Here is a 105,401-nt window from a genome sequence, read left to right as displayed (position 1 = left end):
TGACGGAAAAGATGCAAGCATATGACGTGCAAAGCCCACAGGCGCTCTTTGTGCGGTGTTGCCATAGGATTTTTCTCACACATGATCGCCTGTAATAGCATAAATGACCCACTCGGAAACATTCACTGCATGGTCGCCGATACGCTCCAGATATTTTGCGATCATGAGCAAATCCAGGGCATCCTCCGCCTTATCCTGATTTGTGCGGATCAGATCTGCCAGTTCACTGCGAACCTTGCTGAACAATGCGTCCACCTTATCGTCTTCCTCTGCCACTTTCTTTGCAAGGGTAACGTCATGGTTTACATAGGAATCCACGCTGTCTGTTACCATGGTAATGACTGCCTTTGCCATTTCCTTGATGTGCACCTTGCTGGAAAAATCCCGGAATGTCACGTGCTTTGTTATATCCGCAATATCGAATGCCTGGTCGCCGATACGCTCCAGATCGGAGATCATTTTCAGTGCCGAGGAAACCACACGCAGATCTGTTGCTACAGGCTGCTGCATCAGCAAAAGGCGCATACAAAGACGTTCAATGTCACGTTCGTACTGATCGATTTCCAGTTCGATACTGGTCACCTTTTCCGCAAGCTTTTTGTCGTCCTCCAGCATTCCCTGTACGGCAACTGAAATGGCATCCTCGCAAAGCGCGCTCATCTGGATCATATCGGTATTCAATGTTGCCAGCTGCGCATCGTAGTAAACTCTCATTAACCGAACCTCCCTGAAATGTAGTCCTCAGTACGTTTATCCTGGGGCTTGGAGAACAGCTGTTCTGTTTCCGCATATTCGATCACTTCGCCCAGGAGGAAGAATGCGGTACGGTCAGAAACACGTGTCGCCTGCTGCATATTATGCGTTACAATGATAATGGTATACTCATTTTTCAGTGAAATGACCAGATCCTCCACCTTTGATGTGGAAATGGGATCCAATGCACTAGTCGGCTCATCCATGAGGAGTACCTCGGGATGCACTGCCAGTGCACGTGCAATACACAGACGCTGCTGCTGTCCGCCGGACATCCCCAGAGCACTCTTGTTCAGACGATCCTTGACCTCATCCCAGATGGCGGCATCCCGGAGAGATTTTTCCACGATCTCATCCAGCTTTGCCTTGGAATGAATCCCGTGGGTGCGGGGACCGTATGCAATGTTATCATAAATGCTCATGGGAAAGGGATTCGCCTTCTGGAATACCATGCCCACACGCTTGCGCAGCATGTTCACATCCATATCGCCGTAAATATCTTCCCCATCCAGACGGATATCGCCGGTGATCTTGCATCCCTCTACCAGGTCATTCATGCGGTTCAGGGACTTCAACAGCGTAGATTTGCCGCAGCCGGACGGCCCGATAAATGCACTTACCTCATGCTCCGGCAGTTCCAGATTGATATTTTTCAGCGCATGAAATGTCCCATAGTACAAGTCCATATCGTGAATTTCAAATTTTGCCATACTTTTCTCTCCTACTTTTTGGTCAGTTTCTTTGCCACAAAGCTGGACAATGCGTTGATTAAAATTACCATTACCAGCAGTACCACCGCTGTGGCATATGCCGGATCCATATATTTTCCCTCACAGAGGAGCTGATACATGTGCACTGCCAGAGTACGGCAAGGTTTCAGCAGACCAGTACATACATCGGTAGAAGTACCGGCTGTGTACATGAGCGCTGCGGTTTCGCCTACGATTCGTCCGATGGCAAGAATAACGCCTGCCAGAATACCCGGCACTGCACTAGGCAGGATGATGCGAAAAATCGTCCGCAAACGTCCTGCGCCCAGACCAAAGCTACCTTCCCGGAAGGAATCCGGTACGCTGAGCAGCGCCTCTTCCGTGGTGCGCATGATCAAGGGCAGTACCATGAGTGCCATGGTGATCGCACCGCCCAGCAGCGAATATCCGAATTTGCAGGCAATGACAAAGGCAAGAAATCCGAACAGACCAAATACGATGGACGGGATACCCTGAAGCGTTTCCGTCGTCATACGGATGATTTTCACCAGGGTCATTTGAAATTTACTGCCCCGATTAGAATATTCCACCAGATAGATGGCAGAACATACGCCGATGGGAACGGCAATGACCAATGTAAGCAGTGTCATCAGCAGCGTGTTAATAATTGCCGGCATCATGGAGCAATTCTCTGTGGTGTATTTCCATTCAAACAGAGACAGCCGAATGTTCGGCACGCCCTTCACCACAATATAAACGATCAGACTGAGCAGCACGCCTACGGTGATAGCCGCAGCGAGAATGGTCACGATCAGAACCACCAGAGAACCCGGATGATGCTTATAGGTCGCCATTTTTTGCTTGAACGTCTGCTGATTGATCCCCACAATGGATTCCACATTTGTTTCGCTCATTTGTTCTCCTTCTTCTTCACCAGAGAGAAGCACACATTGATGATCAGGATAAAGACGAACAGTACCACGCCTGTACCGATCAGTGCTCCTCTATGTAAGTCGGTGGCATAGCCCATTTCCATAACAATATTTGCTGTCATGGTACGAGCACCCTGTAACAAACTCTTTGGCATAACCGGCTGGTTTCCGGCGATCATAACCACTGCCATAGTCTCACCGATGGCACGGCCTACGCCCAGAATAATGCCTGCCATAATACCGGATTTTGCTGCCGGCAACGTGGCACAGTATACACTGCGCTCATGGGTTGCACCCAGTGCCAGAGAGCCTTCATAATAGCTGCCCGGCACTGCACGGAGAGACGACTCCGAAATCTCAATGATGGTCGGTAGAATCATGATACCCAGCAGAATCCCGGCAGTCAGAATGGATTTTCCCGTACCGAAAATGCTCTGCATGATTGGCACAAGCACAACCAGACCGAAGAAACCATAGACAATAGACGGAATACCTGCCAACAGAGAGATTGCCGGTTTCAGAATCTTATACAATCCCTTGGGACAGAAGTGTGCCATAAAGATGGAACACAGCAGACCAATGGGAACGCCCACAAGAATTGCAATGCCTGTGGCATAAATACTGCCAACAATCATGGGCAATATGCCGAATTCACCCTCCTGGGGTTTCCAGACCATGCCGCCCAGGAATTTCAGCGGACCAATCTCCGCAATTGCCGGCAGACCGTTCACAAACAGGAAGATGCAGATCATGGCAACGGCGACAATGGAAATACATGCCGCCACCAGAAAGACGATCTTCATGATGGACTCACGATACTTTTTCATGAATTTCTCCCTTTCGAGAATACTCTATTGCAATTTTCTGCAATTATTCTGCGGTCAGGCTGGACCAATCGGTGATCTCGCCTGTATAGATCTGCTTCACCTGATCCAGGGACAGTTCTTCTACGGAATTGTCCTTATTGACAATAACTGCGATGCCGTCCATTGCCATTACAGTGCTGACAACGCCGGTCTCACTTTCCTTCAATTCACGAGAAGCCATACCGATATCGCAGATGCCTTCCTGGGTAGAAGTAACACCGGTAGTAGAATCGCTCTGCTGTACATCAACGGAAACATCCGGGTTTACACTTGCATAAGCCTCTTTCAGCTTGGTCATAACCGGTGTGACAGAAGAGGAACCTGCTACAACAACGCTTCCGCTTGCACCATTGCTTGTATAACTCTCAGTGCCTACAGGAATATAACCCTCTTCGGTGATCACAGTTGCAGCATCTGTGCTCATGATGTAGTTAAAGAAGTCCTGTGCCGCATCGCTCAGGTCGCTTTCTTTTGTGATGATGTTAAACGGACGGGAAATCGCATAGCTGCCATTTTCTACATTGTCTGTCGTTGCTTCTACACCCTCAATGTTCAGTGCCTTCACAGAATCGTCCAGGGAGCCCATGGACACATAACCGATGGCAGACGCATTGCCGGCAACGGTAGTCAGCATAACAGCTGTGCTGTTAGTCACCTCTGCGCTGGAAACGGTATTGTCCTTGTCATCCTCTGCAATGCCGCAGAGTTCTGTAAATGCACCTCTGGTACCGGAGCCATCCTCACGGGTGATAACAGAGATTGCGCCGCTTGCGCCGCCGCATCCGGTGAGACTACCTGCCAGTACACTGATTGCTGCAGCCGCTGCTGCCATTTTCATCAAAGTTTTCATAAGTAATACTCCATTCTCTTCCTGAATTTGTTCCCTTGGGGAACCTTTTTATTTCCCTGTTCCAATGAACAATTCTATTATATCAGCCCAATGTAAACTCTATCATCCCGGCAATGTTAAATCTATGCTAAATGTTAAATCCGGCGGATGTGCTTTTGTTAATTCGGGAAAAAGTACGTATTTTCGAGGAATTTTGCATTGTAAAAATTAACATACAATGTAAACCTCAGAGAAACCGGCTTGCACAATCTCCAGTCGGAACATGTAGGGGCGACCATTGGTCGCCCGCGTTTCTCATATGCAAAAGATTTACCTGTGGGCGAACACTGTTCGCCCATACATTTGCACCGAATTTGTACAATTATGGAGAATACGGCGGGCATTCGTCATGTTCGGGAACGGTGGGAGCAAGCCCCCGCCCTGCGTATAATTCCGATCTTCACAGGATTTCTTTTATCTAATGTTAATTTCACCGCAACTGTTGCATTTTCCCACAAAACATGCTATACTATAGAAAAAACCGAAAGGATGATTTCCATGGATTTTCTGACATTGGCAAAAGAACGCTGCTCCATCCGTTCCTACGAGGACAAGCCCATTGAACCGGAGAAGTTACAGGCAGTTCTGGAGGCAGGACGGCTGGCACCCACCGGTGTGAACCTCCAGGAGCAGCGGCTTCTGGTGGTGCAGTCTCCGGAGGGCATTGCAAAAATCGCAGAGGCTGTGGTGAAGCCCGATGCCTATACCGCAAAGGCTTTCATTATTGTCTGCGCAGAAAAGGACGCTGCATGGACACGGAAATTTGACGGACACAACATCTATGAAATTGACGCTTCTATTGTTACCACATATATGATGCTTGCTGCTACAGAACAGGGACTGGGTTCTCTCTGGGTATGCCGATTCCAGCCGGATGTGTTGCGTGAGGCATTCCATATCCCAGAAAAGTACATCCCTGTGAACATCCTCTGCCTTGGCTATGCAAAACCGGATGCAGTAAAGCCTATCGACCGCTATGACACCGACCGCAAGCCGCTGGAGGAAACTGTGTGGTATGAGTCCTTTGATGCATAAGTTCTCCTGAAGATATTTCCATAAAAATAAAAAGCACCTGGTGCAATACGCATTCAGGTGCTTTTTTGATTCCTGCTGTTTTTTTCGAAATGGTGAAACCTTTTGCCTGTTTCGTGTATCTAATAGGCAAAGGGAAGGAGGTGAGCGCCCATGATGGAACAGATCCTTGCGGCAAGGGACGGAGACAGCGAAGCTTTTATTTCACTGATGGAGGCTTACAAGCCGGAACTGTACCGGACAGCACGTGCCATTCTGCACAACGATGCCGATGCAGCCGATGCCATACAGGAGACCATACTCACCTGCTGGCAGAAAATCCATACCTTGCGCAAACCGGAATATTGTAAAACGTGGGTCACACGCATCTGCATCAACTGCTGTAAAAAAATCCTGCGGCAAAATCGGAACATCGTCTACGTGGACAGCTACGATGGCATTGAACCGGTAACCGAAGAATACACCTATGCAACGGATACCCTTTTGCAGAAGATCGACAGCCGCTATGCCGTGATACTCTCACTCTACTATAAGGGCGGCTATTCTGTCAGGGAAATTGCAGAAATGATGCACATGAACGAAAACACCATCAAAACAAGACTGTCCCGGGGCAGAAGTGCCTGCCGCAAAGTCAGTCTTTCGGAAGAATCCACAGGAGGTATCTGATATGAACAAGCACTACAACTATACCCAATCCAACGATGACCTGCCAGAGATCGTGGAAGAAAAATGCCAGGAGGCATATGCACAGATTCGTCTCAAAGCAGCATCCGGTAAAAAGCACAGCCATTGGAGTATCCGCAAAAAAGCAGCCGCCATTGTCTCCGTGGCAGCGGCAGCAGCACTGGGAATCACCTTTGCTGCTCCGGCAGTGGCATCTTCGGAGATCATGCAGAATATTTATGCATTTTTTTCAAGTGAAGCAGTCTATTCCAAGGATCCAGCCACAAAGAACAACCTCTCTTCCTATGCACAACTAGTGCAAACAGAAAAAGATGGTTCAAACGGAACACTTCACGTGGAAAGCGTTTACTTTGACGGTGATAATATCAGCATGACCCTACGGCTTACAGATTTACCGGAGAATATGCTAGAGAGCACTTGTCTCAGCGCACCAATCGAAGCAACACTCGGTGGGCAAGAGTTAAAATTCCGTGATATTACTGGTGAATTTGCTGTAGATTCGGAAACTGGAGTGATTGCCTCTATGTCAGAAGAAGCCGAGGGAAAAACCACCTATACAACCATGAGTCTGGCAGGATTTGTAAAATCTGACAATGGATATTGTACCGTTTTAACAGCAACATATGATGGTGAAATAAAAGACACACTCCCTTTGCAACTGTCGATTCCTTATTACAGGGGCAGTAATTCAAGTATTCAAATTCTGGCTTCTGAGACAGAAGATGGCAACCGTTGCTATGAGCCAAAGGACATCGGCATTTGTCAATCTAACCTTTCTCTGGAAACAACTGTCCAATACCAGTCTGGACTGAAAACCACTTATGATGTCCAAGAGACAAAAAACGGCATTACACTGGAACGCATCATTGTTTCACCATTTTCCACTGAAATCGCCATATCTGGTGATTTCGGAGAATATGACACCGTATATATCACTGACCAGAATCAAAATTCGTATCAGCCCATTTTTGACACGGACAATCCCCTGAGTTTCAACGGCATCTCCACATGGGAAGCCCCCTTAACGGATGCAACCTCCATTTCCATTACAATTGTTCCGGATAAAGGGGAAATTGAAGATGGCGGAACTTGTTTCACTGTTCCCATTGAAAAAGGCTATCGTTCTCCGGCAGTTAATAGTTTTGAGACAGCCGATGGAAATGATATCACCTACATTCCTCCTTTGGATGAATAACGCATTTACAATTTTTTCTTTCCCTAGATTTTTTCTCCTTATGACAATAGGCAGATACCACCAATCATCGGCGGCATCTGCCTTTTTGCATATTCCGATTTACTCGTAATCAAACACATTTACCCAACGCAGCAGGAAATCCCGTTCCTGGGGATTGTCTTTCACCAGCTGTGACGCTGCCACAATGGGCAGCCACTGGGACACATACTGTTTTGCCACATCGTTCATACCGCAGAACATATCCAGGTATAGTTCCGCCCAGTCGTCCCTGCCGCTGAGCCGGAACATGAGATATGTCCGTGCTGCATCTGCACTGCCGTTTCCCTGGGTGGCATGTGACCAGTCAATGACATACAGTCTGCCGTCCTTATCCACAATGACGTTGCTGGGATTGAAATCCCCATGGCAAACCTTGATGTGATCCGGCATGGCGTTCAGACGAGTGTGCAGGTCATAGCGTGTGGTGGCATCCAGCCCGGACTGGCTGATCTTCCGGTTCATTTTGTCCTTGAGTTTTGTCAGCAGCGGCGAACGCTTGCTCTGTATCTCCTTTTGCAGCAGCACGAACTGTTCCATATAGCTGCGCACCTGGTCGGGATTGGCTTCCATCAGGGACTGAAGTGTCTCGCCTTCCACGAATTCCGTGACGATCGCCCATTTTCCCTCAACCTTGCGTACCTCCAGCAGCTTCGGGATACGCAGTCCGGTCTCCTCCACACGAGCCTGATTCAGGGCTTCGTTGAGAATGTCCGACTTCTTAAAGCCGTGACCGAATACCTTGACACGGGTATTTCCTTCCCGATAGCTGGTCTTTTCCCGGCTTTCCAACAATGGTTCCATACATTGATTCCTCCTCAGGCTCATTCGCCGTAATATGCTTTCAGATACATCTCACGAATTTCCGAAATCAACGGATAACGTGGATTTGCACCAGTGCACTGGTCATCAAACGCCTGTTCGCTCATTTCATCCAGGGTCTCCAGGAATGCATCTTCCTCAATGCCATACTCCCGGATGCTCTTTTTGATGCCTACCAACGCTTTCAGGTCCTCGATCTTTGCAATGAAATTCTCAAATACCTCTTTCTCCGTTTCGCCTGTCACGCCCACAAATCTTGCGCATTCGCAGTAGCGGGACAGTGCCTTGGGATAGGGATACTGAGAGAACGTGCCCATTTTCCGGGGTGCTTCTGCAATATTATACCGCATGACCTCCGTAATGAGAATGGCATTGGCAACGCCGTGGGGCAGATGGTGGAATGCACCCAGCTTATGCGCCATGGAGTGGCACACGCCCAGAAATGCATTGGCAAACGCCATACCAGCCATGGTAGACGCATTCGCCATTTTCTCCCGTGCCACAGGTGCATTTGCACCGTTTTCGTAACACTCCGGCAGGTAGGTGAAGATATTTTTCAGTGCCTGCAACGCCAGCCCATCGGTATAATCCGTTGCCATAACAGATGCGTATGCCTCCAGTGCATGGGTCATGGCGTCAATACCCGATGCCGCCGTCAGCCCCTTGGGCTGGGACATCATAAGATCTGTGTCAATAATCGCCATATTGGGCAGCAGCTGATAATCTGCCAGCGGATACTTCGTCCCGGTGGCTTCGTCGGTAATGACCGCAAAGGGTGTTACCTCCGAACCAGTACCCGATGAGGTGGGAACAGCAATAAAATACGCCTTTTCGCCCATTTCCGGGAATTCATAAGTGCGCTTGCGGATATCCAGAAAACGCATTGCCATATCTGCAAAGTCTGCCTCTGGATGTTCATACAGCACCCACATGATCTTTGCTGCATCCATTGCCGAGCCGCCGCCCAGAGCAATGATCACATCCGGCTCAAAGGTACGCATCAGCGCTGCACCTTCCTTGGCGCAGGCAAGAGTGGGGTCAGGCTGGACATCGGAAAAGATCTGGTATGCCACACCCATTTTTTGCAGGGATTCTGTCACGCAGGATGTCATACCGCTTTTGAACAGGAACTGATCCGTGACGAGAAAAGCACGCTTCCGGTGCAGCACCTCTTCGATCTCACGCAGTGCCACCGGCAGGCAGCCTTTTTTAAAGTACACCTTCTGGGGCGTGCGGAACCACAGCATATTTTCTCTCCTCTCAGCCACTGTTTTGATATTCAGCAGATGCTTGACGCCAACATTTTCCGAAACGGAATTTCCACCCCAGGAACCGCATCCCAGTGTCAGGGACGGCGCCAGATTGAAATTATACAAATCACCGATACCGCCATGAGAGGACGGTGTATTCACCACAATACGGCAGGCTTTCATCCGATCTGCGAAAATGGCGATTTTTTCTCGCTGCTGCACCTCATCCACATACAGAGATGCCGTATGCCCATAGCCGCCGTCCTTGATAAGCCGGTCGGCATACTGCACTGCCTGTTCGAAATTATCCGCACGGTACATTGCCAGCACCGGAGACAGCTTTTCATGGGCAAACTCCTCGCTGATCTCCACAGATGTGACCTCACCGATAAGCACCCGTGTTTCCTCCGGCACATCCACTTCCGCAAGGGCTGCAATTTTTGCCGCAGGCTGCCCTACGATCTTGCTATTCAAAGAACCGTTAATGAGAATGGTCTTGCGTACCTTTTCCGTTTCCTCCGGTGAGAGGAAATAGCAGCCACGCTTCTGAAATTCCGCACGAACAGCATCATAAATGCTCGTATCCACGATCACCGACTGCTCCGAAGCACAGATCATACCATTGTCAAAGGTCTTGGAATGCACAATGGAATTCACAGCTTTTCGGATATCTGCCGATGCATCAATCACTGCCGGAGTATTACCGGCACCTACACCCAGGGCAGGCTTGCCGCTGGAATAGGCTGCACGCACCATACCGGGGCCGCCTGTTGCCAGAATAATATCCGCCTCACGCATGAGGGTATTGGTCATTTCCAGAGACGGCACATCGATCCAACCGATGATATCCTTCGGCGCACCAGCTTTCACCGCTGCATCCAGAACAATTTTCGCCGCTGCAATGGTACTGTTCTTGGCACGAGGATGGGGCGAAATCAGGATAGCATTGCGTGTTTTCAGGCAAATCAGTGCCTTGAAGATTGCAGTAGAGGTGGGGTTTGTGGTGGGAATTACCGCCGCCACAACACCGATGGGTTCTGCGATCCGCATGGTGCCATAGGCAAGATCTTCTTCGATGACGCCGCAGGTTTTGGTGTTTTTATAGGCGTTGTAAATATACTCAGAGGCATAGTTATTCTTGATGACCTTATCCTCTACCACGCCCATACCGGTCTCCTCCACTGCCATTTTTGCCAGCGGAAGCCGTGCGTGATTTGCCGCAAGTGCAGCAGCCCGGAAGATCCGATCCACCTGTTCCTGTGTGTATTCCGCATACTGCTCCTGTGCGTGGCGCACCTGAGCCAGCTTGCGTTCCAATGCAGGAACACCATCCACCAACGGTCTGTTGTTTTCATTATGATCCATCATATCATTACTCCTATTCTGAATCAGGACGGAACACTTCTGCGACAAGATGCGCAGCGATCCCCACCTGCGACACCGTTGTCACTTACATTATACCACATGAAAAGACGTTCCGTCAATAGATTACTGACGAGGCTGAGGCAACACCGCACAAAGAGTGCCTAGCGGCTTTGCACGTCATATGCTTGCATATTTTCCGTCATATTTCACAAAAATGCTCGTGAATACACAAAGTATTCACTGCGCTTTTTGTTTCATCTGACGAAAAATCTGACGGCGCACCTGACGCGCAATCTTTGTGCGGTATTGCCCTGAATTTTGTTTTTGATACGTGTTTGTTGTGGGAGATATCATCCGTCCGCATTTTTCAGTCGAAAATCCTTTGCCTGTGGGTGGCTAATAGCCGCCCCTACAATCCACCCCACCCCGTTTTGACAGGAACTGCACGGCTGCTTTGCTATAATGGACACAGAGGTGATGGCAGTGAAAACGATTTATCTGGACGTTCTGCTGGTGCAGAGCCTCTATGTCAATTATTTCTTGCTGCGTGCTGCGGCAAAGATTACCCATTCCCGGCTGCAGCTGATGCGCTGTTTCCTGACGGCTGCCGCCAGCAGTCTATTTTCCCTGCTGATCCTGCTGCCGCCCCTGCCAGTACTGCTCCAGTTGTTCTGCAAGCTTCTGGCAGCGGCGGCAACGGTCACCATGGCATTCGGGATCCACCGGGAAAGCTGGCTGAGGCAGTTCGGCTGCTTCTTTGTCTGCAATTTTCTCCTGGCAGGTCTGCTCCTGGCGGTCAGCAGCCTTTCCAGCCATGGATTTGCCACCTGGGGAAACAGTTATTGCTATCTGGATTTTTCCCTGTTACAGCTGATTCTATTCACTGCACTGGCATATTCTTTGCTGCATTTGTGCAGTCTGCTGCGAAACCGCCGCCGTCATACCGATGAGCGCTTTCAGGTATTCCTGCGGCTTGGCGGAAAAACAGCGGCATTGCCGGGACTTGCCGACACGGGAAACAACCTGACGGACACCTTTTCCGGCGTAGCGGTGATCATCTGCAGCGCGGAAATGCTTTTCGATGTGCTGGATGGCAGAACCGTGGAAACACTCCGGGGATATCGCTTAGTCCCCTGTACCACCGTAACAGCCCAGGGACTAATCCCCCTGTTCCGCCCGGATGAAGTCTGCATCCGGAATCTATCCACTGGAAAGAGCCGTGCCGTAGACGCCATGATTGGCATCAGCGGCAGTCAGAAAAGCGCAATTTTTCACCCCAATCTGATGGAATAACAGAAAGGAACCTGAACATGCAAACACTATTCTGGAAGCTTCAACTATTTTTCTCCCAGCTCCGGGACAAACTCGCTGCGCCATGCCGGGTGGATTATATCAATGGCACAGACACACTGCCGCCGCCTCTTTCCAAAGAAGAGGAACAGGCAGTTTTCGTTGCCCTGGAACAAGGCGATCCCCAGGCACGAGAAACACTCATTGTCCACAATCTGCGGTTGGTGGTATACATTGCACGAAAATTCGAGTCCTCTGGTCTGGGGCTGGAGGATCTCATTTCCATCGGCACCATCGGACTCATCAAAGCAGTAGAGACCTTTTGTCCTGCCAAAAAAATCAAACTTGCCACCTATGCATCACGCTGCATTGAAAACGAAATCCTCATGGTACTGCGCAAGAATACCCAGATCCGGGGTGAAATCTCCATTGACGAACCTCTGAGCGCCGACTGGGACGGCAACGAGCTGCTGCTCTCGGACATTCTCGGCACAGACGAGGATATTGTCTGCAAGGACATTGAAACGGAAGCTGAACGCGAAATGCTTCGGGCAGCTGTATCCGAACTGGGCGAACGAGAACAGGAGATCATGGAGATGCGCTTCGGACTGACCGGCGGACGGGAACGCACACAAAAAGAAGTTGCAGAAGCCATTGGCATTTCTCAATCCTACATTTCACGGCTGGAAAAGAAAATCATCCGAAAGCTGCGTAGAAAACTGGAAGAAGCAGACCAGCCTCTCACCGGAAAATAAAAATAGGGCACCTCTAAATACCTCGAATCCATCATATGTGGTGCAGCTTTGTGACAGATTCACTTGCGGAAAAATGCAGGAATGCTTGGTCTATTTCAAGTTTTTCCACAAGTGAAGATGGCACAAAAATGCGCCGCAGATGGCGGGTGAGCGGGTTTTTAGAGGTGACCAATAGTACACATAACAAAACAGCCGCAAGGGTTAGTGCATATCCCCTTGCGGCTGTTCTTATTGTCAGGGTATCGTCAGCCCTGTTTCATTACAATTTTGAGAATCAAGCAGATCCCATTATTCTGCGGACGGCAGTGCCTTAATCAGCGATACCAGGAACTTCAGCAAGATAATTGCATCGTTGTTACCCAGTTCATCGTCTGCATTACAGTCTGCGTTCAGAGTTGCCTGTGCGGAAAGCTTTACAGCACCTGCTGCAGCCTTGTTCAGGAGAACAGCATCTGTGATATCGACACGACCATCTACATTTACATCACCGTACAATGCCTTCAGTTCAGCAGTTGTCTGAGAACCAGTTGTTGTTGTCTTGGATGTTGCAGTAGTTGTTTTTGCCGTTGTGGTTGTGGTCGTCGTTGTTGTTGTCGTACTGGTTGTTGTCTCTGTTGTTTCAGTTGTAACCTCTGCCAGAACATTGACAGTAACTTCAGCAGTCTGACCACCCGGTGTGGTGATTGTCAGAGTTGTTGTACCAACATTCTTACCGCTGACAGTAGCATTCTGACCGTCAGACAGCTTTGCGCTGGCAATGGTCTTATCCTTGGACAGAATGGTGCAGCCCGGTACATTGATTTCCAGAGTTGCGGTTTCGCCGATCTGAACATCAATGGAATCTACAACAGACAGAGTATCCTCGAACTTATGTCCCTTTGCAGAGTTGTTCACGTCATCTGCTGCATAGTAAACTGTTACGTTGTCAATAGAGAAAGAATCCGATACGGTTTCGCCCAAGTTTGCATACCATACACCCATATCCACATGGCTGCCTTCTTCTTCTGCGTTAACGTTGTTCCATGCGCTCTTAGTTGCACCGGTTTCACTGTTGATGGACTGACCAGCAGCAACTGCCGGCGGAATGATCCACATGTAAGTATAAGTCTTTGTGCCCTTTGCCGGCTCATAAGGTGCAACAGCTACAGTATCATCGCTTGCCTTTGGACGGCTTCCTGCTGTGGTCTTTTCCCAATACAGGAGAATCGGATGGCTTGCGTTGCCGCTTTCGCCCACAAAGATGTCATCTGCCTGGCACCAGTTATCCTTCATACCCAGCTTTTCCAGTACACTTGTGCCTGCGCCGACCTGAACCTGATTTGCTTCATCAGAAGTGGTCACGTCGAACTGTACTGCATATACGTCAGCAGTCTTTTCATACTGCATGCCGAAATCAGCATACGGAATAGAAACGGTCTTACCAACAGAAGCAGAACCTGCATTCTTCACAGAAGCAGTGCCTGTGCACGGGAATGTCATAGATTCCTCGTATGTCAGTGTTGCATCAACGATGGTTGCATCTGTAAAGTCGCCCTCTACCAGTTCTGCATACCACAGCTGGAAAGAGATCTGATCTGTTGTTTTTGTGGTAACACAATTTACAACCTGTTCCGGTACATCCCAGGTTACAGTGAAGTAGCTGCCCAATTCCTGCTTTGCCAGGTCAGAACCGCCGCCGACTTCAAACTCGCCCTTGCCGTTACCCCAATCTACACCAGCATCTGTGCACGCCTTCAGAGCAGCACCGCCGATATCGTTGTACCAATAACCAGCAAGAGAATTATCCTTTAAGCCAGCCTGCATCTTTGCATATTCTGTATCCGCTAGACTCATGTACTCTACATTCAGACCGCCGCCATACATAACACGGCTGACATTGGTGTTGTCTGCGGTTTTCAGTGTTAAGCTCAGAGACTTTACCTTTGCACCTGCAGAAACGGTAGTACCCGGCAGGAAATTAAAGTCTGCATAAGTGAACTTGTGGCTATTCAGCGGCAGACCTGCTTCACGGATCGCTTCCTCAGATTCCAGAATCTTGCCGCCATTTTGCGCAGCAAATTCCTCAGAAGCATAGTACTCCTCACTGCAGTTGTCACCGGTGGTCAGTTTAATATCAAGACCATCGATCTTCAGAGAATTCAGTGTTTTTACGGTGCAGCTGTCTCCGCTCTGCTCTACACTGTAGGAAGCGGCACCGCCGTTTGCACTGGAGTAGTACAGACCGCCGGTATTTTCTGCACCGCCCGGAAGATCATCATCACTGTTGATCCATTCCGGCGGCGTGCCTTCACCAGTATCTGTGGTACCGTTTACGGTAATAGACACCAGCGTAATTTCTGCATCCTGTGTACGGGTTTTCTGATCGGTTTCATCGATCAAACCAGTGTAGCAGTTCTGGAACTGGAATTTTCCATCAGCGCCCAGATTTGCATAACTCGGTATTTCCACTACAACTGAAAACTCTGTGGCATAGGGATGACACTGAATTGCTTCTCCGTCCTCAGTCAGTGTATTCGTATCCCAGTAGTAATCGTGCGCTTCATCTGCAGCGCAACCGAAATAATATGAAAAATCGGTTACCATCTGATCTGCCTTCAGATTAAACTGCAGTGTTTTAGGAGTGTCTGTTCCCAACAGGTCTTCCGGTGACTTTCCCTTCGTGTCTGTGAATTTCGTCCAGGTATCTGTTGCTGCCTTGCACATAAAAGTACATTCTGTCGCATTCAGCGGATCCCCCTTCGGGTTTTCCGGATCAGGGTCAGCTGTTACCAATGTTTTTCCTATTGCCACTTCGCTGCCGGCTGCTTCAACAAAAAAAGCACCGCCAGAAGTAACAGCTACAGAACTAGCTGCCATGACCGCACTGACAAGCAGTGCTTTTACTCGCTTATGAAAGGTTTTGCTCATTCATATCGCTCCTTTTTTCAATTGATTTCATCTGTCAGGTTTTCTCTTTTTTCGAAAAGACGGCAGATTGTCTTTTCTGTTTAAGCCTACAAAACGAAACATTCATTTTTCAGCTATATTTATTATAACAGCCGTACTGAAAAAAGTAAATGTATATTTTGTTAAGATTATGTTCGTGAGTGAAAATTCTTTAAGTCGTTTTTGTGCATTTTACACAAAAACATTGCACTTGCTATAAAAAACAGCCTTTGGCAAAAAAATAAATCGATATTCCGTCAAGAAATATCGATTTATCTTCAAACTTTTTTCTATAAATCTAAATGTGTAATTTACTCGTTCTCAGCCGCAGCTGTAGTAGTTTTATTCTGAGGATTCATGGTTGCAGCAGTGCCCGCATTACGCACGCCTTTTACTGCCACCCGATAATCTCCCACAGCCCACACAGTATCATAACGGGCACAGGAAATGGTGGGCGTGTAGTTAAAGGTAACAGTATCTCCGTCCACTGCGCCAGCCTGAGTAGAATAGCTTAGCAGATCCACATTCGCTGTAATATCACTTGCATCCAGGTCAGCCATGACATCTTCCGGACCGATCACGCTGACTGTGAGCTGCTGGGTGAGCACTTCAAAATCATAGGATGCCGGCGCATTGATAATGCCAATGTCAGAGAGAACAAATTCTTTCTTGGTCAGACCAGTGGAATCCAGAGTCAACGTCACCGTAGAAAATCCGGACTGGTTCACATATTCATCAGGAACTGTAACCACAAAATCATTGGAATAATTCAGGTCAATATCCCGGAGAGAGATTGAACCAATGTTGAATTCGTTCATTTCATCCATAGAAGTATTCGGTGCCGCCAGGGTGATCTGATCCTCTGAGAGAGACAGATGCAAAGAACTGAGGTCAAAGTTTGCCGGCGCATTGGTGATTTGATAGGTAATGTCCATGGTTTTTTGATACAGCACCGGTACTTCAATGGAGAATGTCGCCACATCATAGGAGAAGTTGGAGGAATCCACCTGCGTACCTGCTTCATTATAAAAGAGAAGCGTATCCGTTGTCAGAATTTTAGAGGCACTCAATTGTTCCTTCTGCTGGGTTTCTGCCACGCAGTAGGCGACCTGACTCAGCTGCTGCTGAGGTCCTGTCACATCAATGGTAGCCGGCGTACTCATAAAATTCTCTTCGTCCAAAACGCAGCCTTCTGCAAAGGTGATGTTCGGAACAGAGGGACGAATTTCAAAAGTATATGTATCGATCCGGTCGAAGGTCACATTCACCTTTGCGGGAGAAACGGACTTCACATTGAATTGTTCGTTATTGTTGCCGGTAACGGTAATCGAAAGATTTTTCGTTCCTGCGGCAGTCACATTTTCTATCACAGCCGTCGCCGTCAGATCATTTGCGTCAATATTACCCACCTTCGAACGATTTCCCTCAATCTGCACCGTAACTTCTTCCACATCATAATCAATAACGCTGAGCCCGTTTTCTTCGGCGGTGGTCCCTGCGATCTCTATCTGCAATGGAATATGGTTAATGGTGCGAGGCGTTGTGGGATAAATGGCAATGGAAATGACAAACCAAAGGACAATGGCAATGGCAACAGATGCGATCATCATTGCCGGACGACTTTCATAAAACCGCTGAAAAAATGTACCGTTATGGCTGGTCTTTTGTCTCTTCCGATGTTGTTTCTGCGGATGGTTCGGATTCTTTGGCATTGTCCTTCTCCTTTCTTGTCCTGCCCAGCTTGATAAACGGAAGCTTTTTCGCCACCTTGACGATAGGAGTTTCTGTATTTACTGTGATCAGACGATCTGTCAGCAGATGGTGCAGATTTTCTCGTGTAAAGCCGCTTTTGAGCACACCGTTTTCCGCCACAGAAATGGCACCAGTCTCCTCGGATACCACAATGACAATGGCATCGGAATTTTCACTCATACCAATGGCGGCACGATGGCGGGAACCGAGGCGCTTGTTAATGAGCTCTTCTTTCTGGGGCTTCGGCAGGAAACATGCTGCCGCCAGGATCTTGCCGTCCCGGACGATCACAGCACCGTCATGGAGCGGTGTCTTATTATAAAAGATGTTCCCGAACAATTCCTTGCTGGGGATGGCATCCAGAATGGTACCGTTGTCGATCTGTTCTCCCAGCCTTGTCTGCCGCTCGATAACGATTAGCGCACCGGTGGATGTAGCAGACAATTCCACGCAGGAATCACATATGACATCAATGGCATTGCTCCAGACACCCTCATCCGTTCCATAGCCGCTCGTAAACCGCAGTCCCAGCTTCGTATACCCCGCCTTTTCCAGGGTACGCCGCAGTTCCGGCTGGAACAAAATAATCACGGCGATCATGCCAATATTCAGCGTCTCCGAAAGCAAGTAAGAGATTGCTTTCATGTTGATCCACACAGAGATAATATAGACGATCAGAAGCAGAAGGATGCCTTTCAGCAGCTGACCAGCACGTGTTTCACGTACCAGCTTCATCACCACATAAACCAGGTAAGAAAGCACAAGGATATCTAAAATATCCACCGGTTCAGCCGTTTTAATGACGCTGAAAATCATATCTAACAAGTCTCTCCATTTCCAATCCATGCGCATTCCGTCCTTTCCTACTTCTTGTTCTGATATATGCCGGGTTCGTTGCAGTCAAACACCGTTATGTAACGAGGGCAGCGCCCTCGCACCGGTTCCTATTACTATTGTAACATATCACCGGATTTTTTCAATAGGTTTTCTTGATTTTTCAGAATATTGACATAATTTTTCAAGGAGGACGCCAACCGAAGGGTATCTGCTTCCCGACTGAAAGCAGAGGGTGCAAACCGGACCGTACCGTCCTCTGTGCCCAGCTTCTCATGTGCCAGCGGTGCGCAGTGCAGTCCGGCACGGAGACAGAACCCCTGCTGGCTGAGCCATGCCGCCACTGTTTCCGGCGAAGCGCCGTTTACGGTAAAGGATACAATGGGCACATAAGAAATGCCCGGTTCCCGATAGACAGTGATCTCCGGTATATCCTCCAGCGCCTGACAGAGCAGCTCACACAACCGGGATTCATGCCGGTACAATCCCTGCACCGTCCGCCGTTTGACAAAAGAGATACCAGCGCAGAGAGATGCTGCACCAATCACATTGAGTGTACCGCATTCCAGCCGATCCGGCAGGAACTCCGGCTGTTCCGGACTGCGTGATGCACTGCCCGTACCGCCCTGCATGAGGGGCTGGATGGGAAACGCACAGTCCGTCATGAGCACACCCGTTCCGGTAATGCCATACAGACCTTTATGCCCGGCAGTACACAGTATATTCATACCGTCCCGTTCCAATGACAGAGGCAGGATTCCGCACGCCTGGGCACCATCTGCAATGAAACAAAGTCCGTGCATCCGGCACAGCTGGGCAATTTCCCGGTAGGGCAGGATCTGACCAGTGACATTGCTGGCAATGGTACAGACCACCGCACGTGTATTCGGTCGTATCTCCGCCAGAAAGCGCTGTAAAGTCACAGCATCATCCGGCGAGACCTTTGCTATACTATAGGAGATCTTCCCTGCTTTGGCAAGTGCCACAACGGGACGATAAACGGAATTGTGTTCCAGATCGCTGATAATGACGTGATCTCCCGGTTTTAAAATGCCCTGAATCGCCACATTCAGGGCATGGGTGCAATTGAGTGTAAAAATGGTATTTTCTACTTTGGCATCAAAAAAATCAGCCACAGTTTCTCGTGCGTGGTAGACCATTTCCGAAGTACGCTCTGCAATCGCATGACCGCCTCTGCCGGCGTTGCCGAATTTCGCTACAGCTTCTGCCACAGCCTGGCGCACCTCCGGCGGCTTCGGATATGTGGTCGCCGCATTGTCAAAATTGACTATCACCACATCTCACGTCCCTCCTGCATCTCCCGGAACGGAACGCCTTCACTTGTCAAAATATCCGAAATCTTTCCGCAGTCTCCCTGTACCAAAAGCACAAATCCGCAGCCTTCCGGTCCAAGGTGTTCCAATCGGCGGATCTCGCTGGAATATCCATACCGCTGCAAAGTCCGGCGTGCCTGATTGGCATTCGTATACGAAACCATAGCCGCCTTGCATCCAGACATCTTTCTCACCCCTTTACATATTATAATGAGGAAACTGGTTCCTCATTTCAGTATATGCCGGGGGAAAGCACCGGGTGAGACTGGTGCGCAGTCAGATTTTGTGCAACAGCACCCCTCCACCGCCTGTCGGCGGTTCCCCTCCCCTTTCAGGGAGAGGCTTTTGGTAGTCGTCCACTGCATTCTCAAAATAAAAATCCATCGCCGAAGGCGATACCCACATTCCTAACTCCTCACTCCTCATTCTTCAAAAGCAAGCACACGCAATGGGCAGAAATGCCTGAGCCATCTCCGGTAAAGCCCAGTTTTTCCTCAGTGGTTGCCTTAACGCTGACCTGTTCCGCAGAGACACCGCATGCACGAGCAATATTCTCCCGCATCTGTACAATATAGGGTGCCAGCTTCGGACGCTGACAGAGAATGGTAGCATCCAGATTTCCCACAACATAGCCGCAGGCATGTACTTTTTCTACTACGCATTCTAATAGCTTCAGGCTATCTGCCCCGGCGTAGGCAGGATCTGTATCCGGAAAGTGCTTGCCGATATCCCCCAGCGCCAATGCACCCAGCAGTGCATCCGAAACAGCATGGAGCAACACATCTGCATCAGAATGCCCCATCAGTCCTTTTTCAAAGGGAATTTCCACGCCGCCAAGAATCAGTTTCCGTTCCTCCACCAGGCGGTGCACATCATATCCATGTCCAATTCGAAAAGGTATCATTCCCATTACACTTCCTCCTCACGCCGCTGCAATAACAGCTGTGCAATTGCAATATCCTCCGGCGTTGTGATTTTGATATTGGTATAGTCGCCCGTGGTCATGTACACCTTACAATTGATCGCCTCCACAAGCTGGCAGTCATCGGTAAAATCCAGGGCATGTTCCTGGGCAAAGGTCACCGCTTCAAAGTACAGCGACCGCTTGAATACCTGCGGTGTCTGGGTGATGAACAAATGGGGGCGATAGGGCGTGTCCACGATCAGGTGATCATTTACTATTTTAATAGTATCCTTTACCGGAACACCCAGCGTTGCACCGCCGAACACGGAAGCGTCCTGAATAACCTGCGCAATATGCTTTGTCTGTACCAGAGGACGTGCGCCGTCATGTATCGCAATCATGGTCGTTCCCTTGGACAGGGCACGCAGACCGCACATGACGCTCTGCTGCCGGGTGGAACCGCCTTCCACAACAGCGTGCAGTTTGGATATGCCGCACTGGGCTGCCGATTCCCGGATGGCGTCGTGATCTGCCGGGCGTGCCACAACGATGATCTCCGCCACACGATTACAGGCTTCAAATGCACGCATAGTCTGTCCGATAACCGTGGTATCTCCCAAGGGCAATAAAATCTTGTTTTTCCCCTGCATCCGTGTGGCATTTCCGGCGCACACCAGAATGACAGAGGTATCTGTTCTCTGTTCCTGTTCCATTGTTGTTCTCCTTTCCACGTGTTCATGATCTTGAAAAAAACAGATCTATCCGCTTGACAAATCCTATCAAATCTGATATTATAAGTATAGAAGAGCATACCGGTCGACGGTCCGCTCCCATTTGGATAATATAAGAATTAGCCGTCCTGGGTTGCAAGCGAAGGGCGGTTATTTCTTTTTATTATGATAGAAGATAAAACAAATCAATGTTGCAAACGCCATGAGAAGATCACAGAACTGCATCAATTCCTGCCATGTAACATAATTGTCCATACTATCACCTCCCATCCTATGTAAAATAGCATGGGAGCGAGAAAAGACCGCCGTACCGTTTATGGTATGCTCCACATTTATTATAGCATGTTCCGGCAGAGTTTGTCAACAAGCAAAGGGTACTGATTCCAAAACCAGTACCCTTTTTTTGTTTATAGATTGTGCAGTTTATAAGAGAGCGTCATGAGACTGTCGTCCAGATGCACCGTAACCACTTGGGCATGCTCCACAGCAATGTCACAGTGGCTGAAATTCCACAGACCACGGATTCCCAGAGACACCAAACGCTCTGCCACTGCCTGGGCAGATTCCTTTGGCAGACAGAGTACCGCTGCCGCCGGATGATGTGCTGCGCAAAACGTCTCCAGCTGTTCCATGGAAAAAATCGCAATCCCTGCCAGCTCTTTTCCGATCAATTCCGGCTTAATGTCGAAAATGCCCATGAGCCGAAACCCACGTTCTTCAAAGCGTACATTTTCAGAAACCACCTTGCCCAGACTCCCGGCACCCACCAGAATCGCCGGCAGAAGCTGGGGCAATCCCATGATGCGCTCCAGGTTTTCCCGCAGTTCTTTTACGGAATATCCGCTGCCCTGCTGTCCGAAGCAGCCGAAACAACTGAGATCCTGTCGGATCTGGGATGCTGTCATGCCCAGCTGCCTGCCCAGTTCCCGGGACGAAGTCCGCTGCTGTCCGGTGCGTTCCAGTTCCTGCAACAGCCGGTAATACCGGGGCAGACGGCGCACTACAGATGCAGAAGCCTCATATTTTTGTTCCAAAACCGATCGCTCTCCTGTCATGCACTTGCATCATTTTTTCGAACACACTCTAAGGAAACAAGCCTCGCCTTAAAAATCACACTATTGCCAGCATGTTTCAATCGGCTGCGTTTCAGTCATTGTGCGGTGTTCTCCTGGAAAGGCATACCGCAGTTCCACCGGAAAGCACGAACAGCGAAAGCACGCCAACAGGTATCTCATTTCCTGTGGCAGGCGAACTGGAAGTTTTCTTGGTTGGTGTAGTAGGTGTTGCTGTTAAAACTTCTTTCTCTACTGTCGTGGTCGTTTCTGTTTCTGTGACAGTTCCTTCCTCGAGTGTAGTTGTAGTAGTTTTCTCAGAATCCATCGTTATGTTGGTTACATTTGAAAGTGTAAATACAATTCGAATGTTCTCATATACCTCTGTGGTGATATCGTTATAGCCTTCGCCTCGAAATGTGCAAAACATGCCCGTAACACCTTTTTCACCAAATGCATAATCCGATGCAATAGCATAATTTAGCTGACCACTTATGCCTTCTGCCTTAACACCATCCAGCCAAAGTTCGTCGATGGAGTAGTTCACATCGCCATATTGTCCGAATGCGCCATAATCCGTATGTTCAATCTTCAGTCTGATTGTTTGCGCTTCCTGGACATTCACATCATCTGGAATTTCCCAGGTCATATCATATTGACCGTTTCCATAAATATCGTCACCCGCCAAATTTTCCTGACCAATTTGAAGGGATGCTGTACCGATTGCTGTGGTCTGTTCCGTATCTTCCGCAGAGACAATTCCTACTCCCATGATGGAAACCGCAAGAGCAGATGACAATGCAATGGATAAAATTTTCTTCTGAATCATTTTAATTCCCCCTGTTAAATATGATTGATAATGATAAAAAATATAGAACAACGCCGCACAAAGAGCGTTCGTCAGCCTTGCACGTCATATCCTTTCTTCTGACGCATCACCCTTGTGCGGTATTGCTTTACGCCATCAGCGCAGCCAGACGCTCGTTGATTGCCTCCAGGAATTCCTTGGAGTTCACCTTCTTCTTGTTCTCCAGCTTGGAAATCAGATAAAGATCACCAGTCATAACGCCATCCTCAATGGTTTGGATGGTTGCCTTTTCCAGCTTATCTGCAAACTCTACCAGTTCCGGCAGCTTGTCCAATTCACCACGCTTGCGCAGTGCACCGCTCCATGCGAAGATGGTTGCAACGGAGTTGGTGGAAGTCTCCTCGCCCTTGAGATACTTATAATAGTGGCGCTGTACAGTACCGTGTGCAGCTTCATACTCATAGATGCCATCCGGAGAAACCAGAACAGAGGTCATCATTGCCAGGCTGCCATAAGCGGTGGAAACCATGTCGGACATCACATCGCCGTCATAGTTCTTGCAAGCCCAGATATAGCCGCCATTAGAACGAATGACACGTGCCACTGCATCGTCGATCAGGGTGTAGAAGTATTCAATACCAGCAGCCTCGAACTTCTCCTTGTACTCTGCATCGTAGATCTCCTGGAAGATATCCTTGAAGGTGTGGTCATACTTCTTGGAAATGGTATCCTTTGTTGCAAACCACACATCCTGCTTCAGATCCAGACCGTAGTTAAAGCAAGCACGAGCAAATCCGGCAATGGAATTTGCCTTGTTGTGCAGACCCTGGATGATGCCGTCTGTATCCTTGAAATCAAAGATCAGTTCCCGGGACTCGTTGCCCTCTGCATCGGTAACAACCAGTTCCGCCTTGCTGCCCTGCTTTACTTTCATTTCGGTATTCTTGTACACATCGCCGTAAGCATGACGGGCAATGGTAATGGGCTTTGTCCAGGTGGGGATATACGGCTCCACGCCCTTTACCAGAATCGGGGTACGGAATACAGTGCCGTCCAGAATGGCACGGATGGTGCCGTTGGGGCTTTTCCACATCTGGGACAGGTTGTATTCCGGCATTCTTGCCGCATTGGGGGTAATGGTAGCGCACTTCACTGCAACGCCGTACTTCTTGGTGGCATTGGCGCTGTCGATGGTCACCTGATCCTTGGTCTTTTCACGATATTCCAGACCCAGATCATAGTATTCGGTCTTGAGGTCTACATAGGGCGTCAGCAGGATATCCTTGATCCACTGCCACAGGATACGGGTCATCTCGTCGCCGTCCATCTCAACCAGCGGCGTTGTCATTTGAATCTTTGCCATTTGAAATTCCTCCTCAAATTCATTCTCATTGCCATAAATACAACAATTTTATTCAAAGCGTTTCTGCCGGAACAATTTTATGCCCGGCACGCTTCGCCAACTCAGAAATTTTGTCATATACCGCAGTTGTCACAAATATCACTGTCACTTTTTTTCTTTGCAATGGTACAGCAGCCAGACAAATCCGCCGCCCAACACCAGACAGGCAATTGCCAGAACAGGCTTTTCCAGAAAGAATTGCAGCAATTCCGGAAGCTGCCGGAACATGCGGCATTTGTCATACAAATACCAAAGGAAAATCGGTACAGTCACAGACACAATCACAAGCACCAATGCAATTTCCAGACCATGCTGTCGTTTCATTTTCCGCTCATGTTTCTTCAGTGCCCTTTGCATGGATTCATCCTGCATGGCTTCTTCCATGGAAACATAGTGCGATGTTTGATTCAAGTGCTGTTCAAACAGCTTTTTCAGGTCATCGAACTCCATATCCTGTTTCATTTACGCAAGCACCATCCATTTCAGCAATCCCAGCACCAGCAGGTGCGCCGGATAGAACACGTAGAAAAACCACTTGTGCACTGGCTTTTTGCTGCCGCTTTCGCCGTTATAGCAGAACTGAATGAGCAGCGGTACCATGAAAATGCCCAAACGAAACAGCGCTGCCCACCACGGATTTGCAAACAGGATATCCATGCAGCGAACCGCCGTAATAATGCAGAATGCCGTCCATTTCTCTCTGGGATTTTTCCGGTAAATATACAGAAACAGACAGTACAGCACATCAGAGACCGGCCAGTCTCCCACAATTGAAAGTGCGCACAATCCGATGATGCCTAAAATCTTCACCAATTTTGGACATTTGCCCTTATCCCAGAGCCAGATGGCAAGCAGTCCCAGCAGCAGCGTGTACAGCACGCCGAAATAGGGACGCACCTGCACAGAGCCGTCCTGTATGACAATTGGCAATGTGCCATATTCAAAATACACAAAGGGAATCCAGGACAGCAGAGCAAAAACTCCCAGCCGCAGGGCATATTTTTTCACATTCCGGGTGTAATGATACCCTTCCGCCACAAAATACGCCATAGTGGGTCCTGTCAGCCGCCCGATGAAGTGCATCACCTGTCCCAAAAGGGAATCCAGAGGCACAAATGCCCATGCAATATGGTCAATAAGCATTGCCGCAATGACCAGATATTTCAGCTGATTGCGGTTCAAAAAGCCACTTTGCTTTGTTGGCTTCATGTAGTTTTGTTCCTTACTTTTTTCTGTTCCGGAAATAATTCCGAATCACAGTAATTCCAATTGCCAGTGCAATTGCAATAACCAAGATTAAAATAGCTTTTACAGGACTTTCTTGAAAAACGCCAAGAAGATTCCGTACCGTCCGCTGTCGGCGCCATGCATAGAGCAGAAAGACGACGACAAATGCGAAAATCCAGCCCAGGATCTCCCCCAATTTTCCGCCTTTTCCACTATCATTCCCAGACATAATCCAATTTTCCCTTTCGCTTACTTTGCCAGCGCATCACGAGTATAATCCAGCAGACCGCCAGCCAGGATAATATCCTTGGTACGTCCGGTCAGTTCACACAGCACCGGGATCTCTGCGCCTGTTGTCTTGTTGACAACGGTCAGTTCCGTCTCGCCTGCTTCTACCTTGGCACGAATATCTGCCAGTTCCAGCACATCGCCCTGGGAGATCTTATCATAATCTGCTTCATTCACAAAAGTCAGGGGCAGAATACCTGCGTTGATGAGGTTTGCCCGGTGGATTCTGGCGAAGCTCTTCACCAGAACAGCCTTGACGCCCAGATACAGGGGAGCCAGCGCTGCATGTTCACGGGATGAGCCCTGACCATAGTTGGAGCCGCCCACGATAATGCTCTTGCCCATTTCCTTGGCACGAGCCGGGAATGCTTCATCACAAACCGTAAAGCAGTGCTGAGAAATTGCCGGGATATTGGAACGCAGCGGCAGGATCTTTGCACCAGCCGGCATAATGTGGTCGGTGGTGATATTGTCGCCTACCTTCAGGGAAACCCCTGCGGAAATGGTTGCTTCCAGCGGTGCAGTTTCCGGGAAGGGCTTGATGTTCGGACCACGGAGAATTTCTACGCTGTCCATTTCCTCTTCCGGTGCCGGCAGCACGATCATGTTATCATTTACCGTAAACTTCTCCGGCAGAACGAATTCCGGCATTTCGCCCAGTTCTCTCGGGTCGCTGAGATAACCGGTCAGTGCGGAATAAGCAGCCAGTTCCGGAGAAACCAGATAGATCTGACCATCCTTTGTTCCGGAGCGTCCCAGGAAGTTTCGGTTAAAGGTACGCAGAGAAATACCGCCGGAATTAGGCGCCTGTCCCATACCGATACACGGACCGCATGCACTCTCCAGGATTCTAGCACCAGCATCAATCATAATGCCCAGCAGACCCATATCTGCCATCATATTCAGTACCTGCTTGGAACCCGGTGCAATTGCCAGAGAAACATCAGGATGAACCGTCTTGCCCTTGAGGATGTGGGCAACCTTCATCATATCCAGCAGCGAGGAGTTGGTGCAGGAACCGATGCAGACCTGATCGACTTTCAGTTTGCCGATCTCTGCCACGCTCTTGACATTGTCCGGAGAATGAGGACATGCTGCCAGGGGCACCAGTTCGCTCAGGTTGATCTCTACGACTTCGTCATAAACAGCTTCCGGGTCAGCCTTCTGCTCTGTCCAGACTTCACCTCTGCCCTGGGCTTCCAGGAACTGCTTTGTCACTTCATCCGACGGGAAGATGGAAGTGGTTGCGCCAAGCTCTGCGCCCATGTTTGTAATGGTCGCACGCTCCGGCACAGACAGGCTCTTGACACCCTCGCCGCAGTATTCGATGACCTTGCCTACGCCGCCCTTGACAGACAGGCGCTTCAGGACTTCCAGGATAACATCCTTTGCAGCCACCCAGGGAGACAGCTTTCCGGTCAGTTCTACTTTTACTACCTTCGGGCAGGTGATATAATAAGTACCGCCGCCCATAGCAACTGCCACGTCCAGACCGCCTGCACCCATGGCGATCATACCGATACCGCCGCCGGTGGGCGTGTGGCTGTCAGAGCCGATGAGGGTCTTTCCAGGTACGCCGAAGCGTTCCAGATGAACCTGATGGCAGATACCGTTGCCCGGACGGGAGAAGTAAATGCCGTGCTTCTTTGCCACGCTGCCGATAAAGCGGTGGTCGTCTGCATTTTCGAAGCCGCTTTGCAGGGTATTGTGGTCAATGTATGCCACGCTGCGTTCTGTCCGCACACGCGGTACGCCCATTGCCTCAAATTCCAGATATGCCATTGTGCCAGTCGCATCCTGTGTCAGAGTCTGGTCAATACGGATTCCGATTTCAGAACCTTTTACCATTTCGCCCTCTACCAGATGCGCTTTCAGGATCTTTTCCGTCAGGGTCAGTCCCATGTCCATCATTCCTTTCGTGTTTGGCTCTGCAAACGCACGGCAAGCCATCCATTTACGAGCATTTATCAATACCCTATTATTATAGCAAAAATCGGACATACTTGTCAAGGGCTGGGTCTGGGTTCGAAAAGATACAAAGCGGAGATGGAAAAATACGTTTTAAAACATAATTGGCGCAGAATATCTGTCATGCGCACAGCGCAAAAAACCGCCGGCAGAGGTCTGTCGACGGTTTTTCCGTGAATCAATATTCGTATGTGTTGCAAAACGTTTATTCGCCGAATTGTACACGGCTGCCAATGCTGTCCCGGTCTACGTAATACTTTCCATCGCCGAAGTATAGTTCAGATATGTCACGCCCCACAGCATCTTCAACATACATGCCCATCAGAAGCACAACATCATCCATGGAAATCTCGTTATTCCCATCAATATCCAACAGATTGTATTCCATTTGAGTAAGTGCACAATCATAATCCTCCAACCAAGTAAGACGTAACAATTCATTGTATATCGCTTCATCTTCTGTTGGATCAAGCGTGCGCCATTCTTGTGTTTCTCCCTCGCAAATCTCAACAATTGCAGATCCAGGTTCCCGTCCAGAAATGCCATATCCATATAAATGTGGCATATCAGGAATGGGAGTCTCAATAACATTTACAGGCTTACAAACAGATTCCCAAGCATACACTTTCATCGCAATGCCGAAGCTCGTACCTAAAGAAATAGTATAGTCCGATGTCCCATCTTTCAACATATCGCCCAACATATACATACGGTTCTCAAAAATCCAGTCGGCATCCGCCTGATTTACTGCGCCGTCTGCATTGACATCAGCCAGTGCAAGCTGTTCCTCAGTCAACGTGTAGCTTTCGTCCAGCACATAGCGAGACACCATAGCCGCATCATGTCCGGTGATATATCCGTCCATGTCTACATCGCCCAGTGCATAGGTGCTTTCCTCAGCACTGACGGACAGAATGGGGAGCGCTGAGACAGCCATGACAGCTGCGGTGAGAAATGAGATTGCCTTTCTTGTTTTCATAAATAATCACCTTTCCTTTATAATATGTAGAATTATTTTATGCCCCTTGCACAAAACAATTTCTTTATCTTTAGTATATACCGATCAAATTTAAAAGTCAAGTGTAAATTCGGCAAATTTTCAAATCATTTTGTAAATAAATTTTGAATGCAGCTTGTGAAGTTGCAGGTGCAGCGCTGTGTTCGCCCAACATCAGTATAATCCCATAAGGTAAAGCAGAAAAGACTGATATTCTTGAGGCAACACCGTTCAAAATCCACCCATTTGACAAATCACCCCAAATGCGCTACACTATAAAGGCAATACCGCACAAAGATTGTGCGTCAGATGTACTCTACGAGCATAAACTTTGTCAGATTTTTCGTCAGATGAAACAAAAAGCGCAGTGAATACTTTGTGTATTCACGAGCATTTTTGTGAAATATGACGCAAAATATGCAAGCATATGACGTGCAAAGCCGTCAGGCGCTCTTTGTGCGGTGTTGCTTAAAGGATACAAAACGAAGAATGGAAGCGAATGTCATGCAAACCTTTACCCAAAATCTCATATTCAGTCTCAACGCCACGATTCCAGTGTTTCTCATGATGGTATTCGGTTGGTGTATGCAAAAAGTCCACTTGCTGGACGACCACTCCACCGCCAAGATCAACCAGTTCGTGTTCAAGGCATTGTTACCGGCACTGCTGTTCATGGACTTGTCCACAGCGGATTTCCAGACAGTCTGGGACACAAAATTTGTGCTGTTCTGCTTTCTCGCTACGGTATGCAGCATTATGATTGCCCTGCTCTTTTCCATGCTCCATAAGGACAAGGTGGAACGGGGTGAGATCATCCAGGCATCCTATCGGAGCAGTGCGGCGATCCTGGGCATAGCCTTTGTCAATAATATTTACGGCGAAGCTACCATGGCGGCGCTCATGATCGTGGGAACCGTTCCCTTGTACAACGTCATTGCCGTCATTACCCTTTCCCTGACTGCGCCGAAGGACGGCGAAAAGACCAGTCCCAGGGCATTGTTCCTGCGCACCCTGAAGGATGTCCTCACAAATCCCATTATCCTGGGCATTGTCGTGGGAATGCTCTGGTCTGTGCTGCATATTCCCCAGCCGGTGATCCTGTCGAAATCCGTCTCCTATCTGGGCAATATGGCAACGCCCCTGTCCCTGATTGCCCTGGGTGCATCCTTCCAGGTGGGCAACGCCAAGGGAAGGCTCCCGGTGACCCTGGGTATTTCCTTTATCAAGCTGGTGCTGTTCTGCGGCATCTTCCTGCCGGCTGCCATCTGGCTGGGATTCCGGGACGAGAAGCTCATCGCCATTCTTGTCATGCTTGGCAGTGCCACAACGGGAAGCTGCTTTGTCATGGCACGCAATATGAAGCATGAGGGAACCATCACGGCATGTGCGGTGATGATGACAACCCTGCTCAGTGCATTTACGCTGACAGCGTGGCTGTTTGTTTTGAAAACCTTGGAGTATATCTGATAAAGAAAACAAAAGGGCTGTTGCAGACAGTCAAAATCCAACAGGAAAACGGTGCGATGCCCACATCGACCCGTGAACCAGGATTTTACTGTCCTTGCAACAGTCCCTTTCGATTTACGTAAACAACATAATTTCATTTTTGTCAAGTGTTTTTTATCTCAAAAATCCGCCAAAAAGCTCACTTAAACTGATACACCGCAATATTCTCAAAGCCATCCAGCAGCGTATCCATCTTCCGGAATGCAATTGCCGTGCCCTTTGCCACACAATGGATGGAATCCTTCGCCACAACGCACTTCACCTGTAACGTTCGCTCCACCAGTTTCCGCAAACCGCCCAGCATAGCACCGCCGCCTGCCATCAGTACACCGTTTTCGTAGATATCGCCCACCAACTCCGGCGGTGTCTCCTCCAGAACCGTTTTGATCGCCTCAATAATATCAGCAACTACGTCCTCCACCGCCTCGAAGATCTCCAGCTCGCTGACCTCCTGCATTTCCGGCAGTCCGCTGACCAGATTACGTCCCTTGACCCATGCCGTCACATCGGCTCTGGGGTCGTAGAGGTTGGTCATCTCAATCTTGATCCGTTCCGCCGTGCGTTCCCCAATGAGAAGCTTGTACTTGGTCTGCATATAGCGGATGATCGCCTGATCCAGCGTATTCCCTGCCGCACGGACAGAATGAGAAGTAACAATACCATTCATGGAGACGATCGCCACATCGGTAGTGCCGCCGCCGATATCCACCACCATATTGCCCCGTGCCTTGCCGATATTCACCCCGGCACCGATCAGTGCCGCAATGGGTTCGTCGATCAGATAAGCTTTCCGGGAGCCGGCACTCATGGCGGCTTCCACTACAGCACGCTTTTCCACATCCGTAATAAATGACGGCACGCAGATTATGATACGTGGCTTTGTGAGACGATGCCCGGTGACCTGCAGGATAAACTCCCGGATCATGTACTGGGTCATGCGGTCATCGGAAATGACACCCCCGGAAAGGGGACGCACTACCTCAATATAATCCGGTGTTTTGCCGATCATCTGATAGGCACGCTTGCCCACAGCAAGTACTTCCTTTGTGCGTGTATGATAGGCGATGGCAGAGGGTTCGCTGAGCACAACGCCCTTTTTCCCCAGTGTAATGACTGTATTTGCAGTCCCCAAATCAATCCCGATGTCTGTTTTGCTCATGACGATTCCTCCTGTTCTTCTGCTTCTGCACCGTCTGTTTCTTCCGGCAAACGGGCAGTCTTTGTCCCGGGTCTCTGCTGTTCCAGCAGCATTTCCCGCAGACAGGTATATCGATACATCCGGCGATTGTTATCCACCATCTGATAAATCACATTTTTTGAGCCGATCAATATCAGCAGCCGGCGAGCACGTGTCACCGCCGTATACAGCAGATTCCGATAATACAGCTTCGGAAAGCCCCCCAGCAGCGGCATCACCACCGCCTGGAATTCACTGCCCTGACTTTTGTGCACCGTGACAGCATAGGCAAGCTCCAGCTGATCCAACTGGTCAAAAGAATAAGTCACATGACGGCCGTCAAACTCCGCCACGACTTCCTGACTCTGCCGGTTTATGGCACGGAGATAGCCGATATCACCGTTGAAAATACCTGTGCCATTCTCCCCGTCCTTATGCCAGATGATGTCATAATTATTCTTGATCTGCATGACCTTGTCGCCTTCCCGGAAAGTGTACAGCACAGACTTCACTTCCGGCAAAGATTTGGACGGTGGATTGAGTACCTCCTGCAAACGCTGGTTCAGTTCCACCACGCCCATAATACCTTTCCGGGACGGCGTAATCACCTGAATATCCTCCGTAGGCGAATAGCCGTAAGCCTTGGGCAGACGTTCCTGCACCAGTTCCAGCATCAGGGAGATCGCCGGTTCCGGCTTCAGCCGCTGGAAGAAAAAGCAGTCGCTTTTTTTCTGGGTCAGGTCAGGGTATTCTCCTCGGATGATCTTGTGGGCATTGGTAATAATGCTGCTCTTCTGCGCCTGGCGAAAAATTTCTTTCAACGCAACCACAGGGACTCGTCCGCTGTCAATGAGGTCACGCAGGAGATTGCCTGCGCCTACAGACGGCAATTGATCGCAGTCTCCCACCAGTACCAGCTTACAGCCCAGCCGCAGCGCCCGAAGCAGATGTTCAAACAACAGCACATCCACCATAGACATCTCATCTACGACCATGACATCGCAGTCCAGTGGATTCTGCTCATTGTGCTGAAAGCGCATATTGCCGGACATGTCATATTCCACTGCCAGCATCCGGTGAATGGTGCTCGCCTCATAGCCTGTCAGGTCAGATACACGGCTGGCAGCACGTCCCGTCGGGGCAGCGATCATAACACGATAGCCCTGCTTCTCATACAGTGCAATAATGGCATTCAGCGTAGTTGTCTTACCTGTGCCGGGACCGCCGGTGAGAATTACCATGCCACGGGATAATGCCGTGGTAATCGCCTGCCGCTGCAATGCCGCATAGTGCATTCCCTGTTCCTTTTCCTGTGCGTCGATAAGTTCTGTGAAATCCGTCCGATCTTCCGGCGCACTGAAATCCATAATGACGCCCACACGGTCTGCAATATACCGTTCTGCGATGTAATAATCCTCCAGAAAGACAAAGGGTCTCTCTGCCTTTTCATAGATATAGATCACATGCTCGTCCAGTGCCTGAGCATATGCCGCATCAAAATCCTCCGGCTGGACTTTCAGATAACTGCACACCTTTGGACGGAGCCTGTCCAGAGGCAGACAGGTATAACCGGAATTGGCGTTATATTGCAGCAAATAGACGATTCCCGCCTGTACACGCTGGGGTGCAGAAGCGGAAAAGTGCATACCATATGCCACAGCATCTGCTTTCTGGAACTCCAGATCGATTCCCGGCGAACAAAGCAGATAGGGATTTGCCGCCAGCAGATCCATGGCACCTGCACCCCATCTTTGGTAGGCACGCATGGCATATTTGGAGCGAATGCCGTACTGCGCCAGAAATTGCATCAGGGAACGCAAGGCGAAGATCTGCTGTACCTCTGCGGCAATAGCTTCACACTTTTTCGGCGAAATACCACGTATTTCCAGCAACCGGGTCGGTTCTTTCTCCATGATCACAAGGGTCTGGTCACCGAATGCCTCCACGATTTTCCGTGCCAGAGAGGGACCGATACCCTTGATGGCACGAGAGGAGAGATATTTCTGGATATTCAGGGCATCTGCCGGGAGTTTCCGTTCCCAGTACTGCGCCCGGAACTGTGCGCCGAAGCGGGGATGGTTCACATATTCCCCATCCACCAAAAGCCGCTCGCCCTCTTCTGCCTCGCCGATCTCGCCCACCACAGTGACCGGGGAGCCATTTACATCCAGTTCCAGCACTGTATAGCCGTTCTGGTCATTGCGGTACAGCACATGTTCCACAATGCCCTCCAAATGCAGAGGTGCTTTTTCTGCCAAACGGATTCCCTCCCCTTTTTCTGCCATCGGCATCTGTATTTTCTGCTTCTTTTTATTATACATGTTTTTTCGACGAAATGCAATCGTTTTTTTCAGCTTCTCGCATTTTCCCAAAAATTTTCACAAGTTCCGACACACGGCAGTACCTGAAACTGCTGTGCGTCCGGCAAAAATCCGTGCAGATCGGTTCCAGGCACCCATCCTCGGTACAGTCCACCAGCCATACTGTCTGTACCAGATCACTGTCCGTCCACAAGACCTGTGCCGCCAGTGCATCCAGACGATGTTCCAGACCATCTTTCTCATGTAACAACGCCAGCGCCGCCAGTTCCTCCGGCAGTTCCTGGGACAAAAGCCGCTGGCAAAGCCCCAGTGCAAGCAGCATCATCGCCGCCAGAATGCAAAGCACGACCAGCCAGACCAATCCTTCCACCTGCTTCACCTCCCGTTTCCTGCTTCTCATTCCATTTTATTCCCGGAGATGAAATTTGTTACACCGGGGAATGGTGGCATTGGCTGTGGCAATGGATTTTATATGTGAGCGAAACAAACATCGACATTCCTCATTCCTGATTCAAAAAAAGCGGAACAGCTCTGAGCCATTCCGCTTTCGATTTCTATTGCATGATGTCAATCAGCCTTCGTTTTCCTGTAATTCCTGGAAGAAGGTAAAATAATCCTCACGCTTCTCCTTGGTGAAGGCAATTGCCGTCCGGGGATGCTGATTCAGATAGCCTGTCAGCAGGTACTGGATGTCGTAACCCCAAACCACGCCGTCATTTTTCAGCTTCTGCATCTCATCCTGGAGGAACCGCAGCACCGGCTTGATGTCATACTTAGGATTCTTCAAAAAGCCCAGCAGAAGTTCCATTGCACAGTTACCTGCACCACGACCCATAGCGGCCATAGTTGCATCCAGATAGCTGACGCCCATCATAGCACACTCTGTGGTGTTTGCAAATGCAAGCTGCTGATTGTTGTGGGCATGAATACCGATCTGCTTGCCGTATTTCTCCGCAGCTTCCAGATACCGCTGTGCCAGCTGGCGCATCTGCAGCGGATAGAGAGAGCCGTAGCTGTCCACCAGATAGATGACATCCACGCTGCTCTTGCCCAGCATTTCCAGCGCTTCTTCCAACTCAGACTCCTGCGCCTTGGATACCGCCATAATATTGACAGTGGTACGATAGCCCTTCCTTGCACAGGTCTCAATCATTTCGATGGCTGTCGGAATGGTGTTGATGTAGGTGGCAATACGCACCATATCCAGGATGCTGTCCTGTTTATCAGGCAAATCCCGTTCCACATTGGCACGTCCCACATCTGCCATAACGGCAAGCTGCATTTTCGGATCCAGAATATCACCCAGTACACCACGGATGGCATCCTCGTGGCAGAACTTCCACTTGCCGAACTTGGACTCATCGAACAGCTCCGGGTCTGCCAGATAGCCGATTTCCATGACATCGACGCCGGCACGGACATTGGCAAGGTACAGTTTGCGCACAAAATCGTCTGTAAATTCAAAATTGTTCACCAGACCGCCGTCACGAATGGTGGCATCCAGTACCTTTATATCAGGCCGATAGGAGATCATCGTGCCCTTGATGGATTCGCTCATACAAAATTCCTCACTTTCTATTCCCTCCGCAAATCTGCGTGGTATCTTTTATTATACCAAAAAACCAACTTTTTGACAAGTATTTTGTTCGTCTTTTCGACAAAACCGCCGGAATCGTGAATTCTACCAATCCAGAAACTGTATAATTAGTGAGAATCACAATGGGATTTTTATGCCATTTCCAATTTCCAGAACAAATCGGTTTTCCGCTATCCCCACAGGCAAATATACATAAAATGCACACAAAACAGTTCTTTACAAATGCAGAAAAAAACGATATAATGAAAATAGTATACTTACAGGAGGTATCTTATGTTTTTTTCTGAGACAGATCTGTTAGAATTCATTGAAGAAAATGATGTCAAGTTTATCCGCATGACATTTTGCGATACATTCGGCAACATGAAAAATATTGCCATCATGCCCCGGGAGCTGCACCGTGCCATTACCTACGGCATTCCCTTCAATGCCACCGGACTGCTGGAGGCTTCCCATCAGAACCTGCTGCTGAAGCCGGACACATCTACCCTCTCTGTTCTGCCCTGGCGTCCCCAGTCGGGACGTGTGGTGCGATTCTTCTGCACCCTTTACCGCATGGACGGCACACCTTATGAGGGCGATCTGCGCCGCAATCTCCGTGAGACGATGAAATCCATCCAGAATCAAGGCTTGCAGTGTGAAATGGGCACTCGCTGTGAGTTCTACCTGTTCGAGACGGACATGGAGGGAAAGCCCACACGAATTCCCTGCGACCAGGGCGGCTATCTGGATGTCGCACCTCTGGATCAGTGTGAAAACACCCGGCGTGAGATCTGCCTGTCCCTGGATGAAATGGGGCTGAATCCCACTACATCCTGCCACAAGCACGGTCCCGGACAGAATGAGATCGACTTTGCATGCAGCAATCCCCTGACTGCGGCGGACAATATGGTACACTATAAAACCGTAGTCAAAACCATTGCTGCCCAGAACGGCTTCTATGCGTCATTTATGCCGAAGCCGTTCCCGGATTGCAGCGGCAGTGCCCTGAAGATCACCATTAGCGTAAAAAAGGATGACAAGAGCATTTTCGGTACAAGCCACGAGACCATGCTGCCGGAAGGACGCGCCTTCATTGCCGGCATTCTCAATCGGGTACGGGAATTCACCATGTTCTCCAACCCCACCGTTAACTCCTACGAGCGTTTCGGACTCCGTGCTGCACCAAATCATATCAACTGGTCGGAAGAAAACCGCATTCCGCTGATTCAGCTGCTGTATTCTCCCGGCAGAGATTCTTCTATTGAATTTCGTTCCGCCGATCCCTACTGCAACCCATATATTACCTTCCAGATGCTGCTGAGTGCCGGCATGGCTGGAATTGAAAGGGGCGAGGAATTGACTGATACCATGAATGCCGCAAATGACACCTCTGCATTTCCAACGCTGCCCGGTTCCTTACAGGAATCCATTGAACTGGCACAGAACAGCGAATTCGTCCGCTCCATTCTGCCGGAAACCCTGATCCGTGATTTTTCCGCTGCCATGCAGAAAGAAGTGGAAGCATATCGTGCAGCCGACGACCCACAGGCGTTTTGCTTCGATCGGTATTTTTGAGAGAAGCGCCATGCAAATTAAGAAACAGGAGGGAATACAACGGTGTATTCAGAACGTACCCTGCTAATCTCCGGCTCTGATAAAGGGCTGGACGGCGTTACCAGTTTTTTAAAAGCCTGCGGCTGCGGCTCCGTTACTACCATCTCCAGCGGTAGTGAAGCACGGCGAATGATCCACCACGATGACTACAGTCTCATTATCATCAACACACCGTTAAAGGACGAATTCGGCTATCAGTTGTCTCTGAAGCTGAGCGAATCCACCTGTGCCGGGATCATCCTCATCTGCAAGGCTGACGTTGCCGACGAAATGATCAGCCGCACCATGGACTATGGGGTCTGCGTTGTCCCGAAGCCCCTGAACAAGACGATTTTCTCTCAGGCGATCCGCACGGGCTGTGCATTCAATCGCCGCCTGCTGGCACTAAACAAGGAAAATAACAAGCTTCGTGCCAAGCTGGAGGAAATGCGGTATGTGTCCCGTGCCAAATTCCTGCTGATCACAGAACAGAACATGACGGAAGAGGTAGCCCACCGCTATATTGAAAAAAGTGCAATGGACACCCGGCGGACGAGAAAAGAGGTTTCGCTGGAGATCATTGCAAAGTATGAGTAGCCTCGATGGTTGGTTCCTTAAAGGTTTATTTTTTCACACAAAAAACGAATATAAACGAAAACGGGTGAACCCAAAAAGTTCACCCGTTTTTGACTTTTATAAAGGCAACACCATTTACTTCGTTCCAAAGATACGGTCGCCGGCATCGCCCAGACCCGGCACAATATAGCCATCCTCGTTAATGGTCTCATCTACGCCGCCGCAATAAATGTCCACGTCAGGATGTGCTGCCAGCAGGGCATCACGACCCTCCGGACAAGCCAGAAGGCACAGAAACTTCACGCTCTTCACGCCCATTTCCTTTAGATCGGAGATCGCAGCAATTGCCGATGTACCTGTTGCCAGCATAGCATCTACCACAATTACCTCACGCTCTGCAATATCATCCGGCATCTTGGAATAATACTTTACTGCATCGTGTGTACCCGGTTCGCAGAAAATGCCGATATGTCCGATCTTTGCCGCCGGGATCAGGGATGTGACACCCTCGATGAGTCCCAGACCAGCACGCAGAATGGGTACAAATGCCAGCTTTCTGCCGGAGATCACCTTTGTCTTTGCAATTCCCTGATGGGTCTCAATGGTTACTTCTTTCATGGGCAGATCCCGTGTTGCTTCGTAGCAAATGAGCATTGCTGTCTCAGAAGTCAGTTCCCGGAACTCCTTTACACCTGTTGTCTTGTCCCGCATCAGCGAAATTTTGTGCTGTACCAGCGGATGGTCTACTACATGAATTCCTGCCATGATATCTTCCTCCAATCACCATTCTTGTTCTAATTCTGTAATCATATTCACACGCGTTTCATGCCGGCCGCCCTCAAAGGGAGTGTCCAGAAAAATTTCCACCAGTTCCAGCGCCAGCCCACTGCCCAGGGTACGAGCACCCATGCACATCACATTGGCATCGTTATGCAGTCTGGTGTATTTTGTGGAAAATGCATCTGCACACAGGGACGCACGGACACCGCGAATTTTATTTGCCGCAATGGACATGCCGATGCCGGTGCCGCAGATTAGAATACCCATGTCACCCGGATGGGATGCCACTGCTGTACCCACTGCCTTTGCAATGACGGGATAATCCGTTCGCTCTCCGTCGCAGCCGCAGTCCTTAACTTCCAAATTGCGCTCTTTCAGCAGTGCAATGACTTCCTGCTTCCGATCAAAACCGGCGTGGTCGCATCCGATCCAAATTTTCATGTGCATCTGACTCCTTTGTCGTATGATTGTTTTATTATAACATATTTTTCTTGCTATTGCAAGACGTTTTTGTGAAGAAACACGGAAAATCTACTTGATATACAGTGGAATGTGCAGAGCGAACTACATTTGTTCCTATTTTGTGCAGTGTTGCCTTTGATAGTTCGACCAAAGAAAACAGTTTATTCCGTCTTCCGCTTTTCCTGCAAATCCTTCTCTGCCTTTACCAGCTGCAAATATTCCGGCATCAGTTCCTCCGGCTTTTGCCACTGGCTGCGTGCCGCCGCTGCAAGACAAATTCCCGTACCGTTTTGCAGCCGTTGGGCAGGCGAACCCACTGACAGCCACTCTGCCGTTTTCAGCAATTCTGCCCCATCGCCGGTCAGAAGCACTGGTTCTTTCAGCGTTTCCAGCAGCTGCTGCAATTCGCCCAGTTCCAGCATACCGTCCGGCTGCATGAGTATCATTTTCTCCCCGTCACTGCGGTACAATCCGGCATACACAAGAGACTGTCTCGCCAGCATAACCGGGCAAATAATTCCCTGCCAGGACAAGTTCTGCCATGCCAGTCCCTCCAGAGTAGAGATTCCGACACAGGGAATTTGCAGCGCAAACGCCATTGCTTTCACTGCCGCAATGCCAATACGCAGCCCCGTATAGGAACCAGGGCCGTCTGCAACTGCAAGACCGTCTATTCCCTGCCAGGTCAGCCCTGTATCCGCCAGCATCCGTTCTGCCAGAGGCAGGATCACCTGGGAATGGGTACGCTTCGTGTATACCGTCTGCTGCGCCAGAAAACACTGGGCATCTGCGTCATACAGTGCCGCCGCTGCTACCTTTCCGGAAGTATCAATTCCCAAGATCCGCAAACCGCTCATCTCCTTCTACTGTGATCTCCCGTGACGTCTCAGAAAGCCGCTGGATGGTGATCCGTATGGCATTTTCCGGGAGTTCCGAAGCAATGTTTTCCGACCACTCAATGGCAAATACCCCCTCATCCAGAGGGTAGTCATAGAACCCGGTGGATTCCAGATCCAGCCCACCGTCAATGCGGTACATGTCAAAATGATACAGGGGCAGCCCGTCACCGCGATACTCCTGCACAATGGCAAAGGTGGGCGAGGATACCACATCCGGCAGTCCTAACCCTTGGGCAAGTCCCCGGGTAAAGGTGGTTTTTCCTGCACCCAGACCGCCGAAATAGGCGATAACATCTCCGGCTCGCAGACGTTCGCCGATGGTTTTCGCCAGTGCAATGGTCTCTGCCGGGTCATTTGTTGTCACCACAACTTTTGCCATAGTGCTACCTCGTTTCTCAGAACAAACCTGTAATATTGCCCTCGTTGTCGCAGTCAATGCGCAGTGCCGCCGGGGACTTCGGCAGTCCCGGCATGGTCATGATACTGCCTGTGAGCACGACAATAAAGCCAGCGCCGTTGGAAAGAGTCACGTCACGCACGGTTACGGTGAAGTGCTCCGGCTTGCCCAGCTTTGCCGGATCATCGGACAGGGAATACTGGGTCTTTGCCACGCATACTGGCAGATCACCGCAACCCAGTGCTTCGATCTGTGCCAGAGCCTTCTTCGCCGGTGCAGTAAAGGTCACACCGTCTGCACGGTAAATTTCCTTTGCGATCTTCTCCACCTTTTCCTCCACAGACAAGTCTGTATCGTAGAGCACGTGGAATTTGGACGGCTTTGTCTCGATGGTCTTGCAAACCTTTTCTGCCAGTTCCTTGCCGCCTGCACCGCCCTTAGCGAATACCTCAGCCATAGCGACCTCAGCACCCAGACCCTCGCAGAATTCCTTTACAAAAGCAAGCTCTGCGCCGGTATCGCTTTGGAACCGGTTGATGGCTACGACCACCGGAACACCGTACTTTTTCATATTCTCAATGTGCACCTGCAGGTTCAGGATACCTTTTCTCAGTGCGTCCAGATTTTCCTCTGTCAGCTTTGTTTTCGGCACGCCGCCGTTGTATTTCAGAGCACGAACCGTTGCCACCAGTACTACGCAGGACGGCTGCAATCCGCCGTAGCGGCACTTGATATCGAAGAACTTTTCTGCACCCAGGTCAGAACCGAAACCTGCCTCTGTGACGCAGTAGTCACCCAGCTTCAGCGCCAGCTTTGTGGCACGCAGGGAGTTACAGCCGTGCGCAATATTGGCAAAAGGACCGCCGTGGATCAGTGCCGGTGTATGCTCCAGCGTCTGTACCAGATTGGGCTTCAAGGCATCCTTCAGCAGTGCTGTCATAGCACCGTTTGCCCCCAGATCCTTTGCATAGACGGGATTGCCGTCCAGATCATATGCCACCAGGATTTTTCCCAGCCGTTCCTTCAGATCTGCCAGATCGGATGCCAGGCACAGAATCGCCATGACCTCCGAAGCCACGGTGATCTGAAAACTGTCACTTCTGGGAACGCCGTCAATTTTTCCGCCCAGACCAATGACAATATTCCGCAGGGCACGGTCATTCATGTCCAACACACGCTTGAGCATCACACGGCGCTGGTCAATACGCAGTGCATTTCCCTGCTGCATGTGGTTGTCCAGCATGGCACAGAGCAGATTGTTTGCCGCAGTAATGGCGTGCATATCGCCGGTGAAGTGCAGGTTGATATCCTCCATGGGCACGACCTGTGCATAACCGCCGCCAGCAGCACCGCCCTTGATGCCGAACACCGGGCCAAGGGACGGCTCACGCAGGGCGAGAACGGTTTTTTTGCCCAGCTGATGCAGTGCGTCTGCCAGTCCCACGCTGACGGTAGTCTTACCCTCACCAGCAGGAGTGGGGTTGATTGCCGTCACAAGAATCAGCTTGCCGTCCGGCTGATCGTCCAGTTTCCGGAACAGTGCTTCAGACAGCTTTGCCTTATAGTGACCGTAATACTCAATGTCCTCTTCGGCAATGGACAGAGAAGCGGCGATTTTCCCAATGGGTTCCATCTCGGCATTCTGTGCGATCTCAATATCTGACAACATATTTATCTCTCCTTTTTACAGCTTCTTCCGCAATAAAAAACATAGTTTTATTATACCATTTTTTCTGTTGTTTTGCAAGGTACTTTTTTCATTTCGGTGTTTCGCTGTATTTCCACAATTTTTTCCGTTACTTTTTCGCTTAACTGCGCCCTGTGGGAATGAAAACAGCGGCTTTTCCATAGAATAGAGTACATGATACTTTCCAAGGAGGTTCACCATGTCCAGAATCACAGGATTTCTGCTTGCACTTTGTTTGCTGTTTTCCTGCTGCGGCTGTACAGCAAGGACAAACCGTACATCTCCGGAAAATGCGCTGTTCTGCGAGAATATTGCCGACCAGGTGCAGAGTGTGGAACAGCTGCATGTTGCCAGCGGGACTACCTCACCGCCGGATAACAGCACATCTTCCACCCGGCTGAACTACGATACAATCTATGCCATGTGGTTTGCCGTCATGGACTACGCAGACACTCTCAGCGGCAAGAGCGAGTCGGAATTCCGGGAGATCATGCGCCAGCGGTTTCAGAATGCCGCAGACATGGGCATTAACACGGTTTATCTCCATGTGCGTGCCTATCAGGATGCCTATTATCGCTCCGAGCTGTTTCCCATGGGCAATTATGCCGATACAGATATCAGTTACGACCCTCTGGAGATCATGTTGGAAGAAGCCCATGCCCTGCACCTGTCCGCCCACGCCTGGATCAATCCCATGCGAGGTCCCGGAGATGAGACCATGGCTGCCATGGATGACTGCTACATCATTAAACAGTGGTACAATGATCCCACGAAAAACGGCACATATCTGGTAAAAGTGGGAAATAACTGGTGGCTGAATCCGGCATATCCGGAGGTGCGTCAGTTTATTGCAGACGGCGTGAAGGAAATCATCACGCAATATGATGTGGATGGGATACATCTGGACGACTATTTTTACCCCACCACAGAGGCATCCTTTGATACTGCGGCATTTGTGGAAAGCGGTGCGTCTGATCTGTCAGCATTCCGGCTGAAGCAGACCAATGCCATGGTGAAGCAGCTGTACGATACCGTGAAAGCCGAGGACGCCCAGCTGATTGTGAGTATCAGTCCCCAGGGAACCATGCATGGGAATTATGATAGTCAGTATGCGGACGTGCGCCGCTGGGCAAGTACGCCGGGGTATTGTGACGCGTTGATTCCACAGGTATATTTTGGATTTGAAAACGAGACGGCACCATTTGAGGAAACAGCAGCCCTTTGGGCGGAAACGGTCACTTGTGAGGATGTTTCCCTGGTGATCGGAATCGGCACACATAAGTTAGGAAAGGAAGATACCTGGGCAGGCAGCGGCAGTGGGGAATGGCAGGAGCATCTGGATATTCCCCAGCGGCAGGTGGAATTGCTGTTACATATGGATAACGTGAACGGCATTGCAATCTATGATTATGATACCACATTCTGCCCGGAAACAGCAGCAGACGCCATGGCACAGCAGGTTGAAGAGATCGGGAAACTGCTCCGAGACTGATCTGAGCGAATTTCGCCGAACCGCTTTCGTCAAGGAAAACCCAGAAATACATGGCATCCGATTTTTAGCCTCAATCAATTACAAGGCACCTCTTAATACCCGCTTACCCGTCATCTGCGTCGCATCATTCGGCAATATTTGCTTTGGCTTGACAAAAGGGCTTCCCCTTTTCGGAGAAGCCCTGTCTGCTTTGTATTTTTCTATTAGACCTTCTCGGAAACTAGAAAAGTGTCAGATTCCGCAGAATATTTTCGCATATGGCAAAGAGACTCGACCGCAGGAATACTTGATGTTTTTCAAGGGAGAGGCACAAAGCCAGATGCGAAAGGGACAAGGAAGATGGTACTTCGTAAGTTCCCCAGGAAGTCTATTATTCTGCTGCGGCAACTGCCTGTTTCAGTGCGTCCACCTTATCCCGGCGCTCCCATGCCACTCCCAGATCTTCACGACCCATATGGCCATAAGCCGCCAGTTTCCGGTACTGCGGCTTGCGCAGATCCAGCATCTGAATAATACCGTCCGGTGTCAGCTGGAACACCTGAGGAATCACTTTTGCCAATGTTTCCTCCGAAACTGTACCTGTTCCAAAGGTATCCACCCGAACAGAAACCGGATTTGCCACGCCGATGGCATATGCCAACTGTACCTCGCAGCGTTTTGCCATTCCGGCAGCCACAATATTCTTTGCAATATACCGAGCTGCATAAGCACCGGAACGATCTACCTTTGTCGGATCCTTGCCGCTGAATGCACCGCCACCGTGTCTTGCCATACCACCGTAGGTGTCAACAATGATCTTCCGTCCGGTCAGACCGCTGTCTCCCTGAGGACCGCCTACCACAAAACGTCCGGTAGGATTGATGAAATATTTCGTCTCTTTGTCCAATAGTTCCTGCGGCAGCACATCCGGAATGACATAGATCATCATATCCCGGCGAATGGTCTCAATGCTGACATCTGGTGCATGCTGGGTGGAAATAACCACGGTATCAATGCGCACCGGCTTGTCCCCATCGTATTCCACCGTCACCTGCGCCTTGCCATCCGGTCGGAGATAACGCAAGGTATTATCCTTGCGCAGTTCCGCCAGCTTCATGCACAGCTTGTGGGACAGAGAAATTCCCAGAGGCATCAGTTCCTTTGTCTCGTCGCAGGCATAGCCAAACATCATACCCTGGTCGCCGGCACCAGTTTCCTTTGTCTCGCCGTCCCGGGTCTCCATGGCATCATTCACACCCATTGCAATATCCGGGGATTGCTTGTTCATTGCCAGCAGCACCGAACAAGTATAACCGTCAAAGCCATATTTTGCACGGTCATAGCCGATATCCACAATGACGTCCCGGGCAATCTGGGGAATGTCCACCTTTGCAGTGGTTGTGATCTCACCCATGCACAGCACCATGCCGGTAGCTGTTGTTGTTTCACACGCCACACGTGCCTTCGAATCCTGTGTCAGAATCGCATCCAGCACAGCGTCAGAGATCTGGTCGCAGATCTTATCCGGATGTCCCTCAGTGACGGACTCGGATGTAAATAACGTTCTTGCCATAATAATACTCCTTTCGGGTCTATCAAAAAAGGCACCCGATTCGGGTGCCCGTGTTTTTTGTACAAACCCCTCATCTCTCGGTTATACCGCAGGAATTAGCACCGTTTCTGGCAAAACTGCCAACCGGTTGCCGGGCTTCACAGGACCTGTTCCTCCACCACTCTTGATAAGGTATATGAAATTACCGCAGAGCAAATTGCTCTATTTTCTATTATACTGTATCTGATACAGCTTGTCAAGCATAAATTCGATTTTTTTCGGGAAAACCACAAAAGCCACAAAAACGCCGCAGCCTTCTGAAAGAGCTGCGGCGTTTTCACGCACATATATCAGGAAATCACAAGGATTTCAGATCAATTATGCCTGTTCCGGGAGAGATGTTACCAGGTGAACCAGGAACTTCAGCAGAGAAATCGCGTCATCCTGAGTGATCTCACCGTTCTGATCGAAGCAGTCAGCATTCTTGTTTGCCTGATCGTTGAATGTAACAGCGCCGGCAACCTTCTTGTTCAGCAGAACTGCGTCAGTAATGTCTACACGACCATCCAGGTTGGTGTCGCCCAGCAGAACCTTGCTCGGATCTACAGAACCAGCGGTTGTAGCATTGCTGTTAGAGGTGGAAGAAGCATCACCAGATGCATCTGTAGAAGCGGTGGTAGTTGTCTCATCACCGTTTGTAGTAGTTGTAGCCTTTGTAGTCTGAGCGCCGTCACGCTGGATGTACGGAGCTTCATCATCAATGAAGGAAACAACCCAGCAAAGCGGAGAGTTCCAGTTGATGGTAACTTCGTTTACAGACCATGCCTCAACGTTATCCAGGTAGCACTTCATCGGAGCCAGAGAACCGATCTTGAAGCCACGACCCTGAACCATCGGGTCATTCATGTTGGAGTTCGGACCACCGGACAGAACACCATACGGTGCATACGGGAAGTCAGTGTCATTCAGCTGACCAGACCACCATCTGTGGTGCGGATACTGTGTAGAATGCTCACCGTAACCAGTTACATAGGACTGCTCGATCGGGTTGCGGCCAAGCAGATAGTCAAATGCAGTAGTAACACCATCGATGTACTTTACATCCTTTGTTTCGTCATAAGCCAGAGCCATAGCCATAGTATTGTTGATTACCATGGAGTTGGAACCCCACTCATAACCGCCTTCCAGTTCTCTGGACTCCAGAGAACCAGTACCAGAAGAAGCGTTATACTTCCAAATTTCTGCATCGTAGTTCATACCACGATACGGAGTGGAATATGCAGACTCAGCCTGTACAGTCAGGAAATAGTCAGCTGCCTTTACAACCTGATCCTTCAGGGTGCCAACTTCAGCAGAAGACAGCAGGCCCTTCTCCTGCATAGAAGCAGAGTTTACATACAGAGAAATAGAACCAACGCTGTTCAGAGTACCCCAAGTGAACAGAGAGCATGTACCCTGGTTTTCACCGCCGACCAGAGTTGTGGAAATATCCAGAGCCTTGCCGTTATCTACGCCATAAGCACCAGTACCATACTTCATCAGTTCATCATAGTAGGTCTTGTCGCCAGTAGTGATGTACAGCTCACAAGCTGCCCAGTAGAATTCGTCACTTACTTCAGTATCACCGTACGGACCGCCACCCTTGTTCTGATCCAGCGGAGCATAGTACAGATCGCCAGAAACGTTACCATTGCTGTTGGTTGTCCAGTCAGTGAACGGCTTGTAATTTGTCTTAGCTGCGTCATAAGCCTTGATTGCAGCAGACTTCAGAGTAGATGCATAGCCAGAATCATACGGTTCGAACAGACGAGCGCCCTGTGCACAGGATGCTGCAAAGTTCAGAGTAGCTGCATAAGTTGCCGGCTTTACAATACGCATCGGTCTCTTAGAACCGTCTTCCTTGCCGTCATCATCATACGGAGCAACAGCCAGACCGGTCCACTTGTAGTCGTGCATCTTATGGTAAACCATGCCGTCGCTGCGCTGCATCTTCAGGAAGAAGTCCAGCTCAACCTTGCACTCATTCAGAATGTTCGGTGCACCAGAAACAGATTCGTTTACGCCATCGCTTGCAGGAATGTTCACGAGTTCAGAACCATTCCACTTGTCAGCCTTGCCAACCATTGCGGATCTCTCATACATGTTCATCAGAGTCCACAGGGAGATACCGCCGTTTACAACATACTTACCGTAGTCACCGGCGTCATACCAACCACCGGTGCAGTCGATGGACTGACCCTTGGACGGCAGAGAAGTATACTGCATTACCCACTCATCTACCAGATAAGCTGTATCCGGGTTGTGAACATCCTTACGACCCAGAGACTTTTTGCTGGTATCAACGGTCTGACCAGAAGGAATGTAAGCATCCTCTGTGGTAACACCAGAACGGTTCTGATAGAAGTAGTTTACAGCATAAGTCAGCATGCTCTCATCATAAACATGACCAGCACCGAACAGATTGGAATTGATATCGAAAGCTTTGGACTCCTTGCCGTTTACAAAGAGCTTATAGCCATCACCCTCTGTAGTGAAATCAGTGAAATCAACTACCTGGTTCCAGTTCCAGCCGCCTTCATCATAAATGACTTCACCGGAGGTTGTACCACTATAAACAGTAGATCCCTTTGCATCCTTGATTTCAAAGCTGAGGGGCTCAGAAGCCGGCTTATTTGCTTTTGTGTGATCCGGATCGTCTGCCAGAACTACAGTAGCCTGCTTCTTTGCATTCGGATAGTAACCAACCTGGTTTACTTCAACGCCAGTCGGCTCATAGTCCTTTACATTTCTGTCATAGTCAGATTTGTCATCTGTCATGTCAATGAGCGCCAGGTTATCAAAGCGAATGATGGTTCCCTTCGGGAAGCACTCCTGATCTGTGTATCTACCAGTACCACCCATGTGGAATGTCCACTCACCAGTACCTGTAGAACTACCCTGTGCCTGGAATTCGAATGCAACTGTTGTCCACTGGTTTGCAGGAATTGTCTCGCTCTTCCACTTATCCCAGCCCTGACCGTAGTCTACCGTTTCACCGGTCTTGGATGCAGTTTTCAGCTTTGCTTCCAGTTCATCCTGAGAAATACCTTCCTCATATGTCATGGAGAGCTTTTCACCGTTGCCGTGCCAAGTTTCCTTGTCGTCCTGTGCCATATCACCCAACTTGGAGTAAATACGACCGCTCTGAGACGGATTTACGGAATAAGTCAGACGATAGGTATGACCATCATCGATCGTCAGACCTCTGTGACGGAACTGGCAGTCCCAACGGTCTTCACCGCCGTTGCCTGTACCGCCGGGATTTTCGATCAGAACTGCGTAAATGCCATCGGTGATGTCAAACTTCATGACAGCGGTAGCACTTTCGCAGATGTGCCAAGGCAATCCCTTGCCTTCGTTGAAGGTACCTTCGCCCAGCTCCGGGCCTGCAAATGCTGTCATAGACAGCGCAGTCAGACCGGTTGCGGTAGCAGAAACTGCCATAACCGCAGCAGAAGCCAAGGCAGCGACCTTCTTGCCGAGTTTTTTCTTCAGCATAAGTATCCTCCTTGAAAATTAGAGATTTTGTGTTAGAACATGGGTACGCATGTTCCGCATACAACGATTCTTTCTTCCGGACATGCCGGATGCTATGCTGCCGCAATGTCGTTGCGTAGGCGCAACAATCCCATCACAGAGCATATACTTCTCGTTTCATTTATTATAACACACCTGCATTTTCTTGTAAAGCGGATTCGCAAAATTCAGTAAAATTTGCTAAACACTTTACATGTTTTTTGAACAGTTTGACGAACTAAAATTTACCTGTTTTCAAAAAATTTACCGCAATGTAAAAAAAGACACGAGAGGTAAACCGCCTCTCGTGTCCATTTTGCGTTTTTATGGGTAGATTCTCCCGAAATAATTAGTCAGACGGCAGAGACTTCACCAAAGATACCAGGAACTTCAGAAGTGTCACTGCATCACTTGCGCCAACGCCTTCATCGGTGCAGACATTTGCATTTGCATACTGCTGACCATTCAGCGTTACTGCACCGGCAGCAGCCTTGTTCAGCAGAACTGCGTCAGAAATGTCGATCTTTCCATCCAGATTAACATCGCCATAAATCGTCGGTGCCGGAATGCTTGCCGGTGTAGAAGCAGTTGTGTTCTTTGTTGTTGTCGTTGAATTCTTGGTAGTAGAAGTCGTAGTCTTAGAAGTTGTAGCCGTGGTGGTCTTGCTGGTCGTTGTTGTTGTAGATGCAGCAGTAGAAGTTGTTGTGGTATTGCCGGCTACGTCTGTGTATACAGTGATAGACTCAATGGTAAACTGTGTGCAGTCGATCCACCAGATACCGAACTTCAGCATACCACCGTATTCTTTCTGGATAATTGCAGATGTTGCAGAATCAACATCCCATGTGATCGTACCAGACTTTGTGCTGAAGGTCTTCTCCATATCCTCTGTCTGTGTCCAATAACCCGGATCTACACTGGTAGAGGAACCGAAGGCACCCTGCCATTTGCCGATCTCGCCGCTCTTTGCCTTGATATTTACTTCAACCTTTGTGATATTTTCATTTGCAGGAATACCAAACTCTGCCCATTCCCAACCGATCATCTTGTCAGTAGCCGGGAGCTTGCTGTAATCAACAGCCTGATTCAGATCCAGGTTATATACGCCGTTGCTGCTGGGCTGCTGGTTTGTAGTTGTCGTGCTCTGACCGGAGCTATACGAGTGAAGCACAATCTTTGTGATATCTACGTTGTCTGCGCCCGGCCAGTAAACGCTGAACTTTACAGTCTGACCTACATTGGACGGAATATTATAGTCCACGCTGCACTCACCATTTGAGCCAACATTGACTTTAAAGTCTTCCTGGAGCCACTCGCCTGTCCAGGTACCAAAGGAGCCGCTTGCCTCTGTGTCGTCAGACTTTACAGTAAAGTAAGCTGTTGCAGACTTAGCACCGTTAGGAGCGAATTCGGCATACTTGTAGATTTTTCCATCATCGCCTGTTTCTGTGCCTGTTGTAATATTTGCGTTTGTGTCACCGATGTTGCCAGAGGTTACAGTAGTAGTTGTTGTCGTTGTTGTATTGTTGGTCTGCTTGGTTGTTGTGGTGGTCGTTGTAGTAGTGTTAGAAGTGCCGTTGTCCAGAAGGATCTTTGTGATCTCCACACTATCTGCGCCCGGCCAGTAAACGCTAAACTTCACAGTAGAACCAACATTAGAAGGAACACTATAGGTTACGCTGCACTCGCCGTTCGAGCCAACATTAACCTTGAAGTCTTCCTGGAGCCACTCGCCTGTCCAGGTACCAAAGGAACCGCTTGCTTCTGTATCACTTGATTTTACAGTAAAGTATGCTGTTGCGGTCTTTGCGCCATTGGGAGAAAATTCAGCATACTTATACTCAGAACCGTCTGTACCGATCTCTGTACCAACAGTAAAGGATGCCTCAGAACCGCCGGATGCTCCGCCGTTTGTTGTTGTCTCGCTAGTTTTCGTAGAAGAATATGCTGTTGTTGTAGTTGTCTTTTGGGTTGTTGCAGTAGTTGTTGCCGAAGTAGTCACTACGCCGCCGCCCTTTGTGCCTTCGATAGAGGAATCTACAGAACCAGTCTTATAGGTTTCGTACAGACCAGCAGCTGCGCCTACCAGTGCAGCGTTGTAGTCAATTGCAACCTCGTTGGTAACATAATCGTTGACGGAATCCACATAGGTACTGAAATCCGATCCTCTCGGGCCGCCTACCAAAGCGCCTACCAAAACATGACCGTTGGTAGCACTAATAGTATCAATATTCTTGAACTCATTATAACTGTTGTAGCCTGATGCAGCTCTGTGGTGCGGATTCTTTGCAGAATTGCTGTCAAATCCTACGATCAGGTTGACATTTGCAGAATTGTTGCCCAAGATCATGCCCATCTGTGCCTTGCACCAGTCCGTATAATCGTTGGAAGTATGCTTTGAGACAACCAAAGCCGGCAGCTGAAGTCCGACATTCAGTCTTGCACTGCCCCACTCCTGAATTGCAAGGAACTGATCCTTATTGGTGCAATTTTTGGAAACATAAGAGTTTGCCCACTTCCAGTTGTCAGTGATCTCACCATACAGAGCAGCAGCACCCAGGGAAACGTTGTTCCAGCAGTGTGTATAGTATACTTCGCCCCACTGACGGTTGCCAGTTGCAAAATAGTTATCCATGTCACTCTTATAGCTTGCATCCTTGGTTGCCAGATACAAGAAGCCTGCAGCCCATGCCTGATCATCCTCATAATCATCTGAGCCATACTCCGGTACACTCATGGTCTGATTATTTTTTTTCGAGAACTGATACAGTGCCTTTGCATACTTCAGATCTTCTTCATTTCCGAAGTTCAGATAATTTACAGCCAGTGCAGCTGCATACTCTGCGGAGATATCACTTGCACCACTGGAAGTCCACAAAGAACTCCGAACGCCCTGAGAAGCTTCCTGTGCTTCCGGTGCGCCCCAGTAGTCATGATCCTGTGTACCGTCACCAACCTGATAGCAGAAATTTGTAACGGTATCACCGCTGAGTTTTGTGGACTTCTTAAAGAAGTCTGCAAAATAATCCATAATCGTCTTGAAATGCGCGGTCTGTCCCAGGCTGTCATAGCTGTCCTTGAATTCATAATAGCCCCAGCCCAGTGTGGAAGCTGTGTATCCTGCCGGGAGACCAAACTTCACATGGTCACCAGCATCATGGAAACCGCCAGTCACTTCATCTCCGGTGTGACAATCATCACGCCATTCCATCTGACCAGTCTCTCCTACCTGGTCACCGCACATGTTTGCGTCATAAAAATACATGGAATACTGCAGCAGCTTTGCATAGTTATCGTAGGATGCAGCAGACGCTGTCAGTCCTGCGGTCTGTGTCAAAGCAGACAGTGCAGTGGTTCCGGTCAGTAATGTCGCAGCACTGACAACACATGCAAGTGCACGCTTACCGATCCCCAATTTCTTCATAAGAAAACTCCTTTCAAGGTTCCCGGCAGCTGCCGCCCGGACACTTCCGGATTCCGGCGCCGCCTAAAAAATTTGCCTGAGGGTTGTTGGATAACATATCGTTTTTTCAAACAAGCCCAATTTGCCCGAAATTTATTTTATCATATGTTCCAAAAAAAATCAACAGTTTTTTCCTTTCCAGACGCATTTCTATGAATTATCACTAAAGTGCCGGCTTTGTTTTTAGCCATATTGTCAATAATCTGTCCCCATTTCAGGCTATTTTTTAGAAGTGAGCCTTGTTTCCACTGTTTTTTGCAGGATTTCCTGGAGCTGACGCCAGTCCGGCAGCTCGACTTCAATGAACTGATAAAACTGCCTGGAATGGTTCGGAAAGAGAAAATGGGTGAACTCATGGATCACCACATATTCCATACAGCGCACCGGTGCAGCAAGGAGGCGGGTGTTAAATGTCAGCACCCCACGCTGCGGGCGACAGTTTCCCCACTGGGAAACCATGGCACGAAAACGGATCTCCGGGAAATGTACCTCATGAGCAGCAAATACAGGATACACCGCCCGGCACAGATTGCGCACTGCCTTTTCACAGGAGTTGTTCCACCAGGTGTCGAACACTTTTTTCCGGTGTTTCTCGTCAGAGGGATCCCGGACAAGCAGAAGCAGCTTGTCTCCCTGGAGCTGCACGCATTCCCGTGTGCCCCGCACCACTTCCAGGGTGTAAATTTTCCCGAGATAGAGCACTGTTTCCCCGGTGACATATGTTTCGGGATACTGCCGGACGCTGTCCTGCGCTGCATTGGCGTACTGGTGCAAAACTGTCAGGATTCGTTTCTCATGCTGCCGCAGAATTTCTTCGATCTGCTTCAGCGGCACGTGATGCGGCGCTGACACCGAAAGTCCCGTGTCCGGATGCATCCGCATATTGATATTCTTGACTTTTTTCCGTTCCAGTGTATAGGAGATCGTTTCGCCGCCGAGAACCAGGCTGCGGCATTCCGTTTGCCGGGACATGGACTCACCTCTTTGATTTTGTAGTTAAGCGAACAATCGGTGCTGCATCAATTTTCCCAACAGTACGCCGCAGAGACAGCCTGCTACACTCAGTACCACATACAAGCTCCCCAATAGCCACTGCCTTTCCTGGAACAAAGTCATCGCTTCCAGAGAGAAGGTGGAAAATGTGGTAAAACCGCCGCAAACACCGGTTTTCCAGAAGAGAGTGCTTTTCTGGGACAACTGCTGCGCCGAAGCCGCTTCGGCGATGAGACCAATGGCAACTGCACCCAGAAAGTTGATCACCAGAGTCAGAACCGGGAACGTACTGCGCACGGGAATCAGTCCGATGGCATACCGCAGCATGGCACCCAGGGCACCGCCGCATCCCACAAGTATAAAGGAAAGCATAGATCATATCACCTCGATATTATTCAGAAGAATTGCAGCAACACATAGTCACATCTTTTTCCAGTATAACACATTTTATCACAAAAAACAAGCAAAAAAACCGCACACGATCTCTCATGTACGGTTTCTACCTTTCAATTAAAGCGGATTTCTGGAGAAACGTTTCAGAAACGGAATGCAAATGCCGCCGAAAGCGTTTCCCGCAATTGCCATAGGGAAATAAAGCAGTGCGCGAATGGGGTTCGGACATCCTGCCAGGAAATAGTAGAACATATCTGCGACACAGTGATTAAATCCTGCCAGAATAAACACCATAATAGGCATAACTACCACAAACAGCCCGGCAACATGGTTCTTTTTCTCTGTACAGCGCCGGCAGCCTTCTACAGCGGAGAACATCATAATGCCGCAGAAAAAAGCCAGCACAAAGGAACTGAGAGGGCTGTCCGAAAGCTTCGCCTCCATCGCTGCCTGTGCACGATCCATCAGTGACACGTCCATGCCATTCACAGAAACATCCCGTGCGAACCGTGTGAGATGTACCAGTCCGGCAGTCAGCCCTGCGCCCACGGCATTCGCCAGCAGTGTGAAAAAGGTCTCGCCCAGGTAAGCACGATCCCGGTCCAGGATATAGCCCACTTTTCCAGTGTACAATCCATACTGGAGATGGATGATGCAGAACAGTCCCAGAGAGAACAGAAATGCGCCGATATAGCGGTTTTCACAGGACAAACTCACGATGCCGCCGATACCGATCATAAGACCGGACAGCAAGCCGTCCACAAAAAAAGAGAGCCATTTATTCTTCTTTTTTTCCATACAAGTTTCCTACGCTTTCTTGAATTTTCAGGCAATACCGCACAAAACCGTCAGGCGCTCTTTGTACGGTGTTGCCTCATGCAAAATAGGGTGCCGGGTCTGCACCGTTTACAGAGATCACATCCAACGGCTCCTGCAGATCCGGCAGCAGGAAACCACCTTCGATACAAGCCGAACTGCAAAATGCAAACATAGACGGATAAGTATCCTCATCCAGATAGAAGGGTTCCCTTGCATTGTCCGGGTTTACGCCCACACGGTATAATACCTCTGCATAATGGAACAGGATCTCCAGATGTTCCAAACGATGTTTGCGCATAAGCCCCATGACTTCCGATGCCGGAACATGTACGCTTTTCCAATCAAATGTAAGATCAGGCTGCATTTTTCAAAACTCCTTTCCGTCCGTCTGGCACCAGAACCAGAGACGGGCTGACACAAAAACAGCACACCCCGCAACAGGCTGTGCTGTCCATATGTTCTCGTTAATCTGCTTCGCTGAGCTTTGCGCCGCAGTTTCCGCAGAAACCAAAGGTGTACTTTTCATCGAACCGTGCGCCGCACTGACCGCAGATGCGGATGCCTTTCAGCTGGCTCAGGTCACCCTGCATGCTGGCGATCCGACGCTTTCTGTCATCGATATCTGCACAAAGTTCTATCTCTGCTTTATGGTCACCAGTGGGGTTCTCATAAAACAATCTGCCGATCTCGGTCATGACTTCCTGAATGCGCTCTTTTTCATAAGCGATCTTCTTCTTCAGATTGCTGGTTTCAGCGGCGCTTTTGGAAGATTCCGATACGCTGCGGCTGACCTGATTTACCTTGTCAAAAATTCCCATGTTTCTATCTCCTATTCTCCGGATGGCTTTTCACAATTCCGGCTGTAATATCGTTACTTAAATTATACATGATTGACAAGTTTTTGTCAAGGGTATTTTCTGTCAAAATGATTGAAACCCCTCACTTCTCAACCGGTTCGAACCGGATCCGGATTTTCGGCAGTTCATTCAGTACGGTATCACAATGGAACAAGCCATCCTCTACAGACAGATCATTCTCACCAGTTGCCGGCGGTGCAAAAATCTTCAATGTCATATCCGCAGCCCCCTGCAGCGGCTTTTCGAAAAATGCACCCATAAGGTCTACGGTCTTTGTACCCGGTGCCTTGTAGAACCACTTGCCGTTCAGTTCCAGCATCAGGTTGCTTTCTTCTTCGAAGATCACCTCACAGAAGGTGGGGTTTTTCTCGAAATGCAGCGGGATCGCCAGACCCTCGGCATCCTCGGAATTGCTCCAGCGCAGGGTAATGGGCAATGTAACTTCCCCATCCTGTCTGGTGATCTCCGGCTTGAACCAGTCACGCTGAATGATCTCCTTATACGTATCCAGAACCGGCTGTGCAATACCCACATCCGGATTGTTGGGGTCTTCAATTTCCAGACCAAGACGTCCACGGTCACGGAACTGGTAGAACGTAAATGCACTGAACCAGTCTGCCTGTTCTGCCTCCAGTCTGTCGCAGAATTCCCGTACCATATCAGCCTGTTCATAAGGCCCGGTCACATCGCCGTCAGCATTGAATTCCGCCATCGTCATAGGCTTTGCATCGCCGCCGTTGAGGTAGCGGAACCGTTCGAAGCTGCGCTTTGTTTTTTCATATGTATCGGCAACGGTACCCCGGCTGTGGGTAGTACCGCCGTGCTCTGCCACATCATAGGGCCATCCCCAGTGGAGTGCCATATATTTGTCCACCGACCAAATATCCGCTGCCGGAATAGTCTGTGCAAACTCTGCTTCCTTTTCCATCTCTTCCTTGGAAAGATCCTCAATACCGCCGATGCAGATAATGGTCTGAACATTGGGAGCGTGTTCCTTGATGATCCGGCTGGCACGGACAAAGAAGTCCGCTACTTCCTGATAGGTGCAGCGCTTGTTGAATGAGAACCAGTTGCCCGTTGCCTCATGGTTGATACGCAGGAATACCCGTCCGAAAGGACGCAGATCCTCACCGATGGCTGCCAGATGTTCGTCCGAAACATGAGGATCAATGGTCAGGGTCAGGCTGACATCCTGACCGTGCTGACGGATCTCACGCATGTAGTTGAAAGGTTCTCCCTCGGTATTGCCGCCGAGACCACCCTTATAGGTGAAATAGTCGTCATAGGGAAAATCCCAGGCAAAGCTGACATCCGGGCTGGCGTGTACCACGCTGGCACGTCCCGGCCACCCCTCATCCAGAGGATAATAGCAATACATGAGACTAATGCTGCGGTGGGGGCGTCCCATTTTTGCCAGAATGTAATCCTGGTTGACATACTCGCCACGCTCGCTGCCGTCTCCCAGATCGACAGCGCATTTTGCCTTTCCCATATGAATACGGTAAACTTCCATAGAAATATTCTCCTTTATCTGAAAGGTTTTCAGTAATATTATTATAAAGGATGATTGGAATCGTGTCAAGAGAAAATGCGACAAATCTTGCAGGTTTTTTGAAACTCACCGAAGCTGATCCACAAGTTCCCGGAATTCCTCTTTATAGGCATCTCCCTGCAGATCCAGCTGTGCCAGTGTATCCGACACTTCCTCCAGCGTTCCATCACCGCAATACGGACTGTTCCGTACTACCATGCCAAACTCTGCTACGCACGCCGCAAACCGGAAATCAGTGCCCGAATCAGTCGTATATGCCTGCTGCGTCACCGGATATTCCAGCAGCTTACTTGTATCGCTGCCCGGATCCTTATACCGCACACCCAGTGTCAACCACGGCGTATCATTGCCTTCCGCCATAGCCTGTTCCGTCAGTACCACCTCATACATTGCTGTCACCGTATGTCCTGCGCCGATTTCCCCGGCATCCTTGGTATCATCATCGAAATCCTCCTGGGAAAGCATCCGGTTTTCATAGCCGATGAGCCGGTATTCCGCCACCTGAGATGGTTCAAAAGTCACCTGCAGCTTCACATCTTCTGCCACAGTCACCATACTTGCACCCAGTTCCTCCACCAGGACTTTCCGTGCTTCTGTGACGCTGTCAATATAAGCATACACGCCGTTTCCATCGTCAGCCAGTGTCTCCAGCTTATTGTCCTGCAAATTGCCTGTGCCAAAGCCCAGGGTGGTCAGATAAATGCCGGATTCCTTCTTTTCGGAAATCAGTTCGGACAGCGCCTCCTCCGAAGTGACGCCAACATTCAGATCCCCGTCTGTGGCAAGGATCACCCGGTTGTTGCCGCCGTCAATGAAGTATTTCTCCGCCAGAGCATATGCTGTTTCAATACCGGCGCTGCCGTTGGTACTGCCGGATGCCTCCAGATCACTGAGCATGGCAGAAATGGTCGTTTTCTGATCGCCGGGACATCCCTCCAGCAAGACCGCATCTGCCCCCGCATAGGTCACAATGGACACGCGGTCTTTTTCCGTGAGATTGTCCGACAGCATCGTAAAAGCCTGCTGTAACAGCGGCAGCTTGTTGTCATCCTGCATAGAACCGGACACGTCCAGCAGAAATACCAGATTGCTGGGCTCTGCTTCGGAGAAGTCGATCTCCTCGCTTTTCAGCCCGATGGTCACAAGCTGATGTTCCCCATTCCACGGGCAATCTCCGGCGGTCACAGTTACCCCGAAAGGTGCATCATCCTCCGGCAGATTGTAATCATAGGAAAAATAGTTCAGCAATTCCTCAATGCGCACCGCATCTGCCGGAATATCCGAAATGGAGTAGCTCCACTGGATCATTCGCCGGAGATTGCTATAGGATGCCGTGTCCACATCTGCCGAGAAAGTAGACACCGGTGATTCTGCCGTAGCCTGAAATGTGTTCTCCTGAATTTCGCTGTAGTTTTCCCCAGAAACAGGAGACACTCCAGCTTCGACATCAAAAGCCGCCTCTTCCTCCCAAGACTCATTGTATGTAAAATTGTTATCCCTTTTCACCTGGATCTCATCAGAATCACTGCCGCAGCCAGACAGCAGCAGTGCGGAAATGCAGAAAATCACTGTCCATCTCATCTTTTTTTGCATAACGCACCATCCTTTCATCGAAATATCCTTTTTTCGATGTTCCTATTATAACAAATATTCATAATAATGTCAACCTTTAATTCAAAAAATAATTCTGGCGTTTACAATATATATCAAAAATTTTATTCTTTTTGCGGACGGACATGCTTTCAATTGAAAAATAAGGATGGTTTACTCACCTGCGGCGATGCAAAAACAAGCTGCAAAATTCTTGTGCTTATAAGGCAACAACATTCCTCATTCAAAAAAAAGACGCCCGAAGCACTGAAAGATTCCAGGCTCCGGGCAGTCTTCAATTATGGGCATCTCTAAAAACCCCGAATCCGTCAGATGTGGTGCAGATTTGCGACAGATTCCATTTCGAAAAAACGCAGGAATACTTGATGTATTTCAAGTTTTTTCGAAAGGGGAGATGGTGTAAAGATGCGCCGCAGATGACGGGTGAGCGGGTTTTTAGAGGTGCCCTTATTTTATTACTGTGCCGAGGCGTCCTTTTCTGCACGTTTCAGCCAGACATTCGCCAGATCAACCGCTTCATACAGATTCGGACGATCGGAAGTCTTTACGATTGCTTTCACAGGATTCGGCTCTTTTGTGGACATCTGATAGACCTTTATCTTATCTGCAACCATCAGTCCGCCGTCTGTTTCCTGCTGATGTGAGATCTGCATCATCACGACATATGGTTCTGACATGTAACCGTAATAGATTTGGTTTCCGTTTCGTACCAAAGGATAACCCCGATACATAAAAAATTCCTGATTCATCGATGTTCCTTCCTTTCTCCGGCAGTATCTGCGAAATGCTGCACATGTCCTCATGTGCTTTTCCGATACTTAGCTCCAGTTGGTTGTAAAGTCTTCGCTTGTGTCATAGATCTCCATATTGCTGCGCAGTGTATCCAGATAGGACATGCGGCAGGTATATGCCGACGCACCGTCTACAGTGATCAGGCAGGTAAAATCGTCAATGGCATAGAACGACAGATCCCGTGAAAAACTGCCGTCCTGGGTTTTCATGTTGATTTCTGCAAGAGGTTCCCCTTCCGGCGTTCCATTCAGTTCCACAGTCTCCGCTGTTGTATTCAGCAGGAACGAATAAAACTGGCGGTACCGTTCAGAATCTGTGCTTTCGCCGTTCAGCTTCACCACAGCATCATCCTTGCCGGTACCTGTGACTGCAAAGTGAAATTCTGCATCATTCACCCGCACATCCAGTGCACCGATATCCCATACATAGGTACCGATCACAAGCTTCGATGCAATGTCCGTGGGTGTTACCGTTGCCCAGACCATATCCTCTTCTGCCACCTGATAAATGGCATCTACGCCATCCAGATATGCATAGTAATACGCCGTCTGCTCGCCTGTTTCTTCGTCTGTTTCTGTAAAGCGTTCGCCGAATTTCAGCACATAGGTGTTTCCATCATCACACGCCATAGTGGCAGTGCCAAAGGGATCTGTCAGACCGGTTTCTTTCAGATCCGATTCTTCCGGAAGCGGCACTGCAACTTTCTTAGCAGTCAGTCCAAACATACCGGTAACCACTGGTGTGGATCGGTCTACGCTCAGATAAGCCGGGACAGGTGATACCATCTCATGGCTTGCCACAGTGCCGCCCATGCTTTCCTCGTCCTCAGAGGTCTCATCATAGTCCAGCTCCAGCACATAGTCCATGTCCTTTCGCTCCACAGTCAGGGAATTGACAATGGGATAATCCTCCTCTGCCGGTTCTTCCAGCATGGTTTTTGAAAGGAAATCTATTGCTGACTTGCTGAAATTCGCCACCAAAGATGTCTTTACGATATAAACCGTATTCTCATCTGCCGGTGCAAAATAGGTGTTTTCCGTGCCGGAAACCGCATTTCCAACCCGGAAGGAATAGCTGCTGCCATCCTCGAAGTGCAGTGTCACAGCCACAGCTGTCTTATCATCCAATCCGAATTTCGCCAGATCGGTGCAGTTTTCCTCCACCAGACCAGTAGTACTCATAGAAGCGGTATTGTTGGGCAGCGTCCAGAGGGTCGCGGTTTCCATGGGAAGTTCTTCCCACCCTGCTATGGCGAAAGTCGCATTGTTAGTGCCATTGCCCTCCGCCGTGCGCACGACTTCAAAGGTGCCCGTGGCATTTGTCACATCAATGGAAGTGACATCATTGGGCTCCTGTTCTGTGAGCGTCACCGTAACGGCACTGCTCTCCTCTGAAGAATCCCCCGAAGAAGATTCTTCCGGCTGACTTTTCAGCAGCAGAAATGCGGCAGTGCCCAATGCGGTAACAAGTACCACGCCGCCCACAATTCCCAGCATCTTTTTACGCATCCAAAATCATCCTTTCCAGGTCAGCGCCAGCGTCTGCGGACTGCCACGATCACGCCCACAACAACAACTGCCAGCGGGATCAAAAAGACAACCAGTGTACGAATGGTCTTGAGCTGTGTCTCAGTGGCAGAAATAGAAGTCTGGCTCAGATCCTTTGCGGCAATAACAATGCTGTCCTCCTTGCCACAGACGGAATTCAGCAGACCGATGAAGTATTCCGCATTGTTGTATGCAGAATCCTGCACCAGGTTATAGTCCAGCAGTGACATAGAGCCCAGCACGATCACATCACTTTCGATGAATTCGCTGCCGGTGGACTGCTGGTCACGGCACAATGCCATGACTGTATTTTCGCCCCGTTCTGCTGCACTTGTGTCGAAAGAAGTGGTTGTCTCTGCGGCTTCAGTTGCTGCCTCTGCTGCATCCTCAGTGGGCTGTTCTGCCACATCATCTGCGGACACTGCATCATCGCTTACATCCGAAAGCGGATAACGATAAGATGTGCCGGACGTTGTCAGAAGAGAAGTCACGGTACGTCCGTTATTCGCCGTCAGTGCGTCAATGGGACGTGTCAGCGGTGCCACTACCGGCAGGCTGGTATTGTTCAGATTGCCGTCATAGCCCTTGTCGTCCTCATCGGCGGTGACATTTGCAATGGGCACCTTACCGCTGCCGGACAAGGTAGAAACGGTCTGACTGCTGCTATCCTCATCTCTTACAATACTGCGGTCGATCTGTACGTTCCACTCCTTCAGGAATGCATCCAGATTGGGTGTAGAGGACTGGGAATAATCTGCAATATAGATCAGCTGTTTTCCCAGATTGCCATCGTTGTACAAGAAATCCTTGAGCTTCGCAATGGCGTCTGTGGTCAGATCCTGTGCCGGTGCAGGGAGAAGCAGAATATCATACTGTTCTTTATCCAGTGCATCCGCCACAATGTCCAACTCGGTGACATCATAGCCGTTGTCATCTAGAAGGGATTTTGCAGCATTGACAGCATAGTAATTTGCCTGTGTCTGGCTGTAGATCATCTCTCCGTTGGACAGAGAGATCACGCCTACTGCCTTGGGGTTGGAATCCGTTACATTCATTATGGCAGAGGTCAGAGTCTGCTCACCCTTGAATCCGGTGATGCAGTCTGTCAGCGAAGCCATGCCGTACTGATAGTACTGATACTTCTGTTGATCCAGTTCAAACATATCTGTAAAGCAGTCGTAAACTTTAATGCGTTTTCCGCTTGTCACGATAAGCTTTCCAGAATTGATTGTTCCACCGTACAGCTCCTGGTACTGCGCCAGAATGTCCGGATCCTTGGTGGTATCGAAATAGGTTACAGAGATATGATCCGAATATCCTTGATACTTGGAAATGGTCTCTGCGATCATCTTGTTATATTTATCTGTCTGAAAGGTACTTTCATCGGAAGAAACAGCAATTTCCACATCCTGATCCAGATCACGGATATAGTCCAGCGTTTCATCGCTGATATCATAGACATTAGAAGTGGTAAGATCCAGAACAGCATCGGGGAACCGGTTGCCGATCAATGAAACGACCACGTTCACCAATACCACAACTGCCACAAAAATCACTGTCACAGCTGTTGCAAGACTGCCGTATTTCAGTTTTTTCCGCCGTTTGAGCTTGTTCTGCCGTTTTTCCTCTGACATAGGCGTTGCCGCCTTTTTTTCCTGATTTTTCATGCTATCTGTCCTCCTCTCAGCTCCAGCGCCGTTTCTCAAATACACGAACGGTAAAGAAGTTGAAGATCACCGCCGTGCTGATAAAGAACAGCACACTCGCCGGATCAAACAGACCCGCCGTAAAATCATAATACTTCGTATAGAACGAAAGGGCATTGAGTACTGTGGGCACGATGGGCAGATTTTCGGCAAACTGCGCCACTACGTCCAGCATGTACAGTGCGAACAATACGATAATGCCCAGAACCGCCGCAACTACCTGGTTTTCCGTCAGAGACGAAATGAACAGAGTCACAGAAATAAAGGCAGCACCCAGCAAGAACAGCGCCAGGATATTTGCAGTCACGATGCCCCAGGCAACTGCTCCAAAAAAGCTCAGGATCAGCGCATACAGGAACAGAATGGCAAGACCAATGGAATACATGGTCAGTGCTGCAAAATACTTGCCCAGTACAATGCCGCCGATGGATACCGGCGAAGTCAGCAGACCCTGTTCGGTCTTCTGCTTCTTTTCCTCACTGAACAGCCGCATGGTCAATACCGGGATCAGAATAACAACGATCAGGAAAAGGCTGGTGAACACACCGGACATATCCGTTGTTGCCGAAGCCAGGGACGAAGCAAAGAAAAAGTAACCGGACGCTAAGTAGAACACTGCCAGAAAGACATATGCAATGCTGGATGTAAAGAACGCGCCCATTTCACGTCTGTAAATTGCCCCCATTATACCTCGCCTCCTTCCGTTGTTTCAGCCGTATCCGCCTGAGGTGTCCGGGGTTCATCCGGTGTTTCGCTGACCGGTTCTGCCGCCGCAGGCTCTGTCTGTGCAACAGGCGTTTCCTCTGCCGATGCAGGCGCAGCCGCCTTTTTGGGAGACGACAGCTTCACGCCTTCTCCCATAGTGATCTTCAGGAAGACATCCTCCAACGTCATTTCACCCAGATCCATCTTATAGATACCCCAGCCGTGCTCCTGTACCATCTGGTTCAGTGCCGGACGGATATCAGAATCAGGCTTTGCCACAATTTCATATTCGAACATGCCCGGCTCCCGCTCCATATCCGCACGTACTTTCAGTACGCCGTCGATGGTACGAATCGCCTGCAAAATATCAATTTTCGGGCCGCCGATCCGAACCGTCAGCTTATTACTGCCGGAAACGGACTTCGACAGGTTGTCAATGGTATCATATGCCGCCACCTGACCATGATTGATGATCACGACACGGTCGCAGACCTCCTGAATCTCCGTCAGAATGTGAGAAGAGAGAATAACCGTATGGCGTTTTCCCAGCTTCTTCACCAGGGTACGGATCTCGATGATCTGATTCGGGTCAAGGCCTACAGTAGGTTCGTCCAGGATCAGGATGGGCGGATTGCCGATGAGTGCCTGTGCCAGACCCACACGCTGACGGTAGCCCTTGGACAGATGCTTGATGATCCGATTGGAAACATCGCTGATCTTGCAAAGATTGCACACATCTTTCAAGTGGGATTTCCGCGGCAGTTTGCACTTTTTCAGGTCATAGACAAAGTTCAGATAACCCATGACAGTCATATCCAGATAAAGGGGCGGCAGCTCCGGCAGATAGCCGATCTGTGCCTTTGCCTTGATAGGTTCTTCCAGAATGTCCACGCCGTTGATCAGCGCCTGTCCCGAGGTTGAGCTGATATAACCGGTCAGCATATTCATGGTCGTTGACTTCCCGGCACCGTTGGGACCGAGCAGACCGAGGATCTCACCGTCTTCTGCGGTAAAGCTGATATCATTGACAGCCACTTTATCCCCGTAATGTTTCGTCAGATGTTTGACTTCAATCATCCTTGTGATTGCCTCCTTCTGTTTGCGCAGCACACGCAGATACTGGCATTAGTGTAACAGAGATTTGTGATAAAAGCGTGATAGCATAACGAAAGATACACTTTTATTTTGCGCAGGCTGCCGAAAGTGTGTCAATTGCACTGCGGATCCGGTTCAGTGTGTCCTCTTTTCCAAGAATTGCGCACAATTCGACACCGCCGCCCGGTGTAAACTGCTTTCCGGAAACAGCCGTGCGAACCGGCCACAGCATCCAGCCGTTCTTTACGCCCATCTCTGCGATCTTCGCAAACAATACTTCATGGATATGCTCCACATCCCATGTGTCAACACCTTCCAGTACCGGCAGGACAGCCTGCAAAGCCTCCAGCGCCGTTTCCGGTGTGGTTTTCATCTTCTTGTGACGATACATCTCCAGATTATATTCCGGCATCTGGTCAATGAAATCCACCTGTTCCGGAATATCGGAGAACACCTCTGTCCGGTTCTGGAGTACACTGCACAGCAGCGGCAGGTCGATATCCGTTCTCTTAACTGTCTGACGGATATAGGGCACAGCAGCCTCCTGGAATTCCTCCGGTGTCATCTTGTGTACATAAGCGGCATTGATGGCACGGAGCTTCTGGCTGTCGAAAATTGCCGGAGACTTGCTGATACCGCTGATGGAGAACACCTGCTTCAGTTCGTCCAGGGTATAGATCTCCTGTTCACCTGTGGGTGCCCAGCCCAGCAGTGCAATGAAATTCAGCACTGCCTGAGGCAGATAGCCCTTTTCCATGAGATCCTGGAAAGAAGCGTCACCATTACGCTTGGACAGCTTGTGTGTCTGGTCTTTCATAACCGGTGCGCAGTGGACATAGGTGGGAACATCCCAGCCGAATGCCTCATAGAGCAGATTGTATTTCGGTGCGGAAGAGAGATACTCATTGCCCCGGACAACATGAGTGATGCCCATGAGGTGGTCGTCTACTACGTTTGCGAAATTATACGTGGGCATTCCGTCGGTTTTGATGAGGATCTGGTCGTCCAGCGTGCTGTTTTCCACTGTAATATCACCGTAGATCTCATCGTGGAATGTGGTAGTTCCATCCAGAGGCATTTTCTGGCGGATGACATAGGGCACACCTGCATCCAGCTTTGCCTGAACCTCCTCCGGGGAAAGATCACGGCAGTGGCGGTCATACATGGGGGCGATACGGGATGCCTCCTGAATCTTGCGCACCTCATCCAGCCGTTCCTTGTCGCAGAAACAGTAGTAGGCATGACCGGTTTTCACCAGTTCCTCTGCATAGGACTTGAACATCCCCATACGCTCAGACTGCACATAGGGTCCCACAGGGCCGCCGATATCCGGACCCTCATCCCAGTTCAGACCGGCAATTTTCAGGGTATCGTAGATCACATCAACTGCACCCTCGACATACCGTTCCTGGTCGGTATCCTCGATACGGAGGATAAAATCGCCGCCGTCTTTTTTGGCGATGAGATAGGCATACAGCGCCGTCCGCAGGTTGCCGATGTGCATATATCCTGTTGGACTCGGTGCGAATCTGGTTCTTACTCGCTTACTCATATTGCGTGTACTTCCTTTCAAAAGTGAATATAACACTATATACTTTTTTATATGAATATATAAACTCGTTGCAAACGTCCCACCGGAACGTTTGCAAGATTTTTCTTACGGCAACACCGCACAAAGAGCGCCTGACGGCTTTGCACGTCATATGCTTGCATATTTTCCGTCATATTTCACAAAAATGCTCGTGAATACACAAAGTATTCACTGCGCTTTTTGTTTCATCTGACGAAAAATCTGACGGCGCATCTGACGCACAATCTTTGTGCGGTATTGCCTTACTTTAAAGGGCTCAAAAGGCGGGACGGGCTCGTGGAGCCCTCGCCCTGGACCTCGCCAGCATTTTTTGAAAAAATTGCTGGATCAAAATAACTTCATTGCCAAGCAGCCTTTTTGAGAAAATATAAAAAATGCACTCGTATTTTACCGACATGCTGTATTCCGCTGCAGCCATGCCCGGCATTCTGCCTGATCTCGTGCGATCTGCTGATACAACGCATCCACATCCGGAAACTTCCGCTCCGGACGCAGAAAATGCAGCAATTCCACAGTACAGGGCTGTTCATACAGATCACCGGAAAAATCCAGCAGAAATGTCTCCGCCGCCGGCGTCTGTTCCTCACTCACAGTAGGCTTTACGCCGATATCCGTCACAGAATCGAACGTTCCCTGGGGTGTCTTTGTCCGGGATACATACACGCCAAACCTAGGCACGATCTGTCCCTCTGCAAAGGACATGTTAATCGTAGGAACTTCCCTTGTCCTGCCCAAAGCAGCACCGTGTACCACTCTGCCGCTAACATGATAAGGCGCACCCAACAATCTCGCCGCACGTTCCGGCTCACCCTGTTTCACTGCTTCCCGGATGGCAGTGGAGGAGACCTTTTCGCCGTCACAGCGCACCGGCTCCACCTGATGTACCGAAAATCCCATCTGTCTGCCGAATGCGTCCAATGCAGCAATATCCCACGCCGCCTTTGCGCCAAAGCGAAAATCTCCGCCGCAAAAGACTTCTCTGGCATGAAACAATTCCACAAGCACCTTCCGGCAGAACGATTCACCGTCCAGGGCACACAATTCCCCGAATGCCGGGCAGTATACCCCTTCCACGCCACAGTCTGCCATAAGGGCATATTTCTGCGCATCCGTATACAGATAATTCAGGGGAACACCCCGCTTCACCGGCACAGAATCCGCCGCGAAGGTAAATGCACAGGGCATCAGCTGCTTTTCCCGGGCACATTCCACAGCGGCATACAGCACAGCACGGTGTCCCAGATGTACGCCGTCAAAAAATCCAAGTGCCACGGCACTTTCCTGCAAAAGGGGCGCATCCGTGTGTTTCAGCAGCTCCACGTATCACGCCGCCTTTCTATTTGAAATTTTTTCCCACACGCAGCACGCCGGTCTCCGGCTCTGCCAGTGCCGTGCCCAGAAATGCCTGTTCCGCATCATAAACACGGTATTCCCTCTGGGAATCCTGATATTCCGGAATCTGCTCCAGAGACAGCTTGACACCGTTTCCGTAGAGCTGCGACTGCTTTTCCGTCAGATGCAGCGCCGGCAGTGCAGCAAACAGTCTGTCTGTTGGAATCAGATGAGAAGCCAGACTGCCTTCCCGGCAAAAACCCATGACATCCTCAAAGGTATAGCATTGCTCCAGAGAAAATCCGCTTGCCTGGGTACGGCAGAGCGCTGTCATAACAGCACCGCCGCCCAACGCCTTTCCGATATCGGAGAGCAGTGTGCGGATATAGGTTCCCTTTCCGCAGGACACCGAAAGCTCTGCCGTCTGTGCATTTTCATTCCACGCCTCCAGCGTCAATGCATGAATCTGTACCGTCCGTGCAGGACGTTCTACAACAACGCCCTTACGCGCCAGCTCATACAGCCGCTTTCCATCCACAGATACAGCAGAATACATAGGAGGCACTTGGTGAATCTCTCCCCGGAACTGAGACAGCACCGATTCCAGTGCTTCTTTTGTTACGTGCATCCCGGGATAAACCGCCGTTCGCACGCCCCAGACGTCCTCTGTATCCGTCTCCCAGCCGAACTGAACCGAAGCCCGATAGGTCTTGTCCTGATCCGGCAGAATATCGCACGCCCGGGTGGCACGTCCCACCAGCACCGGCAGAACACCGGTCGCCATAGGATCCAGCGTGCCGGTGTGTCCCAGCCGCCGCATACGCAAGATGCCCCGGAGCTTTCCGATCACATCAAAGGAAGTGAATTCGGCAGGCTTATTCATACAAAGTACGCCCTGTATCGTTTCCTGACTCATTGAATGCTCCATCCTTCCGAAACTGCACGGAGCAGTTTTTCCCGTACTTCATCCGCTGTGCCGCAGACCAGACAGCCAGCAGCCTTAATATGACCGCCGCCGCCCAGCAGCTGGCAGATGGCGGAAACATTCACCCGATCTGCCGAGCGCATAGAGACCCGGAATTTTCCCGGTTCCTTTTCTTTCATAGTGATGCCCACCTGAGCACCCTCCACCTGAAGCGGGAATCCGGCAATGCCGTCCAGCTCAGCCTCATCCACCTGGAACTTCTGCAAAAATTCCTGGGTAATACAGATGAGGATGCATTTTCCGTCCTTATACCGTTCCAGCCGGTCAATGAGCAGCTGCTCCAGCTGGAGTCTGCCGAAGCTTTTTACGGCAAACATCTGCCGGTTGATCTTCGCATAGGGCACATCGGGGCACATTTCCATCAGATCTGCCACAGCACGATGGGTATGAGGACCTGCGTTGTCATACTGGAAACATCCTGTATCCGTCGCCATGCCCGTATACAGGCAAAGCGCCATGGATCTGGTCATGGTCACCGGAAGGATCCGGCAGAGAGAATAGAGGATCTCACAGGTTGCCGCCGCCTTGCCATCCAGATACCGAGCGCTGGCATAGGGCACATTGGAAACGTGATGATCAATACACAGATCTACGGATTTTCCGTATTTTTCCTGCAATTCGCTGCCCAGAAGTTTCGGGTCAGCCACATCCACTGCGATCACACAGCCCGGCTCAAAGGTCTCCTGTTCCTGGGACTCCGGCAGCATAAAGCGATAGCGTTCCGGAATGGGTTCATCGCAGAGCACCACTGCACGCTTCTGCATCTGGTGCAGCATTTCTGCCAGGGCATACCCTGCGCCGATACAGTCCCCGTCCGGACTTCTGTGAATGAGAATATATGCGTCGTTACAATCTTTCAGCCATGCGGCTGTCTGCGCCAAAGTCAGTTGCTGCATAAGCTGTCACTCCTTTTCCTGAGGTTCTTCCACCGGCGGCTGAATTTCATGCAGCATCCGGTTGATCTCCGCACTGTGGGCGATAGAATCATCTGCCACAAAGTGCAGCGCCGGACACTTCCGGATCTTCAGCCGATGGAACAGCTCCCGGCGGATAAAGCCGGAGGCACTATCCAGTCCCTGACAGGACTGCTTTGCCGCATCCCGCCCCGACAGACTGGAAACAAATATCTTACAGTCAGAGAGATCCCGTGACAGCTCTGCACGCACCACAGTCAGCATCGGGTCAATGCGAGGATCTTTCAGTTCACGCAGAATGGCAGTCATTTCACGCAGAATATCCTCTTCCGTCCGGTTCGCCTTAAAATTCGCCATGCTTCACGGCCTCCTTTTTTATTCATTAGGTCACCTCTAAAAACCCGCTCACCCGTCATCTGCGGCGCATCTTTACGCCATCTTCCTTTTCGAAAAAACTTGAAATACATCGAGTATTCCTGCGTTTTTTCGAAAGGGGAGCTGTCGCAAATCTGCACCACATCTGACAGATTCAGAGTTTTTAGAGATGCCCATTATGCATTAGTTACGCATGGTTTAGTCTCTGTATTCTTCCATGATAAACGCTTCAAAAATGTCGCCTTCTTTGAAGTCCCGGAACTTCTCGAGGGTAATACCGCACTCATAGCTCTCGCCGACTTCCTTCACGTCATCCTTGAACCGTTTCAGGCTGGACATCTTATCCTCTGCAATGACGATGCCGTCACGAACCACACGAATCTGACACTGTCTGGTAACCTTGCCGTTCAGGACATAGGCACCGGCAACTGCACCCACGTTAGAGATCTTATAAACCTGACGTACCTCAATGCGTCCCATAACAACCTCACGGAACTTCGGCGCCAGCATGCCTTTCATTGCCGTTTCAATTTCCTCGATGGCATCATAGATGACACGATAGGTGCGGATATCCACCTTGTCACGGGCAGCGATTTCCTCTGCGGTCTGATCCGGGCGCACGTTAAAGCCAATGATGATGGCGTTGGATGCGCTTGCCAGCATGACATCGCTCTCCTTGATACCGCCGACACCGCCGTGGATGACACGGACACGCACTTCCTCGTTGGACAGCTTTTCCAGAGACTGGGTCACAGCTTCTACAGAACCCTGTACGTCTGCCTTGACAATGAGAGACAGTTCCTTCATTTCGCCCTGCTCGATCTGGCTGAACAGGTTGTCAAGAGTTACCTTCTGATACTCGTTGAACTTCGCCTGTTTTGCCTCATGCTTTCTCTGTTCTACCAGTTCTCTTGCCAGACGTTCGTCCTCTACAGCGTTAAACGTATCGCCTGCCTCCGGCACTTCTGCCAGACCGGTGATCTCTACAGGAACAGACGGGCCTGCTGTCTCTACAGGAACGCCCTTGTCATTGGACATAACACGAACACGGCCTACGGCAGTACCTGCAATAATGACATCACCAGTATGCAGCGTACCGTTCTGTACCAGCAGTGTTGCGATAGGACCACGACCTTTATCCAGACGTGCCTCCACAACCGTACCCTTTGCACGACGGTGAGAATTTGCTTTCAGTTCGCTTGTTTCAGCCACCAGAAGAATGTTTTCCAGCAGTTCGTCAATTCCCTCACCGGTCTTTGCCGAAACGGGAACGCAGATGATATCGCCGCCCCACTCTTCGCAGACCATGCCATACTTGGTCAGCTCTTCCTTGACACGATCCGGGTTTGCGCCTTCCTTATCCATCTTGTTGATCGCCACAATGACAGAGATCCCTGCCGCCTTGGCGTGGTTGATGGACTCTACTGTCTGAGGCATAATGCCGTCGTCTGCGGCAACGACCAGAATGGCAATATCCGTGATATTGGCACCACGGGCACGCATTGCGGTGAATGCCTCATGACCCGGTGTATCCAGGAAGGTAATATCCTTACCCTCATACTGCACCTGATATGCACCGATATGCTGCGTAATACCGCCGGCTTCTCCTTCGGTAACATGTGCGTGACGGATGCGGTCGAGAATGGAAGTCTTACCGTGGTCAACGTGACCCATAACGACAACGATCGGGCAGCGCTCTTCGGTATCCTCTGCGTCATCGTCCTCGTCGATCAGACGCTCTTCAATGGTCACAATGACCTCATGCTCAACCTTTGCGCCCAGTTCTTCTGCTACCAGAGATGCGGTATCGAAGTCGATTTCCTCATTGATGGTTGCCATAACTCCCAGCATCATCAGCTTCTTGATGACTTCTGTTGCAGTAACTTTCAGACGGGTCGCCAGTTCGCCCACAGTGATCACATCTGGAATGCGTACACGTAGCTGCTGCTTCCGGGCACGCTCCAGTTCCAGACGGCGGAGCTTATCCTGTTCTGTCTCCCGCTTGTTGGAATACTTCTGCTTGTTACGCTGTGCAGACTTCTGGTTGATCTTCTGCTTCTTGGTAGAATATTTGTCATTGCTGTATTTCCCAGCAGGAGCGATCTGCTCATACCGCTGGTTGTACTTATCCAGATCCACATAAGAGCCTCTGGTATCTACTGTGCGGCGCTTTTCTGTGGTGATGCTGTCTGCAGATGCCATCTCGACTTCCACGTGGAGACGCTCGCCGTGCTTCTGTGCCTTTGCCGCCTGCTTGGGCTGTTTCCGGGACTGCTCTTTCTTCGGTGCAGCTTCTGTCTGCGGTTTCTTTTCCACAGGCTTTTCCTGCTTTTTCTCCGGCTGGGACTTCTGCGGCTGTACCTTCTTTTCAACCTTTTCCACAACTGCTTCTGCCTGAGGCTTCTTCGCACTCTGAGGCGCAGCCTTTTTCTTCTCTGCCGGCTTTTTCTCTGCCGATTTCTTTTCAGACGGTTTCTTTTCTGATGTCTTTTTCTCCGCCGGCTTCTTCTCAGCGGACTTCTTCTCTGCCGGCTTCGGTCTCGGCGTATCCTTCGATGCAAAATAAGCTTCAAAGTTCTCTACCTGTGACTTCTGGGAATAGTACTCCAGCGCAAGATTGATTTCTTCCGGCGTCAGACCGGTCACACCCTTTTTCTTGACGCCGTCTGCATCCCGTTCCTGATAGAACGCAATGAGTTCCTGGGTGGGAATCTGCAGATCCCGTGCAACATCGCTCAGCTTTACTTTCTTCGTCATAGGCGAAATCCTCCTCTTCCTACTGCGGATGCCTTGATGAAGCCACTCTCCACAACAGCACCCTTTCACTGTGTACAAAACTGACACCAACCGATTGGTTCAGCCATTCTATCGCCGCATCTCCTGCGGTAATTGAATAATCATTCTGTTTCCGTCTCATCCTGTGCGGCAATTTCCTGCATTCTGCGGAAAAAGCCGTCATCGCACACGGCGAGCACTCCGGCGGCACGACCGATGATCTGTCCCATTTCCGCCTTGGAAAAGGGAAGCTCGATCAGGGGCACTTCCGCCTGGCTGCTGAAAAAAGCAGCCTCTTTCCGGGACTTTTCCGACGCATCTGATGCCGTGAGCACCCCGGCAGCAATGCCGCGATACAGCGCATCCTTTGTCGGCTCCAGTCCCATTGCAAGCTTTCCTGCCTTACGACAGATGGTCAGAAGACCCTGCCAGTTCTGCCTGTAATGCATGTTTCATCTCCTCATATACTTCCTCCGGTACCCGGCAGCCGAAAGAACGCTCTATCCGATGTCCTTTCTGTGCAGCTGTGAAGCAGTCCATATTCTTACATAAATATGCGCCCCGTCCGGACTTTTTTCCTGTAAAATCCAATCCAATGGAACCGTCTGTGTTCTTGAGCACCCGGATCAATTCCTTTTTGGGCTGCATTTCACCGCATCCCACGCAGAGACGCATGGGAACCTTTTTACTCTTCAACGCTGTTCGCCTCCGGTGTCTGGATTTCCTCTGCCGGTGCCGGAGTCTCTTCTGCTGCTGTGTGCAGCACATCGAATTCCGGCTTGATGTCGATCTTATAGCCCGTCAGCTTTGCTGCCAGCTTTGCATTCTGTCCCTTATTGCCGATGGCAAGAGAAAGCTGGTTGTTGGGTACCTTTACAGTGCAGGTACGCTCTTCCTCGTCCAGAATGGTCACATCCAGAACCGTTGCCGGCGCCAGTGCCTTTGCAATGAATTCCTCAGGCTTTTCGCTGTAGGGAATGATGTCGATCTTTTCGCCGTTTAGTTCTTCCACAATGGCAGAAATACGGGAACGCTTCGGACCGATGCAGGCACCGATGGCATCTACATTGGGATCCTTCGACCAGACAGCCACTTTTGTTCTGGAGCCTGCCTCACGGGAAATGGACTTGATCTCTACTGTGCCATCATAGATTTCCGGAATCTCCAGTTCAAACAGCCGCTTTACCAGTTCCTTGCGGACACGGGAAATCTTGATGATGGGTTTTTTCTGCTTATTGGCAATGGTGGTGATGTATACTTTTACCATTTGTCCCTCTTTGAGGACTTCCCCGGGGATCTGTTCGTTCCGGAACAGATACAGCTCGGTCTTATGATAGAGCATGGTAGCCGTGCCGCCCGGCTCTACCTGGGATACCTGACAGGTGATGCAGTCGTTCTCCAGGTCCTGGAATTCACCCAGAATGCGTTCCCGGTTGATCTCACGGAGATCACCCTTGATGGACTGCTTTGCCGACTGTGCTGCTGCACGGCCGAACTTTGCGATATCCAGACGCTTTTCCACGGTACCGCCCACATAGGCATTGGGATCCATGGTGCGTGCCACATCAATGTTGACCTCATTTTCGTCAATGGGTTCATCGTCCACAACGGTCTGTATCAGGTACATTTCAAAGGTCTTGGTTGCCGGATCGATCTCCACACGAATATTTTCTTCGCTGTCGGGATATGCCTTACGTGCCGCCTTGAGCATGGCAGACTTTACTTTTTCTACCAACAGCTCCGTATCTACATTTGTTTCGCTCCCCAGAGAGGAAAGCGCTTCAAAAAAACTATTGTCCATGTTCTCTCTATGCCTCCATTGATTAAAATTCTACAGCCACATACCGCCGTACATAGGACAGATCTTCCAGTGCCAGTGTCACCGGTTCTTCTGTATCCTCAGGCTGGATGGTGATCTGCGCCGTATCATATGCCGTCAGCACGCCGATCCATTCCCGCACGCCGTCTACCGGACGAATGGCACGAGCACGCACTTCCATGCCCAGGGTCGCTTCAAAATGCCAGGGCTGGTTCAGTTCCCGTTCCAGACCGGCAGAGCCGACCTCCAGGACATACGCCTGTGCAATGGGATCTGCCGCATCCACAGCGGCATTCACCGGGCGTGTCATTTTTTCGCAGTCCTCAATGGTGATCCCATCGGGATGGTCAATAAAGACCCGCAGGTACCAGTAGGCACCCTCTTTTTCAAAGCTCACATCCCAGATGGAATACCCGAACTGATCTGCGATCGGCTTCACAAGGTCGTAGACCGTCCGTTCTGTGCCGCCGAATTTTTTCATTTTCATGGCATCTGCTCCTTTTTTTCAGCGTGCTCTGCTGCGCTGAGAATGATTCCGAACCAGTGCAGCAGGTACTTATATAAACGAAAGACCGGTGGGGTTCCGGTCTTTGGCTGCATGATTATCTTTATTATAACACCACAAAAAGAAAAAATCAAGGGTTTTGAAGAAAAAAGTACGCTTTTTTCCCAAAAAATTTACGGAATCGCAGGGAAGCGGGGCATCCCGGGACATTTTATGCTGCTTATGCACCCATTGTATCCGTCAGTTCACGCCAGGAGATGTCATTTCCCACCGACTGATTCGCATAGTACAATAAAATATAATACGCATCCGCAGCATCAATTTTGCCGTCACTGTTTACATCTGCAATGATCTTCTGCCCGTCAGAAAGGCTGCACGCTGCACCCACAGACATCTGGCTGTAGCCCAGAAGCACCTCGTAGGCATCGGCGGCGGTGACCTCCTCATCACTGTTCAGATCGCCGGTGTTGCCGATGATCTTCACAGCGCCGTCTGTGGGGACGATATTCATCAAGTATTCATAGCTATAGCAAGTTTCTTTCTGCGTTCCGTCCTGGCTTTGTGTCTCATAATGAATGGGATAGACATCGCCGATCCTGGCATCCGATGAAACTTCAAACATAAGCGTTAAGAGTTCTGTTTTTTCTTCAAAATACCTATCTCCTGTACAACTGTAACCCATCCACGTGAACTGTCCGTCACCCTTTCTGTCACCGCCCAGCGTCAGCAATTCGGATTCTGTGGACACACCAAAACTCAACCTGCCGAACCCGGTTTCTGACATGGTCGTCACATAAATCGGCACCGTTACTTCGTGATAATTCCGCCGCAGCAGATATTCCGGAACTTCCACAGTACCGATTTCTACGAAAACTTCTTCATCACATGGAACCCTTTCATGCAAGTCATAATCTTCCTGGGGAGACTCTCTCTCCTCCTGGATTGCCATTTCCCATAATTCTTCCTCTGTCCCATCATATCCTATACTGACAAATACGTAATACCGTCCAATAATGAACATATCCATCATTGTCACTTCCCCGTCCAAATCCACATCTGCCGCCAGCATCTGCATCTGCGTCAGTGTAGTAGGCTCGCCGTCTCTGATCTGCACAAGATATTGCTTTACAAAAAACATATCATCCGAACTGACAATCTCATCCCCGTTCACATCGCCCCGTCTATAGGCAACTCCCTCAGCAGACACCGCCGGACAGGCGGACAGACTGCCGACAGCAAGCGCAGCGGCAATTCCGGCAGCAACATATCGCATAAATGGTTTCATAAGTAAAACATCCTTTCTGTGAATTTTCATAAAGCATCCCATATTCGATATTGTAATCAAAAATTGTGTTTCTCCTGCTAGAAATACGTAAATGTTCTGTGAACAGGAAGAATTCTATGAAAATCCGCCCTTTTTCTTTGACAGAATCCGTAAAATGTGCTATACTCTAGGTATCTGAAAAGGGAATCAGATGAAACTTTTATGTTTTAAGAAAGGATGATCCAAATGCAATTTTATTTCAAAAGCTTCTGTATCGGCACGTTTCTGTCTGCGGCAGCCTGTCTGCTCCTGCCGGCATTCTCCGCAGAAGCGGTCAGCTATACCGGCTCCGGCACTTATGACAACCTGCAATGGAGCGTCAAAGATGCCATTCTGTGCATTTCCGGCACAGGAGACATGACGGACTCGGAAGCCGGCGCTTATCCATGGAGCGATTATTATTACGAAGAGGTCTGGCTGGAAGAAGGTGTCACAAGCATTGGTGCATATGCCTTTTCCAAAAACGACCTGGTGTTTGCCGATCTGCCATCAACCCTGACCGAGATCGGCAAGAGTGCCTTTGCGGATACCAGCCTGACCCAGATCCGGCTCCCCGATGCTGTGACAACGGTAGGTGCCGGTGCTTTTTCCGGCTGTGAATCTCTGTCCAAGGCGGTACTTTCCCAGGAGATGACGGAAATTTCCGACCGCATGTTTGCAGAAAGCGGCATCTCTCAGATCCAAATCCCCCAGAATATCACCGCCATCGGCAGCGAAGCCTTTTATGCCTGCTCCAGTCTGGAGACACTCTCTCTGGGAGATCAGATCACGCAGATCGGCAACCAGGCGTTTTCCTATTCCGGTCTGACGTCATTGACACTGCCGGACAGCTATGTGCCCACAGATCAGAACGATCGGTTGGTGAATGGATGTGAGAATCTGAAAAATTTTACAATGTCCGGCGAAATTACATATCTGCCGGCGTATTATTTTGATGGATGTGTTTTGCATACTCTGATATTGCCAGATGCTCTCACAGAAATTGCTCCTCACGCTTTTTCCAACTGCTGGTTATGTAATTTTAACGAATCAGTTGCCATTCCTGAAAGTGTCACAACCATGGGCGAAGCTGCATTCGAAAGCTGCTGTACTCCATATGCAACAACAATCGTTTTTGAAAATCCTTATTTTACCTATTATGCTGGTGACAACATAGAAAAAAGTTTTTCGAATACAGGGGAATTCAATGCATGGGAGCCGAGTTACGATATCACAGTACCGGACGATGTGACAGAGATTCCAGATGAACGCTTTAGCGGCTATACCCATTTACATAATGTAACACTGCCAGAAAGTCTGCAATCCATCGGCGCACGTGCTTTTTCTGACTCTGGTGTCCACTATGCAAATATCCCAAAAAATGTTGCGTTTATAGGAGAAGGCGTATTTGATAACTGTAAAGATATCTGGGAAATTACTTTCTGCAATGATATGTCCGCACAAGAAATTCAGCCCTATTTCGAAACTTGCAACAGCAGTGCAACATACAACATCATCCTCCCGGATTCCATGGAATCCATCCCGGACGGTTACTTTAAAGACTGTGCAAATCTGGGAGATGTCACAATACCGGAAACCGTAAAGACAATTGAAGCAGGTGCGTTTCAGAATACTGGCATACGAAGAATCACCATTCCAGAAACGGTGGAGTACATCAGCCCGGATGCATTCCAGAACTGCAAGCGTCTTCTTGAAGTCACATTCTGCAATTCCATAGAAGAGATACCATCTGAGATGTTTGTCGGCTGTGAAGAACTAAGGAGTGTCACCTTGCCGGATACAGTCACTTCCATCGGAGACAATGCCTTCGCTGGGACAGAAGTCGATGCAAACAAATTTACATTCCCAGAAAATCTGCAAACCATCGGAAAAAACGTATTCCCTCAAATTATAAAAAAATATGAGAGTTTTATAGATTATGTTGTCACCTCTGTTGATCTTCCAGATTCAGTGGTGACCATCTATGACAACTCTTTTCCGAATTTGTGGTATCTTGGGCTGGGTTCAAATTTCCAGGAAATTCTCCATTCTTCTGATATATCCAGTCTACAGGATCATCCAGGCTTAATGGATCTACAACTCAGCGAGGACAACCCTTATCTCACGCTGAAAAACGGCGTGCTGTACAGCAAAGACATGACCATCCTCTACGAGGTCGCACCGAAAGCAGACATTCCCGATGGTGTCGTGTCCATTCCCAAAACAGTCACCGAGATCCGCTCCATCATCTATTCCGACAATGTAAAGGCATTTGACGTGGAATTGGGCAATCCGGTGTACAGCTCTATCAACGGAATCCTCACAGACAAATCCGGAACAAAGCTGCTCCAGTTCCCCAACGGCAGCACACCCACCGCCTGCACCATTCCCTCTGGCATTACCACTGTGGGCGCATACGCCTTTTATCGGACGCCTCTGCAAAAGATCAAATTTCCCGCCTCTGTTACAACCATCGAAGATCACGCCTTTGCAAACAGTTCTGTGAAGCTGGTTATGTTCGCCGACGGTCTGCAAACCATTGGCGAACAGGCGTTCTATGAGACGAATATGAAAACGGCACTGATTCCGGCGTCTGTCACTACCATCGGTTCCAAGGCGTTCCAGGGAAGTTCCTATGAATATCTCACATTTCTCCATCCGCAGAATGCAAAGATCGACAGCTTTGCCGAGGATATTTCCGATTGCACTGTATTTTACGGCTATGCAGGAAGTCCCGTAAGTTCCCTGTTCTCATCCAGATTTGAGCTGCTGACTACAACGAAAAGCGGCACCTGCGGCACAAATCTGGTCTGGACACTCACCGGGGATACCCTGACCATTTCCGGCAGCGGTACCATGAAAACATATGCAGAAGGCAACTATCCCTGGAGTAACCTGGAATTTGCCGCTGTACAGTGCAAAGGCTCTGGCATTACCATTGCTCCCAATGCCTTTTCCGAAAGCACAGAACTGTACACCCTGGATCTCACCGGCGTCACAACCATCGGCGAAGGAGCGTTCCGGAACTGCACCAATCTCATGTCCGTCACCGGGAGCAGTGCAGTGAACTTGGTGAAACCCAATGCCTTTGCAGAAACACCCTGGCTGGATAATGCAGACCAGCACACGGAGATCGGAAAGGGGCTGGCTGCATTGGGCAGCGTGATTCTTCGCATCGACCAGGGTGCCAGTGAAGTGATCATTCCCGATGGCACCGCCTACGTCACGGAATATGCCTGTCGCAATCTTACGATCGGCACACTCTATGTCCCCCAGACCGGCGTATACTATCACGCCTCCGCCTTTGAAAATGCCACCATCCAGCACGTTCGCTGGAATGGGAAAACCACAGATATTTCCGTAGGCGATTTCAAAAAGGCAGGCAGCAAGTGCAAGGAAGTCGAAATTTATGACACATCCGGCAACCTCGTAAAAGTATGGGGCTATACAAAAGACAACTCCACCATGTCCCTTGCAAACGCACTGTGCGGCACATCCTACATGAACCGTCTCATCGACAACTATTGCACCAGTGTACTCACGGGCAGCCATTGCAACGCCGGCATGACAGATGCCGGTATCATCCGCGCCATCTATCAGCACATTCAGCAGAACACGGTCTATGGGTACAGCTACATCGAAGATCCCAACGGAACGGTAAAGGGAAAAACCGGCACATGGTCTTTCTGTAACAGTTTCACCAACAATGCCGCCGGTCCGGTCGTTGCCGGCAGAGGCGTTTGTTCCGCATATACAGAGCTGGTGGAAAAAATGATCGGGCAGGTACAGCAGCACAACATGTCCGCCACACTACAAACGCTCCGCCAGACCGGTACGAATCACGTCTGGAATGTCATTGGACTGAACACAGGAACATCCGCAGAAAAGTGGTATTATCTGGACGCCACTAACGGACTGTTTCTGGCAGGCTATGAAAATCCCCGTTTATCCAACAATTCCACACTTTACGCCTACACCAGCATCCCCAAAAATGCAGGCGGTACTTACACCATCACCGTCTCCGGCGGAAAAACTGTAAAGCTCCAGGGGAGCGACTATGTCCTCCAGAACAGCGATTACACATATAACAGCGGCGGCACACCATCCCGGGGTGACATCAACGGTGACAACAGCATTGACACAAACGATGCCTACCTGACACTCACAGCCTATGCGAAACAATCTGTCGGCGCATCCACAGGCTTTACAGATGCCCAGCTTTCTGCCATGGATGTGGATCAGAACGGTAGCATCAATACAGCCGATGCCTATTATATCCTGTGCTACTATGCCCGTAGCTCTGTCGGCGCAGATTGCAGCTGGGATACAATTATCGCATAATTATACAACAAAAACACAACAAAAACCCGGTCTGCGGCACTACACCGCAAACCGGGTTTTTCTCATAGATCTGCCGGAACGCTCCCGGCTGATCTTTACGCTTCTTCCTCTTCAGAATGTGTCAGACCGACCAAAGCTTTTATTGCCAAGCAAATCCCCAGCACATTCAGCATGATTTCAAGTACGGATACGATCACTCTCAATGTTTTCATATAGCACACATCCCTTTCTATGACTCGGAGCGTTATTTTAAAAAGACTTACGCCTTGCCGACAGAGCCGAACAGGTTCATCTTTTCCTCAACCTTTGCCATGATTGCTTCATAGCCCGGCAGGAGGAGCTTTCTCGGGTCAAAGCCCTTGCCCTTCAGATCCTTGCCTTCTTCAATATACTTTCTGGTTGCCTCAGCAAATACCAACTGACACTCCGTGTTTACGTTGATCTTTGCAACGCCCAGAGAGATTGCCTTTGTGATCTGATCGTCCGGAATACCGGTACCGCCATGGAGTACCAGCGGCATATCGCCGACAGCCTTCTTGACAGCTTCCAGTGTCTCAAAGCTCAGACCTTCCCAGTTCTCCGGATATACGCCGTGGATGTTGCCGATACCAGCAGCCAGGATGTCTACGCCCAGGTCAGCGATCGTCTTGCACTCCTGGGGATCTGCACATTCGCCCTTGCCGATCACACCGTCTTCTTCGCCGCCGATTGCACCGACCTCTGCCTCGATGGACAGACCCAGCTTATGAGAAACTGCAACCAGTTCCTTGGTCTTTGCAATGTTTTCTTCGATGGGGAAGTGAGAGCCGTCAAACATGATGGAAGTGAAGCCTGCCTTGATGCAGTCATAGCACTGATCATAGGTACCGTGATCCAGGTGCAGTGCAACCGGAACAGTAATGCCCAGGGATTCGTCCATTGCCTTTACCATGTCTGCAACAGTCTTGAATCCAGTCATGTACTTGCCTGCGCCGCCGGAAACGCCGAGAATTACCGGAGAGCCCAGCTTCTGAGCTGTGTTCAGGATTGCCTTTGTCCATTCCAGATTGTTGATGTTGAACTGACCAACAGCATACTTGCCGTTCATAGCAGCCTGCATCATATCCTTTGCCGATACTAACATAAGTGAATATCCTCCTAATAATTATACTGCAACAGTTGTCCATGCACTGCACGGACGAGTCGTCTGCTCTTTTATTATACCGCATGTTCCGTCAAAATGCAATGGGTTTCCAAAATTTTTTTCCAACATTTCAAAAGGAACAGTCTAAAATCAACATTTATTTAATATGATGTCGAGAAAACAACGTTGTATCGAAATTTGATGCTTGCAGAACGGTACCTTTTTCTTGTATAATAGATGTATCTTCTGGTTATGCAGGCAGATGACGGGTGACCGGTTTTTAGAGGTGATCTTATGATATTACGATTATGAGAGGAGTATTTCCTATGGATATCCATCAGTTCTTTCTGGGCAATGCCTTCGATGCCCACACATATTTCGGCGCACACATCACAGAAAACGGCGTAGTTTTCCGCACCCTTGCCCCCAACGCCAAAGCAGTCTCCCTGATCTGGGAAGGCGGCGATTGGGAACCCATGCCCATGCGTCGCATTCATGACGGCGGTATCTACGAGCTAACTGTCCCCAATGCCATGCCCGGACAGATGTACAAATACCGCATTACACCTCAAGACCCCCAGGGAGAAACCATTGACCACTGCGACCCCTATGGTTTCGGCATGGAACTGCGTCCCAACAATGCCTCCATCATCCGGGATCTGGACAACTTCACATTTCACGACAAAACGTGGATGGCAAACCGTGGTGACCATAAACACAAACCGGTGAATATCTATGAGGTACACCTTGGCTCCTGGCGCACCAATCCCGACGATCCCAACGGCTGGTACACCTACGAAGAAATTGCACCGAAACTGGTGGACTATGTCAAAAAGCACGGTTACAATTACATTGAATTCATGCCCCTGAGCGAGCATCCGGCGGACTGCTCCTGGGGCTATCAAAACACGGGATTTTTCAGTCCCACATCTCGCTATGGCACTGCCCACCAGCTCATGCAATTGGTGAATCTCTGTCACCAGGCAGGCATCGGCGTGATCATGGACTTTGTCCCGGTGCACTTCGCCGTAGACGGCTATGCCCTGAACCACTATGACGGCACCACCCTGTATGAATATCCGGAAAAGGAAACCAACTACAGCGAATGGGGCAGTTGTAACTTCATCCACGCACGAGGCGAGGTGTGCAGCTTTCTCCAGTCCTGCGCCAACTACTGGCTGTCCGTGTTCCATTTTGACGGCATCCGCATGGACGCTGTGAGCCGGCTCATCTACTGGGGCGGCGAGGAATCCCGTGGTACAAATCCCGCAAGTATCACTTTTTTGCAGCGCATGAACCAGGGGCTCCACCGGCTGAATCCTACGGCGATGCTCATTGCAGAGGATTCCACCAACTACAGCGGCGTAACACGTCCCGTAGAACAAGGTGGACTTGGCTTCGATTATAAATGGGATATGGGCTGGATGAATGATACGCTGGATTATTTCCGGCAGTATCCCTGGGAACGCAAAAACGAATACCATAAGCTGACATTTTCCATGATGTACTTCCCCAATGAATCCTATCTGCTGCCCCTGTCTCACGATGAAAATGTCCACGGAAAAGCCACCGTTATGCAAAAAATGTTCGGCGACTATGACGGGAAATTTCCACAGGCACGTCTGCTCTATCTGTACATGTACACTCATCCCGGAAAAAAGCTGCTGTTTATGGGCAGCGAGCTGGGACAGCTCCGGGAATGGACAGAGGCGCAGCAGCAGGACTGGGAACTGCTGCAATATCCCATACACGATGCATTCCACCACTATATGACGGAACTAAATCATCTGTATCTGACCGAACCGGCGCTGTATGCAGAGGACTATGAGCAAAACGGATTCCGGTGGGTGGACTGCCATCAGGAAGAACACTGTATTTATGCCATGGAACGCCGTGCCGGAGACAGCCGCCTGCTGGTGCTGCTGCATATGTCCGATGAGGGCACTCAGACTTATACCGTTACTATACCGGACTGCGAAGCACTTCAGCCCCTGCTGCACACAGAGTGGGAACGATTCCACGGAACCGTACCGGAGGACAGGAACATGATCCCCGGCGACAGGACACGCAACGGAACGCAGTTTACGGTGGAACTGCCATCGTTCAGCGGCATGCTCCTGAGAATTGTTTAAAAGTAAGAAGAAAAAGAATAATCTAAAAAAGCGTGCGTACTTCTGCAAAGAATCCGCACGCTTTTATTATGTTTTGATTAGATAGATAACATTTCAGCAGTCACATCTAAAGTGAAAAGCATAAAACATTATCGTCATTTAGCAATATTCCTTTTTTTCTTTTATTTTTTATTTTTTAAAAAGAATAGTTGACAAAAAATTTTTTATGACTATAATATAATTATGAGATCTCATATAAAAGGAAAAACATAATCAAACAAGTATGTTTAGGAGGAAGATAAAATGAAGAATATATTAATGAAAGTCACTGCAGGTATTTCTGCGGCAACTTTGAGTGCAACTTTGTCTGCAACAACAATTCCGGCTTTTGCTTCGGAATATGAGGTTCAGCAAGAAGCAAACCTTGTTTCTTCCTATTGTACTGACATATTGACATTTAAACTATATTCAACACTCTGAAATTCCTATATTACATAATATTTGAGTAAATAGATTAGTTAAAATATCATCGTGTCAGTACACTATGCTGTTGATGATGAGCAACTAGCTGCACAATATTTTTTGGACATTGGATATTCTCTGGAAGAAACAAGGGACTTAATGGAAACATATATTGAGTCTGAGGCTACTACACGATCAGGAGGTACTCCATATTATGATCAGACTATGATGAATGATACAGAACATTTTGTGGCATTTATCTACAGTAAGCCAAGTAGTGCTCAACGGAGAATTACCATTTCACTTTCTGCGGATACTCAAAGCATCACAAATTTCGGAACTGGGAGAAATGCTTTAACTTATAAAGGATATACGGGGTCATGCAGTTCTTCTGGATCATACATTGATGATGCAAGCGGACTATTATACCAAGATATCACATACTCAAACTTGAAAGCGATTCCGAATTTCACCAATCCAAGAGTCTTTGGAATTGCGAGTATTTCATACACAAATTCAATCCACAGCGAAGCTCAGTTATATAATGCCATTGATTTTGATTACACTCTTTCCTCATCAAATCAAGGTGTTTTATACTACGGAACATATGCAAGAGCAGATATTAATCATGATTATTCCATTGATACCCAGGATTGGAATATTCTAACTACTTATCTTGCACGCTTAAACGCCGGCTCAAGTAATGCTGATGAAGTATTTGAATTTGACTATTTTAGTGGTGTTCACGCACAAAAATATTTAAGTATGCTTGCTGCTGATATTGATATGGATGGAGATTTGGATAATGATGATGTAACATTATTTCAAAAGGTTGTCTCAGGTCAAGTTGAGTTGTAATGCTTTTTTTAGAGGAGGAATCATAAATGATAAATAAGAATTTTTTCAAACATTCAATTGCATTTTTACTTTCCATCTGCTTATTTGCAACATCTGCCTCGGTTCACGAAGTATTGGAATTCAACGCATACGCTGAAGAAAGCATTATCACATCCGGTGTTTGCGGTATAGCTAATCGAACAACATGGACATTTGAAAATGAAACATTAACATTGTCCACTGTTGGTGCAGATGGAATGGATTTCCCTGAACATGACGATGATATTTCAAGTGATGATTTGCCCTGGGCAATGTGGAACGACCAGATTAAAACAATTGATTTGTGTAAAGCCGACCTCACTGTATATGACAGCTTCTTTGAAGACTTCAAAAACGTCAAAACAGTTCGTGTTTCTTCAAAAAGCTATGATGCGCAATGGGGTGGATATCCAGACCACAAAACTTCATATGATGATATGATTGAAAATGCTGATGTCATATTTGCGCCCCAATATTCTTATACAGAATGGCTCATTCATTGGGATGATACAAAAACATATATTCCAAACGGCACAGCAACTGAACCATTCTACACAGAAAGCGGTCAGACAGATGATTCCGTTTCCTGGTATTGTGATTCCCTGAACCACGCTCTGCATATCTATAGTAACTATGAATCAGGCACTATATTAAGCGATACAGTCAGTCAAATCATAAAGCTTTCAAAAAGTTATGATTCAGTTTATTTCGAATCAAAACAGCTGAGAATCTCTCCTGCAAACTTGATGCAGCTTTTAGATGCTGATGCTTATGCAGGAAAATACACTGACAAAATGCTATATATGTATAGTTCACTTCTCGAAGACGAATCGCCCTATTTTGGCGTTAGCTGGATGGATGACTTATCTATTATTGATTGTACTTATATTCTTTTGGATGACGAAAATAATGACTCCATCTGCGGTGACATCACACGAGACGGAAGAGTCGATACATGTGATGCAGTTCGCTTGAGTCAGATAATTGCAAGAAACGATTTGATAATCACACCGGATCTACTCCATATTGCAGATTGCAACGGAGATCAGGTTATTAATTCCAACGATGCACTGTTATTGCTGCAATTTCTGGTACATATAGTAGATAGTTTACCTCTCAATTCTTGATTATTTCAAATTAACAACAACGAAATCGGCTTACCGCAAAACGGCAAGCCGATTTTTCCTTATTCTGCTGACATTTCCGTCTCCGCCTCAGTCACTGCTGTAGTAGCCGTAGCAACCGGTGCGCCGGACTGGAACTGTTCGAATCCCAATGCCGCATCCAGATTATCCATCTCAAACCTGGCAAGTTCACCGGATTTTGTCAGCTTCAGGGTGTAGGGATTGCCCTCCAGATCTCCCTCCACCAGCACATATCCGTCACTGGCTTCGCCGGTAATTTCCTCCTGCTGCGCCAGAGAATCCACCACCTGGATCAGATTACTGAGAACAGATTTCGCCGGCATTGCCGTCTGGGGCACAGAAAATGCCAGCCCCTTATAGGACGCAGTCACTTCGCCGTCACAAAAATCCAGCACCACGCCCGCAAGGGTGGTCGGTTCCGCAAAGGATACGCTCCAGACGCCATCCCCCATACGGGAAAGTGTACCGGTTGCCTGAAGTTCCTCCATATCCAGGGTCATTTCCGTGGTAAAACTGCCGCCCAACTTCTGGGCAGCACTGGCATCCTCTCCACCGGGCTTGGAACAGCCTACGAAAACAGCCATACTTCCAGTCAGCACCAGTCCCAGAACCGCATATTGATTTTGCTTCATATGTACTCCTCCTCACAGGATCTCTGCATCTATACAAACAATTCTACATCCTGTGACGGGGTATCAGATTTCACCTGTCCCGGGTCTGTTCCAGTTCCAGCAGCACCTTGGGCAGACATGCCAAAAGATCCCGGGGGAGCATTGCCTGTTCCGAACAAGTTCTTGCTGCCAGATCTCCTGCTGCACCGTGAAGATAGACACCGGCGCAGACGGCATCCCATGAAGGCAGACCTTGCGCAGCAAAGGCGGCGATCATTCCGGCGAGCACATCGCCGCTGCCGCCACGGCTCATGCCCGGATTTCCCGTGGGATTTTTCATCATGCGATCGCCCTGGGCAACCAGTGTCCCGGCACCTTTCAGTGCAAGCGTCACCGGATATTTCCGGACAAACTCTGCCGCCGTCTGCGCACGATTTGCCTGTATCTCTGCAATGGACAGTCCCGTCAGCCGTGCCATTTCTCCCGGATGCGGCGTCAGGATCCAATCTGTCCCCGTCCGTCTGCTTAAATCTATGCAGTCAGTCACACAGTTTAGACCATCTGCATCCAAAATCACGGGACACGCCGCCGATTCCAGTACCCAGCGCACCAGTTCCCGTGTCTCCTCCGTCACGCCCAGACCGCAGCCGATGAGTATCGCATCCGCTCGGCACAGATGGGGTTCCAGCTTTCCCTGGTTCACCGCATTGCGCAAAAAGCCGTCCTCGTCCGTCTCCAGAGAAAGCCACATTGCCTCCGGTTCCGCCGCCGCCAGCCGCATGGGATTTTCCGGTGCTGTGGCAACGGTCACTAGTCCTGCGCCGCTGCGCAGCGCTGCCCGGGTGGAGAGGGCACATGCACCGGGCATATTCCGACTCCCCGTGATACACAAAAGCCGCCCGAAATCACCCTTTTGGGCATCCCGTCTGCGTCGGGGAAGCATTGCGCATACGTTATTCCATGTCAGTTCCTGCATAGTGTCTACTCCTTTCATTTGTAATTCAGATTTGCTATGATTATAGCATAAAATTTGTGGAAATGCAAATTATCGAAAATCAACTTGGGTAACACCGCACAAAGAGCGCCTGCCGGCTTTGCACGTCATATGCTTGCATCTTTTCCGTCATATTTCACAAAAATGCTCGTGAATACACAAAGTATTCACTGCGCTTTTTGTTTCATCTGACGAAAAATCTGACGGCGCATCTGACGCACAATCTTTGTGCGGTATTGCCCTTGTTTTTGTTCAGATCACCCCTCCACCATTGCTGCGCAATGTTCCCCCTCCCCTTTCAGGGGAGGCAAATCATGCATCCTTGAAAGAGAACTATGATTGAAGCGGGATAATTCCTTTAAAAATTGATCTGCATGACAAACAAGAAAAAATACTTGACAAGACCGCAAAAAAAAGATATACTGAAAAGAGAATTTTCACTTCGGCATTGGTCGAGTCAAGTATCGGGGGAATCAGAAATGGCAATTCATCATATCAAGCGATTGGAAAAAGTACTGATCGGCATTGGCATCGCACTGCTGGCAGTCATCATTGTGTGTCTCATATTGTTCAGCCGTGCAGACAAGGTATCCGCACCGGATGCCATTCCCGTGCTCACTACAACGACAACTACCACTACAACCACTACCGTAACCACCACTACCACTGTATCCTATGATTACACCATGCAGATCGACATGGAAAAGGTAAAGCAGCATCACGATGTCAATCCCGATGTTGTGGGCTGGGTCTATGTCAACGATACACCTATTGACTATCCCGTCGTGCAGGGTGATGATAACGCCTATTATATCGACAAAGACTGGCAGGGAAACTACAGCTATGCCGGCAGTATTTTCGAGGATTTCCGGGGTGAGATCGGCAAAACTGAAAATACCCTTCTCTACGGACACAACATGGGCAACGGTTCCATGTTCCATAGCGTAAAAAGCTTTAAAGACGAAGCATGGGGAAGAGAACACATCTATTTTGAAGTTGCTTCTCTGGACAAACGCTACCTCTATCGGATCGTGGCAAGTTCCGTGCTGAACGGCGAGGATGGTGCGGCATTTGATTACTGGAACCGCATTGATCTGAATAAAGATGAGTTCACAAAGTACATTGAGGAGATACGCTCCACCGCCCTGGTCTGGTATGCACCGGAAGATGACATTCCCACATACGGCGATCACATGATCGCACTCCAGACGTGTAATTCCGGTGCCGATGACGGCATACGCTGTATCCTGTTCGGACAGTGCCTGGGCGAATACTGATCCTGCAATTGAGAAATACATACACAAAAACGGTATCCTGCAAATTCAACTCGCAGGATACCGTTTTTTGATCATTCAAGGGATTCCCATCAGAATCCGTTCAGGTGATTTCTCGTCATAATGTTTGGGTAGCAGCGGTAGCTGTAATCCAGATCCACATTACCGGAGATACCGCTGACGCTGCCCGTACTAGAATACTGCCACATGCCATACTTTGTTTTGGAATAGGACGGCGTGCTGACGCCGAAGTGCGCCACCCAGATGTCGTATTTCTCCAGAACAGACTGGTATACCTTATCGTTCAGAAAGCTGGCGTAGCTGTACAGACTGATATAATAGCCCTTTTCTTCCATGGTTTCGCAGAACGCTGAAATAATCGCAGAAACCTGCTCCTTGGTCATGCTGACATGGACGGATGCCTCAATGTCAAAAACAAGGGGATATTCAAACTGATAGCCCTCGATCACCTGGGCAAAGACCTCAGCCTCCTGCTTGGCATCTGCCACTGTTTCGGCATAGCTGAACCAATAGGCACCGCAGGCAATGCCGGCATTTTTCGCATTACGCATGTTCTGGTCAAAATAGGGATCTTCCTGACTGGCGTATTTGCCATAGCCTGCACGAATCAGCGCAAAGTCAACGCCGTCCGCCCGAACTGCCTCCCAGTCCACATTTCCCTGATACTTGGAAACATCAATGCCGTCATACCGGTCTTTCTGCGCCCATGCGCCCTGCAAAGAAGCTGTTGTTGTGACAGCAGCCGTAGTTGTCACTGCTGCAGTTGTTGTGGTAGCAACAGAAATCGCAGTTGTCGCAGCAGTTGTAGCTGTTTCCACAGAAACAGATGAAGTATCAGTTGTTTCAGCAGTTACCGATGCGGTTGTTTCCGTTGCCGAAGCACTCGCAGAAACGATGGGCTCCGTGGTATCTGGTGCCGTCACTGAGACCGTTGTCTCCGCCTCTGTGGATTGGATTGTCAGCATCAATGTCGTTGTCGTAACAGGGGCAACGGTAGTTTCTTCCAGTGCAGCAGTTGTCTCCGAAGCCACAGTCGTTGTCACAGTCTGTTCAGCGGTGTCCCATCGTGCGAGAAACGCCTGGGCATCCTCCGGCAGAACGCATGTAACACTGTACTGCGCGTACCATTTTAAAAAACAATATGCATCGCCTGTATCAATTTTGCCGGAATTGTCCACATCCAGCAGAATCTGATATTTCAAAGAAAGCGGATTCCCATTTCCTACACTGGTGCTGGCATATGTCTGTAGTGTAATTTGAGCAAGCTGAAAAAAATCATCGTGGGCTGTGCTGCAAAGTATTTCTTCCAGAGAAGTGACTTCGCCGGCAGACACAGCCATGCCGCCTAAGGGAAGAGACGCAGTGCATAATGCAGCGGCTGTCAGAATGCCTGCCAGTTTCCTGTGAATTGGATTCGCCATAAGTAAAACCTCCTGAAATGTACCATATATAGGGTACATTGCTGCATCGGTGTTCGTCGTGCGTTATGTGTATATCAAAGGTGAAAAGATCAATATCTTGCGAGAAATACCAGTCCAATAATCTGAAGCAAGGCAATCAGCGGAAAACCATACCGGAAATACCAGTGGCGTGTCTTATGGTGAAAGCACCACATGCCCAGCGTGCCGCCGATACCGCCGCCTAGCAGCGTCACCAGAAACAGTGTCTTTTCCGGAATGCGCCACGCCTGCCGTCTGGCACGCCTTTTGTCCACGCCCATGAGACAGAATGCAATGACGCTCATAAAGAGCAGAAAGCCCAGGACGATACGAAGTCCAATTTGTTCCATTGTCCTTCGCCCCTTAGTGTCCGAAGCGCAACTGTCTCGGCAGCGCTTCCTGCAATACAGCGATCACAGCCTCATTGGGAGAAAAGATGATGCGGGTGGGGCCATAGTCATCTGTGTCCAGATCGGCATAATATTCCCCTTCCCCGGTATTGTCGGAACAGAGCACCAGCGTCCGTGTCTCATCGTCCGGCACGTCATCCGTCATTTCGCCGAAGGCTTCAAACTTGGAGACATCCACGGTGATCAGATGCACACGCTTGCGCCGTGCCACGATCTTGTCCACATCCATTTCTCCGTTGGTCACTGCATATTCATATTCTACCGACTGGCTGGACAGCAGAAAATAAGCACCATAGATCAGCCCACAGGTGATCAGCAGAATAAACGGAATCCCAGTGAGGAACACAGCGGCAATTGTTACTGCACAAAGCAGCACCGCCAGAAGAATGATCCCCAGTCTTTTTGTTTTATCCCGCTTATCCGGCTGTTTTTTTACCATATATTCTGCAAAATTGTCCATGAAACAAGACTCCTTTCACCTAATCTATTTCTATTCTACCATACATATTGTAAAATTTCAAGAAAAAAATTTCAAAATGACTTGATTTTTTCAACAAAATGCGGTATAATGTTCTGGAAACACGGTGAAGAAGCGAGTAGGTGTGCAAACTCCGGCACAGAGAACGGGTCATTGGCTGAGAGCCCGTCCGGCAGAACATGCTGAAGTTCCCTTCTGAGTGGCCGGGCAGAACTGCTGATTTCGGGCAATATCGTGCAAAGCCGTTAGGCGGTCTTTGGGCGGTGTTGCCTTAGGCAAAGTAGGTTCGGATGTAGTGTCCGCATTAAGGACAGAAGAGTGATGGCTCTTTGAAAATGGGTGGTTTTTACAAGCAAGTCAGTCTTGTCCTGTTTTCAGGACGAGATTTTTTTATTGCCGCAAGCTATTGCGGTACCCCTCGGAAGAGCCGAATACCGCAGGTATGCAGCCTGCGAAAGAAAGGAACGGTATCATGAAAGAACAACTCGAAGCGATCCGCACTGCCGCAAAACAGGCACTGTCAGACTGTGCGGATTCCAAGGTACTGGAGACCCTGCGTGTGCAGTATCTTGGCAAAAAAGGCGAACTGACAGCCATTCTCAAGCAGATGGGAAAGCTGTCCGCCGAAGAGCGTCCTGCCATGGGACAGCTGGCAAACCAGGTACGTGCCGATATTGAACAGGCACTGGCAGAAAAGCAACAGAAGCTGTCCGAAGCCATGCTGGCGCACAAGCTGGCGGCAGAGACCATAGACATCACCCTGCCGGGCAAAACGCAGAAGGTGGGCAGTATGCACCCTCTGACCATTGTGGAAAACGAGATCCGGGAGATCTTCCTTGGCATGGGCTTTTCCGTGGCTGACGGCCCGGAAGTGGAATATGATTACTACAATTTCGAAGCCCTGAACCTGCCGCCGGATCACCCGGCACGGGATACCCAGGACACCTTTTATATTACAGACAACATCCTGCTGCGCACCCAGACTTCTTCCGTACAGGTACACGTTATGGAAAATCAGAAGCCGCCCATTCGTGTCATTTCGCCGGGTCGTGTATATCGTTCCGACGCTGTGGACGCCACCCACTCTCCGCTGTTCCATCAGATCGAGGGACTCGTAGTGGACAAGGGGATCACCATGGCTGACCTGAAAGGCACGCTGGAACTGCTCATGCAGCGTCTCTACGGCGAGGACTGCAAGATCCGTCTCCGTCCCCACCACTTCCCCTTCACTGAACCCAGCGCAGAGGTTGACGTCATGTGCTTCCAATGCCATGGTGCAGGCTGCCGCATGTGCAAGGGCGAGGGATACATCGAACTCCTGGGCGCAGGCATGGTGCACCCGAAGGTACTGGAGGGCTGCGGCATTGACAGCAGCGTATACTCCGGCTTTGCATTCGGTCTGGGTCTGGAGCGTATCGCTATGCGCCGGTACAATATCGGCGATATGCGTCTGCTGTATGAGAACGACTATCGGTTCCTGGAACAGTTCTAAGCGGAAGGAGGAGCAAATCAAATGAATTTATCTATGAAATGGCTTGCCGATTATGTGGACTGCGGTGTTTCCGTCAAGGATTTCTGCGCCGGTATGACCATGAGCGGCTCCAAAGTTGAAACCTATGAGGCTGAGGGTGAAGCTGTCAAGAACGTGGTTGTGGGCAGACTGGTCTCCATTACCCCACACGAAAACTCCGACCACTTGCAGGTGTGCCAGGTTGACGTTGGTGGCGAAGCCCCCATCCAGATCGTTACCGGTGCCCAGAATATTGTAGAAGGTGCACTGGTGCCTGTTGCCATGATCGGTGCCGATCTGCCCGGCGGCGTACACATCAAAAAGGGCAAGCTCCGGGGCGTGGAGAGCAATGGTATGCTCTGCTCTCTGGGCGAACTGGGTCTAACAAAGCATGATTTCCCCTATGCCATCGAGGACGGCATTTTCCTCATCGAAGAAGACTGCAAGCCGGGACAGGATATTCACGAAGCCATCGGTCTGAATGATACCTCTGTGGAATTCGAGATCACCTCCAACCGCCCGGACTGCCTGTCCGTTGTGGGTCTGGCAAGAGAGGCTGCTGTCACATTCGGCAAGCCGCTGAATGTGAAAGAACCGGTATTCCACGGTACATCGGAAAAGCTCAGCGATACGATCTCCGTTTCCGTAGAGAATCCGACGCTGTGTCCACGTTATATTGCCGGTATGGTAAAGAACGTCAAGATCGGTCCCTCTCCCCGCTGGATGCGGGAACGGCTCCGTGCCAGCGGCGTACGCCCCATCAATAACCTGGTGGACATCACCAACTATGTCATGCTGGAATATGGTCAGCCCATGCATGCTTTTGACCTGCGCTATGTGGGTGGCGGCAAGATCGTTGTCCGCAATGCCAAGGACGGCGAAACCATCACAACACTGGATGGTCAGGAGCGCAAGCTTTCTCCGGAAATGCTGGTCATTGCCGATGCTGAAAAGCCCATTGCTGTGGCAGGCGTTATGGGCGGCGAATACAGCGGTATCATGGACGACACCACTACCGTTGTATTTGAATCCGCATACTTCGAGCCGGTACAGGTACGCCGTACCGCCAAGAAACTGGGCATGCGTACCGATGCTTCTGCACGCTATGAAAAGGGACTCGACCCGGACGGCTGTCTGCGGACGCTGCACCGTGCAATGGAACTGGTAGAACAGCTGGGTGCCGGTGAACCGGTAGCTGATTCCATTGAAGTGGACAACCGGAGCAATACACCCGTACAGATTCCCTTTGACCCGGATTGGATCAATGGTTTCCTGGGCACGGAAATTTCCCGTGAGGACATGGTAAAGACGCTGGAAGCGTTGGAGATCCACGTAGACGGCGACACCTGCACTTCTCCCAGCTTCCGTATCGACCTGGAGCGCCCGGCAGACATTGCCGAGGAAGTGGCACGAATCTACGGCTACAACAACATTCCGTCTACCGTTGTCCGCGGCGTGGCTGAGGCACAGCTGACACCCCAGCAGCAGTTCCTGCGCAAGGCAGAACAGACCATGGTGGGACTGGGCTATTACGGCACACTGACCTATTCATTCACATCCCCCAAGTGCTTCGACCGCATTGGTCTCCCGGCAGACAGCAAGCTGCGCCAGACCATTACCATTACCAATCCCCTGGGCGAGGACACCAGCATTATGCGCACGACCACACTGCCCTGTATGCTGGATGTACTGGCAACCAACTACAAGAACCGCAATGCGGCAGTCTCCCTCTATGAGATGGGCAAGGAATACCTCCCCACAGGATCGGACACCCTGCCGGAAGAGCCGAACCGCCTGACCATCGGCATGTACGGCGGCGATGCGGATTTCTTCGAGCTGAAAGGCGCAGTAGATGCCCTGCTGAAAGAACTGAATCTCCCCAGATGCAATTACGTCCGTCCCTCCGAGGCTGAGGGTGTTTTCGAGGAATGCTGTGCGCTCCATCCCGGCAGAAGCGCTGTGATATTCTGCGGCGAAACGGCAATCGGTTACTTGGGTGAACTGCATCCCACTGTACAGAAAACCTATGGCATCGGCGCAAGAACCTATGTGGCAAAGCTGCTCATTCAGGAGATGTCCGGACTGGCAGAAGCAGAGGTGACCTACAAGCCCCTGCCGAAATTCCCGGCGATCACCCGTGACCTAAGCCTGCTGTGTGACGAAACACTGCCGGTAGGCACGATGGAACAGACCATTGAACAAGCTGCCGGAAAGCTGCTGGAACAGGTGACCCTGTTCGACGTATACCAGGGCGACCAGATCGCCGCCGGCAAGAAGAGCGTATCCTTCTCTCTGCGGCTGCGTTCTCACGAGGGCACGCTGACAGACGAACAGGCAGATGCCGCTATGAAGCGTGTACTGAAAGCTCTGGCTGGCATCGGCGCTTCTCTGCGGGAATAAACGGAGGTAGCTGTCATGAAGCTGAAAAAAGAAGCAGCAGAACAGCCGAAACCAAAAAAGGAAAAGAAAGAACGTACCCCGAAGGAAGCCACCGCATTGATGCTGGGCATCATTGCTCTGGTACTTGCCATTCTGGCAGTCGGTGCACTGATGTACGTGTCCATTCTTGTCGCTGCGATCCTGGGCGGATGCGCCGTACTCGGCGGATTTGCCAGCCTCATGGTGGGAAAGGGCGGCATTCTCCCGGCAATCGTAGGTGCAGGCGGCGGATTTCTGACCGTACTTTCTGCAATCATCACCATGCGGTTACAATGATATCAATGAGGAGTGACAGCATAAATTCCATTTTCAATTTATCGCCGCAGGCGATACCTTCACCCGAATCCCTAACTCCTCATTCCATATAAAAACAAAAAGCGCAGAGTTCTGAAGCGGTTCTCTGCGCTTTTGTATTTTCAGACACAAAAAAGGACACAGGCGGCAATCGTTTGTGTCCTTTTTATATTCATTACATATTGCTCTGAATGATGTCCATGAAACCGCTTCCGGCAAGGATGATCGCATTGACGATCCACATTATGATACCTACGACAATACCAATAATGCCCAGTACCAGACCAGCTGTCTGCTTGCCGCCAGTGGTGCCTTCCTTCTTTGCCATCATTGCCAGTACAATAGCAACAATACCGCAGATAATGCCGGCAATAGGAATGCAGATACCAATCAGAGAGATGATACCCAGCACCAGCGCCGCAGTTGCTTTTCCGCTAGATTGGTTCATTGTATGTTCACCCCGGTTGTAAAGATTTCTCCCGTGAAATACGGATAGATTTAATAAAATTATATCATATCTTTTTCCTGTTGTCAAGGTGGATTTTTATGTTTTGCACTTATCTTCCTCCGTTGCAGTGATCTCCACGCATCGTGCAGCGATACGTTCCGTAAACATAGCATCATGCTCCACAAACAACAGCGTTGGCTTCGCCTGCAACAGCAGTTGTTCCAGCTGTATCCGGGAAAAGACATCCAGAAAGCCCAGCGGTTCATCCCAGACGAACACATGGGCAGGGGTACAGAGACTGCCTGCCAGAAGCACTTTTTTCTTCTGTCCCATACTGAGGAAATCCATATCCGTTTCCAGCTGCCACCGTTCAAACCCAAGCTTACGCAGAATGGTTTTCAGCAGAGATTGATCGGCGCCCAGGGTTTCGGCATATGCAGCAATAGACCCCTTTAAGTGGGAAGGATCCTGTCCGGCGTAGGAAATTTGCAGACCGCTCTGGCGGTATACGTCACCGGTATGAGGTACTTCCTCACCGCAGATGAGCCGCAGCAGACTGGATTTTCCGCAGCCGTTGGCGCCGCACAGTGCCAGCTGTTCTCCCGGTTCCAGTGTCAGCTGTACCGGATGACAGACCGGATGGGACGGGTCATATGTGATCTGCACCTGATGCAAGCCCACAAGCCATGTGCCACGGCAGGGCAGCTGGGGCAGTTTCAGAGCATCCATAGTTTCCACATCGTGGAGCAATGCCGCCTTTTGTTCCATTGCAGCTTCCTGCCGTGCCGCAATGGACTTGGAACGGCGCATCATTTTTTCCGCCTTGTGTCCGATATGTCCCTTATCCGGTCTCAAACCGCCGATACGTGTGCCATTTTTGGTCTGTTCCACTTTATCCGACCAGTTTGCCGTGCGGCGTGATGCCTCTGCCAGGCGGTCGATCTCCCGGCGGAGCTTCTGGTTTTCCTCCAGTTCCCGTGCCTGTTTTTGTTCCATGGTCTCCCACCATGTGGAAAAGTTTCCCTTTTGCAGTGTCATACTGCTGCGGTTCAGTCCCAGCATATGATCCACGCAGCCGTCCAGCAGAGCACGGTCATGGGAAACCAGCAGGAACCCCTTCTGCCGTGCCAGAAACTCCGCCACCAGCTGCCGTGCCTGTCCGTCCAGATGACCTGTCGGTTCATCCAGCAGCAAAAAGCAATCCTCCTGCAAAAAGGATACTGCCAGCAGTGCCCGTGTCTGTTCGCCGCCGGATAATGTCTCGAAAGGACGGTACAGCATTTCCTCAGTGATCCCCAATCTGGTGCATTCCCGCTGTATCTGCCAGCCCGGGATGCCGGCAGCGCATTCCTCCAGTACATCCCACGTCAGCCAGGCAGGATCTGTCACCTGCGGCGGAAACCGGCGGATGATACAATCGCTGCGAATGCTCCCGGTATAGGACAGTTCGCCGCACATAAGCCGCAGCAGGGTAGTTTTCCCCCTCCCATTCCGTCCCGTAAGCCCCAGCTTCCAGCGGGTGTCGATTTGCAGAGAAATATGGTCAAACAAAGGTGTTTCCTGTCCCTCATAGGCAAAGGTTACATCTGAAATATGAATATAAGGCATAGTTCCTCCCTTCTGTGTCTGTGACACAAAAACAGACGCCACAGGAGAAATTCTCCCACAGCGTCTCAGAAGTTATGCGCAACACATCCGCCGGCAGACAAAAATCCGCCGGCGTTTCTTTCTGAGTGACAGTCTATGGGTCGTTTCTGCAAGCAGCGCAAGACTGACGGCAAGGCATACCTCGCCCGTCTTATGAATTGTACAAATGTTTCATACATGCTTAGCAAAAACAATCCCGCATTGGACTATCGCTCCTTTCGTTTCTGTTCGTTTTTATTATATCACTGCGTGTGCAGCTTGTCAAGGGTGGCGTTTCTTATTTCACGGAAATAACGGAAATATGAGACATTCCATGTAGGGATAATGTGTCTTATCCACAATGTGATATTATTCTTCAAACGTCTCATCCGGCTCGTCTCCGTAGTCCTCTTCAAATTCCTCAAAGAAGAACTCCGACAGCAGTTCCTTGGCATCATCGTTACCTCTCGCCGCCGCCAGATGCAGCCAGTACCGTGCTTCGTCCTCATCTTCATCCACACCAGTACCGTTCAGATAGCAATACCCCATCATATACTGGGCACCATCATGCCCATGCTCGGCAGCACGCTCGAACCAGTCCACCGCCTCTTCGTCATCCTCGCTGTCATCGCCCACATAATAGCAGACGCCGATCATATACTGGGCGTTTTCATTGTCCTGCGCCGCCTTCCGGAACCATTCCAGCGCCGTCTCTTTGTCCTCTTCCACGTCGAAATAATATGTACCAATGGCACACTGGGCATCGGAAAGCCCCTGGTCTGCGGCACGCTCGAACCAATCCAGCGCCGTGTCGATATCCTCGTCCACACCGTCACCGTCCTGATAGCATGTCCCCAGTGCAAACTGTGCATAGGGATTGTTCTGCTTTGCAGACAGCTCCAGCCAGTAGACTGCCTCTTCCAGATCTACCTCCACGCCGCCGCCAAAACGATAGCAGCTGGCCAGCTGGAACTGTGCCTCACTGTCCCCGGCTTCTGCCGCTTCCTGGAACAGCTTCACTGCATATGCCGGGTCTGCTTTGACACCGTTCCCGTCCATATAGCAGATACCCAGCTGACATTTTGACGGAATGTCACCCTGTTCCACCGCTTTCCGGAACCAGTACACCGCCTGGCTGTCCTCTTCCTCCGAGGTCACTTCCTGGTAGAACAGGCACATTCCCAGGGCATACTGGGCATCCCGATAATCCTGCTTCGCCGCCCGTTCCAGCCACTGTTGAGCAAGCTTTTCGTTTTGTTCCACGCCTCTGCCGAAATGATAGCATGTCCCCAGCAGATACTGGGCAATGGGCACATCCTGCTCTGCAGATTTCTGATACCAGTGCACGGCAGACTTCTCGTCAATCTCCGTGCCAAGACCGTTGAAATAACAGTCTCCCAGATTATACTGCGCCGCACCGTTGCCGCCCTCTGCCGCCTTCTGGAAATAAGAGAATGCTTCTTTCTGATCCTGTTCCACGCCGTTTCCATCCATATAACATCGGCCCACCATATTCACCGCTTCCAGACTGCCCATTTCTGCCGCCTGGCGGTACAGCTCTAACGCATGGGCAGCGTCCTCTTCCACGCCGGCACCGGACATATAGCAGATACCAAGCTGCAACATGGCCTCCTCATTGCCCTGAGATGCAGAGCGTTCCAACCATTCTACCGCTTTTTTCTCGTCCGGTTCCATGTTTTCCCCGTTCATCAGAAGCATTCCCACTGCAAACTGCGCCTCTGGCGAACCTTTTTCTGCGCCGAGGGACAGCCAGTGAAATGCCTGGGAGAAATCCATCTCCACGCCGACGCCCTGATAATAGCAGTCGCCCAGATGATATAGCGCAGAAGGCAGCATTGCATCCGCCGCCTGTTTCAGCCATTTGATTCCCTGTTCCGCCTGTACTTCGGTACCAGTACCGTAGAGGCAGCACATGCCGGCAAAATCCTGGGCTTCGGGTATCCCTGCTTCGGCAGCGCGGGCGATCCAGGAAAATCCCTCTTCCCGATTGGAATCCATTCCCACACCGAAATAATAACAGCGTCCCGTTTCAAACTGTGCATGGGCATCGCCGCTCTCCGCTGCCGCCTGAAGCAGGAGCAGCCCACGATGCAGGGTTTCTTTCTCCTCACTGTGGTTGATGAGATACAGTCCCAAGACAAATTCCGCCTCATGGTCATGCTGTCTTACAGCACGCTCCAGCCACATGAGACCGGTATCCTCTTCCTGCTCCAGAAGTTCCTCTTTTCCCTGCAAATAGTACATGCCAAGCAAAAACTGGGCTTCATGATAGCCCTGTTCTGCGGACTGTTTCAGCAATTCCATAGACTGCACCGGATTTTCCGCCGTGCCCGTCCCGTCACGCAGACACATTGCTGTCATGAACTGGGCATTGGCATAGCCGTTGTCCGCCATACGCCGGAACCAGCTGTAGCCCGTTTTCTGCGCATCTGCATCGCCGTTTTCCACCAGATCCAGATAATGATTATAATTTTCCGGATTCATCACATAGGAATCCTCACTTTTCCGAAGTCGTTCAAAGAATCTTTTTTTCATATCAAGCTCCCCCTTTCTGCTCCGTCATTTTTGCATCGTGATACTTATTATAATGCAAAACCGACACGCTGTCAAGTATAGGATGCGGATTTCCACGAAAAGCAATTTTTCTTGTTTGTGCGGTGTTGCCTTTGGTATCATGAACGTGTTTCAATGCAGGAGAAAACTGCGTTTGCACATGGTAGCATCCCAGAAAGTCAGCAAGCGAGCGTAGTTTGCCCCAACTTTTTTTGCTCCTTTGTATTTTAAAAAAGTATCTAACTCGAATGTGAATTTTTTATTATAGGTTGAGAATCAGTATTGACAAGTGCTTTTTCATATGCTATAATACAATCAGACAAGATCTGAAGCACTTTACTGTGCAAAACGGATCTGTTCAAATTAAAAAAAGATAATTTCTGGAGGTAGTTCATATGAAAAAGTTTGTATGTTCTGTATGTGGTTATGTATTCGAAGGCGAAGCAGCACCGGCAGCATGTCCGCTGTGCGGCGCTCCGGCAGAAAAGTTCACAGAGCAGAAAGAGGACAGCATGCAGTGGGCTGACCAGCACGTGGTTGGCGTAGCACAGGGCGTTGACGAAGAGATCGTACAGGGTCTGCGTGAAAATTTCAACGGCGAGTGCTCTGAGGTCGGCATGTACCTGGCAATGGCACGTGTTGCATTCCGTGAGGGCTATCCGGAAATCGGCATGTACTGGGAAAAGGCTGCATATGAAGAAGCTGAGCACGCTGCAAAGTTTGCAGAACTGCTGGGCGAAGTGGTTACCGACTCCACAAAGAAGAATCTGGAAATGCGTGTTGCAGCTGAGAACGGCGCATGCGCCGGCAAGAAGGCACTTGCTGCAAAGGCAAAGCAGCTGAACCTGGATGCGATCCACGACACTGTTCACGAAATGGCAAAGGACGAGGCTCGTCACGGCTGTGCATTCGAAGGCTTCCTGAAGCGTTACTTCAACGACTAATCTGCATTATACAATCACATAAAAAATATAAAAAGGACTTCCCTACACCAATGGGAAGTCCTTTCGTTGTTTGAGTTCTAAACAATTCTGAGTTAGAGGAAATAGAAAAGGGATTGCTGCATGGAAAACAACAATCCCTTTTTTACGCCGCAAATTGACGCTTCTTATTCTTTTTCGTTGTCCACAGAATCATCATCTGCTTCCACTTCTGCGGTAGCTGTCAGTGTATTTCTCCGATAGGATACCATAAAAGCACGTACCACAGCAAACACAAGGTAAATCACAAAGATAACAGCCTCTACTACAAGGAGCGGACGAATCATATTGGAAATAGCACCGGAAATCGCATTGGAAACACTGCCGCTTGCCGGAACCAGAACGCTGTAGGAATTTGCATAAGAAGCGGTTTCAAAATACTCATCAGCAGTTTCATTGACAGAATTGATAAGCTGGTTGAGCTTATCGCCCAGTGCCGCCAGATCTGCTTCAACCTTTTCCTTATCCTTTGCATTTCCAAGGGATTTCTTTTTCAAGCTGTCCATCCGGCTTGTATAATCGTTGATCTGCTGCTGATAAGACGAAACACTTGCCTGTGCATCTGTTTTCTGCTGGATCAAATCATCATATGCCTCTGAAGGCTGCGTCAGGGGCGTGCCGGAAGAATTTTCCGAGCCTGCCATAATGACGATAGAATCCTTTTCATAGTTTGCAATGGAATCTGTAATAGAGGCAAGCTTTTCTTCAGCACTCTGCTTCGAACGTGTCAGCGTATCAATGCGATACTGATAATATGTCATCAGTGCGTCCTTGTCCTTTGTCACGTTCTTACCCAATACATAAGAGGACAGTGTTGCACAATCCACACTGCGCATTGTATTGATGGCTTCGTTCAGATCGGAGAAGCTGTAGCCTGTTATCGTAGAACGGAACCGTGTCTCGTCCTCAGTCGAAAGACGGTTTACATAGCCCTGGAGAGAACTCAGTGTGGATGAAAACAGATCCAGAGCCTGAGGATAATCATAGCCGGAATAATCTATTGCAGTCAGCGCATCGCCAAAGGCATCATTATAGCCATAGGTCTGCATGAAATAAGTCTTGTAATTGCTCAGAAGCGTATTCAGAAAATCCGCTGCCTGAGAACGGGACATATCTGTGTTCTGATATGTAAACTGCACCTCAAAGCGTGTGGGATAATAGGATACATCCATGATCTTCTTTGCGGCTTCAATGGAATTGGTTGCCTCGAAAATGCTCTGATATGCGGTCAGCTCGTCAATGGTTTCGCTGGGAACCACACCGGAAACCGTGATACCGCTCCGCACGATGTCTACATTCTCCACGGACATGCCCAGATCAGTGAGCGTCTGTTCGATGACAGACGGTGCTTTAATGGAATTTGCATCGAATTCATTTCCGTTGGGATCCAGTCCCTGTTCAATTCCCTGATAGCTGAAGCCCACCATTGCAGTCAGAGGTGTGGCATGGCTGGTTGTCACCGCCATAGATCCGCCAAACACCAGACCTGCTGCAACAACGGCAACAATGATCCAGAGCAGCGCATATTTTTTCAGCTGACGAAAAATATCAATGACCGGAATGGTAATGGTATCTTCTTCCTGTGCAACATTTTCAATTTCTTGTTTCTGGGTAGTTTTTTTTGTACTCATATTTTAGACACCTCAGTATAAAATCCTTTCTGTTTTGCTTGAAAAACTATTCTAACCATTTTATTATACCACATTGCGATTTTCTTGTAAACAGGATAATTCTGAAAAAATTGGCACACAAAAAGAAGAAAAAACAGCAATTTTCACAAGAAAGCAGCAGTTTTCGATATGAAGATAATTTCAAAACACCTATTCTCCTGCGTTTTCCGCCTTACTGCACACATCTTCCAGATATTGTTCCAGGGGTTTCACAGGAACGGGCGTATAACGATTAGCTGACAGCTGCGGCAGAAATTCCCGCCACTTTTCCGGAGCCGCTGCAAGCAGCAGCTTTTTCTCCCGGGTCAGCCGTTTACAGGCAATTTCAAATTGAGCTGCCGCTGTATGACCATCGGTTTCCCAGCTGCAAACCAGTGCTTTCGGCGGATGACTGCGTGTATATTTTGCGCCCCCGGGAAGTCTGCCGCAGTGCTGCCGCATACGCCGTTTCAGATCGGGTGTGATCCCGGTATAAAGCGAGCCATCCTGGCAGCGAAGCATGTAAATATAATACATAATCGCTCTTTCCTCGTTCTATTTTTTCTGATATTGCAAGTCCTCCAGCACAAAGCCACGCCGGGTCAGAGTATAAGTCACCCATACCACGGCAAAGGGCAGCAGATTTATCAGCGCCAGAATGCCGGCTTCGCCCCAGGAGAGGGTAGCTGCTGTTACATCGGCACTGAACAGGTTACACAGCTGCAAAAACGGTGCGTCCAGCAGCTTGTACCAGCGGTAGAATGTTCCAGGCAGAACACCGCCCCGTGCCAGAAGCAGACATATTCCCCAGATGACATAGGGCAGTGTCACTGCACCGCTCAGCAGAAACCGCCGTAGAACGGTGCCGTCAATTTTTTGATGCTGATCGGATTTAGCACGGTTCACTGCAAAATTGATGTACAGACAGACCAGTATGCCTATGGTGCAGATACAGCTGATGAGCCTTGCCAGACCGCCCCCAATGGCGGACAGTGTCAATGCCAGAAAGAGGCAGAGAATCTCTGTAAAAAAATATGTACCGATGGCTTTTGCAAAATTTTTAATTTCCATTTTTGACCTCCTGCGGAGAAAAGATACAACATTCTGTTCGCATATTCTGCACTCCTGCGGAAACAATAAAGGCGAAGAAAGGAGTGACCTTTGTCATGGAACAGCAGGAAAAACACGTGCTGAATGCATTTTACAAAAATGCCGCTGTAGGGCTGGATGCCACATGCTCCATTCTGGAAAAAGCTGCACAGCCGGAGCTGCGGGAGGAACTGTGCAAACAGCTTCGGTATTATCAGAACCAGAAGGATTCTGTCCGGAAACAGATGCAGGAAAACTGCATCCAACCCCAGGAACAGGGAGAACTGGCAAAGCTTTGTGCCAATCTCAGCATCCGCATGCGCTGTGCAGGGGGCGTCAGTTCCGGCGAAATCGCAAAGCTGATGCTCAAAGGCACCAACATGGGCGTCATACAGCTGACCGAAGTACTGCACCGCAGCCCGGAGATCTCCGATAGTCTGAAGCGGCAGGGAAAAGAAATTGTTCATCACGAAGAGGCGTACATGGAACGCCTAAAAGCCTATTTATAAAGGAGAAACACTATGAACGAAGAGGAAAAAAAGGCACGGCAGAACTACGAAGCAGAAATGAAGATCTACACGCCCCGCCGTGTGATCGCACAGACACAGGAACAGGCTGTTTCTGACCATGCACCGGTCCGGATCTATGAGCGGCCGTACCACCCGAACCAGCCCACTTCTCCCCTGGGATAAGTACACTTTCCAAAGGCAATACCGTCCAAAGCCGTCAAGCGCTCTTTGTGCGGTGTTGCCCAAAGACAAAACGGGTCGATCCTGAATCGTCCCGTTTCTTTTTGCAGCATCTATTATGCACTGTTCTTCTTTGCACAATCCGCACACAGCCCATAGAGCACAGTTTTGGTATGGTCAACTACAAAGCCATGATGTTCCAGAAGATGTCCCTCCAGCTGACTCAGATAGTCACAGCTCACATGAAAAAGCCTGCCGCACTGGGTGCATTTCAAATGGAAATGTTCCTGACATGCTTCGGGCAGCGCATCCAGGAACTGATAACATGCACCGCTTTTTCCATCCAGCACATATTTCCGCACCATGCCCTCTTCCACCAGTTGTTCCAGATTCCGATAAACTGTAGCCGTACCCACCGGCGTGCCACAGTCCTGCAAATGCCGGACGATCTCCACTACAGTGATATGCCGTCCCCCACAGCTGCGCAGAAACTCCAGAATATATTCCCGCTGCTTTGTTTTATAGCCCATGCAACTTCTTCCTCTCATGCCAAATCGCCGCAGTGACCTGTAGAACAGTGCACTGCGGCAAACAGCCTTGTCTTCATTTACTGAATGGTAACTTTCTTCATCACCTGGGGTTCCAGGGGCTTGTCGTTGTAATCGGTTTTCACAGAAGCGATCTCGTCTACAACTTCCATACCGGAAACTACCTTGCCGAAGGCTGCATACTGTCCGTCCAGATGGGGCGCATCCTCATGCATGATGAAGAACTGGGAACCAGCAGAATTGGGATTCATGGCACGCGCCATGGAAAGCACACCACGGGTATGCTTCAGGTCATTTTTCACGCCGTTGGCAGCAAATTCACCCTTGATGTTCCAGCCTGGACCGCCCATACCAGTACCCTCGGGACAGCCGCCCTGGATCATAAAGCCCGGGATCACCCGGTGGAAGATCAGCCCATCATAGAAGCCCTGGCGAACCAACTTTTCAAAATTCTCACAAGAAATCGGTGCAATTTCGGGATACAGCTCGATTTCGATCTTTTTTCCATTTTCCATTTCAATAACAACCATAATTGTTCTCCGTGTCATTCTGAATTTCCGGGAGCATATCACCGGATAATAGTATTTTAACATACTTCACGAAAAAAAGCAAGAGGAAATGATGGTGTGAAAACAGAAAGCATTTTATGCCATACAGCATAAAATAAAGGGCAGATACCATCCGCCCCCTAAGGCAACACCGCACAAAGAGCGCCTGACGGCTTTGCGCGTCATATGCTTGCATCTTTTCCGTCATATTTCACAAAAATGCTCGTGAATACA

91 protein-coding genes and 1 riboswitch are annotated in these 105,401 nt (G+C 49.7%); of the genes, 21 read left to right on the top strand and 70 right to left on the bottom strand.

The window, feature by feature from the left end; translation table 11 throughout:
• Positions 1-75 precede the first annotated feature (75 nt).
• The 5 genes from phoU to Q0418_RS03760 are packed head-to-tail and all read right to left on the bottom strand — an operon-like array spanning position 76 to position 4,111.
• Positions 76-714 carry a phosphate signaling complex protein PhoU gene (gene phoU, locus Q0418_RS03780; protein ID WP_298482366.1) on the bottom strand — a complete coding sequence of 213 codons (639 nt, stop codon included), beginning with the start codon at positions 712-714 and terminating at the stop codon, positions 76-78.
• Positions 714-1,463, bottom strand: a complete 750-nt coding sequence (gene pstB / locus Q0418_RS03775; RefSeq protein WP_298482364.1) for a phosphate ABC transporter ATP-binding protein PstB — start codon at positions 1,461-1,463, stop codon at positions 714-716. The genes phoU and pstB overlap by 1 nt, the downstream gene beginning before the upstream one ends.
• Before the next feature lie 11 nt (positions 1,464-1,474).
• Positions 1,475-2,377 carry a phosphate ABC transporter permease PstA gene (pstA, locus tag Q0418_RS03770; protein ID WP_298482362.1) on the bottom strand — a complete coding sequence of 301 codons (903 nt, stop codon included), beginning with the start codon at positions 2,375-2,377 and terminating at the stop codon, positions 1,475-1,477.
• Positions 2,374-3,222, bottom strand: coding sequence for a phosphate ABC transporter permease subunit PstC (gene pstC / locus Q0418_RS03765; RefSeq protein ID WP_298482360.1), 849 nt, complete (start codon positions 3,220-3,222; stop codon positions 2,374-2,376). Before pstC ends, pstA begins: the two co-directional genes overlap by 4 nt.
• A 43-nt stretch (positions 3,223-3,265) precedes the next feature.
• Positions 3,266-4,111, bottom strand: a complete 846-nt coding sequence (locus Q0418_RS03760; RefSeq protein WP_298482358.1) for a substrate-binding domain-containing protein — start codon at positions 4,109-4,111, stop codon at positions 3,266-3,268.
• 537 nt (positions 4,112-4,648) lie between these two features.
• Here Q0418_RS03760 and Q0418_RS03755 point away from each other — a divergent pair.
• From Q0418_RS03755 to Q0418_RS03745, 3 genes are all read left to right on the top strand, one after another.
• The gene (locus Q0418_RS03755; RefSeq protein WP_298482355.1) at positions 4,649-5,185 is read left to right on the top strand and encodes a nitroreductase family protein; all 537 of its coding nucleotides are present in this window, start codon (positions 4,649-4,651) and stop codon (positions 5,183-5,185) included.
• A gap of 150 nt (positions 5,186-5,335) precedes the next feature.
• Complete coding sequence (locus Q0418_RS03750; RefSeq protein WP_298482353.1) at positions 5,336-5,848, top strand: RNA polymerase sigma factor; 513 nt, start codon at positions 5,336-5,338, stop codon at positions 5,846-5,848.
• A 1-nt stretch (position 5,849) separates the two neighbouring features.
• A complete protein-coding gene (locus Q0418_RS03745) occupies positions 5,850-7,061 on the top strand; it encodes a hypothetical protein (protein WP_298482351.1) in 1,212 nt (403 codons plus the stop codon).
• Positions 7,062-7,160: 99 nt separating this feature from the next.
• Here the strand turns inward: Q0418_RS03745 and Q0418_RS03740 are convergent, their stop codons facing one another.
• Together Q0418_RS03740 and adhE are read right to left on the bottom strand one after the other, a co-directional pair.
• The gene (locus Q0418_RS03740; protein ID WP_298482349.1) at positions 7,161-7,901 is read right to left on the bottom strand and encodes a phosphotransferase family protein; all 741 of its coding nucleotides are present in this window, start codon (positions 7,899-7,901) and stop codon (positions 7,161-7,163) included.
• A gap of 20 nt (positions 7,902-7,921) precedes the next feature.
• Positions 7,922-10,534 (bottom strand): bifunctional acetaldehyde-CoA/alcohol dehydrogenase, encoded by a 2,613-nt coding sequence (gene adhE / locus Q0418_RS03735; protein ID WP_298482368.1) that lies wholly within the window; start codon positions 10,532-10,534, stop codon positions 7,922-7,924.
• Between the two features lie 483 nt (positions 10,535-11,017).
• Here adhE and Q0418_RS03730 point away from each other — a divergent pair, with 483 nt between their 5' ends.
• Both Q0418_RS03730 and sigE read left to right on the top strand, forming a co-directional pair.
• Positions 11,018-11,827: a sigma-E processing peptidase SpoIIGA gene (locus tag Q0418_RS03730; protein WP_298482347.1), complete on the top strand. Its 810-nt coding sequence runs from the start codon at positions 11,018-11,020 to the stop codon at positions 11,825-11,827.
• 17 nt (positions 11,828-11,844) lie between these two features.
• Positions 11,845-12,579 carry an RNA polymerase sporulation sigma factor SigE gene (gene sigE, locus Q0418_RS03725; protein WP_298482345.1) on the top strand — a complete coding sequence of 245 codons (735 nt, stop codon included), beginning with the start codon at positions 11,845-11,847 and terminating at the stop codon, positions 12,577-12,579.
• Positions 12,580-12,867: 288 nt separating this feature from the next.
• On the opposite strand, the gene Q0418_RS03720 is transcribed toward sigE, so the two are convergent.
• The 14 genes from Q0418_RS03720 to Q0418_RS03655 form a co-directional block, all read right to left on the bottom strand.
• Positions 12,868-15,486 (bottom strand): DUF5620 domain-containing protein, encoded by a 2,619-nt coding sequence (locus Q0418_RS03720; RefSeq protein ID WP_298482343.1) that lies wholly within the window; start codon positions 15,484-15,486, stop codon positions 12,868-12,870.
• Between the two features lie 329 nt (positions 15,487-15,815).
• Positions 15,816-17,216 carry a YbbR-like domain-containing protein gene (locus Q0418_RS03715; protein ID WP_298482341.1) on the bottom strand — a complete coding sequence of 467 codons (1,401 nt, stop codon included), beginning with the start codon at positions 17,214-17,216 and terminating at the stop codon, positions 15,816-15,818.
• Positions 17,155-18,102 (bottom strand): diadenylate cyclase CdaA, encoded by a 948-nt coding sequence (gene cdaA / locus Q0418_RS03710; protein ID WP_298482339.1) that lies wholly within the window; start codon positions 18,100-18,102, stop codon positions 17,155-17,157. Before cdaA ends, Q0418_RS03715 begins: the two co-directional genes overlap by 62 nt.
• Positions 18,103-18,206: 104 nt before the next feature.
• On the bottom strand, positions 18,207-19,388 hold the full coding sequence (locus tag Q0418_RS03705) for an aminotransferase class V-fold PLP-dependent enzyme (protein WP_298482337.1): 1,182 nt from the start codon (positions 19,386-19,388) through the stop codon (positions 18,207-18,209).
• The gene (locus Q0418_RS03700; RefSeq protein WP_298482335.1) at positions 19,382-19,609 is read right to left on the bottom strand and encodes a hypothetical protein; all 228 of its coding nucleotides are present in this window, start codon (positions 19,607-19,609) and stop codon (positions 19,382-19,384) included. Before Q0418_RS03700 ends, Q0418_RS03705 begins: the two co-directional genes overlap by 7 nt.
• A gap of 230 nt (positions 19,610-19,839) precedes the next feature.
• A complete protein-coding gene (gene ispF, locus Q0418_RS03695; RefSeq protein WP_298482334.1) occupies positions 19,840-20,328 on the bottom strand; it encodes a 2-C-methyl-D-erythritol 2,4-cyclodiphosphate synthase in 489 nt (162 codons plus the stop codon).
• A 5-nt stretch (positions 20,329-20,333) separates the two neighbouring features.
• Entirely contained in the window at positions 20,334-21,041 is a 708-nt protein-coding gene (gene ispD / locus Q0418_RS03690; RefSeq protein WP_298482332.1) for a 2-C-methyl-D-erythritol 4-phosphate cytidylyltransferase, read from the bottom strand.
• 425 nt (positions 21,042-21,466) lie between these two features.
• Positions 21,467-22,093, bottom strand: coding sequence for a redox-sensing transcriptional repressor Rex (locus Q0418_RS03685; protein ID WP_298482330.1), 627 nt, complete (start codon positions 22,091-22,093; stop codon positions 21,467-21,469).
• Between the two features lie 112 nt (positions 22,094-22,205).
• Positions 22,206-22,940 carry a hypothetical protein gene (locus Q0418_RS03680; protein ID WP_298482328.1) on the bottom strand — a complete coding sequence of 245 codons (735 nt, stop codon included), beginning with the start codon at positions 22,938-22,940 and terminating at the stop codon, positions 22,206-22,208.
• 127 nt (positions 22,941-23,067) lie between these two features.
• Positions 23,068-24,282 carry an NADP-dependent isocitrate dehydrogenase gene (locus Q0418_RS03675; protein ID WP_298482327.1) on the bottom strand — a complete coding sequence of 405 codons (1,215 nt, stop codon included), beginning with the start codon at positions 24,280-24,282 and terminating at the stop codon, positions 23,068-23,070.
• 144 nt (positions 24,283-24,426) lie between these two features.
• The gene (locus Q0418_RS03670; protein ID WP_298482325.1) at positions 24,427-24,783 is read right to left on the bottom strand and encodes a hypothetical protein; all 357 of its coding nucleotides are present in this window, start codon (positions 24,781-24,783) and stop codon (positions 24,427-24,429) included.
• Positions 24,784-25,530: a TraX family protein gene (locus tag Q0418_RS03665; protein WP_298482323.1), complete on the bottom strand. Its 747-nt coding sequence runs from the start codon at positions 25,528-25,530 to the stop codon at positions 24,784-24,786.
• Positions 25,531-25,797: 267 nt separating this feature from the next.
• Complete coding sequence (locus Q0418_RS03660) at positions 25,798-27,738, bottom strand: aconitate hydratase (RefSeq protein ID WP_298482321.1); 1,941 nt, start codon at positions 27,736-27,738, stop codon at positions 25,798-25,800.
• 271 nt (positions 27,739-28,009) lie between these two features.
• Positions 28,010-28,783: a dockerin type I repeat-containing protein gene (locus Q0418_RS03655; RefSeq protein WP_298482319.1), complete on the bottom strand. Its 774-nt coding sequence runs from the start codon at positions 28,781-28,783 to the stop codon at positions 28,010-28,012.
• A 522-nt stretch (positions 28,784-29,305) separates the two neighbouring features.
• Here Q0418_RS03655 and Q0418_RS03650 point away from each other — a divergent pair.
• Positions 29,306-30,268 (top strand): AEC family transporter, encoded by a 963-nt coding sequence (locus Q0418_RS03650; protein WP_298482317.1) that lies wholly within the window; start codon positions 29,306-29,308, stop codon positions 30,266-30,268.
• A 178-nt stretch (positions 30,269-30,446) separates the two neighbouring features.
• Here Q0418_RS03650 and Q0418_RS03645 read toward each other — a convergent pair whose 3' ends face one another.
• The 4 genes from Q0418_RS03645 to Q0418_RS03630 form a co-directional block, all read right to left on the bottom strand.
• Positions 30,447-31,466 (bottom strand): rod shape-determining protein, encoded by a 1,020-nt coding sequence (locus tag Q0418_RS03645; RefSeq protein ID WP_298482315.1) that lies wholly within the window; start codon positions 31,464-31,466, stop codon positions 30,447-30,449.
• Positions 31,463-33,742 carry an ATP-dependent RecD-like DNA helicase gene (locus Q0418_RS03640; protein ID WP_298482313.1) on the bottom strand — a complete coding sequence of 760 codons (2,280 nt, stop codon included), beginning with the start codon at positions 33,740-33,742 and terminating at the stop codon, positions 31,463-31,465. Before Q0418_RS03640 ends, Q0418_RS03645 begins: the two co-directional genes overlap by 4 nt.
• A 55-nt stretch (positions 33,743-33,797) precedes the next feature.
• Entirely contained in the window at positions 33,798-34,205 is a 408-nt protein-coding gene (locus Q0418_RS03635) for a hypothetical protein (protein ID WP_298482311.1), read from the bottom strand.
• A gap of 171 nt (positions 34,206-34,376) precedes the next feature.
• Entirely contained in the window at positions 34,377-35,363 is a 987-nt protein-coding gene (locus tag Q0418_RS03630) for an aldolase catalytic domain-containing protein (protein ID WP_298482309.1), read from the bottom strand.
• A 312-nt stretch (positions 35,364-35,675) separates the two neighbouring features.
• Here Q0418_RS03630 and Q0418_RS03625 point away from each other — a divergent pair, with 312 nt between their 5' ends.
• Positions 35,676-36,959: a glutamine synthetase family protein gene (locus Q0418_RS03625; RefSeq protein WP_298482308.1), complete on the top strand. Its 1,284-nt coding sequence runs from the start codon at positions 35,676-35,678 to the stop codon at positions 36,957-36,959.
• A 42-nt stretch (positions 36,960-37,001) separates the two neighbouring features.
• On the top strand, positions 37,002-37,574 hold the full coding sequence (locus Q0418_RS03620) for an ANTAR domain-containing response regulator (RefSeq protein WP_298482307.1): 573 nt from the start codon (positions 37,002-37,004) through the stop codon (positions 37,572-37,574).
• 114 nt (positions 37,575-37,688) lie between these two features.
• Here Q0418_RS03620 and upp read toward each other — a convergent pair whose 3' ends face one another.
• From upp to Q0418_RS03595, 5 genes are all read right to left on the bottom strand, one after another.
• A complete protein-coding gene (gene upp / locus Q0418_RS03615) occupies positions 37,689-38,318 on the bottom strand; it encodes a uracil phosphoribosyltransferase (protein ID WP_298482305.1) in 630 nt (209 codons plus the stop codon).
• A gap of 15 nt (positions 38,319-38,333) precedes the next feature.
• Positions 38,334-38,774, bottom strand: a complete 441-nt coding sequence (rpiB, locus tag Q0418_RS03610; protein ID WP_298482303.1) for a ribose 5-phosphate isomerase B — start codon at positions 38,772-38,774, stop codon at positions 38,334-38,336.
• Positions 38,775-38,956: 182 nt separating this feature from the next.
• Complete coding sequence (tsaB, locus tag Q0418_RS03605) at positions 38,957-39,643, bottom strand: tRNA (adenosine(37)-N6)-threonylcarbamoyltransferase complex dimerization subunit type 1 TsaB (RefSeq protein ID WP_298482302.1); 687 nt, start codon at positions 39,641-39,643, stop codon at positions 38,957-38,959.
• Positions 39,624-40,073 (bottom strand): tRNA (adenosine(37)-N6)-threonylcarbamoyltransferase complex ATPase subunit type 1 TsaE, encoded by a 450-nt coding sequence (gene tsaE / locus Q0418_RS03600; RefSeq protein ID WP_298482300.1) that lies wholly within the window; start codon positions 40,071-40,073, stop codon positions 39,624-39,626. The genes tsaB and tsaE overlap by 20 nt, the downstream gene beginning before the upstream one ends.
• A 16-nt stretch (positions 40,074-40,089) precedes the next feature.
• Complete coding sequence (locus tag Q0418_RS03595) at positions 40,090-41,760, bottom strand: formate--tetrahydrofolate ligase (protein ID WP_298482299.1); 1,671 nt, start codon at positions 41,758-41,760, stop codon at positions 40,090-40,092.
• 217 nt (positions 41,761-41,977) lie between these two features.
• Between Q0418_RS03595 and Q0418_RS03590 the strand changes: the two genes are divergently transcribed.
• Entirely contained in the window at positions 41,978-43,270 is a 1,293-nt protein-coding gene (locus Q0418_RS03590) for a glycoside hydrolase family 10 protein (protein ID WP_298482297.1), read from the top strand.
• 370 nt (positions 43,271-43,640) lie between these two features.
• Here the strand turns inward: Q0418_RS03590 and metK are convergent, their stop codons facing one another.
• The 26 genes from metK to Q0418_RS03460 form a co-directional block, all read right to left on the bottom strand.
• The gene (gene metK, locus Q0418_RS03585; protein WP_298482295.1) at positions 43,641-44,822 is read right to left on the bottom strand and encodes a methionine adenosyltransferase; all 1,182 of its coding nucleotides are present in this window, start codon (positions 44,820-44,822) and stop codon (positions 43,641-43,643) included.
• 67 nt (positions 44,823-44,889) lie between these two features.
• Positions 44,890-44,995, bottom strand: a riboswitch (SAM riboswitch).
• A gap of 184 nt (positions 44,996-45,179) precedes the next feature.
• Positions 45,180-48,338, bottom strand: a complete 3,159-nt coding sequence (locus Q0418_RS03580) for a glycoside hydrolase family 9 protein (RefSeq protein ID WP_298482293.1) — start codon at positions 48,336-48,338, stop codon at positions 45,180-45,182.
• 367 nt (positions 48,339-48,705) lie between these two features.
• Positions 48,706-51,780, bottom strand: coding sequence for a glycoside hydrolase family 9 protein (locus tag Q0418_RS03575; RefSeq protein WP_298482291.1), 3,075 nt, complete (start codon positions 51,778-51,780; stop codon positions 48,706-48,708).
• Between the two features lie 258 nt (positions 51,781-52,038).
• Positions 52,039-52,791, bottom strand: a complete 753-nt coding sequence (locus Q0418_RS03570) for a M48 family metallopeptidase (protein WP_298482289.1) — start codon at positions 52,789-52,791, stop codon at positions 52,039-52,041.
• 24 nt (positions 52,792-52,815) lie between these two features.
• A complete protein-coding gene (gene crcB / locus Q0418_RS03565; RefSeq protein ID WP_298482287.1) occupies positions 52,816-53,184 on the bottom strand; it encodes a fluoride efflux transporter CrcB in 369 nt (122 codons plus the stop codon).
• Between the two features lie 138 nt (positions 53,185-53,322).
• Positions 53,323-54,003 (bottom strand): formate/nitrite transporter family protein, encoded by a 681-nt coding sequence (locus tag Q0418_RS03560; protein ID WP_298482285.1) that lies wholly within the window; start codon positions 54,001-54,003, stop codon positions 53,323-53,325.
• A 76-nt stretch (positions 54,004-54,079) separates the two neighbouring features.
• A complete protein-coding gene (locus Q0418_RS03555) occupies positions 54,080-54,388 on the bottom strand; it encodes a hypothetical protein (protein WP_298482284.1) in 309 nt (102 codons plus the stop codon).
• Between the two features lie 100 nt (positions 54,389-54,488).
• On the bottom strand, positions 54,489-54,842 hold the full coding sequence (locus Q0418_RS03550) for a zinc ribbon domain-containing protein (RefSeq protein ID WP_298482282.1): 354 nt from the start codon (positions 54,840-54,842) through the stop codon (positions 54,489-54,491).
• Positions 54,843-54,963: 121 nt separating this feature from the next.
• On the bottom strand, positions 54,964-56,394 hold the full coding sequence (locus Q0418_RS03545; protein WP_298482281.1) for a hypothetical protein: 1,431 nt from the start codon (positions 56,392-56,394) through the stop codon (positions 54,964-54,966).
• A 105-nt stretch (positions 56,395-56,499) separates the two neighbouring features.
• On the bottom strand, positions 56,500-58,026 hold the full coding sequence (locus Q0418_RS03540; RefSeq protein ID WP_298482279.1) for a VWA domain-containing protein: 1,527 nt from the start codon (positions 58,024-58,026) through the stop codon (positions 56,500-56,502).
• Between the two features lie 473 nt (positions 58,027-58,499).
• Positions 58,500-58,793, bottom strand: coding sequence for a hypothetical protein (locus Q0418_RS03535; RefSeq protein WP_298482277.1), 294 nt, complete (start codon positions 58,791-58,793; stop codon positions 58,500-58,502).
• 69 nt (positions 58,794-58,862) lie between these two features.
• The gene (locus Q0418_RS03530) at positions 58,863-60,344 is read right to left on the bottom strand and encodes a DUF4340 domain-containing protein (protein ID WP_298482275.1); all 1,482 of its coding nucleotides are present in this window, start codon (positions 60,342-60,344) and stop codon (positions 58,863-58,865) included.
• A gap of 20 nt (positions 60,345-60,364) precedes the next feature.
• Positions 60,365-62,050, bottom strand: coding sequence for a GldG family protein (locus tag Q0418_RS03525; protein WP_298482274.1), 1,686 nt, complete (start codon positions 62,048-62,050; stop codon positions 60,365-60,367).
• Positions 62,051-62,066: 16 nt separating this feature from the next.
• Positions 62,067-62,774, bottom strand: coding sequence for an ABC transporter permease (locus Q0418_RS03520; RefSeq protein ID WP_298482272.1), 708 nt, complete (start codon positions 62,772-62,774; stop codon positions 62,067-62,069).
• Positions 62,774-63,871: an ABC transporter ATP-binding protein gene (locus tag Q0418_RS03515; RefSeq protein ID WP_298482270.1), complete on the bottom strand. Its 1,098-nt coding sequence runs from the start codon at positions 63,869-63,871 to the stop codon at positions 62,774-62,776. Before Q0418_RS03515 ends, Q0418_RS03520 begins: the two co-directional genes overlap by 1 nt.
• A gap of 103 nt (positions 63,872-63,974) precedes the next feature.
• Positions 63,975-65,441 carry a glutamate--tRNA ligase gene (gene gltX / locus Q0418_RS03510; protein WP_298482268.1) on the bottom strand — a complete coding sequence of 489 codons (1,467 nt, stop codon included), beginning with the start codon at positions 65,439-65,441 and terminating at the stop codon, positions 63,975-63,977.
• A 426-nt stretch (positions 65,442-65,867) separates the two neighbouring features.
• Positions 65,868-66,800: a riboflavin biosynthesis protein RibF gene (gene ribF, locus Q0418_RS03505; RefSeq protein ID WP_298482267.1), complete on the bottom strand. Its 933-nt coding sequence runs from the start codon at positions 66,798-66,800 to the stop codon at positions 65,868-65,870.
• A 16-nt stretch (positions 66,801-66,816) separates the two neighbouring features.
• Positions 66,817-67,728, bottom strand: coding sequence for a tRNA pseudouridine(55) synthase TruB (gene truB / locus Q0418_RS03500; protein ID WP_298482266.1), 912 nt, complete (start codon positions 67,726-67,728; stop codon positions 66,817-66,819).
• Positions 67,725-68,693 (bottom strand): bifunctional oligoribonuclease/PAP phosphatase NrnA, encoded by a 969-nt coding sequence (locus tag Q0418_RS03495; RefSeq protein ID WP_298482264.1) that lies wholly within the window; start codon positions 68,691-68,693, stop codon positions 67,725-67,727. The genes truB and Q0418_RS03495 overlap by 4 nt, the downstream gene beginning before the upstream one ends.
• Positions 68,694-68,699: 6 nt before the next feature.
• Positions 68,700-69,068 (bottom strand): 30S ribosome-binding factor RbfA, encoded by a 369-nt coding sequence (gene rbfA, locus Q0418_RS03490; protein WP_298482262.1) that lies wholly within the window; start codon positions 69,066-69,068, stop codon positions 68,700-68,702.
• Positions 69,069-69,284: 216 nt separating this feature from the next.
• Positions 69,285-71,843: a translation initiation factor IF-2 gene (infB, locus tag Q0418_RS03485; protein ID WP_298482260.1), complete on the bottom strand. Its 2,559-nt coding sequence runs from the start codon at positions 71,841-71,843 to the stop codon at positions 69,285-69,287.
• Positions 71,844-71,983: 140 nt separating this feature from the next.
• A complete protein-coding gene (locus tag Q0418_RS03480) occupies positions 71,984-72,310 on the bottom strand; it encodes a ribosomal L7Ae/L30e/S12e/Gadd45 family protein (RefSeq protein ID WP_298482258.1) in 327 nt (108 codons plus the stop codon).
• Positions 72,264-72,557, bottom strand: a complete 294-nt coding sequence (locus Q0418_RS03475) for an RNase P modulator RnpM (protein WP_298482256.1) — start codon at positions 72,555-72,557, stop codon at positions 72,264-72,266. The genes Q0418_RS03480 and Q0418_RS03475 overlap by 47 nt, the downstream gene beginning before the upstream one ends.
• Positions 72,547-73,662 carry a transcription termination factor NusA gene (gene nusA, locus Q0418_RS03470; RefSeq protein WP_298482254.1) on the bottom strand — a complete coding sequence of 372 codons (1,116 nt, stop codon included), beginning with the start codon at positions 73,660-73,662 and terminating at the stop codon, positions 72,547-72,549. Before nusA ends, Q0418_RS03475 begins: the two co-directional genes overlap by 11 nt.
• 22 nt (positions 73,663-73,684) lie before the next feature.
• Positions 73,685-74,167, bottom strand: a complete 483-nt coding sequence (rimP, locus tag Q0418_RS03465; protein ID WP_298482252.1) for a ribosome maturation factor RimP — start codon at positions 74,165-74,167, stop codon at positions 73,685-73,687.
• 238 nt (positions 74,168-74,405) lie between these two features.
• Complete coding sequence (locus tag Q0418_RS03460; protein ID WP_298482250.1) at positions 74,406-75,470, bottom strand: dockerin type I domain-containing protein; 1,065 nt, start codon at positions 75,468-75,470, stop codon at positions 74,406-74,408.
• A 225-nt stretch (positions 75,471-75,695) separates the two neighbouring features.
• On the opposite strand from Q0418_RS03460, the gene Q0418_RS03455 reads away from it, so the two are divergent.
• Positions 75,696-79,829 carry a leucine-rich repeat protein gene (locus Q0418_RS03455; protein WP_298482248.1) on the top strand — a complete coding sequence of 1,378 codons (4,134 nt, stop codon included), beginning with the start codon at positions 75,696-75,698 and terminating at the stop codon, positions 79,827-79,829.
• A 259-nt stretch (positions 79,830-80,088) separates the two neighbouring features.
• Here Q0418_RS03455 and fba read toward each other — a convergent pair whose 3' ends face one another.
• A complete protein-coding gene (gene fba / locus Q0418_RS03450) occupies positions 80,089-80,952 on the bottom strand; it encodes a class II fructose-1,6-bisphosphate aldolase (protein WP_295217763.1) in 864 nt (287 codons plus the stop codon).
• Positions 80,953-81,278: 326 nt separating this feature from the next.
• Between fba and glgB the strand changes: the two genes are divergently transcribed.
• From glgB to Q0418_RS03430, 4 genes are all read left to right on the top strand, one after another.
• Positions 81,279-83,084 carry a 1,4-alpha-glucan branching protein GlgB gene (glgB, locus tag Q0418_RS03445; RefSeq protein WP_298482246.1) on the top strand — a complete coding sequence of 602 codons (1,806 nt, stop codon included), beginning with the start codon at positions 81,279-81,281 and terminating at the stop codon, positions 83,082-83,084.
• Between the two features lie 282 nt (positions 83,085-83,366).
• The gene (locus Q0418_RS03440) at positions 83,367-83,543 is read left to right on the top strand and encodes a hypothetical protein (RefSeq protein ID WP_298482244.1); all 177 of its coding nucleotides are present in this window, start codon (positions 83,367-83,369) and stop codon (positions 83,541-83,543) included.
• Positions 83,544-83,594: 51 nt separating this feature from the next.
• The gene (locus Q0418_RS03435; protein WP_298482242.1) at positions 83,595-84,383 is read left to right on the top strand and encodes a hypothetical protein; all 789 of its coding nucleotides are present in this window, start codon (positions 83,595-83,597) and stop codon (positions 84,381-84,383) included.
• A gap of 26 nt (positions 84,384-84,409) precedes the next feature.
• A complete protein-coding gene (locus Q0418_RS03430) occupies positions 84,410-85,528 on the top strand; it encodes a dockerin type I repeat-containing protein (RefSeq protein WP_298482241.1) in 1,119 nt (372 codons plus the stop codon).
• Between the two features lie 59 nt (positions 85,529-85,587).
• On the opposite strand, the gene Q0418_RS03425 is transcribed toward Q0418_RS03430, so the two are convergent.
• The gene (locus Q0418_RS03425; RefSeq protein WP_298482239.1) at positions 85,588-86,178 is read right to left on the bottom strand and encodes a hypothetical protein; all 591 of its coding nucleotides are present in this window, start codon (positions 86,176-86,178) and stop codon (positions 85,588-85,590) included.
• 70 nt (positions 86,179-86,248) lie between these two features.
• Positions 86,249-87,133, bottom strand: coding sequence for an NAD(P)H-hydrate dehydratase (locus Q0418_RS03420; RefSeq protein ID WP_298482237.1), 885 nt, complete (start codon positions 87,131-87,133; stop codon positions 86,249-86,251).
• Positions 87,134-87,630: 497 nt separating this feature from the next.
• On the opposite strand from Q0418_RS03420, the gene Q0418_RS03415 reads away from it, so the two are divergent.
• On the top strand, positions 87,631-88,428 hold the full coding sequence (locus Q0418_RS03415) for a class B sortase (protein WP_298482235.1): 798 nt from the start codon (positions 87,631-87,633) through the stop codon (positions 88,426-88,428).
• An 89-nt stretch (positions 88,429-88,517) separates the two neighbouring features.
• On the opposite strand, the gene Q0418_RS03410 is transcribed toward Q0418_RS03415, so the two are convergent.
• The 3 genes from Q0418_RS03410 to Q0418_RS03400 all read right to left on the bottom strand — a co-directional run bounded on the left by Q0418_RS03410 (position 88,518) and on the right by Q0418_RS03400 (position 90,755).
• Positions 88,518-89,867 (bottom strand): GH25 family lysozyme, encoded by a 1,350-nt coding sequence (locus Q0418_RS03410; RefSeq protein ID WP_298482234.1) that lies wholly within the window; start codon positions 89,865-89,867, stop codon positions 88,518-88,520.
• 89 nt (positions 89,868-89,956) lie between these two features.
• Entirely contained in the window at positions 89,957-90,235 is a 279-nt protein-coding gene (locus Q0418_RS03405) for a DUF1294 domain-containing protein (RefSeq protein WP_298482233.1), read from the bottom strand.
• 13 nt (positions 90,236-90,248) lie between these two features.
• Complete coding sequence (locus Q0418_RS03400; protein ID WP_298482231.1) at positions 90,249-90,755, bottom strand: DUF6106 family protein; 507 nt, start codon at positions 90,753-90,755, stop codon at positions 90,249-90,251.
• A gap of 490 nt (positions 90,756-91,245) precedes the next feature.
• Here Q0418_RS03400 and pheS point away from each other — a divergent pair, with 490 nt between their 5' ends.
• From pheS to Q0418_RS03385, 3 genes are read left to right on the top strand one after another with little or no spacing between them, the layout of a single operon-like run.
• Positions 91,246-92,265: a phenylalanine--tRNA ligase subunit alpha gene (gene pheS, locus Q0418_RS03395; RefSeq protein WP_298482228.1), complete on the top strand. Its 1,020-nt coding sequence runs from the start codon at positions 91,246-91,248 to the stop codon at positions 92,263-92,265.
• Positions 92,266-92,286: 21 nt separating this feature from the next.
• The gene (pheT, locus tag Q0418_RS03390) at positions 92,287-94,683 is read left to right on the top strand and encodes a phenylalanine--tRNA ligase subunit beta (RefSeq protein WP_298482227.1); all 2,397 of its coding nucleotides are present in this window, start codon (positions 92,287-92,289) and stop codon (positions 94,681-94,683) included.
• A 15-nt stretch (positions 94,684-94,698) separates the two neighbouring features.
• Positions 94,699-94,998, top strand: coding sequence for a hypothetical protein (locus Q0418_RS03385; protein WP_298482225.1), 300 nt, complete (start codon positions 94,699-94,701; stop codon positions 94,996-94,998).
• Positions 94,999-95,191: 193 nt separating this feature from the next.
• Here Q0418_RS03385 and Q0418_RS03380 read toward each other — a convergent pair whose 3' ends face one another.
• The 3 genes from Q0418_RS03380 to Q0418_RS03370 all read right to left on the bottom strand — a co-directional run bounded on the left by Q0418_RS03380 (position 95,192) and on the right by Q0418_RS03370 (position 99,646).
• The gene (locus Q0418_RS03380; RefSeq protein WP_298482223.1) at positions 95,192-95,464 is read right to left on the bottom strand and encodes a hypothetical protein; all 273 of its coding nucleotides are present in this window, start codon (positions 95,462-95,464) and stop codon (positions 95,192-95,194) included.
• 96 nt (positions 95,465-95,560) lie between these two features.
• Positions 95,561-97,072 (bottom strand): ribosomal protection-like ABC-F family protein, encoded by a 1,512-nt coding sequence (gene abc-f, locus Q0418_RS03375; RefSeq protein ID WP_298482221.1) that lies wholly within the window; start codon positions 97,070-97,072, stop codon positions 95,561-95,563.
• A gap of 387 nt (positions 97,073-97,459) precedes the next feature.
• The gene (locus Q0418_RS03370) at positions 97,460-99,646 is read right to left on the bottom strand and encodes a tetratricopeptide repeat protein (RefSeq protein ID WP_298482219.1); all 2,187 of its coding nucleotides are present in this window, start codon (positions 99,644-99,646) and stop codon (positions 97,460-97,462) included.
• Positions 99,647-100,059: 413 nt separating this feature from the next.
• On the opposite strand from Q0418_RS03370, the gene Q0418_RS03365 reads away from it, so the two are divergent.
• Positions 100,060-100,608 (top strand): NADH peroxidase, encoded by a 549-nt coding sequence (locus Q0418_RS03365; protein ID WP_298482216.1) that lies wholly within the window; start codon positions 100,060-100,062, stop codon positions 100,606-100,608.
• A gap of 164 nt (positions 100,609-100,772) precedes the next feature.
• On the opposite strand, the gene Q0418_RS03360 is transcribed toward Q0418_RS03365, so the two are convergent.
• The 3 genes from Q0418_RS03360 to Q0418_RS03350 all read right to left on the bottom strand — a co-directional run bounded on the left by Q0418_RS03360 (position 100,773) and on the right by Q0418_RS03350 (position 103,364).
• Positions 100,773-102,275 (bottom strand): lipopolysaccharide biosynthesis protein, encoded by a 1,503-nt coding sequence (locus Q0418_RS03360; RefSeq protein ID WP_298482215.1) that lies wholly within the window; start codon positions 102,273-102,275, stop codon positions 100,773-100,775.
• Between the two features lie 189 nt (positions 102,276-102,464).
• Positions 102,465-102,830 (bottom strand): GIY-YIG nuclease family protein, encoded by a 366-nt coding sequence (locus Q0418_RS03355; protein ID WP_298482213.1) that lies wholly within the window; start codon positions 102,828-102,830, stop codon positions 102,465-102,467.
• An 18-nt stretch (positions 102,831-102,848) separates the two neighbouring features.
• The gene (locus Q0418_RS03350) at positions 102,849-103,364 is read right to left on the bottom strand and encodes a hypothetical protein (RefSeq protein WP_298482210.1); all 516 of its coding nucleotides are present in this window, start codon (positions 103,362-103,364) and stop codon (positions 102,849-102,851) included.
• A 95-nt stretch (positions 103,365-103,459) separates the two neighbouring features.
• Between Q0418_RS03350 and Q0418_RS03345 the strand changes: the two genes are divergently transcribed.
• A complete protein-coding gene (locus tag Q0418_RS03345) occupies positions 103,460-103,891 on the top strand; it encodes a hypothetical protein (protein WP_298482208.1) in 432 nt (143 codons plus the stop codon).
• Between the two features lie 12 nt (positions 103,892-103,903).
• Positions 103,904-104,074 carry a hypothetical protein gene (locus Q0418_RS03340; RefSeq protein ID WP_298482206.1) on the top strand — a complete coding sequence of 57 codons (171 nt, stop codon included), beginning with the start codon at positions 103,904-103,906 and terminating at the stop codon, positions 104,072-104,074.
• A 113-nt stretch (positions 104,075-104,187) separates the two neighbouring features.
• On the opposite strand, the gene Q0418_RS03335 is transcribed toward Q0418_RS03340, so the two are convergent.
• Both Q0418_RS03335 and Q0418_RS03330 read right to left on the bottom strand, forming a co-directional pair.
• Positions 104,188-104,601: a Fur family transcriptional regulator gene (locus Q0418_RS03335; protein WP_298482203.1), complete on the bottom strand. Its 414-nt coding sequence runs from the start codon at positions 104,599-104,601 to the stop codon at positions 104,188-104,190.
• Positions 104,602-104,678: 77 nt separating this feature from the next.
• Complete coding sequence (locus Q0418_RS03330; protein WP_295217768.1) at positions 104,679-105,149, bottom strand: peptidylprolyl isomerase; 471 nt, start codon at positions 105,147-105,149, stop codon at positions 104,679-104,681.
• Between the last annotated feature and the right edge of the window lie 252 nt (positions 105,150-105,401).

The organism is uncultured Ruminococcus sp., from assembly GCF_937915125.1.
Classification (GTDB): Bacteria; Bacillota; Clostridia; order Oscillospirales; family Ruminococcaceae; genus Ruminococcus_C.
Note: the sequence above shows the minus strand (reverse complement) of the source record. Positions and strands in the feature narration are given on the sequence as shown.

What these genes read in the sequence shown, in the direction of transcription:
- Q0418_RS03655 (WP_298482319.1), bottom strand. Translation starts at nt 28,783, where the DNA reads ATGAAAACAAGAAAGGCAATCTCATTTCTCACCGCAGCTGTCATGGCT.
- Q0418_RS03625 (WP_298482308.1), top strand. Translation starts at nt 35,676, where the DNA reads ATGTTTTTTTCTGAGACAGATCTGTTAGAATTCATTGAAGAAAATGAT.
- infB (WP_298482260.1), bottom strand. Translation starts at nt 71,843, where the DNA reads ATGACGAAGAAAGTAAAGCTGAGCGATGTTGCACGGGATCTGCAGATT.
- Q0418_RS03720 (WP_298482343.1), bottom strand. Translation starts at nt 15,486, where the DNA reads ATGAGCAAAACCTTTCATAAGCGAGTAAAAGCACTGCTTGTCAGTGCG.
- Q0418_RS03740 (WP_298482349.1), bottom strand. Translation starts at nt 7,901, where the DNA reads ATGGAACCATTGTTGGAAAGCCGGGAAAAGACCAGCTATCGGGAAGGA.
- Q0418_RS03460 (WP_298482250.1), bottom strand. Translation starts at nt 75,470, where the DNA reads ATGAAACCATTTATGCGATATGTTGCTGCCGGAATTGCCGCTGCGCTT.
- rpiB (WP_298482303.1), bottom strand. Translation starts at nt 38,774, where the DNA reads ATGAAAATTTGGATCGGATGCGACCACGCCGGTTTTGATCGGAAGCAG.
- rbfA (WP_298482262.1), bottom strand. Translation starts at nt 69,068, where the DNA reads ATGGCGAATTTTAAGGCGAACCGGACGGAAGAGGATATTCTGCGTGAA.
- Q0418_RS03455 (WP_298482248.1), top strand. Translation starts at nt 75,696, where the DNA reads ATGCAATTTTATTTCAAAAGCTTCTGTATCGGCACGTTTCTGTCTGCG.
- Q0418_RS03550 (WP_298482282.1), bottom strand. Translation starts at nt 54,842, where the DNA reads ATGGGAATTTTTGACAAGGTAAATCAGGTCAGCCGCAGCGTATCGGAA.
- Q0418_RS03355 (WP_298482213.1), bottom strand. Translation starts at nt 102,830, where the DNA reads ATGTATTATATTTACATGCTTCGCTGCCAGGATGGCTCGCTTTATACC.
- fba (WP_295217763.1), bottom strand. Translation starts at nt 80,952, where the DNA reads ATGTTAGTATCGGCAAAGGATATGATGCAGGCTGCTATGAACGGCAAG.
- Q0418_RS03420 (WP_298482237.1), bottom strand. Translation starts at nt 87,133, where the DNA reads ATGCAGGAACTGACATGGAATAACGTATGCGCAATGCTTCCCCGACGC.
- Q0418_RS03540 (WP_298482279.1), bottom strand. Translation starts at nt 58,026, where the DNA reads ATGCAAAAAAAGATGAGATGGACAGTGATTTTCTGCATTTCCGCACTG.
- Q0418_RS03520 (WP_298482272.1), bottom strand. Translation starts at nt 62,774, where the DNA reads ATGGGGGCAATTTACAGACGTGAAATGGGCGCGTTCTTTACATCCAGC.
- Q0418_RS03595 (WP_298482299.1), bottom strand. Translation starts at nt 41,760, where the DNA reads ATGTTGTCAGATATTGAGATCGCACAGAATGCCGAGATGGAACCCATT.
- Q0418_RS03495 (WP_298482264.1), bottom strand. Translation starts at nt 68,693, where the DNA reads ATGCAGCAACTGACTTTGGCGCAGACAGCCGCATGGCTGAAAGATTGT.
- Q0418_RS03750 (WP_298482353.1), top strand. Translation starts at nt 5,336, where the DNA reads ATGATGGAACAGATCCTTGCGGCAAGGGACGGAGACAGCGAAGCTTTT.
- phoU (WP_298482366.1), bottom strand. Translation starts at nt 714, where the DNA reads ATGAGAGTTTACTACGATGCGCAGCTGGCAACATTGAATACCGATATG.
- Q0418_RS03645 (WP_298482315.1), bottom strand. Translation starts at nt 31,466, where the DNA reads ATGAGCAAAACAGACATCGGGATTGATTTGGGGACTGCAAATACAGTC.
- Q0418_RS03575 (WP_298482291.1), bottom strand. Translation starts at nt 51,780, where the DNA reads ATGAAGAAATTGGGGATCGGTAAGCGTGCACTTGCATGTGTTGTCAGT.
- Q0418_RS03365 (WP_298482216.1), top strand. Translation starts at nt 100,060, where the DNA reads ATGAAAAAGTTTGTATGTTCTGTATGTGGTTATGTATTCGAAGGCGAA.
- pheS (WP_298482228.1), top strand. Translation starts at nt 91,246, where the DNA reads ATGAAAGAACAACTCGAAGCGATCCGCACTGCCGCAAAACAGGCACTG.
- cdaA (WP_298482339.1), bottom strand. Translation starts at nt 18,102, where the DNA reads ATGGATTGGAAATGGAGAGACTTGTTAGATATGATTTTCAGCGTCATT.
- Q0418_RS03405 (WP_298482233.1), bottom strand. Translation starts at nt 90,235, where the DNA reads ATGGAACAAATTGGACTTCGTATCGTCCTGGGCTTTCTGCTCTTTATG.
- Q0418_RS03580 (WP_298482293.1), bottom strand. Translation starts at nt 48,338, where the DNA reads ATGCTGAAGAAAAAACTCGGCAAGAAGGTCGCTGCCTTGGCTTCTGCT.
- abc-f (WP_298482221.1), bottom strand. Translation starts at nt 97,072, where the DNA reads ATGCCTTATATTCATATTTCAGATGTAACCTTTGCCTATGAGGGACAG.
- Q0418_RS03665 (WP_298482323.1), bottom strand. Translation starts at nt 25,530, where the DNA reads ATGAAGCCAACAAAGCAAAGTGGCTTTTTGAACCGCAATCAGCTGAAA.
- upp (WP_298482305.1), bottom strand. Translation starts at nt 38,318, where the DNA reads ATGGCAGGAATTCATGTAGTAGACCATCCGCTGGTACAGCACAAAATT.
- pstB (WP_298482364.1), bottom strand. Translation starts at nt 1,463, where the DNA reads ATGGCAAAATTTGAAATTCACGATATGGACTTGTACTATGGGACATTT.
- Q0418_RS03385 (WP_298482225.1), top strand. Translation starts at nt 94,699, where the DNA reads ATGAAGCTGAAAAAAGAAGCAGCAGAACAGCCGAAACCAAAAAAGGAA.
- pstC (WP_298482360.1), bottom strand. Translation starts at nt 3,222, where the DNA reads ATGAAAAAGTATCGTGAGTCCATCATGAAGATCGTCTTTCTGGTGGCG.
- gltX (WP_298482268.1), bottom strand. Translation starts at nt 65,441, where the DNA reads ATGAGTAAGCGAGTAAGAACCAGATTCGCACCGAGTCCAACAGGATAT.
- Q0418_RS03440 (WP_298482244.1), top strand. Translation starts at nt 83,367, where the DNA reads ATGAAGAATATATTAATGAAAGTCACTGCAGGTATTTCTGCGGCAACT.
- Q0418_RS03760 (WP_298482358.1), bottom strand. Translation starts at nt 4,111, where the DNA reads ATGAAAACTTTGATGAAAATGGCAGCAGCGGCTGCAGCAATCAGTGTA.
- Q0418_RS03715 (WP_298482341.1), bottom strand. Translation starts at nt 17,216, where the DNA reads ATGCCAAAGAATCCGAACCATCCGCAGAAACAACATCGGAAGAGACAA.
- sigE (WP_298482345.1), top strand. Translation starts at nt 11,845, where the DNA reads ATGCAAACACTATTCTGGAAGCTTCAACTATTTTTCTCCCAGCTCCGG.
- Q0418_RS03660 (WP_298482321.1), bottom strand. Translation starts at nt 27,738, where the DNA reads ATGGGACTGACCCTGACGGAAAAGATCCTGAAAGCGCATCTGGTAGAG.
- Q0418_RS03330 (WP_295217768.1), bottom strand. Translation starts at nt 105,149, where the DNA reads ATGGTTGTTATTGAAATGGAAAATGGAAAAAAGATCGAAATCGAGCTG.
- Q0418_RS03380 (WP_298482223.1), bottom strand. Translation starts at nt 95,464, where the DNA reads ATGAACCAATCTAGCGGAAAAGCAACTGCGGCGCTGGTGCTGGGTATC.
- Q0418_RS03530 (WP_298482275.1), bottom strand. Translation starts at nt 60,344, where the DNA reads ATGCGTAAAAAGATGCTGGGAATTGTGGGCGGCGTGGTACTTGTTACC.
- adhE (WP_298482368.1), bottom strand. Translation starts at nt 10,534, where the DNA reads ATGGATCATAATGAAAACAACAGACCGTTGGTGGATGGTGTTCCTGCA.
- Q0418_RS03515 (WP_298482270.1), bottom strand. Translation starts at nt 63,871, where the DNA reads ATGATTGAAGTCAAACATCTGACGAAACATTACGGGGATAAAGTGGCT.
- pheT (WP_298482227.1), top strand. Translation starts at nt 92,287, where the DNA reads ATGAATTTATCTATGAAATGGCTTGCCGATTATGTGGACTGCGGTGTT.
- tsaE (WP_298482300.1), bottom strand. Translation starts at nt 40,073, where the DNA reads ATGGCAAAAGTTGTGGTGACAACAAATGACCCGGCAGAGACCATTGCA.
- Q0418_RS03570 (WP_298482289.1), bottom strand. Translation starts at nt 52,791, where the DNA reads ATGTCCCGGCAAACGGAATGCCGCAGCCTGGTTCTCGGCGGCGAAACG.
- Q0418_RS03545 (WP_298482281.1), bottom strand. Translation starts at nt 56,394, where the DNA reads ATGGAAGTTTACCGTATTCATATGGGAAAGGCAAAATGCGCTGTCGAT.
- Q0418_RS03350 (WP_298482210.1), bottom strand. Translation starts at nt 103,364, where the DNA reads ATGGAAATTAAAAATTTTGCAAAAGCCATCGGTACATATTTTTTTACA.
- Q0418_RS03335 (WP_298482203.1), bottom strand. Translation starts at nt 104,601, where the DNA reads ATGGGCTATAAAACAAAGCAGCGGGAATATATTCTGGAGTTTCTGCGC.
- Q0418_RS03745 (WP_298482351.1), top strand. Translation starts at nt 5,850, where the DNA reads ATGAACAAGCACTACAACTATACCCAATCCAACGATGACCTGCCAGAG.
- metK (WP_298482295.1), bottom strand. Translation starts at nt 44,822, where the DNA reads ATGGCAAGAACGTTATTTACATCCGAGTCCGTCACTGAGGGACATCCG.
- Q0418_RS03525 (WP_298482274.1), bottom strand. Translation starts at nt 62,050, where the DNA reads ATGAAAAATCAGGAAAAAAAGGCGGCAACGCCTATGTCAGAGGAAAAA.
- Q0418_RS03560 (WP_298482285.1), bottom strand. Translation starts at nt 54,003, where the DNA reads ATGGAAAAAAAGAAGAATAAATGGCTCTCTTTTTTTGTGGACGGCTTG.
- Q0418_RS03415 (WP_298482235.1), top strand. Translation starts at nt 87,631, where the DNA reads ATGGCAATTCATCATATCAAGCGATTGGAAAAAGTACTGATCGGCATT.
- Q0418_RS03650 (WP_298482317.1), top strand. Translation starts at nt 29,306, where the DNA reads ATGCAAACCTTTACCCAAAATCTCATATTCAGTCTCAACGCCACGATT.
- Q0418_RS03410 (WP_298482234.1), bottom strand. Translation starts at nt 89,867, where the DNA reads ATGGCGAATCCAATTCACAGGAAACTGGCAGGCATTCTGACAGCCGCT.
- pstA (WP_298482362.1), bottom strand. Translation starts at nt 2,377, where the DNA reads ATGAGCGAAACAAATGTGGAATCCATTGTGGGGATCAATCAGCAGACG.
- glgB (WP_298482246.1), top strand. Translation starts at nt 81,279, where the DNA reads ATGGATATCCATCAGTTCTTTCTGGGCAATGCCTTCGATGCCCACACA.
- Q0418_RS03670 (WP_298482325.1), bottom strand. Translation starts at nt 24,783, where the DNA reads ATGAAACAGGATATGGAGTTCGATGACCTGAAAAAGCTGTTTGAACAG.
- Q0418_RS03340 (WP_298482206.1), top strand. Translation starts at nt 103,904, where the DNA reads ATGAACGAAGAGGAAAAAAAGGCACGGCAGAACTACGAAGCAGAAATG.
- Q0418_RS03555 (WP_298482284.1), bottom strand. Translation starts at nt 54,388, where the DNA reads ATGCAGCCTGATCTTACATTTGATTGGAAAAGCGTACATGTTCCGGCA.
- Q0418_RS03425 (WP_298482239.1), bottom strand. Translation starts at nt 86,178, where the DNA reads ATGAAGCAAAATCAATATGCGGTTCTGGGACTGGTGCTGACTGGAAGT.
- Q0418_RS03680 (WP_298482328.1), bottom strand. Translation starts at nt 22,940, where the DNA reads ATGATTCAGAAGAAAATTTTATCCATTGCATTGTCATCTGCTCTTGCG.
- Q0418_RS03370 (WP_298482219.1), bottom strand. Translation starts at nt 99,646, where the DNA reads ATGAAAAAAAGATTCTTTGAACGACTTCGGAAAAGTGAGGATTCCTAT.
- Q0418_RS03675 (WP_298482327.1), bottom strand. Translation starts at nt 24,282, where the DNA reads ATGGCAAAGATTCAAATGACAACGCCGCTGGTTGAGATGGACGGCGAC.
- ispF (WP_298482334.1), bottom strand. Translation starts at nt 20,328, where the DNA reads ATGATACCTTTTCGAATTGGACATGGATATGATGTGCACCGCCTGGTG.
- Q0418_RS03400 (WP_298482231.1), bottom strand. Translation starts at nt 90,755, where the DNA reads ATGGACAATTTTGCAGAATATATGGTAAAAAAACAGCCGGATAAGCGG.
- nusA (WP_298482254.1), bottom strand. Translation starts at nt 73,662, where the DNA reads ATGGACAATAGTTTTTTTGAAGCGCTTTCCTCTCTGGGGAGCGAAACA.
- Q0418_RS03430 (WP_298482241.1), top strand. Translation starts at nt 84,410, where the DNA reads ATGATAAATAAGAATTTTTTCAAACATTCAATTGCATTTTTACTTTCC.
- Q0418_RS03755 (WP_298482355.1), top strand. Translation starts at nt 4,649, where the DNA reads ATGGATTTTCTGACATTGGCAAAAGAACGCTGCTCCATCCGTTCCTAC.
- rimP (WP_298482252.1), bottom strand. Translation starts at nt 74,167, where the DNA reads ATGAAAATGAAAAAATTCGGCGGCACAGAACGGACGGTCTACGACCTT.
- Q0418_RS03590 (WP_298482297.1), top strand. Translation starts at nt 41,978, where the DNA reads ATGTCCAGAATCACAGGATTTCTGCTTGCACTTTGTTTGCTGTTTTCC.
- Q0418_RS03480 (WP_298482258.1), bottom strand. Translation starts at nt 72,310, where the DNA reads ATGCATTACAGGCAGAACTGGCAGGGTCTTCTGACCATCTGTCGTAAG.
- Q0418_RS03360 (WP_298482215.1), bottom strand. Translation starts at nt 102,275, where the DNA reads ATGAGTACAAAAAAAACTACCCAGAAACAAGAAATTGAAAATGTTGCA.
- crcB (WP_298482287.1), bottom strand. Translation starts at nt 53,184, where the DNA reads ATGCTTTCCTTTATACTTGTGGGATGCGGCGGTGCCCTGGGTGCCATG.
- Q0418_RS03345 (WP_298482208.1), top strand. Translation starts at nt 103,460, where the DNA reads ATGGAACAGCAGGAAAAACACGTGCTGAATGCATTTTACAAAAATGCC.
- Q0418_RS03535 (WP_298482277.1), bottom strand. Translation starts at nt 58,793, where the DNA reads ATGAATCAGGAATTTTTTATGTATCGGGGTTATCCTTTGGTACGAAAC.
- Q0418_RS03630 (WP_298482309.1), bottom strand. Translation starts at nt 35,363, where the DNA reads ATGAGCGAATCCATCAAGGGCACGATGATCTCCTATCGGCCTGATATA.
- Q0418_RS03635 (WP_298482311.1), bottom strand. Translation starts at nt 34,205, where the DNA reads ATGAGAAGCAGGAAACGGGAGGTGAAGCAGGTGGAAGGATTGGTCTGG.
- Q0418_RS03700 (WP_298482335.1), bottom strand. Translation starts at nt 19,609, where the DNA reads ATGTCTGGATGCAAGGCGGCTATGGTTTCGTATACGAATGCCAATCAG.
- truB (WP_298482266.1), bottom strand. Translation starts at nt 67,728, where the DNA reads ATGAGTCAGGAAACGATACAGGGCGTACTTTGTATGAATAAGCCTGCC.
- ispD (WP_298482332.1), bottom strand. Translation starts at nt 21,041, where the DNA reads ATGGAACAGGAACAGAGAACAGATACCTCTGTCATTCTGGTGTGCGCC.